Annotated in this window: 78 protein-coding genes; 52 read left to right on the plus strand and 26 right to left on the minus strand. The window is 31.6% G+C overall.

Going from position 1 to position 82,019, the window contains the following annotated elements; genetic code table 11:
• Positions 1–348 precede the first annotated feature (348 nt).
• Together B2217_RS11505 and B2217_RS11510 are read right to left on the minus strand one after the other, a co-directional pair.
• Positions 349–1,497 (minus strand): hypothetical protein, encoded by a 1,149-nt coding sequence (locus tag B2217_RS11505; RefSeq protein ID WP_180905928.1) that lies wholly within the window; start codon positions 1,495–1,497, stop codon positions 349–351.
• On the minus strand, positions 1,478–2,278 hold the full coding sequence (locus B2217_RS11510; RefSeq protein WP_180905929.1) for a hypothetical protein: 801 nt from the start codon (positions 2,276–2,278) through the stop codon (positions 1,478–1,480). The genes B2217_RS11505 and B2217_RS11510 overlap by 20 nt, the downstream gene beginning before the upstream one ends.
• A gap of 292 nt (positions 2,279–2,570) precedes the next feature.
• On the opposite strand from B2217_RS11510, the gene B2217_RS11515 reads away from it, so the two are divergent.
• The 3 genes from B2217_RS11515 to B2217_RS11525 are packed head-to-tail and all read left to right on the plus strand — an operon-like array spanning position 2,571 to position 5,339.
• The gene (locus B2217_RS11515) at positions 2,571–3,437 is read left to right on the plus strand and encodes a hypothetical protein (RefSeq protein WP_180905930.1); all 867 of its coding nucleotides are present in this window, start codon (positions 2,571–2,573) and stop codon (positions 3,435–3,437) included.
• Positions 3,438–3,441: 4 nt separating this feature from the next.
• Entirely contained in the window at positions 3,442–4,371 is a 930-nt protein-coding gene (locus B2217_RS11520; protein WP_180905931.1) for a hypothetical protein, read from the plus strand.
• Positions 4,372–4,373: 2 nt separating this feature from the next.
• Complete coding sequence (locus tag B2217_RS11525; RefSeq protein WP_180905932.1) at positions 4,374–5,339, plus strand: hypothetical protein; 966 nt, start codon at positions 4,374–4,376, stop codon at positions 5,337–5,339.
• Between the two features lie 92 nt (positions 5,340–5,431).
• Here the strand turns inward: B2217_RS11525 and B2217_RS11530 are convergent, their stop codons facing one another.
• A complete protein-coding gene (locus tag B2217_RS11530; RefSeq protein WP_180905933.1) occupies positions 5,432–5,578 on the minus strand; it encodes a hypothetical protein in 147 nt (48 codons plus the stop codon).
• Between the two features lie 409 nt (positions 5,579–5,987).
• Here B2217_RS11530 and B2217_RS11535 point away from each other — a divergent pair, with 409 nt between their 5' ends.
• Positions 5,988–6,524, plus strand: a complete 537-nt coding sequence (locus B2217_RS11535) for an RNA polymerase sigma factor (protein WP_038336888.1) — start codon at positions 5,988–5,990, stop codon at positions 6,522–6,524.
• Positions 6,525–6,548: 24 nt separating this feature from the next.
• Complete coding sequence (locus tag B2217_RS11540; RefSeq protein WP_038336886.1) at positions 6,549–6,965, plus strand: hypothetical protein; 417 nt, start codon at positions 6,549–6,551, stop codon at positions 6,963–6,965.
• A gap of 6 nt (positions 6,966–6,971) precedes the next feature.
• Here B2217_RS11540 and B2217_RS11545 read toward each other — a convergent pair whose 3' ends face one another.
• The 3 genes from B2217_RS11545 to mnmD all read right to left on the minus strand — a co-directional run bounded on the left by B2217_RS11545 (position 6,972) and on the right by mnmD (position 8,891).
• Positions 6,972–7,268, minus strand: coding sequence for an ATP-dependent Clp protease adaptor ClpS (locus B2217_RS11545; protein WP_180905936.1), 297 nt, complete (start codon positions 7,266–7,268; stop codon positions 6,972–6,974).
• Between the two features lie 6 nt (positions 7,269–7,274).
• Positions 7,275–8,102, minus strand: a complete 828-nt coding sequence (prmA, locus tag B2217_RS11550; protein WP_038336885.1) for a 50S ribosomal protein L11 methyltransferase — start codon at positions 8,100–8,102, stop codon at positions 7,275–7,277.
• A 72-nt stretch (positions 8,103–8,174) separates the two neighbouring features.
• Positions 8,175–8,891: a tRNA (5-methylaminomethyl-2-thiouridine)(34)-methyltransferase MnmD gene (gene mnmD, locus B2217_RS11555; RefSeq protein ID WP_291067782.1), complete on the minus strand. Its 717-nt coding sequence runs from the start codon at positions 8,889–8,891 to the stop codon at positions 8,175–8,177.
• Positions 8,892–8,971: 80 nt separating this feature from the next.
• On the opposite strand from mnmD, the gene B2217_RS11560 reads away from it, so the two are divergent.
• The 5 genes from B2217_RS11560 (at position 8,972) to B2217_RS11580 (ending at position 12,179) form a co-directional block, all read left to right on the plus strand.
• A complete protein-coding gene (locus B2217_RS11560) occupies positions 8,972–10,033 on the plus strand; it encodes a branched-chain amino acid aminotransferase (RefSeq protein ID WP_291122622.1) in 1,062 nt (353 codons plus the stop codon).
• Between the two features lie 107 nt (positions 10,034–10,140).
• Positions 10,141–11,163: a DUF4407 domain-containing protein gene (locus tag B2217_RS11565; RefSeq protein ID WP_052217982.1), complete on the plus strand. Its 1,023-nt coding sequence runs from the start codon at positions 10,141–10,143 to the stop codon at positions 11,161–11,163.
• Positions 11,164–11,216: 53 nt separating this feature from the next.
• On the plus strand, positions 11,217–11,645 hold the full coding sequence (locus B2217_RS11570) for a hypothetical protein (protein WP_038336880.1): 429 nt from the start codon (positions 11,217–11,219) through the stop codon (positions 11,643–11,645).
• A 31-nt stretch (positions 11,646–11,676) separates the two neighbouring features.
• Positions 11,677–11,913, plus strand: a complete 237-nt coding sequence (locus B2217_RS11575) for a hypothetical protein (protein WP_038336879.1) — start codon at positions 11,677–11,679, stop codon at positions 11,911–11,913.
• A complete protein-coding gene (locus B2217_RS11580; RefSeq protein ID WP_038336878.1) occupies positions 11,895–12,179 on the plus strand; it encodes a type II toxin-antitoxin system RelE/ParE family toxin in 285 nt (94 codons plus the stop codon). The genes B2217_RS11575 and B2217_RS11580 overlap by 19 nt, the downstream gene beginning before the upstream one ends.
• 25 nt (positions 12,180–12,204) lie before the next feature.
• Here the strand turns inward: B2217_RS11580 and folP are convergent, their stop codons facing one another.
• Positions 12,205–13,032: a dihydropteroate synthase gene (gene folP / locus B2217_RS11585; RefSeq protein ID WP_291094716.1), complete on the minus strand. Its 828-nt coding sequence runs from the start codon at positions 13,030–13,032 to the stop codon at positions 12,205–12,207.
• Positions 13,033–13,085: 53 nt separating this feature from the next.
• Here folP and B2217_RS11590 point away from each other — a divergent pair, with 53 nt between their 5' ends.
• The 6 genes from B2217_RS11590 to B2217_RS11615 all read left to right on the plus strand — a co-directional run bounded on the left by B2217_RS11590 (position 13,086) and on the right by B2217_RS11615 (position 18,678).
• Positions 13,086–13,634: a DUF1599 domain-containing protein gene (locus B2217_RS11590; protein WP_280051635.1), complete on the plus strand. Its 549-nt coding sequence runs from the start codon at positions 13,086–13,088 to the stop codon at positions 13,632–13,634.
• Complete coding sequence (locus tag B2217_RS11595) at positions 13,631–14,752, plus strand: BT_3928 family protein (RefSeq protein ID WP_291122625.1); 1,122 nt, start codon at positions 13,631–13,633, stop codon at positions 14,750–14,752. Before B2217_RS11590 ends, B2217_RS11595 begins: the two co-directional genes overlap by 4 nt.
• A gap of 3 nt (positions 14,753–14,755) precedes the next feature.
• A complete protein-coding gene (locus tag B2217_RS11600; RefSeq protein WP_291122627.1) occupies positions 14,756–15,838 on the plus strand; it encodes an ABC transporter permease in 1,083 nt (360 codons plus the stop codon).
• Positions 15,839–15,914: 76 nt separating this feature from the next.
• Positions 15,915–16,673, plus strand: coding sequence for a triose-phosphate isomerase (gene tpiA, locus B2217_RS11605; RefSeq protein WP_291122629.1), 759 nt, complete (start codon positions 15,915–15,917; stop codon positions 16,671–16,673).
• A 205-nt stretch (positions 16,674–16,878) separates the two neighbouring features.
• Entirely contained in the window at positions 16,879–17,640 is a 762-nt protein-coding gene (locus B2217_RS11610) for a hypothetical protein (protein WP_180905946.1), read from the plus strand.
• 123 nt (positions 17,641–17,763) lie between these two features.
• The gene (locus tag B2217_RS11615; RefSeq protein WP_180905947.1) at positions 17,764–18,678 is read left to right on the plus strand and encodes a helix-turn-helix transcriptional regulator; all 915 of its coding nucleotides are present in this window, start codon (positions 17,764–17,766) and stop codon (positions 18,676–18,678) included.
• Between the two features lie 29 nt (positions 18,679–18,707).
• On the opposite strand, the gene B2217_RS11620 is transcribed toward B2217_RS11615, so the two are convergent.
• Positions 18,708–20,849 carry a type IA DNA topoisomerase gene (locus B2217_RS11620; protein WP_180905948.1) on the minus strand — a complete coding sequence of 714 codons (2,142 nt, stop codon included), beginning with the start codon at positions 20,847–20,849 and terminating at the stop codon, positions 18,708–18,710.
• 323 nt (positions 20,850–21,172) lie between these two features.
• On the opposite strand from B2217_RS11620, the gene B2217_RS11625 reads away from it, so the two are divergent.
• From B2217_RS11625 to B2217_RS11640, 4 genes are all read left to right on the plus strand, one after another.
• Complete coding sequence (locus B2217_RS11625) at positions 21,173–21,985, plus strand: MotA/TolQ/ExbB proton channel family protein (RefSeq protein ID WP_180905949.1); 813 nt, start codon at positions 21,173–21,175, stop codon at positions 21,983–21,985.
• 88 nt (positions 21,986–22,073) lie between these two features.
• A complete protein-coding gene (locus B2217_RS11630) occupies positions 22,074–22,664 on the plus strand; it encodes a biopolymer transporter ExbD (protein WP_180905950.1) in 591 nt (196 codons plus the stop codon).
• An 18-nt stretch (positions 22,665–22,682) separates the two neighbouring features.
• Positions 22,683–23,210 (plus strand): ExbD/TolR family protein, encoded by a 528-nt coding sequence (locus B2217_RS11635; protein ID WP_180905951.1) that lies wholly within the window; start codon positions 22,683–22,685, stop codon positions 23,208–23,210.
• Positions 23,211–23,242: 32 nt separating this feature from the next.
• Positions 23,243–24,190, plus strand: a complete 948-nt coding sequence (locus B2217_RS11640) for a hypothetical protein (RefSeq protein ID WP_180905952.1) — start codon at positions 23,243–23,245, stop codon at positions 24,188–24,190.
• A 185-nt stretch (positions 24,191–24,375) separates the two neighbouring features.
• On the opposite strand, the gene B2217_RS11645 is transcribed toward B2217_RS11640, so the two are convergent.
• Entirely contained in the window at positions 24,376–25,443 is a 1,068-nt protein-coding gene (locus tag B2217_RS11645) for a M20 family metallo-hydrolase (RefSeq protein ID WP_180905953.1), read from the minus strand.
• On the minus strand, positions 25,437–26,204 hold the full coding sequence (gene argB, locus B2217_RS11650; RefSeq protein WP_180905954.1) for an acetylglutamate kinase: 768 nt from the start codon (positions 26,202–26,204) through the stop codon (positions 25,437–25,439). Before argB ends, B2217_RS11645 begins: the two co-directional genes overlap by 7 nt.
• A 251-nt stretch (positions 26,205–26,455) precedes the next feature.
• Between argB and B2217_RS11655 the strand changes: the two genes are divergently transcribed.
• The 8 genes from B2217_RS11655 (at position 26,456) to carB (ending at position 35,712) form a co-directional block, all read left to right on the plus strand.
• Positions 26,456–27,034, plus strand: a complete 579-nt coding sequence (locus B2217_RS11655; protein ID WP_180905955.1) for a GNAT family N-acetyltransferase — start codon at positions 26,456–26,458, stop codon at positions 27,032–27,034.
• 70 nt (positions 27,035–27,104) lie between these two features.
• A complete protein-coding gene (locus B2217_RS11660; RefSeq protein ID WP_180905956.1) occupies positions 27,105–27,557 on the plus strand; it encodes an arginine repressor in 453 nt (150 codons plus the stop codon).
• Between the two features lie 7 nt (positions 27,558–27,564).
• On the plus strand, positions 27,565–28,746 hold the full coding sequence (gene argG, locus B2217_RS11665; protein WP_180905957.1) for an argininosuccinate synthase: 1,182 nt from the start codon (positions 27,565–27,567) through the stop codon (positions 28,744–28,746).
• 94 nt (positions 28,747–28,840) lie between these two features.
• A complete protein-coding gene (gene argC, locus B2217_RS11670; RefSeq protein WP_180905958.1) occupies positions 28,841–29,827 on the plus strand; it encodes an N-acetyl-gamma-glutamyl-phosphate reductase in 987 nt (328 codons plus the stop codon).
• A 36-nt stretch (positions 29,828–29,863) separates the two neighbouring features.
• Positions 29,864–30,220 (plus strand): four helix bundle protein, encoded by a 357-nt coding sequence (locus tag B2217_RS11675; protein ID WP_180905959.1) that lies wholly within the window; start codon positions 29,864–29,866, stop codon positions 30,218–30,220.
• 32 nt (positions 30,221–30,252) lie between these two features.
• The gene (locus B2217_RS11680) at positions 30,253–31,389 is read left to right on the plus strand and encodes an aspartate aminotransferase family protein (protein WP_180905960.1); all 1,137 of its coding nucleotides are present in this window, start codon (positions 30,253–30,255) and stop codon (positions 31,387–31,389) included.
• Complete coding sequence (carA, locus tag B2217_RS11685; RefSeq protein ID WP_114999100.1) at positions 31,382–32,470, plus strand: glutamine-hydrolyzing carbamoyl-phosphate synthase small subunit; 1,089 nt, start codon at positions 31,382–31,384, stop codon at positions 32,468–32,470. The genes B2217_RS11680 and carA overlap by 8 nt, the downstream gene beginning before the upstream one ends.
• A gap of 11 nt (positions 32,471–32,481) precedes the next feature.
• Entirely contained in the window at positions 32,482–35,712 is a 3,231-nt protein-coding gene (carB, locus tag B2217_RS11690; RefSeq protein ID WP_219034921.1) for a carbamoyl-phosphate synthase (glutamine-hydrolyzing) large subunit, read from the plus strand.
• A 190-nt stretch (positions 35,713–35,902) separates the two neighbouring features.
• On the opposite strand, the gene B2217_RS11695 is transcribed toward carB, so the two are convergent.
• From B2217_RS11695 to B2217_RS11715, 5 genes are all read right to left on the minus strand, one after another.
• A complete protein-coding gene (locus tag B2217_RS11695; protein ID WP_180905962.1) occupies positions 35,903–36,937 on the minus strand; it encodes a DUF3667 domain-containing protein in 1,035 nt (344 codons plus the stop codon).
• Between the two features lie 236 nt (positions 36,938–37,173).
• Positions 37,174–37,794 (minus strand): hypothetical protein, encoded by a 621-nt coding sequence (locus B2217_RS11700; protein ID WP_038336845.1) that lies wholly within the window; start codon positions 37,792–37,794, stop codon positions 37,174–37,176.
• Between the two features lie 96 nt (positions 37,795–37,890).
• Positions 37,891–38,598, minus strand: coding sequence for a hypothetical protein (locus B2217_RS11705; RefSeq protein ID WP_038336844.1), 708 nt, complete (start codon positions 38,596–38,598; stop codon positions 37,891–37,893).
• Positions 38,599–38,658: 60 nt separating this feature from the next.
• Positions 38,659–39,381, minus strand: coding sequence for a tRNA threonylcarbamoyladenosine dehydratase (locus B2217_RS11710; RefSeq protein ID WP_038336843.1), 723 nt, complete (start codon positions 39,379–39,381; stop codon positions 38,659–38,661).
• A 15-nt stretch (positions 39,382–39,396) separates the two neighbouring features.
• Positions 39,397–40,053 carry a TatD family hydrolase gene (locus tag B2217_RS11715; protein ID WP_180905963.1) on the minus strand — a complete coding sequence of 219 codons (657 nt, stop codon included), beginning with the start codon at positions 40,051–40,053 and terminating at the stop codon, positions 39,397–39,399.
• A 73-nt stretch (positions 40,054–40,126) separates the two neighbouring features.
• Between B2217_RS11715 and mdtD the strand changes: the two genes are divergently transcribed.
• On the plus strand, positions 40,127–41,530 hold the full coding sequence (mdtD, locus tag B2217_RS11720) for a multidrug transporter subunit MdtD (protein ID WP_038336841.1): 1,404 nt from the start codon (positions 40,127–40,129) through the stop codon (positions 41,528–41,530).
• A 62-nt stretch (positions 41,531–41,592) separates the two neighbouring features.
• Here mdtD and B2217_RS11725 read toward each other — a convergent pair whose 3' ends face one another.
• On the minus strand, positions 41,593–42,633 hold the full coding sequence (locus tag B2217_RS11725) for an asparaginase (RefSeq protein ID WP_180905964.1): 1,041 nt from the start codon (positions 42,631–42,633) through the stop codon (positions 41,593–41,595).
• Positions 42,634–42,758: 125 nt separating this feature from the next.
• Between B2217_RS11725 and B2217_RS11730 the strand changes: the two genes are divergently transcribed.
• The 5 genes from B2217_RS11730 to B2217_RS11750 all read left to right on the plus strand — a co-directional run bounded on the left by B2217_RS11730 (position 42,759) and on the right by B2217_RS11750 (position 48,021).
• Complete coding sequence (locus tag B2217_RS11730; protein ID WP_180905965.1) at positions 42,759–43,595, plus strand: hypothetical protein; 837 nt, start codon at positions 42,759–42,761, stop codon at positions 43,593–43,595.
• Between the two features lie 63 nt (positions 43,596–43,658).
• Positions 43,659–44,114 carry a peptidoglycan-binding protein LysM gene (lysM, locus tag B2217_RS11735; RefSeq protein WP_291122633.1) on the plus strand — a complete coding sequence of 152 codons (456 nt, stop codon included), beginning with the start codon at positions 43,659–43,661 and terminating at the stop codon, positions 44,112–44,114.
• A gap of 148 nt (positions 44,115–44,262) precedes the next feature.
• Positions 44,263–45,105: an OmpA/MotB family protein gene (locus tag B2217_RS11740; protein ID WP_291122634.1), complete on the plus strand. Its 843-nt coding sequence runs from the start codon at positions 44,263–44,265 to the stop codon at positions 45,103–45,105.
• 92 nt (positions 45,106–45,197) lie between these two features.
• Complete coding sequence (locus B2217_RS11745; protein WP_291122636.1) at positions 45,198–46,496, plus strand: cation:proton antiporter; 1,299 nt, start codon at positions 45,198–45,200, stop codon at positions 46,494–46,496.
• 139 nt (positions 46,497–46,635) lie between these two features.
• Positions 46,636–48,021, plus strand: a complete 1,386-nt coding sequence (locus B2217_RS11750; protein ID WP_291122638.1) for an ATP-binding protein — start codon at positions 46,636–46,638, stop codon at positions 48,019–48,021.
• A 67-nt stretch (positions 48,022–48,088) separates the two neighbouring features.
• On the opposite strand, the gene B2217_RS11755 is transcribed toward B2217_RS11750, so the two are convergent.
• From B2217_RS11755 to dnaN, 3 genes are read right to left on the minus strand one after another with little or no spacing between them, the layout of a single operon-like run.
• Positions 48,089–48,523, minus strand: coding sequence for an META domain-containing protein (locus B2217_RS11755; RefSeq protein ID WP_291122640.1), 435 nt, complete (start codon positions 48,521–48,523; stop codon positions 48,089–48,091).
• A gap of 13 nt (positions 48,524–48,536) precedes the next feature.
• Complete coding sequence (gene pheT, locus B2217_RS11760) at positions 48,537–50,966, minus strand: phenylalanine--tRNA ligase subunit beta (protein ID WP_291122642.1); 2,430 nt, start codon at positions 50,964–50,966, stop codon at positions 48,537–48,539.
• A gap of 36 nt (positions 50,967–51,002) precedes the next feature.
• On the minus strand, positions 51,003–52,121 hold the full coding sequence (gene dnaN, locus B2217_RS11765) for a DNA polymerase III subunit beta (RefSeq protein ID WP_038337242.1): 1,119 nt from the start codon (positions 52,119–52,121) through the stop codon (positions 51,003–51,005).
• 268 nt (positions 52,122–52,389) lie between these two features.
• Between dnaN and B2217_RS11770 the strand changes: the two genes are divergently transcribed.
• From B2217_RS11770 to B2217_RS11790, 5 genes are all read left to right on the plus strand, one after another.
• Complete coding sequence (locus B2217_RS11770) at positions 52,390–52,668, plus strand: GNAT family N-acetyltransferase (RefSeq protein ID WP_038337243.1); 279 nt, start codon at positions 52,390–52,392, stop codon at positions 52,666–52,668.
• A 6-nt stretch (positions 52,669–52,674) separates the two neighbouring features.
• Complete coding sequence (locus tag B2217_RS11775) at positions 52,675–53,301, plus strand: carbonic anhydrase (protein ID WP_291122644.1); 627 nt, start codon at positions 52,675–52,677, stop codon at positions 53,299–53,301.
• Positions 53,302–53,364: 63 nt separating this feature from the next.
• Positions 53,365–56,190 carry a hypothetical protein gene (locus B2217_RS11780; protein WP_291122645.1) on the plus strand — a complete coding sequence of 942 codons (2,826 nt, stop codon included), beginning with the start codon at positions 53,365–53,367 and terminating at the stop codon, positions 56,188–56,190.
• A gap of 4 nt (positions 56,191–56,194) precedes the next feature.
• Complete coding sequence (locus tag B2217_RS11785; protein WP_219034947.1) at positions 56,195–56,944, plus strand: SDR family NAD(P)-dependent oxidoreductase; 750 nt, start codon at positions 56,195–56,197, stop codon at positions 56,942–56,944.
• A 17-nt stretch (positions 56,945–56,961) separates the two neighbouring features.
• The gene (locus B2217_RS11790; protein ID WP_286496092.1) at positions 56,962–57,138 is read left to right on the plus strand and encodes a hypothetical protein; all 177 of its coding nucleotides are present in this window, start codon (positions 56,962–56,964) and stop codon (positions 57,136–57,138) included.
• 28 nt (positions 57,139–57,166) lie between these two features.
• On the opposite strand, the gene B2217_RS11795 is transcribed toward B2217_RS11790, so the two are convergent.
• Together B2217_RS11795 and B2217_RS11800 are read right to left on the minus strand one after the other, a co-directional pair.
• On the minus strand, positions 57,167–57,625 hold the full coding sequence (locus tag B2217_RS11795; protein WP_286496093.1) for a GNAT family N-acetyltransferase: 459 nt from the start codon (positions 57,623–57,625) through the stop codon (positions 57,167–57,169).
• Positions 57,626–57,674: 49 nt separating this feature from the next.
• The gene (locus tag B2217_RS11800) at positions 57,675–60,041 is read right to left on the minus strand and encodes an outer membrane beta-barrel family protein (protein ID WP_291122647.1); all 2,367 of its coding nucleotides are present in this window, start codon (positions 60,039–60,041) and stop codon (positions 57,675–57,677) included.
• A gap of 122 nt (positions 60,042–60,163) precedes the next feature.
• On the opposite strand from B2217_RS11800, the gene B2217_RS11805 reads away from it, so the two are divergent.
• Both B2217_RS11805 and B2217_RS11810 read left to right on the plus strand, forming a co-directional pair.
• The gene (locus B2217_RS11805) at positions 60,164–61,486 is read left to right on the plus strand and encodes a sensor histidine kinase (RefSeq protein ID WP_291122649.1); all 1,323 of its coding nucleotides are present in this window, start codon (positions 60,164–60,166) and stop codon (positions 61,484–61,486) included.
• Positions 61,476–62,153, plus strand: coding sequence for a response regulator transcription factor (locus B2217_RS11810; RefSeq protein ID WP_180905981.1), 678 nt, complete (start codon positions 61,476–61,478; stop codon positions 62,151–62,153). Before B2217_RS11805 ends, B2217_RS11810 begins: the two co-directional genes overlap by 11 nt.
• 87 nt (positions 62,154–62,240) lie before the next feature.
• Here the strand turns inward: B2217_RS11810 and gdhA are convergent, their stop codons facing one another.
• Complete coding sequence (gene gdhA / locus B2217_RS11815) at positions 62,241–63,590, minus strand: NADP-specific glutamate dehydrogenase (RefSeq protein ID WP_180905982.1); 1,350 nt, start codon at positions 63,588–63,590, stop codon at positions 62,241–62,243.
• 199 nt (positions 63,591–63,789) lie between these two features.
• The gene (locus B2217_RS11820; protein WP_180905983.1) at positions 63,790–64,380 is read right to left on the minus strand and encodes a DUF937 domain-containing protein; all 591 of its coding nucleotides are present in this window, start codon (positions 64,378–64,380) and stop codon (positions 63,790–63,792) included.
• 104 nt (positions 64,381–64,484) lie between these two features.
• Here B2217_RS11820 and B2217_RS11825 point away from each other — a divergent pair, with 104 nt between their 5' ends.
• Together B2217_RS11825 and uvrA are read left to right on the plus strand one after the other, a co-directional pair.
• A complete protein-coding gene (locus tag B2217_RS11825; RefSeq protein ID WP_180905984.1) occupies positions 64,485–65,522 on the plus strand; it encodes a GyrI-like domain-containing protein in 1,038 nt (345 codons plus the stop codon).
• 86 nt (positions 65,523–65,608) lie between these two features.
• Positions 65,609–68,434, plus strand: a complete 2,826-nt coding sequence (uvrA, locus tag B2217_RS11830; protein ID WP_180905985.1) for an excinuclease ABC subunit UvrA — start codon at positions 65,609–65,611, stop codon at positions 68,432–68,434.
• 45 nt (positions 68,435–68,479) lie between these two features.
• Here uvrA and B2217_RS11835 read toward each other — a convergent pair whose 3' ends face one another.
• Entirely contained in the window at positions 68,480–69,016 is a 537-nt protein-coding gene (locus B2217_RS11835; RefSeq protein ID WP_180905986.1) for a hypothetical protein, read from the minus strand.
• 252 nt (positions 69,017–69,268) lie between these two features.
• Between B2217_RS11835 and B2217_RS11840 the strand changes: the two genes are divergently transcribed.
• A complete protein-coding gene (locus tag B2217_RS11840; protein WP_114999161.1) occupies positions 69,269–69,733 on the plus strand; it encodes a Dps family protein in 465 nt (154 codons plus the stop codon).
• Between the two features lie 109 nt (positions 69,734–69,842).
• Here the strand turns inward: B2217_RS11840 and B2217_RS11845 are convergent, their stop codons facing one another.
• Positions 69,843–70,169, minus strand: a complete 327-nt coding sequence (locus B2217_RS11845; RefSeq protein WP_114999163.1) for a YegP family protein — start codon at positions 70,167–70,169, stop codon at positions 69,843–69,845.
• Positions 70,170–70,298: 129 nt separating this feature from the next.
• The gene (locus B2217_RS11850) at positions 70,299–72,248 is read right to left on the minus strand and encodes a KUP/HAK/KT family potassium transporter (protein WP_180905987.1); all 1,950 of its coding nucleotides are present in this window, start codon (positions 72,246–72,248) and stop codon (positions 70,299–70,301) included.
• A 325-nt stretch (positions 72,249–72,573) separates the two neighbouring features.
• Here B2217_RS11850 and B2217_RS11855 point away from each other — a divergent pair, with 325 nt between their 5' ends.
• The 8 genes from B2217_RS11855 (at position 72,574) to B2217_RS11890 (ending at position 81,920) form a co-directional block, all read left to right on the plus strand.
• Positions 72,574–73,035 (plus strand): MarR family winged helix-turn-helix transcriptional regulator, encoded by a 462-nt coding sequence (locus B2217_RS11855; RefSeq protein WP_038336958.1) that lies wholly within the window; start codon positions 72,574–72,576, stop codon positions 73,033–73,035.
• Positions 73,019–75,418, plus strand: coding sequence for a 3-hydroxyacyl-CoA dehydrogenase/enoyl-CoA hydratase family protein (locus tag B2217_RS11860; RefSeq protein WP_180905988.1), 2,400 nt, complete (start codon positions 73,019–73,021; stop codon positions 75,416–75,418). The genes B2217_RS11855 and B2217_RS11860 overlap by 17 nt, the downstream gene beginning before the upstream one ends.
• Before the next feature lie 36 nt (positions 75,419–75,454).
• Positions 75,455–75,814, plus strand: coding sequence for a four helix bundle protein (locus tag B2217_RS11865; RefSeq protein ID WP_180905989.1), 360 nt, complete (start codon positions 75,455–75,457; stop codon positions 75,812–75,814).
• Between the two features lie 34 nt (positions 75,815–75,848).
• Positions 75,849–77,030, plus strand: coding sequence for an acetyl-CoA C-acyltransferase (locus tag B2217_RS11870; protein WP_038336965.1), 1,182 nt, complete (start codon positions 75,849–75,851; stop codon positions 77,028–77,030).
• 80 nt (positions 77,031–77,110) lie between these two features.
• Complete coding sequence (locus B2217_RS11875; protein ID WP_180905990.1) at positions 77,111–78,913, plus strand: acyl-CoA dehydrogenase family protein; 1,803 nt, start codon at positions 77,111–77,113, stop codon at positions 78,911–78,913.
• Positions 78,914–79,409: 496 nt separating this feature from the next.
• The gene (locus B2217_RS11880) at positions 79,410–80,090 is read left to right on the plus strand and encodes an SIR2 family NAD-dependent protein deacylase (protein WP_180905991.1); all 681 of its coding nucleotides are present in this window, start codon (positions 79,410–79,412) and stop codon (positions 80,088–80,090) included.
• A 39-nt stretch (positions 80,091–80,129) separates the two neighbouring features.
• Positions 80,130–81,263, plus strand: coding sequence for a M20/M25/M40 family metallo-hydrolase (locus B2217_RS11885; protein ID WP_180905992.1), 1,134 nt, complete (start codon positions 80,130–80,132; stop codon positions 81,261–81,263).
• Between the two features lie 81 nt (positions 81,264–81,344).
• Positions 81,345–81,920, plus strand: a complete 576-nt coding sequence (locus B2217_RS11890) for a hypothetical protein (protein ID WP_180905993.1) — start codon at positions 81,345–81,347, stop codon at positions 81,918–81,920.
• The last annotated feature ends 99 nt before the right edge of the window (positions 81,921–82,019 follow it).

The raw sequence follows: 82,019 nt of genomic DNA on the forward strand, positions 1-82,019 counted from the left end.
TAGGTCGTCGCCAGTTTTTATTAAAAGCCTCAAGATTATTTCTTGAGGCTTTTTTTATGGTTATACTTTTTTGTAAAATGTATTAAGTAAAATGTAAGTTCTACATCTAACAAATCAACTATGTTTTATAAAACAAGAAGCTTCCAATCAGCAAATAAGAGGCTTCTAATTAGTCAACAAGAAGCTTCCCTTTTTTTTACTCAGAACTTTTATTCTGTAAGCCTTAAATCTTATGTCTTAACTTATTATTCATAACTCAGCTCTTACATTATTAATGTTTATATTCTTTTGCTTATATTCTATGAATAAATATAAATGAAAGGAAAAGAGCGAGGGAACGTCTTAATATTATTTGTTAAAGATTCGTTTTATTAGATTGAACATAATCAAATAGAAAACTATAGAAATAATCATCAATTCAATATTAGTATTCAAATAGTTGATTATTTCCTTGGGTTGGTTAAAGATTGTTTTTATCAAATCTATCGATCCAGAAATTAATTTGTATTGATAAGTGATTATTATTCTATATACAATGTAGATCATCACAAATTGGTTGAAAAGACCATATAAAAATATAAATGTTTCTTTTTTACTTGTTAATTTAAACTTGAAAGGATTTTTAAAGAACCTGCTTACGCTATTAGTACTACTTGGTAAAAGATTTGGAATATCTGTAAGATCCGAGACTATCCAATAGCCATCTGTACGAATAAATGGAATCAATTGATAAAGAATAATCATTGTACTAATACCTATCACATCTAATAATTGGTGATTATGTGTAATAAGATAGACGATATATAATGCTGCAATTATAAAAAGTTGTACATAAACGCCTGCTAAGTTTGTAATAATTCGTTCTTGTTTTTTGGCAGACCAAATGGGCGTGATATTTGAATAAAAGACTGGAAAAATGAAATAAATTCCAACCCCAACTTCTCCATTTTTTTTTGTAAATCTATTACAAGCTGCAACATGTCCAAATTCATGAATAAAAGCACTCACTAAATACAATAGAAATAAAAGAAGCATATATTCTTTCTCAAGATGAAAATGATGCATTTGAGTAAGATTATATATAGAGAGGCTAAATAATATTGTAAATACAATCCAAAAGAAAGTAGGTTGAAATAGAGGCTGTAATAGTTTTGAAATTGAAGCTGCGTTTTCTTTAGAAATTAATTTTGTTTCGAAAAGAATAAATGATTTTTCTTTTTTTTGCTGACTATTTACTTTATCTAACTCTAAACTTTTTAGATTTTGTTTTACAATTTTGTCGAAATCTTCATTAGAAACATAATCAAATTCTTGAATGAAGTCTTGATAAGAGTTCTCAAGATTATAGTGATTTCGTTTTAAGATTTCTAATAAAATTTTTATTTCTTCACTTACAATAAAAAATTTTTCTGAATGTTCTAAGACCCAAGTTTGCTCATTTTTTTTTGTGAAAGAAAAATTTATATCTGTTAATGTACTAAGCATTTCTGATCTCATCTATTTGGTTTTTCCAATCTTTAAGTTGAATATCGATTGCATCTATCCAATTAGCAATTTTTACTAAATCATACTTTAATGCAATTTCTTTTGCAGCAGAAAATTGTTCTTCCATAAATTCAAATTGAGGATTAGATAATTCTTCAAGAGCAAAGAAAGCTTTGTGTGTATAGAGTTGATTATCTGGGTGATAATCGTTGTCGTTTTTAAGAAACTGAATAGTATTTGAAATAATATAAGTGAATTGTTTTTCTCGTAAATCATCACCAATATCTGTTATGTCATCATACATTTGTATTCCTTTGAAAATATAAGATAGCATCAATTTTATATCTTCTGATGGATAATCAGATTGTAAAAGATTTATTCCATCTACAATAAAAAAGACTGGAATATGCTTTTCTACAGCAATTTGTTCAAATTCTTCTTTGGATAAAATAGTTGAATCGAAATCCCATAATTTTTCTTTGATTAAAGCATCAAAATAAATTTTACTGTATTTTGCTTTACTTTCGAAAATAGAAGAATCTTCACCAAACAATTTGATAAGTGTCTTAATACAAAGTTCGTAATGATTAGTTAAGTTAACTAAAGGATTAGAATCAAGTAAATTTTTTTCAATAATAATTTCTTGATCTATTAATTTATCTAAGTGAATAATGTAATTATAATACGTTTTTGCAACTAGGTCTAATTGATCTTTTTTTAAACGATTAATTTTCACATTCTCAGTTAGAAAGTCGACAACTTCTCGAAAAAATAGTTGATTAATTTGGCTCATTTAGGGTAGTTTTAAGTTGATACGAAAGTATAATTTTTATAGGAAGTATAAAAATAATTTTGTTAAATATTTGATAATTAATGATTTTAGTAATATATTTACTTCACCTAAAATTATAAAACTACCAATTACTATGAAAAGACTCTCTATTATTTTTTCTGCAAATTACTTCATGCAGATTTTATAAAATCAACACTGGATATTTCGTTTTTACATTAATTTTTTTTAGAAAAATTTTATTGTAATCTACGATTGTATTAATCTGTAAATAATCATAAACAACTATAAACCTATGTTAAAGAATTTTACTTTTTTAGCGACGTTATTTTTATCTGTTTTATATGCCCAGGTAGAAATATCAAATAAAAATAAACCAGAAATAGATAATGCTACTGATGGTATTTATGTTAATTTTTCTGATAAAGGTGTTTTACTTCCACGAATATCATTGAATTCATTAACAGAACTTAAAAATTCCTCTGGAGTTAATTTTCCTAAACAAGGAGATGCCTCTCAAATGATTGTATATAATACAAATAGAGCTTTAGGAGAGGGGTTTCATTTTTGGGATGGATCAAAATGGCGTGCTTTGTTAGATTTTGAAAATGTTATTGCACAGTTAAATTCTTCTGTGATGTATTCTGCAAATGCAAATGGTATTGATATTGGAAGTGATAAGAGTTATGTTCAAGGTAGTGAAACAACTCTACCTAATTATACGTTCAATCAATCAGGAACTATTGCAACTAATAGAAATTTTATACCATTAAATATTTCAAAAATAGTACGTACAAATAAGCCTAATAACAAAGTGTCTTTTACGTTTACAGGAATTGCTCAAATTCAACAAAGTAATAGTTTATTGACCTTTGCAATAGGAGTTTTTGTAGATGGACAATTAAAATATGTTGAAAATTATACAGGTAATTTTACTTCAAATAGCTGTGGTTTTGTTCCTGTAGATTTGGATGGAATAATTCTCAATTTGTCAACTACTCAAGATCATACAATAGATGTGAGAATACATCCACGAAGAAGTTATGATTTATCTACACCAGCAACTACATATGCTTACACATTTGGAAAATCTATAGGAACATGTACTAATTTACCATCTGAAGTAATGAAATCAAGATTAATATTAACAGTAAAAGAGTAAACCTATGAAAAAAATATTACTTTCAATAATTGTCTTATCAAGTGCTGTTAATGCACAGGTAGCTTTATCGACTAATGTAACCAATGATAACTTGATTTTAGATTCTAAACAAAGTACAACTTCTACAAAAAATGATAAGACCTTTGTTTTACCAAGAAATGCAATGAAGGATCGAAAAGATAAAACTAACGTAGATCTTAGTTTAGGTTCAAATTTACAATCAGGTTTATTAATTTATAATACAAATACCTCTTTAGGAAATGATAAAGGACCTTATTTTTGGTATAATTATACTTCATCTTTAGGAGCTTGGACCCCTTTTGTTTCAACTAAGAATGAAGGTTCGTTAACTAATCTTGCTAATTTAAAAAATTACCCCTTACCAAGTACAACCGATATTGTTTCGGCGACTAATAATCCTACTACAGGACCTTATGCGAATTCTTGGCAAAATAATTTAGGGGATTTGATTACGGATACAAGTAAAAGATGGCAAGTGTTGCCCAATTTTACTCAAGAATTTCAAATATATAATTCAAAAAATATTATTTTTTATCGATTAACAGGTTTTGTAGAAGCATATAGTGCTTCAGCAGAGAAAGCGATAAGTTATGATGTAGGAATTTTTGTAGATGGTAAATTAACTGTGTATAGTCCTTTTTCTTTAGCAGGTAATTCTACTCGAAATTGTATGTATAATGTATTTAGTTTAAGAGGTCTTACGAATGATTTGTCTAATGGAAAACATACCATACAAGTTGCAGTTAAGAATAGAAATATATTAAATTCTAATGCTACTGTAAATGTAACTTATAATAGTAGAAATTCTAACTGCGGTATATCATCTACAGATGGGTATTTACCTAATCAATCTGTAAATGAAGGATTATTAAGTATAAAAATTCAAGAAAATCCATCTATTCTAAATAATTAATTATGAAAAAGTTATTATATATATTACCATTTATAGCTCAATATAGCATAGCTCAAGTTATTATATCTAGAGATACAAATACAACTACAGATTCTTCAGTTGGTTTAGAAATAAGTTCATCTAATCAAGCTGTAGCTTTACCAGAGTATAATATAACGGCATATAATGTTCACCCTTATACTAAAGAACCAAAAGGAGGAGCTATTGTTTTTAGCCCAAATAAAAATGGTGGATTAAATGAAGATTTTTATGGATATTTTTATTGGGATGATGATCAACATTTATGGGTTAAATTATTAGATTCAGTTTCATTTAGTTCTGATAAAGACTTTAGTTCACCCTACTTTTTTACTAATTATGATGGAGCTTCAAATACAAGTATTGGAGTAGATGTATTATCTCCTTTTAGTAACATAAATAACTCAGGTAATACTACATTATCATCAATGACTAATTCAAACCATATTAATGGAACAAACTTGAATGCAATGACTTCAAATTATTGGACAATTGTACCAGCAGGTTTTCAACCAACTTTTAAATTTGCAAAAACAGCTGATGCTTTTGTAAAAGTAAATGCAATGCTTGTAAAACCAGGAGGAGGAACTTTTGATTTTAGTATTGCAATGGGAGTTTTTATTAATGATGTTTTAGTCGCCAATAAAATATTTCCATTTGTTAATCTAGCTGATCAGGGTTATTGTGCAAGAAGAAAAATTACAATTTTAGCTCCTGTAAATAATATTCCTGCAAATATTGATCAGAAAGTAAAAATAGGATTTAAGATTGTAGGAAATAACCATTTCAATTCAACAAATCAGTCCTCTGGTAATAATTTCACGTTGAATAATGGCAAAATATCTGTAGGATTAGGATTTAGTAATACAAACGGTTCAACAGGTACTTATTGTGCTAATTCTAGTTTTCAATCACCAATTAATGTAACAGTATACGGAGTGACTAGATAAAAAAAAATAATCACCTATAAACTTTGTAGGTGATTTATTTATATAAAAACAAAAGAACTTAGTATGACTAAGTTCTTTTTTATTTTTACATCTTATTGATCTCCGCCTCCAGGACCTGGATCTGGAGTTGTTGATCCACCTCCGTGACCTCCACAGAATAAATGTAACAAACAATAGAAGATAAACTCTTTTCTGTCTTCTAATTTCTCTACTTGAAAATCATTAATTGACTTTTTCATAATTAAATAGTTTTTGGGTTAATAATAAATATGTTAGTAGAAAGCAAGGAATGTAATCCCAACTTTTTATTTAATTTTATAATGTAAATGTGGAAGAAGTAAATTATATAATAATTTACAAAATTTGTTTGTATTGAATTGTTTCATAGGTAATAGAGTTATAGTTTGGTATTTCAAATATAGAATAAGTTTTAAATTTTTAATAATAATAAACCGTTTTTAATTCGTTTTAAATCAGCTATTTTAATGTTTTGTTAAAAAATAAACGTTTATTAAGTATTTATAATCTCTAAAATGATCAGATAGGGAATTAAACTTCTTAAAAAAAAGATAAAATATAGATTACTTGAAATAATATTAGAAGTTTATCATTTCAAATTTAATAGCTTTACAGCTTAATATTATTCAATTGGATCAGAAAATATTAGATCACATTTTAAATAAGGATTGGGAACAAGCTTTTAAACTTCTTGTAAAAGATTATCATCAGAGAGTTTATTGGCAAATTCGTCGTATGGTTTTGATTCATGAAGATGCAGATGATATTGCTCAAAATGTTTTTATCAAAATCTATCAAAATTTGAATTCATTCAAAAATGAATCGAAATTATCGACATGGATTTTTAGGATTACTTATAACGAAACCATCAATTTTATTCATAAAAATGCTAAAGAACAAAATGTTTCATTCGAAGATTATTCGATGAATATTGCGGATGATTTATCTACGGATGAATATTATACAGGTGATGAAATTGAGTTGAAATTACAAAAAGCAATCGCAAGTTTGCCAGAAAAGCAGCGTGTAGTATTTATGATGAAATATTATGATGAAATGAAATATGAGCAGATTTCTGAAATTTCGGGTACATCTGTTGGCGCGCTAAAGGCGTCTTATCATCATGCAGTTGCAAAAATTAAAGAATTTTTAGAGGATGAAGATTAAACCTTTTTAACTTTTTTTTGTCTTATGTATGATATGAAAGAAAATGGATTAAAAAATAATTTTAAAGTTCCTGATAATTATTTTAAGAGTTTGGAAGATGAAATTTATCTTAAAAGCTTAAAACAAAAGGAAAATTATACAACTCCAACTAATTATTTTGAAGATTTAGAACAATCAATTTTATCGAAGACTATTGATAAAAAGGAAACAAAAGTTATACATTTCAATATTTGGTGGGCAGCTGCTTGTATATTGCTATTAGCATTGGTTGTTACTCCTTTTGTAATTAATTCTACAGAAAAATCTACAGAAGTTGTAGATACAAAAACAGAAAATCATGTTTACGAGAAGATTTATGATTCATATATAGCGAGCGATCAAAACAAAAAATCGTCCAATGTAACATTAGACGATTCTGATTTTGCTTTATATGATTATTAAGAAATTCTAAATAATTTCTGCACTTAAACCTCGGTTCAATAACTCTGTGCATCGAGGTTTTAAATCTTCTAATTCACCGGTCAAGACTTCGCATTTACCTTTGTAGTGAATCAAAATAGAACATTGTTCCGCTTGTTCTGGCGTGTGTTCACAAACATCAATTAACGATTCGATTACCCAATCAAAAGTATTCACATCGTCATTGTAAACAATAATTTGATATTTGTGCGATTCCTGTTCCAATACATCAACAGCCGAATCTTTTTCCGTTTCCCACATGGGTTGCGTTGCGTATTTTGTCATATCATTTTATTTTTTGAAATGTAGCGCAATCCACTCATTTCGTTGTTTTTTAGATACAAATTTCAAACCATTTTCTGTACAGAAAGCTAAAATATCATCAAAATCTTGCTCCATTAATCCACTTAAGAATAAATCTCCATTTTCATTCAAAACGTTGATATAAGAAGGAATTTGGCTGATTAAAATATTCTTATTGATATTCGCTAAAATAATGTCAAATTGTTTGCTTCCTAAAAGTGAATTATCACCCATTTTAGCATCTAAACTAACACCATTTCGTTTTCCATTTTCGATAGAATTCTCCACAGCCCATTCGTCAATATCGATACATTCTGCATAATTTGCACCACGTTTCATTCCTAAAATTGCAAGAATTGACGTTCCACAACCCATGTCCAAAATATCTTTTCCTGTAAATTCAGTTTCCAAGATATATTCTACCATCAAGTGTGTTGTAGAGTGGTGTCCAGTCCCAAAAGACATTTTTGGTTGAATGATAATTTCGTACGGAATATTTTCAACTGTTTCGTGAAATTCTGCACGAATCAAACATTGATCGTTCACTAAAATTGGTGTGAAATTTTCTTCCCAAGTTGCATTCCAATTTTGTTGTTCAATTTCTTGACGCGTATAAGAAAAATCAATATTCTCAATAGAGTCAATTACTTCTTTTACTTGGTCAATATTTTCGTCAGTTTTTGGCATGTAAGCATCAAAACCTTCTTCGTTTTCAACAAAACTTTCAAAGGGTAGTTCAGAAATCATTGCAATAATAATTTCATTAAAAGGCTCTACTTCCGCAACTTTAAATTTATATTCGATATAATTTGTCATAAAAAAATGTAGAAAACATCAAATTGTTTTCAGCTGCAAATTTACGATTTTTATAATTAATGATAAAGCAGATTATTTGACAAATGGAAAGTCTTTCAAACCAACCATCATTTCACGTTTTCCTGGAGGTCCAGGACGTTTTTGTACAATATAGTCCAAATCTTTCAATCCTCTTTTTATGGTTCCTTTCGCTGCATAAGTAGTAAAAATGGCAGATTTTTTAGTTAAAGAATCAACAATTTCTAACAATTCTTTTTCCCATAATTCTGGTTGAACACGAGAACCAAATGCATCAAAATAAACCAAATCAAAATTATTTTCGTTGATGTTTTTCAGATTGAAAAAATCTTCTTCTACTTTTTTAATTTCAAAATAGGGAGAAATTTTATGCCAATTTTCCCAATTCGAATGAAATAATTGTTGATAATAATCTAAAAATTCTTCTTTTCGATGTTCAAATTCCGGATAAAGTTTGAAAACATTTTCAAAATAATTCACCAATTCAAATTCTTCATCAGAAACTGGAAATTTTTCAATTCCAACATATTGCACTGGAGTTTTATGTTTTTCAGCTTCCATCAAAGTAATGAAAGAATTAAGTCCCGTACCTAATCCAATTTCTATAATTTTTATAGGATTTTTTGTTTCTGTAAAATGATGAAATCCATTTTTTATAAATACATGAAAAGCCTCTTGTACAGCGCCATGCTTAGAATGATAAGATTCATCCCAATCTTCAATATAGATAGTTTTAGATCCATCTTCCGTTTCTTGAATAATTCTTTTCATCGTCGAAAGTTATGATATTTATTATGAAAAAGTGCAAATAAAATGTACCTTTGATAAGCACAAACAAAATATATCATAAAATGATTATAGAAAAAATTGCTGAATCAAAATTTAACGATTCAGTTTTTAACTCTACTACTTTTGGGAAAGAGTTTACAGATCACATGTTGATCGCGCATTACAAAGATGGTAAATGGGATGAGCCAAAAATTGTTCCTTACGGACCAATTTCAATGACTCCAGCAGCGATGTCTTTCCATTATGGTCAAACAATTTTTGAAGGAATGAAAGCCTACAAAAATGATAACGAAGAAGTATTTATTTTCCGTCCAGAGAAAAACTTCGAGCGTTTTAATTTATCTGCGGCACGTCTTAATATGCCTCAAATTCCGAAAGAAATTTTTATTGATGGTTTAGAAGCTATTATTGATATCGATCGTCAATGGGTACCAAAAGATTACGGAACGTCATTATATATTCGTCCAGTAATGTTCGCAACAGAAGAAGCAGTTTCTGCTAGGGCATCTAACGAATATATTTTTGCTATTTTATTAGCTTATGCTCCTAATTATTACGATAAACCTTTATCAGTAAAAATTGCTGATTATTATAGTCGTTCAGCTCAGGGAGGTGTTGGTTTTGCAAAATGTGGAGGAAACTATGCTGGATCTTTCTTTCCAACTTCTGAAGCTCAAAAAGATGGTTATGATCAAGTAATTTGGACAGATTCTATCGAGCACAAATTTATCGAAGAAGCTGGTACAATGAACGTAATGGTACGTATCGGAAATAAAATTTTAACAGCTCCAACTTCTGAGCGTATTTTGAATGGAGTTACTCGTGATTCTGTTTTAACTTTAGCAAAAGATAACGGATATGAAGTAGAAGTGCGTCCTGTAGAAGTACAAGAAATGTATGATGCTTATAAATCAGGAGAATTAAAAGAAGTATTTGGATGTGGAACTGCTGTTGTAATTACACAATATGATGCAGTAGGTTTTGGTGAAGAGCGTGCTCAATTACCAACTTTAGCTGAAGAAGATTCTTTTGCATTACAATTGAAAAAGAAATTAAAAGATATTCAATACGGATTATCTGATGATCCTTACGGATGGAGAATTAAAATAGAAGAACAAGCTTAATTTTGATTAAGTAAGTTTTTTTTAAAAATATAAGTTGACAATTTGATTGTCAGCTTTTTTTGGCACGATATTTAATAATATGTTATACAAAGTACTATATTTGCAAAATGAATGGACTACAGAAATTTTTAATCATCTGTTCAGGGAGTAGTCTTGAACTCTTGAAAAAAACACCAACAGATATCAACAAGCATGTCGGTATTGGAGGTGTCATATTATTTACAGGGATTTTGGCAGCTTTGTCTGCTGGATATGCGTTGAACACTGTTTTTGATAATATATATGCAGCAACAGGTTTTGGTTTGTTGTGGGGATTGATGATTTTTAATCTTGACCGATATATTGTCACATCAATGAAAAAATCAGGTGGATTTTTTCGTCAGTTTTTTGTTGCTTTGCCACGTATTTTGGTTGCAGTTTTATTAGGTATTGTGATTTCGAAACCGTTAGAATTAAAAATTTTCGAGAAAGAAATTAACAAGCAATTGAATATTATTGTCAATCGAAATAAAGCAGAATTACAAAAAGGAATTGATGCACGTTATGCTGAATTGGGAACGCCTTTTTCGAATGAACGAAAAGAAATTTATGCAGAAATTGATAAATTAAGAAATGAGTATAATTCTGCTTCTACCGAATTGGAAAAAGAAGTTGTGGGTACACAAACTGAAACAACAACTGGTCGCGAAGGTTATGGACCAAATGCGAAACGAAAAGCCGAATTGAAAAAGCAAAAAGCTGCCGAAATCGAAACTTATATTCAACAATCTGCACCTCGTTTGACTGAAATTAACAAAGAATTGGATCGGTTAAATGTGGCGAAAGAGAAAGAAATTGATGCAGCTAAACCAACCGAAGAAAATTACAATGGATTTGCAGCACGTATGCAGGCTTTAGATGAATTATCAGTTAATAATCCAATTTTAGGAACTGCAGCTATTTTTATAGCTCTTGTGTTTATCTCGTTAGAAACTGCGCCAGTTTTAGTGAAATTAATCGCGCCAAAAGGACCTTATGATTTTCTATTAGAAAAACATGAACATTCGTTTAAGATTTTTAGTAAAGAATCAATTCAGATTATGGATATCAAATCTGAAAAACGTGTGAAACATGAGTTAGAAAAAGCATAAATAATTAAAAAGTAACTTTAATTTAAAGTTACTTTTTTAATTTTGCACAAGATATGGAAACTTATAAAATAGAAATTTACGGAGAAGACGAAAACCAAATTCAACGAATGGAAGAGGTGATTGCTCCTATAAAAGATATACATGATTATTTTTGGAAAATTCTTTGGGTTGATGGCGAAAGTGAAACGGACGAATATTCGGTTTTCGAATTGCAAGAAGTCATTGATCAACAAGACGGAATTTTTGTGGAATATGATCAGTTAGAAAGTTTATGTTACAAAATGGAACATGTAACGGAAGCGTTGATTATTGGAGATCGAAAAGAAAATAATTTGCATGTAAATATTGAGGACGAAAATTTATATGACAATGAAGTCGTGTTTGAATTTGTGAAAGATTCACATTGGCAAATTTTGACTTCGGATATCAATATTGTAGATACGTTTAAAGTTTTCTTTCCAAATAGTAAAATCATTGATTAAAATTGATTAACTTTAAATCAAATCTCTCATTATGAACACAGAAGAGTTGAAAAAGTTGACAATAGAAAAAATGAGTAAATTGAATGATATCAATATAATTGAGCAAATAAATAATTTACTTGATTTTGAATCAGAAAGTGGAATTTACACTTTAACTGATAAACAAATTGTTCGAGTTGAAGAAGCTAAAGATGAGTATAAAAATTCATCTATAATTAGTGAAAAAGTAGCCAATCAAGAAATTGAAAAATGGTTAAACGAAAAATAATTTGGACAATAACAGCGAATCTTGAACGAAAAGAAATCTTAGAATATTGGATTTTAAGAAATAAATCAAAGAGATTTAGTATCAAATTAAATTATTTAATTCTTCAAACATTAGAAGTTTTACGTGAAAATCCTACAATTGGTCGACGAACAAATATTGATAATGTGAGAGTAAAACTTATCAGAGAATATTTGTTACTCTATGAATTTACTGATGCTGAATTAATTATTTTGAGTATTTGGGATGCTCGCAGAAATATAAAATAAAAGCCACTTTTAGTGGCTTTCTTCTTTATTTTTGATTCAATTTATGAAAAATTTGTAAGGTTTCTTTTGCTTCTTTTACATCGTGAACACGCAAAATTTTTGCACCTTTTTGTAACGCAACCATGTTCAGAACAGAAGTTCCGTTTAAAGCTTCTTGCGGAGTTGTTTCGAATAAATTATAAATCATTGATTTTCTCGAAATTCCGACCAACAAAGGAAAACCTTCAAAACCTAAAGCTTCCATTTTACTGAATAATTCGTAATTATGATCCAATGTTTTTGCAAAACCAAAACCAGGATCCAAAATAATATCATTAACTTTTGCAGCTTTTAACTGTGCAATTTTCTGCGAAAAATATTCGTTTACTTCCAGTGTAAGATCTGCATATTCAGGATTATTTTGCATCGTTTTCGGTGTTCCTTTCATGTGCATCAAAATGTACGGAACTCGAAGTTCTTTGATTGCATCAAACATATTTTCGTCCAATTCCCAACCCGAAACATCATTTATAATAGAAGCGCCAACTTTTACAGCTTCGCGCGCTACATTTCCTCGAAAAGTATCAACCGAAATAATCAATTCTGGATATTCTTCAATAATTTTTTCAATAATTGGCGCAGTTCTATCAATTTCTTCTTGCTCCGAAATATTTTCAGCTCCAGGTTTTGTCGAATAACCACCAATATCAATCATATCAGCACCTTCGGACAAATGTTTTTCAACTTTTTCTAAAATCAAATTCATCGATTGATTACTGCCTCCATCATAAAAAGAGTTTGGCGTTGTATTCAAAATTCCCATAATTTTAGGCTCGTTCAAATCAATCAAACGACCATTACAATTAATTGTCATATCTTAGAAGTTCTTTAAGCAATTTCAATTATTTTTGAAATCGAAACGAAATTATGAAAAATACCTCAATTCAATTTAAAGAAATCATCTCTGTTTGTAGAGATTTATATACAAAAAAATTACAAGATTACGGTCCGGCTTGGCGTGTACTGCGTTTACCATCGTTGACAGATCAAATTTTTATTAAGGTAAATCGCATTCGTACGTTGCAAGAAGCGACAGAGCGTTTGGTTGATGAAGACGAAGAAGGAGAATTTGTGGCGATTGTAAATTATTCGATTATGGCATTGATTCAGCTAGAACTTGGTTTCGCAGATCAGCCAGATTTAACGGACGAACAAGCTATCGATTTTTATGATAAATATGCGACAATTGCGCATGATTTGATGATGAAAAAAAATCATGATTACGGTGAAGCTTGGCGAGATATGCGTGTGAGTTCGATCACAGATTTGATTTATCAGAAAGTTTTGCGCACAAAAAGTATCGAAGATAATAAAGGAAAAACGATTGTATCAGAAGGTTTGGATGCAAATTATTTGGATATGATTAATTATTCGATTTTCGCCATGATTTTAATTAACGAAAAGAAAACTTCATGAGGTATTTGGTACAATTTGCTCGAATTATAGTTGGAGTTATTTTTATAATTTCTGGATTTGTAAAAAACGTTGATCCAATTGGATTAAGTTTCAAATTAGAAGAATATTTCTCACCAACAGTTCTTAATATTCCATTTTTAGAAAGTTTGAGTTTGCCTTTGGCAACATTTTTCTCCATTTTTGAAATAGTTTTAGGCGTTTTATTATTGCTTGGCGTTTGGAAAAGATTTACGACAATAGCTTTATTGTTAACGATTATTTTCTTCACATTCTTGACATTTTATTCAGCTTACTTCAATAAAGTAACCGATTGTGGGTGTTTTGGTGATGCGCTAAAACTAGAACCTTGGACATCATTTTACAAAGATGTTGTGCTTTTGGTGTTGATAATTATTTTAGTGATTGGTCAAAAATATATTAAACCTTTATTCGTTGAAAAAGCGAATTATGTAATCAATTTTGTTACAATTTTAGGTTCTGCAATTATTGCTTATATCGGAATTAATCATTTACCAATCATCGATTTTAGACCTTATGCAGTTGGAAAAAATTTGATTGAAGGAATGAAATCTCCGCAAGAATTAGGTTTAAAACCAACAACATATAAAACGATTTACACCATGAAAAATAGTGTAGATGGAAAAGTGGTTGAAATTGATGATTCGCAATATATTGCAGATGATAAGTGGTACAAACACGGAACGCCTTGGGTGATTGAAGCGGATAAAACGCGTACAATTGTGGAGAAAAAAGGGTACGAACCACCAATTCACGATTTTAATTTTGATTGCAATGGTGTTGATAAAACTTCTGAAATTTTGAATGCGCCGAAAGCGATCGTTTTTGTCATTCCTTTTGTTGAAAAAGTAAACGAGAAACAAATTGCGAAATTAAATACTCTAGGAAAAGAAGCGAAAGCAAAAGGTTTTGTTGTGACAGCGGTTTCGAATAATCCAATTAAAGGTTTAGAATTGGAGAATTGTTTTATGGATCAAACAACGATGAAAACAATTATTCGCTCAAATCCAGGAGTGATGATTTTAGAAAAAGGAACGGTAAAAGCGAAATATCATGACAACGATTTTCCTTCAATTAATCAATTAGAAGAATTATTTTAAAAAGTGATTAATTATATTTTAAATAAAATTTTCTACGGATTTCTAACGCTTTTTGGTGTAGTGACTGTAGTTTTTCTATTGTTTTCGGTTCTTCCTGGTGATCCTGCACGTATGATGCTCGATCAAAAAGAAGATCCTGAACAATTAGCTCAAATTAGAAAAAACTTAGGTTTAGATCAACCTTTGTGGAAACAATATGCTTTTTATATTAATGATTTGTCACCGATTTCATTTCATAATATTGACGAAAACAACACAACATATACTTCGTTAAGTTTTGATAAATACAATTACACAAAATTGATGGATTTCGGAACAAATGAAATGGTCTTGAAAACGCCTTATTTGCGTGAATCTTTTCAAAAACAAGGAAAAAGTGTCAGTACAATTATTGGAGAAACTTTGCCAAATACAATGGTTTTAGCAATTGCGGCTATTATTATTGCAACGTTGATTGGGGTTGCGTTAGGAATTGTTTCTGCTCTGATGAAAGATACTTGGATTGATCGTGTTCTATTAGTGGTGACGAGTTTTGGGATGAGTATTCCGTCTTTCTTTTCGGCGATTATCATTGCCTATATTTTTGCATTTTTAATGCATGATATTACAGGACTGAATATGATTGGAAGTCTCTACGAAGTGGATGATTTGGGGGAAGGAAAACATTTGATGTTGAAAAATCTTATTCTTCCAGCAATTACATTAGGATCTCGTCCGTTAGCGGTTTTTACACAATTAACGCGTAATTCGTTGTTAGAAGTTTTGAACCAAGATTATATTCGTACAGCTTTTGCAAAAGGACTTTCAAGAAAAACAGTGATTACAAAACATGCATTACGAAATGCTCTTAATCCTGTTGTTACAGCAATATCAGGTTGGTTTGCATCGATGTTGGCAGGTTCTGTTTTTGTTGAATTTGTTTTTGGCTGGAATGGTTTAGGAAAAGAAATCGTAAATGCACTAAATACATTAGATTTACCAATTGTGATGGGGGCTGTCTTAGTGATTGCTGTGATGTTTATTGTGATTAATATTTTGGTCGATATTCTTTACGGAATTTTAGATCCTCGCGTTCGAATAAAATAAATCAGTTATAATTTCACGATAAATAATTATCTTGCAGTAAATATTAAAACCAAAATCAAATAAAATACACTTTTTTATGCGTGATAGAATAGTAGCAGGAAACTGGAAAATGAACTTAAATTATGAAGAAGCAATTCATTTAGCAACAAACCTTAATGCTTGGGTGGCAGATAATCATCCAATTGCACAAGTTATAATTGCGCCTTCTTCTATTTATTTACAAACATTGTTAGAAGCTGTAGATGAGCAATATGTTAAGATTTCTTCGCAAGATATTTCTGCTCACGAAAAAGGAGCGTATACAGGAGATATTTCGGCTGAACAATTGGATAGTATCGGATTGGATTTCGCTATTATCGGACATTCTGAGCGTAGAGAATATCAAGGAGAAACAGATATTGTGATTGCTGAAAAATTGAAACAAGCTTTCAAATATCAAATTAATCCAATTCTTTGTGTGGGAGAAAAATTAGATGAACGCGAAGCTGAGAAACATTTTGAAGTTGTAAAAACTCAATTAATGAATGTTTTAGTTGCTCAAAAGCCAGAAGATCTTTCTCGTTTGATTATTGCTTACGAACCAGTTTGGGCAATTGGAACAGGAAAAACAGCTACTCCAGAACAAGCGCAAGAAATTCATGCATTTATTCGTAAAGTTTTGAAGGATGAATTTGGAGTAGAAGTCGCGAATGATACAAGTATTTTGTACGGAGGAAGTGTAAATGCACAGAATGCGAACGAAATTTTTGCTCAACCAGATATCGACGGCGGTCTTGTTGGTGGAGCTTCACTAAAATATGATGATTTTGTGCGGATTATTGCTGCATGTAAATAAAGTTAATGACTCAATCGAAAGGTTGAGTTTTTTTATTTCCTTTTCTAATCTCTCTATTAATCAGTGTTATAATAGGTTTATTGTCTGATTTAAGAAAATTATAACATTTCTTAAGATTAATTAAGAGTTTTCGGAACAGTGTCTGCAAAGTTCTAAATGTACTAACTATTTAAAAAGTATCATTTTTAAACAAAACACATTTATTATGAAAAAATTGACGCAAGTATTAGGAGTCGTAGCAATAGGGTTAGTTTCTTTCTCTTTTACTACAAAAAATGAAATAAAAGTTCCTACAACAGAAATTACAAATAAGGTTGTAGAAGATGCTCCAAAAGTTGTTATTTTAGATATTGTAGATAATATCGCAGCAGATTCAGGAGCTAATATTGCAACAGAATTTAAAACAAAGTTAGAATCTTTGAATAAAGAAAATGTACAGGTTCTTTTATGGAAAGATTTAACTAAGGGGTTAAAAGAAGAAGAGAAAAGATCAATTATTGATAGTTTAAAACCTGAGTTAATTGTAACATTAAACTTTGAAAAAACTGATGATAATACAAATAAAGTTGCCGCAGTTGTTTTTAAACAAAATGTTGCGTTTAACGAAACAGTTAAAGTAGCAAAAGAGTTAACAGAAAACTTAAATTCAACAGCTGTTAAAAATGACGGAGTTTATCAAAACGAATCAAATTATATTCAAGATAATGCAGCTCCATCAATTTTCTTAAGCGTAAAAGTGAAGAATGAACCAACTTCTAACGCAGAAATTGTTGATAAACTTTCTAATTTCATCGAAACAGCGAAAGTTGAAGATGGCACAACTCCAGTTGAAACAACATCAGAAGTAGTAGTAGATTCAGCGGCAGCTACGGTAGACTCAGCTACAACAACAGTAGAAGCGGCGGTACAAGATGTAAAAGCAGCTACGAAAGATGCAAAAACAAAAGTAAAAAAATCTAAAAAATAGAATCCGTTTTTTCGAATATTTCATTTTTATTAATGAAGAAAAAGTAACATTTTGTAATGAAATGTTACTTTTTTTTGTTTTTAATTACAGATAACTTAAGTTTGCTCAAACACTTCCAATTCAATGTCAAAACAAGGTTACATCGCGCGTTATTTCAATATTGTTCGTAAATTATCACAACAAAAATATTGTTCTTATGAAGATTTAGAGCGTTTTTTGGAACGAGAATTTGAAATGCTTCAACTTAATGATGATACATTAGAGTTTAATTTCTCTAAACGTACATTGCAACGCGATATTCGAGAAATCAGAAATATATTGGGAATTGATATAATGTATAGTCGCAGTCAGCGTGGATATTATATTATTCAAGATGATTATAGTTCTGATTTATTTCTGAAAACCTTAGAAGAAATCAATAGTTTTTCTGCTTTGAAATTGACAAATTCGCTCGAATCGATTGTGTATTTGGAAAAAAGAAAACCAAAACGCGCCGAATTTTTACCAGATATTGTACAAGCAATTCAAGGAAAAAAGAAAATTGAATTTCATTATCAAAAATTTGGAGAGGAAAAAGAAACGATTCGTAAAGTTTCGCCAATTGCAATTAGAGAGCATAATAACCGTTGGTATTTGATTGCTGATGATAAAGGAGTTGTTAAAAATTTTGGTTTGGAACGAATGAATAAAGTTTCTATTCTGAAAGAAAAAATTGATGATAATATTGAGTTTAATTACGATGATAAATACAAGTATTCGTACGGGATTATTGTTCCAAGTTCAGAAAAACCAGAGAAAATAGTACTTTCTGTGACCAAAAAACAAGCAGCCTATTTAGAATCTTTACCTTTGCACGAATCTCAGCAAATTTTAGAAACTAAAGATGATGAAGTTTTAATTGGTTTAGAATTATTTTTGACCGAAGATTTTATCAGTGAAATTCTTTCTATGAGTCGTTCGGTTACGATTATCGAACCAAAAAAACTGAAAGAAAAAATCAAAACAATTTTAAATGAGACATTAGAGAAATATAATTAGCGAGTTTCAAATTTCAAAACTCGCTTTTTTTACATTTCTTCAAATTCTAAATCGAAATTCATTCCCAAAATAGCTTTACCAGTAACTTTTTCTCCATTTTCAGGATTGATTAAGCCAGCCATTTTTCCAGTTTTTTGTTTGGTAACCAAATCCAAAATCTGTTTATCAGTTAGTTTTTTACCCATAAACTCAAATGGAATTTTGAATCCACATTCTTTAAAGTTTGCACATCCATAAGCTGCTTTTCCTTTGACTAATTTATGTGTTTTACATTTTGGACAAGTTGCATTTTCCAGATTAATTTCTTCTTTTGGTTTGCGCTCTTTCTTTGGTTTTTCCTCTATTTGAGCTGAATTCTGATGAGAAGCAATTGGTCTGAAGTAACTATTTTTCACATCAAATGTCAATTTCGAAACCATTTCAATCAATTCTTGTTTGAATTGTTCTAATTCGTATTCACCTTTTTCAATCAAACGAAGTTTTCGTTCCCAAACACCAGTCAATTCAGGAGATTTTAATAATTCATCTTGAATGGTATCAATTAAATCAATACCCGTTTGTGTCGCAATTATATTACGTTTTTTCTTTTCGATGTATTTTCTACGAAACAAGGTTTCGATAATATTTGCACGCGTAGAAGGTCGACCAATTCCATTTTCTTTCATCAATTCGCGCATTTCTTCATCATCCACTTGTCGTCCAGCAGTTTCCATTCCGCGCAATAGAGTCGCTTCTGTATAATGTTTTGGCGGAGTTGTTTTTCCTTTGTGAATAAATGGTTCGTGAGGACCTTTTTCTCCAATCTCAAAAATCGGCATTATTTTTTCCTCATCTTTTTCGTCTTCCTTTTTATCTTTTGCATAGACTTCACGCCAGCCCATTTCGAGAATCTGTTTTCCCGTAGCTTTAAAATTTATCGCAGAAAGTTGTCCATCTTTTCCTGTATTTTCAACTTTTCCTTCAACCGTTGTGTTGGCAACTTTACATTCTGGATAAAAAACAGCAATAAAACGTCGTGCAACCAAATCATAAATACGTTTTTCTTCGTTCGATAAACCTTGTGGAAAGATTTCGGTCGGAATAATAGCGTGGTGATCGGTTACTTTTGTGTTATCAAAAACTGCTTTCGACATAGGAATTGGTTGCGTCATCAAAGGAGCAATCAAATTTTGATAAGCGGTTAATTTATTTAAAATTCCTGGAACTTTAGGATGAATATCTTCTGAAAGATAAGTGGTATCAACACGAGGATAAGTCACAAATTTTTTCTCGTAAAGACTTTGTATATATTTTAAGGTATTCTCTGCCGAAAACGCATATTTTTTATTCGCTTCTACTTGTAAAGCAGTCAAATCGAATAGGCGAGGATTTTTTTCGCGTCCCTCTTTTACTTCGAAATCAATAATTTCAAACTCTCGATCTTTGATAAAATCTAAACCTTGTTTAGCTTTTTCTTCAGATTTTAAACGAGGTATTGTTGCATTAAATTCTACTTCTTTGAAAATTGTTTTTAATTCCCAATATTCATCAACCACAAAGGCATTTATTTCTTTTTGACGTTGAACAATCATTGCCAAAGTAGGTGTTTGCACACGACCAATAGAAAGAACCGTTTTTGGCGGCGCAAATTTTTTGGTAAACAATCGCGTAGCGTTCATTCCTAATAACCAATCGCCGATTGCACGCGCTTGTCCAGCAGAAAAAAGATTGAAATATTTTTCTCCATCTTTCAGGTTATCAAAACCTTCTTTAATCGCTTCTTCTGTCAACGAAGAAATCCACAAACGCTTCATTGGTGCTTTTGCACGCGCTTTTAATAACACCCAACGTTGTATCAATTCTCCCTCTTGTCCAGCATCGCCACAGTTTATAATCTCGTCGACTTGATCGTTCGTGACTAATTTTTCGATGATATGAAATTGTTTCGAGACACCTTTATCTGCAATTAATTTAATTCCGAAACTTTGCGGAATCATTGGCAGATAATTAAGATCCCAGCTTTTCCACTCGGGTGTATAATCTTGCGGTTCTTTTAATGTACACAAGTGTCCGAAAGTCCAAGTGACCTGAAATCCATTTCCTTCATAGTATCCATCGTGCTTTTGATTCGCACCAATTACTTTGGCGATATCTTTAGCAACACTAGGTTTTTCGGCAATACAAACTTTCATAGCATTTATAATTATTGAAGTGCAAAAGTCAAAATAATAATTTAATTCTTAAAAAAAAATATAAATATGTATAATTATTGAATAAATTTGCGATTAGGTTAGTTAATGAAAAGATTAATAGTTTTTAAAATTAATAGGTTGTTTTAGGAATTTTTACTGTATTGTTGAAAATTAAGTTATCAATTCGGTAAAAAATAGTGTTGATTTTGAGTGAAATTGAAATTTAACGTGATAACAACGCAAAAAATTTAGAAGAATTAAAAAATTTTCACTTAATTTACACCCACATTAATAAAAATCATAATATTTAAAAGAATTAGTAAATGGAAAAGAATGTAACAGTACCAGCTAAAACTAAAAAGGGAGGTCTTAACCCTGTGATTACTATGATCATTTTAATTGCAATCGCAATGGGGATCTTCAGATTTGTATTTGGAGCAGAAGGTAATTTCGAAGGAGGTGATGTAGAAAAAGGTAATCCTTTAAACTTTTTAGGAATTATTCATAAAGGAGGGGTGATTATTCCATTCTTAATGTCTTTCTTCTTTATGGTAATCGTTTTCTCAATTGACCGTGTTATCGCTTTAAACAAAGCAAAAGGAACAGGGTCTGCTGAGAAGTTTGTAAATGACATTCGTGCTTTATTAAACAAAAATGAGGTTAACAAAGCAATTGAATTATGTGACAAACAAAAAGGAGCTGTAGGTAACGTAGTTAAAGAAGGTTTAACAACTTACAAAGCTTTAGAAAACGACACAACGTTAAACAAAGAGCAAAAATTAGCTCAATTAGGTAAAACGTTAGAAGAAGCGACTACATTAGAAATGCCAACGTTAGAGAAAAACATGACAATCATTTCTACAATTGCTTCTGTAGGTACGTTAATCGCCTTAATGGGTACAGTAATCGGGATGATTAAAGCATTCTTCGCATTAGGTGAAGGTGGAGGATCTCCAGATGCAGCTCAATTATCAGTAGGTATTGCCGAAGCCTTAATTAATACAGGTATGGGTATTGGTGCTTCTGCATTCGCTATTATTATGTATGCTTTCTTAACTTCTAAAATTGATGATTTAACATTCAAAATTGACGAAGTAGGAATGAGTATCCAACAATCTTTCTCTGCTCACAATTAATATTCAATTGACGAAGCCTTAGAAGGATAGTATAAGGACAAAATCAAACAACAAACAATTTAGAATATTAATTAATAATACAGAGAAAATGGCAAGAGTAAAACCAAAAAGAAGAGGTCCTTCGATGGACTTAACAGCTATGTCTGACATGGCTTGGCTTTTGTTAACTTTCTTTATTTTGACATCTAACTTTAGAGAACCTGAAGTTGTTCCTGTCGTAACACCAACATCTGTTTCGAACCAAAAAATGGCAGCTGAAAACATGATGATCATTAAAATTGATGGTGAAGGTAAGTTCTTATTCGGATTAGAAGAAAAGGATCGTATCGCAACATTAGAGAAGATGGGTGATAAGTACGGAGTAAAGTTTACAGATGCTGAAAAGAATGCATTCAAAAGCATAGTAGAGTTTGGTGTACCAATGAAAGAGATGAGAAATTATTTGAATCAGCCTGCTGATAAACAACAATCATATCATCCTGGTATTCCATTAGATACGATACCTGAGAAAAATCAAGAATTAATTGATTGGGTATTTGAAGCAAAAGAAGTGAACCCAGATGTTTTCTTAGCAATTAAAGGGGATCAAAAATCTGAATACAAACAATTCAAAAATTTGATTCAACAATTGCAAATGAAAAATATGAATAAGTTCCAGTTAATTACATCTCAAGAATAATTATTAAGAAATTAGAAAATGGCACAAATAGAAAGTCACGATGACGGTGGCGGAAAGAAAGTCCGTTCCAAAAAGAATTCGACGAAAGTCGATATGGCTCCTTTGGTTGATTTAGGTTTCTTATTAATTACTTTCTTTATGTTTGCAGCGACATCGATCAAACCAAACGTAATGAACTTGAACATGCCTCCAAAAATTGATACACCAAAACCAACAGATATTCCTGAAATTAAATTAGCAAACTCTTTGTCTATTTTAATTGGAAAGGATAACAAGTTATTTTGGCATCAACAAGATGAGGCAGGATTAAATGTAGGAACACTTAATGAAACTGACTACTCTAAAGTTCGTGATGTTATTACAGCAGCACAAGGTAGAGCAGATAAAGATAAGTTTACAGTAATTATTAAACCGATGGATGATGCCACGTATGATAATTTAGTAACTATCTTAGATGAAATGGAAATTACAAAGTCTACTCGTTACGGAATCGTACCTGTTGCACCTTTTGAACAAAAAGTGTTTGACGAAAAAGTAGGTAAATAATTAGTTTAATTGTTAAATTTAAAAGAATTAAAATGTCAGAAAATAACAACAAACTAAAATCCTTAGACGAGATAGTATTTGAAGGTAGAAATAAAGCGTATGGAGCTTATGACATGAGAATGTCAGAGAAGAGTACTTTATTGAAAGCTTTCATTCGTGGATTTATAGTAATTGCGATTTTAGCTTTTGGTCTTATTGCTTCTGCGACAGGTTTGTTTGAAAGTAAAAAGTCAGAAGATGTAGTCGTAGATGTTCAGCTTGAGGATTTGAATATTCCTGAACCTCCAAAAGAGGAGGAAGTAGTTGAACCAGAACCACCAAAACCAGAGCCAGAACAAAGATATCAAGAAGAAACAGCTCAGGTGAAAGTGGTTATGCCAGAACCTAAAGCTCAGCCTAAAAAAGAAGAAACCGTTCCTGAAGTAAAGGAAATGGCAGATAAAGATTTAGGTTTAGTAGATAGAGAAGGTCCAAAATCAACAACACAAACTGGTGGTGCTAATGAAGTAAATACTAAAAAAGAAGCACCAAAAGATACGCCAGCGACTCCTAACCCAGGAAAAGGTACAGAACCTGCTGCTCCATCTACAGTAACTGCTCGTACAGCGGCTGTAATGGCGGTATATCCTGGTTGTGAGAAAGATGCTGCAAAAGGTAAACAAGCTGCTACAGACTGTTTATCTAGAAAGTTATCTCAAGATTTACAAGACGAGTTGCAAGATTTTGCGAATGATGCTGCTGGTCAAGGTTTATCAGGTGTTGTAGCTGCAAAACTTTCATTCCAAATTGATACGAATGGTAGAATTGTAGGTATTTCTCCAATGGGTGATGCTAAATTAGGTCCTGAAGCTAAAAAAGCTTTAGAGCGTATTACACAACGTCAACAAAAAAGAGGAAAAACGATTGTTCCTGCTCAAACAGAAGATGGTCGTGCTGCGAAGTTGAATTTCAACATTCCAGTTAAAATGCAAATTGAGTAAGACTTAATTTCATATATAAAAAAGAGGCTAAAATTAATTAGCCTCTTTTTTTGTGTATAATTTTTAGAACACATTTTATGTTTTTAATAAAATCCGCGTTGGTTTTCTTTATCAGATTTGATAAAATTAAAAAGCATCTTCAATTGAATGAAGATGCTTTTTTGATTATAAGAGTTATTATTAATTTAAAACGTAAAGCCTTTTAATAAACTTGTGTATCGCTCAATTCCGTGTTCTATTTCTGATAAATAAATATATTCGTCAGGAGTATGAGAACGAGCAGAATCTCCAGGTCCCATTTTTACCGTTTCGAAATTCATCATTGCTTGATCTGACATCGTTGGTGAACCATAAGTTGTACAACCTAATTCGATTCCTTTTTGTACAATTGGATGATTTTCTGAAATGCGTGAAGAATTTAAACGCAATGAACGTGCTTTAACTTCTGCTTTTGGCAAACAACTTGAAATAATATCAACAACTTCTGGATTTGAATATAATTCGTTTACACGACAATCTACAACCAAACGACATTCATCAGGAACTACATTGTGTTGTTTTCCTGCTTCAATTTGTGTAACTGTCATTTTTACTGGTCCTAACATATCAGAAACTCTTTCGAATTGATAAGTTTTGAACCAATTCATCACATCAATTGCTTCGTAAATAGCATTTACACCTTCATTTCTTGCAGCATGTCCAGTTTTTCCTTTTACAATTACGTCCATCACAACCAAACCACGTTCTGCAATTGCCATGTCCATTTGCGTAGGTTCTCCTACAATTCCCAAATCGATTTTTGGTAGATTCGGTAAAATACTTGCAACATTCAATTGGCCTGAACTTTCTTCTTCAGCCGTAATTGCGACAATCAGATTAAATGGTAAATCATCATTCAAGAAATTGATATACGTTGCCAATAAACTTACCGCAGAAGCTCCTGCATCATTACTTCCTAAACCTACTAATTTATCACCTTCTATCGTTGCTTTCAATGGATCATACGTCCAAGAAGAACCAAATTTTACCGTGTCATGATGAGAGTTTAATAAAATTGTTTTTTTGTTCTCATCAAAATTTGGATGAATACTCCAAACATTGTTATTCTGACGATGAGCTGTAGCGCCATGATCAGTTAAAAACTTGAAAATAATATCGGCCGTTTTATCTTCTTCACTTGAAAAAGATTGAGTTTCGATTAATTGACACAACAAATCGACAGCTTTCTTTTTGAGAACAGCTAATTCTAACATAAAATTGTTTTAATCTCTGAGTTAATGTTGCGCGCGTGTACCAAACATACATTTTTTACACCCGCATTGATTACTTTGAATGAATTGTCTAATTTCGGAATCATTCCTTCGAAAATTACACCTTCTTCTTTTAACTGCAAATATAAAGTTTCGTTAATTTTTGGGATCAATGTTGTGTCATCATTTACATCATGAAGTACACCAATTTTATCAAAACAGAAATTTAACTCTACTTCATTTTCTTGTGACATTGCAACCGCAATTGTAGAGGCAATAGTATCTGCATTGGTGTTTAACAATTGTCCATTTCCATCATGTGTAATTGCACAAACAACTGGCGTAATATTGTTGTCAATTAATAATTGAAATAATTCTTTGTTGACGCTTTTATCATTCAAATCTCCTACAAAACCATAATCAATAGTTTTTACAGGACGCTTAGAACCTTTTATAGCATTACCATCTGCACCCGATAAACCTAACGCATTGCATCCAAATTCTTGCAATTTAGAAACGATAGATTTGTTCAAATTTCCTGCATATAATCCTGTCACAACATCCAATGTTGGTTTGTCTGTAATGCGACGACCTTCGATCATTTTTGGTTCGATTCCCAATTGATTTAACATCTTCGAAGCACCTTTTCCTCCACCATGAACCAAAATTTTTGGTTCTTTAATTTCGGAAAACGTTTGTAGGAATTGCTCTAAGTCTTGCTCGTTATCGATAATTCCGCCTCCTATTTTAATAATTTTCAACATTTTAATAAATATGTAAATTTTGTTTGCTTTTTTTTGGTGATACAAAAATATAATATTTAACTTTGCATCTCAGTATAATAACTGAATATCTTGTTGATTAATGGAAGAAATTACTGAAATTGTTCTTCTCAATTATGAGAGTAGCTTTCGCAATGAAAGCACACCTTTTGGTTCTCATATTTTACTTAAGTGTGATGACAAAAGGTCATCTTTTCTCAGTTCCTCTTTATTAATCGACTTTCCCTTAAATTATGTATGTTAGAATAGCAAATGCAGATGATGCCAAGTACACAGAATTGTTGTGCGAATGGTACGAAGAATCAGCTCGTATGAGAAAAACGGGTATTGCTAAACGAAATCCAGTTTATCTTGAACGCAAAATGCGTAATGGAAATGCTGTGATTGCTTTTGATGATGATGATCAAATAGCAGGGTTTAGCTACATAGAAACGTACGAAGAAGAAAAATTCGTCGTAAACTCAGGTTTAATTGTTCGTACAGATTTAAGGAGTTCAGGAATTGGACGCGAAATAAAACATGCTGTTTTTGAATTGTCACGTACAAAATTCCCGAAATCAAAAATCTTTAGTATTACAACTTCTTTAGCTGTAATGCGTATGAACACAAAATTAGGATACAAGCCAGTAACATTTTCGGAATTAACACAATCGGATGAATTTTGGAATGGATGTAAAAGTTGTAAAAACTTTCACATCTTGATGGAAAATGATCGCGAGCGTTGTATTTGTACAGGATTGGTTTATGATAACCTTGATGACGAGTACGCTAAGCGCGCATTGGCAAATCAATCAAAAAAAGAAGATGAATAAATATACGAACTAAGGTTTTTTTTTGTCTAAAATGAGTATATTTGCATAAAATTTCGAATAAATATTCAAAATGAGTAATAAAAAATACAGATTCCAGATTATAAAAGATTTAATAACAGATCAAGAAATAAGTAATCAAGACGAATTATTAAAAAAATTAATCGATTTAGATATCACCGTTACTCAAGCAACTTTATCGAGAGATTTACGCGAATTGAAAGTTTCAAAAGTTCCTAATAGTTCGGGACAATACATTTATCGCCTTACAGAAAGTGCTGCTCCAACGGCAACCGTTACACATAACGAAAATGCAAGTTTGATTTTCTCTAAAAATTTGGGAGTTATCAAAACAAAACCAGGTTATGCAAACAGAATTGCTTTTGAGATTGACAACACACATTTCAATACTATAATTGGAACAATAGCTGGAGACGATACAGTATTAATCGTAATGAAAGAAGAGAGTAGCCGAGAAGAGGTTACCAATGAATTAAGAAGAATTATTCCCAATATAAACAAATAAACAAGCAATGAGCAACAAAGCAGTTTTAGCTTACAGTGGAGGTTTAGATACATCGTACTGTTTGGTTAACTTAACAAAAGATCAAGGAATGGAAGTGCACACAGTAATTGTAAATACTGGTGGATTTTCGGCAGAAGAGTTAAAAGATATCGAAGCACGTGCCTACGAATTAGGTTCTTCTAAACACGTGACAATCGATATTACAGATAAATATTACAACGATTGTGTTCGCTACTTAATCTACGGAAACATCTTGAAAAATAACACTTATCCATTATCAGTAAGTGCAGAACGTATGTTTCAGTCAATTGCAATTGCTCAGTATGCAAAAGATGTAGATGCAGAATACATTGTACATGGATCTACAGGAGCAGGAAACGATCAAATTCGTTTTGATGTTGCTTTTGCAGTTATCTCACCACAATCTAAAATTATTACTCCAATTCGCGACGAAAAATTATCTCGTCAACAAGAGGTAGAATATTTACAAGCAAATGGTGTAAACTATAGTTGGGAAAAAGCTAAATACTCTATTAACAGAGGAATTTGGGGAACATCTGTTGGTGGAGTAGAAACATTAACATCTAACCAAGCGTTACCAGAAGATGCTTATCCAACACAATTATCAAGAACAGAACCATCTGTTATAGAAATTGAATTTGAGAAAGGTATTCCAGTAGGTTTAGATGGAGAAAAATTATCTCCAGTAGCATTAATTCAAAAATTAAACGAAATCGGTGGTGAATATGCAATTGGTCGCGACATCCACGTAGGAGATACAATTTTAGGTATCAAAGGACGTGTAGGTTTCGAAGCGCCAGCAGCTTATTTATTAATCAAAGCTCACCACTTATTAGAAAAACATACACTTACAAGATGGCAATTGTTGCACAAAGATTCGTTATCAAACTGGTACGGAACTTTATTGCACGAAGCACAATACTTGGATCCAGTAATGCGTGATATCGAAGCATTCTTAGAATCTTCTCAAAATCATGTAACAGGAAAAGTGAAAGTACAATTAAATCCTTATCATTTCTCAATGATTGGAATCGAATCGCCTTATGATATGATGCAATCTAAAGTCGCTACTTATGGAGAAGAAAACGAAGCTTGGGACAGTAGAGATGCAAGAGGTTTCATCAAAATATTCGGTAATCAATTAAAGATTGTTCATAGTTTCGATTAATTGATTCTTTAAAGTGGATTCTAACGAGTCCACTTTATTTTAGAAATATAGTAGAGGTATTATACCTTAAAAAAACACGCGCAAAACATAACAAATGACAAACAAAATTAACGTAAGCATTGTAGGAGGTGCTGGCTACACAGCAGGCGAACTGCTAAGAATATTGATACATCACCCGATGGTTAATATTTCGTCTGTGTACAGTACATCAAATGCAGGCAACCCCGTTACCAAAGTGCACGACGATTTGTTTGGAGAAACTGACATCGTATTTTCGGATAAAATAGACGAAAATGCTGATGTCGTTTTTTTATGCCTTGGTCACGGAAAATCGGCAGAGTTTTTACAAAACAATACTTACTCAGCCAACACAAAAATTATTGATTTGAGCAACGATTTTCGATTAAATGAGAACCACATTTTCGAAGATAGAACGTTTGCTTACGGTTTACCAGAATTAGACCGAGAAGCAATCAAAACAGCTCAAAATATTGCAAATCCAGGTTGTTTTGCAACGGCTATTCAGTTAGCATTGTTACCATTGGCAGTGAATAATGAAATCAAAAATGATATTCACATCAATGCTGTAACGGGTTCTACAGGTGCCGGACAAAGTTTATCTGCTTCTACGCACTTTAGTTGGCGAAATAATAACGTTTCTTTCTACAAAGAATTTACGCATCAACATGAAGGAGAAATTTACCAAACATTGAATCAATTAGAAAAAGATTTCAATAACAAAGTATATTTTTTACCAATGCGAGGAGATTTTGCGCGCGGAATTTTAGCAGGTGTTTATTTAAAATCTGATTTATCAGAAGAAGAAGCAAAAAATATCTTCAATGAATATTACAAAAACGAACCTTTTACACATGTTTCTGATGCTCCAATTGCTCTGAAACAAGTTGTAAATACTAATAAATGTTTTTTACACGTACAGAAACAAGATGATGTATTGTTAATTACTTCTATCATTGATAATTTAACAAAAGGAGCTTCTGGACAAGCCGTAGAAAACATGAATTTGATGTTCGGTTGGGAAGAAAACTTAGGACTTAATCTTAAAACGGTGGCGTTTTAAAGAGTTGTACGTTATAAGTAATAAGTTGTACGTTCTATGCAGGATTATAAGAAATTAAAAGTTTGGGAATTAAGTCACGAATTAACATTAGTGGTTTATCAAAAAACTTCTGTTTTTCCGAAAGAAGAATTATTTGGTTTGATATCTCAGCTTCGTAGAGCTTCAAGTTCAATTCCAACTAACATAGCAGAAGGATGTGGAAGATTTTCACAAAAAGAGTTATCGCAATTCTTAAATATTAGTTTAGGATCAGCCAATGAAACATCATACTTATTATTCTTATCAAAGGATTTAAACTATATCACCGCAGAAGATTTTCAAGATTTAGAAAATAAAATTGAGCAAATTAAAGCGATGTTAATCAAATTAATCCAAAAAATTAAAAACGTATAACTTACAACGTAATACATAAAACATAAACAAAAATGAAACTATTCGACGTATATCCATTAATGAATGTAACTCCGGTTAAAGCTAAAGATTGTATTCTTTGGGACGAGAACGGAAAAGAATATTTGGACCTTTATGGAGGTCACGCAGTGATTTCTATCGGTCACTCGCATCCATATTATGTTGAGAAATTAACAGAACAAATTAATAATATCGGGTTTTATTCAAACTCAGTAAATATCCCGATTCAGCAAGAATTGGCAGAAAAATTAGGAAAAGCATCAGGTTACGAGGATTATACTTTATTTTTAATCAACTCTGGAGCTGAAGCCAACGAAAATGCAGTGAAATTAGCGTCTTTTCATACAGGAAAAGATCGTGTAATTGCGTTTAAAGATGCGTTTCACGGACGTACTTCTGGAACAGTTGCTTTAACAGATAACCCAAAAATTGTTGCGCCTTATAATGCTCATCACAAAGTATCTTTCGTAGAATATAACATTGATGAAGTGAAAGAAGTAATCGCTGGAGGAGATGTTGCAGCAGTAATTTACGAACCAATTCAAGGAGTTGGAGGAATCATTTTACCTTCTGACGAATTTGTACAAGAATTAAGAAAAGTATGTACAGAAAACGGAGTGGTTTTAATCGCAGATGAAATTCAATGTGGTTACGGACGCTCAGGGAAATTCTTTGCACATCAACATTCTGGTATCAAAGCAGATTTGATTACGATGGCAAAAGGAATGGGGAATGGATTTCCAATCGGTGGTGTTTTAATTTCTCCAGAATTTAAAGCTTCTTACGGATTATTAGGAACAACTTTTGGAGGAAATCATTTAGCTTGTGCTGCAGCGGTAGCCGTTTTAGATGTGATTGAGCAAGAAAACTTAATCGAAAATGCAAAAGAAATTGGAGAATATGTTGGAATCCAATTAAATAAATTTCCAAAAATTAAAGAAGTTCGTGGTCGAGGATCAATGATTGGAATCGAGTTTGATTTCCCAATCGGCGAATTAAAAAATAACTTAGTTACAAAACACAATATTTTTGTAGGCTACGCTGGTACAAACGTTATTCGTTTATTACCACCTTTAACAGTAACAAAACAATACATAGATAAATTCATATCAGCTTTAGAAACTGAAATTAACATTATCATCAATGGATAAGACAGTAAAATTAGTATTCCAAGACGGATTAGAAATCGAAGGAAAATCTTTCGGTGCGTATACTTCTGCCGCAGGAGAAGTAGTATTCAACACAGCTTTGGTTGGATATAATGAAAGTTTGACTGACCCTTCTTACAAAGGGCAGATTATGGTGATGACAGCTCCAATGATCGGAAACTATGGTGTTCCAGATGATAAAGCAATGATTAATGAAATTGAAGCTTGGATGGAATCGAACCAAATTCAAGTAACTGGATTGGTTGTTTCTTATTATGCTGATGATTATTCGCATTGGAACGCTATTCAAAAATTAGGAGTTTGGTTAGAAAGTCAAAACATTCCTGGTATTTATGGTGTTGATACACGTATGATTACAAAAAAATTACGTGAGCAAGGTTCTACTTTAGGAAAAATTGTTGCTGATACAGATGTCGCATACTATGATCCAAATGAAGATAATTTAGTAGATCAAGTTTCTTGTAAAGAAGTGATTCGTTACAACGAAGGTGCTGATATTAAAATTGTTTTGATTGATTGTGGAGTGAAAAATAACATCATCCGTTGTTTTGTAAATCGTGATGTTGAGGTAATTCGAGTTCCTTGGGATTATGATTATTCAACATTAGAATATGATGGATTATTTATCTCGAATGGACCTGGTGATCCAGCTTTATGTGTTCCTACAATTAATAATATCAAAGAATCTTTGAAAGGAGATAAACCAATTTTCGGAATTTGTTTAGGAAATCAATTGGTAAGTTTAGCAGCTGGTGCATCTACTTTTAAATTAAAATACGGACACCGTTCGCACAATCAACCTGTACAATTAGTAGGAACAAAAAGATGTTTCATTACATCTCAAAACCACGGTTTCGCAGTAGATGATTCGAAATTACCAGAAGGATTTAAAACATTCTTTACGAACTTAAATGATGGAACATGTGAAGGAATTCGTCACGAATCAAAACCAATTTTTACAGTTCAATTCCACCCAGAAGCAATGGGAGGACCAGTTGATACAGAATATTTATTTGATGAGTTCATCGAAGAAGTAAAAAAATATAAAAACGCTAACGCATAATCAGAATCACGATGTTAAAAAAAGATATTAAAAAAGTATTAGTATTAGGATCAGGAGCATTAAAAATTGGTCAAGCTGGTGAGTTTGATTATTCTGGTTCGCAAGCGTTAAAAGCGTTAAAAGAAGAAGGAATTAAAACAGTTTTAATTAATCCAAATATTGCAACTGTTCAAACTTCTGAAGGAATTGCAGACGAAGTTTACTTCTTACCTGTAACGCCTTACTTTGTGGAAGAAGTCATTAAAAAAGAAAAACCAGACGGAGTTTTAGTTGCCTTTGGAGGACAAACAGCTTTAAACTGTGCGGTTGAATTAAATAAAGAAAATATATTCGAGAAATATGGTGTTGAGGTTTTAGGAACTCAAATTCCAGTAATTGAAGCAACGGAAGATCGTGATATTTTCATCGAAAAATTAGACCAAATTGGTGTTTTAACTGCTCGTTCAGAAGCAGTAGAAACTGTAGAAGACGCAATGGCAGCTGGTAAACGCATCGGTTTCCCATTAATCATTCGTGCGGCGTACGCTTTAGGAGGTTTAGGTTCTGGTTTCGCAAATAACGAAGAAGAATTATTAGATTTAGTTGAAAAAGCATTCAATTATTCTTCTCAAGTTTTAGTGGAAGAGTCATTAAAAGGATGGAAAGAAATTGAGTACGAAGTAGTTCGTGATTCTTACGATAACTGTATCACAGTTTGTAACATGGAGAACTTCGATCCGATTGGAGTTCATACTGGAGAGTCAATCGTTATTGCACCTTCTCAAACTTTATCAAATTCAGAATATCATAAATTACGTGAAGTTGCCATTCGCACAATTCGCCATCTTGGTGTAGTTGGAGAATGTAACATTCAATATGCTTTCGATACTGTTTCAGAAGAATATCGTGTAATCGAAGTTAACGCTCGCTTATCTCGTTCGTCAGCTTTGGCGTCAAAAGCAACAGGTTATCCTTTAGCTTTCGTGGCTGCTAAATTAGCTTTAGGTTATTCTTTAGATGAGTTAAAAAATAGTGTAACGCAAACGACATCTGCGATGTTCGAGCCAGCGTTGGATTACTGTGTAGTGAAATTGCCTCGTTGGGATTTAAATAAATTTTACGGAGTTCGTCGTAACATTGGTTCTGCAATGAAATCTGTTGGAGAAGTAATGGCAGTTGGACGTTCTTTTGAAGAAGCAATTCAGAAAGGAGTTCGTATGTTAGATATTGGACATAGAGGTTTCGTAGCAAATGGATTCAAAATTCCAGAAGGTGAATCGTTGGATACATGGTTAGCTGAGCCAAATGACGAGCGTTTATACGCGATTACTGAAGCTTTCAAAGCGGGATATTCGATTGAAAAAATTCACGATTTAACAAAAATCGATTTATGGTTTTTACAACGTTTAGAAAGAATTTTTAATGTATCAAAAGAATTTGAAGCATTAGAAAGATTTGAACAAGTTGAAGCAGATTTAGTAAAACGTGCAAAATTATTAGGATTCTCGGATCAACAAATTGCAGTTTTAGTAAAAGGAGATCAAAACGTACACAGAAACGAATTAACAGTTCGTGAATTACGTAAAAACTTCGGAATTAAACCTGTTGTAAAACAAATTGATACGTTAGCAGCAGAATTCCCAGCACAAACAAATTATTTATATGTAACCTATCACGGAACTGAAAATGATTTGGAGCCAGAAACTGAGAAAGCAGTTTGTATTTTAGGATCTGGAGTTTATCGTATTGGTTCGTCTGTAGAGTTTGACTGGTGTTCTGTAAATGCAGCGCATACAGCATCAAAAAATGGTTACAAAACAATTATCATCAACTATAATCCAGAAACGGTTTCGACAGATTATGATGAGTCAGATCGTTTATACTTCGAAGAATTGTCTTTTGAACGTGTAATGGATATTTTAGATTTTGAACAACCTAAAGGAACAATTATTTCGACAGGAGGTCAAATTCCGAATAACTTAGCGATGAAATTGTACGATCAATCAATTAATATTTTAGGAACTTCTCCTTTAAGAATTGATGATGCAGAAAATCGTCACAAATTCTCAGAAATATTAGATGAATTAGGAATCGATCAACCACGTTGGAAAGAGCTTTCTTCTTTAGAAGCGATTCACAAATTTGTGGAAGAAGTTAATTTCCCAGTGTTAATTCGTCCTTCTTATGTCTTATCTGGAGCTGCGATGAACGTAGTTTCGAATACACATGAGCTAGATGCTTTCTTGAAATTAGCGAAAGAAGTTTCTCCTGATTATCCAGTTGTAGTTTCAGAATTCGTACAAGGAGCAAAAGAAATTGAGTTGGATGCAGTTTGTCAAAATGGAGAAATTGTAGATTACGCAGTTTCTGAACACGTAGAATTTGCGGGAGTTCACTCAGGAGATGCAACAATGTATTATCCACCACAAAAAGTGTACATCGAAACAATTCGTCAAATGCGTAAAGTTGCAGCGAAAATTGCAAAACGTTTCGAAATTTCTGGACCAATGAACATTCAGTTTTTATCAAAAAATAATACAGTTCGTGTTATCGAAACTAATATTCGTGCTTCTCGTTCGTTTCCATTCGTATCGAAAGTTGCAGGAAATAATTTAATCGAAAAAGCAACAAAAGTTTTATTAGGATTAGAAGTAGAAAAAGGACATTCAGAAGTCGTTTACGATTTAGATTATGTAGGAGTGAAAGCTTCTCAGTTCTCATTTACACGTTTAGCAGGAGCTGACCCAGTTTTATCAGTTGACATGTCTTCGACAGGAGAAGTAGGGTGTATCGGTGATACAGCAGAAGAAGCTTTATTAAAATCAATGTTATCTGTTGGATATGAAATTCCTGAGAAAACCGTTTTAATTTCTGGTGGACCAATTGCTTCTAAAGTTGCTTTATTAGAGCCTGCGAAACAATTAATCGCAAAAGGTTACAAAATTTATGCAACAGAAGGAACGCACAAATTTTTTACAGAAAATGATGTGTATTCTACGCTTGTTTACTGGCCTTCTGATAAAAAAGAGCCAAATGTAATGTCTTATTTACATGACAAGAAAATTGATATGGTGATCAACATTCCGAAAAACTTAACAAAAGCGGAATTAGACAACGATTATCAAATTCGTCGTACAGCTGTAGATTTCAATATTCCGTTGGTAACAAATGCACGTTTAGCTTCGGCTTTCATTAATGCATTTACAAAATTATCGATGGATGATTTAAAAATCAAAACTTGGAATGAATACCGTAATAAATAGAAATTAGAATCTAGATATTAGAAGTTAGAAAGCCTCGCATTTGCGAGGCTTTTTTTATGTTATTTTTTTGAATTTGTCATTCCGACAAAAGAAGGAATCTAAATTTAATGCGAAGCTGAAACGAGTTCAATTTAAGTCATCCTGAACTTGTTTCAGGAACACATCATACGTGATTGCCTAATAATCTTGATTAAACATGAAGAAATGAATACACAATAATTCCAATAACAATTATTGAGAAAATAAACGTATTAATTCCTAAAAGTATAGCACCTTTAATTGTTGTAATGATAAATCCTTGGTTATAGAGTTTTTTCAACGCAAGGAAAAAGTAAACAATAATATATAAAACAATCAATGTATTAATTAAAGCTATTATGGCTGATACAGCATTACTATCAATATAATTTGAAAGTTTATTCAAAAGAAAAATTACCAAAATTGATAAAAGAATTACCGTAAAATAATGCAGTGTAAAAATTCCGTGATCAAAATACCACCATTTCTTTTTGTTGTAAAAAATCCATAAGAAGAAAGCAAACAAAGGCATGTATACAAACAAAACTTTCGGAATGACATGCAAAGATTTCTCAACAATAGCTTCTCCTAATTGTTCATCAGAAACCTTTCTTTTTCTCAACTCTTGGTATTTTTCAATAAAGGGAGATAATATTGGAACGTTATTTTTTACTTTAGATTGCAAGTTTTCAATAGATTCCTCGTTCAAATCTTCTAAAGAGTTTGCATTTTTATTTTTTTCAACTTCAGATTTTATTTTTGCACTTTGCTCGACAGTTGTCAATCCTTTGTTCTGTAAAGTGTCTATTGTAGCATTAAGTGCTTTTTGAATTTTTTCAGTATTTTCTATTGATATAGGTTCATTGGAACTATCATTATATTCAGTTTTATGAGAAGGAAATATAGAAATAAGGAAAAACGTTACAAAACTGACAAAAATGTACATTTTAACAGGATTAACAGAACTATTTCGTTTACCACTCAAATATTCTTTGGTTAAAACTCCAGGTTTCAAAAATAGTTTTTTGATTGTTTGCCAAAAACTTCCATCGTAATGAACAAAATCTTCGATAAAGTGAGTAAATAAAAAGTGAAACGGTTGACGTGTTTCTACATTTTCTTGTCCGCAATGTGTGCAATAATGTTCTTCTACGTAATGTCCACAATTTTGGCAATTATGATCTTCTCTTAGTTTTCCGTGACTCATGTGTTAATTCTTAGTGATGATAAATCTATAAAAAGATTATTTATTTTGAAATAATCACGAAGAAATATTTGATTAAATATAGATTAAGAAAATTAGCTTTTTTGTCTTTCTAAGTCATCCTGAACTTGTTTTAGGATCACATCATTTTATGATAAACTAAAGATAGATTCTCTACTTCGCTTCGTTCTAAATGACAATTGAGTAAATGTCATTCCGATGAAAGGAGGAATCTAAATTTATTTTCTTTTTCTAAAATTGAAAAATATACTAATAGTCAATAAAAATCCTAAAAGACTTAAACCTATCCAATAATATTTATTTCTTTTTTCGGCTGATAATTTATACAATTCAAACTCTTTTTGGATTAAATTCTCTTTACTTGAATTTGGAGGAGGCGGAATATTAAGAGTGTTTTTTTTCAGATATTCTTTACTAAGTTTTTCTAATTCTTCTAATTCAGATTGTTCAACAAATTTTAAATCAGAAGTTCTTGTACAAATATTTGTATAGATGCTAAAATCTGTGATAAATCCATAAATTAAATAGGTTTCATTTAATTCGAAGTTACTTCCGCAACCTCCAAACATTGATGAGGCAGGTGTGTAAATAGTTGTATAATATTTTTGTTTTTTATTTGTAATATCTATATTTTTTTTGAAATTTTTCTCGATTTCAAATGTATAAGCAAAAACAGGATTTGAAGAATAATCATAAAGAGTTGTATCAATTTTAATGACTTTTCCTATTATAATTTCATCAAATTCATCAAATGAATTTTTAACAGATGGAAATTCTCCACAACTACAACCAAACGTAAAAGTTGAGATTAAAAATATGAAAGTAAAAAAGTATTTCATTCAAATCAGTGTTTCCTCTAATTTACAATATTTATCCAAACAAAAAATCCACTTCAACAGAAGTGGATTTTTTTATTTCTTGTAAAAATAGTTAGCTTAAAACTCAGCGAAAAAAGCTTCTACTTTTTCTACGCCGTTTGCATCTAAAGCTTCAACCAATTCTTTTTTGATTTCAGTTAATTCTTTCTTTTTCGCTTTTTTCAAAACTGGTTTTGCAGTTTCCAAAAAGTTTTCGATTTGTTCTAAACCACGAGAACTTAAGAATTTTTCGTCTGTTTTTTTCAATTTAGCGTAAACTTGTACCAACATTCTACATTGTTCCAAAGCCAAAACGTATTCTTTTACAGTTTCTAACGTAATCATGTAATGCAACATCAATTGTACTGAAGGCATATTACGTTGATGACCAAATTTCGTGTATTTTTCTAATGCAATTCCAAAAGATTCTTTACTACGTTCGATATTTTTATTTAAAGCTGCAGAAATGACAACATTAAACCAATCGTCTGAATTATCAGAGTTTTGAGCGATATCGAAAAATGCATTATCCGCATTCTCAAAATCTTGTAAACTATAATATGATAAAGCAATTAATTTCTTAGCATCGTACATTTGTTTTGGGTCTTTTGCATCCAATAAACCTTCACAAATTTTGATACACATCTCGAAATTGCTGTTTCCAAATAAATCTCTCGCAGTGTTCAACAACGAATTAGTCGCATTCTGTTCCAACGCTTGCTCGTACATAAATTGACGCGCTCTCAAAACATCCTCGTATGTGATATAATCGTAATTGATTTTCATTTTTTTCGTCTCTTTGTTAATTCGCAACTAAATTAATTAAATCTTTAAGAAAGTACTTAATTATTTATCTTTTTTTAATAAATGTCGAATCACCGTTTCTGCCGCATGCAACCCGAATAAACCAGGCATCCACGAATTAGTTCCGTAAAACGATTTTTTATAATTTTTTCCATCCGTTAATTTAACCGAAGATTCATCAGGAACTTCTGTCGAAAAAACAGCTTTTACACCTTTATTAATTCCTTCTTTTTTTAATCGTTTTCTAACATTTTTTGCCAAAGGACAAACATCTGTTTTACTAATATCACGCACTTGTACTTTGCTTGCCAAATATTTTCCTCCAGCGCCCATATTGCTGATTACTTTAATTTTTTTGCGTTTTGCAGCTAAAATCAAATTAATTTTTGGTGTAACAGAATCGATGCAATCTAACACATAATCAAAATCTGGTGTGACGATTTCGTGTGTACGTTCTGGACTCAAAAATTCGTTGATACGCGTTAATTCTAATTCAGGATTAATGTCCATTAAACGATCGCCAACGATGTCTACTTTGTTCATTCCAACAGTTGAGTGTAAAGCGGGTAATTGTCGATTAATATTTGTAATATCAACAGTATCACCATCAACAATTGTCATTTTTCCAACTCCTGCGCGTGCGATAAATTCTGCGGCAAAAGAGCCAACTCCACCTAAACCAACAACTAAAATGTTCGAATTTTTTAGGATTTCTAAACCTTCTTCTTTGAATAATAATTCAGCTCTTTCTTGCCAAACTGCCATTGAAATGTATTTTAATTATGATTGAACTTCGTAACCGAAAACTGCTTTCCAATTTTCTGCTTGTTGAAGTTGTAATTCTTCGATTGTAATTTTTCTCAAATCCGCTGCAAAAGTATAAATTTCTTCAATAGAAATTTCGCTTGCATCATTCTCCAAAAAGAATTGATTCGCAGAAAGATTTGCAAATATAATTTGTAAGTTTTTGTTTGATAGAAGATTTTTACCAAAAGATGCAAAACAATTTTGCGCAATAATTTGATTGAGTAACTGTTCATTCTTATTGAAACCATGAAAAATAAACGGAATCGTCAATTTCATTTGTTTTCGAATCTGTAAAATTTCTTGATAAGCACGAACCGAATGTATAATGACTGGAAGTTGATATTGCATCGCAATTTCTAACTGTTTTTTAAAAACGTTGATTTGTAATTCAAAATCTGTTTCGCACAATTTATCTAATCCAATTTCACCGATTGCTAAACAGTTTTTATTCGAAATAGTTTGATTAATAATTTCGATTTCTTCCTTTATTGATGAGGTTTTGATGTAAGCTGGATGAATCCCAATTGAAAATAATTTAGCTTCATTATTCAACTCATTTGGAAACTGATTATACAGTTCCAAAACATCTGTTTGATCGGATAAATGATGTGTATGCGCGTTGAGAAACATAGTTCAAATTTAATCTTTTTCAATGATTTTTCGAAATGTTAAAATAGGAATAGAATTTGCTATAGGAATTTGAATGAATTCAGATCATATTTTAAGTCCAAAAATGTTGAAGTTTTTGCCATGGCTTGGTGCGATGGCAATTTTTATGCAAGCTTTGGACGCTACAATTTTAAATACATCTTTACCTACAATTGCAAAAGAATTAGGAAAATCGCCTTTAGAAATTCAGTCGATTATTGTTGCGTATACGTTAACAATCGCTTTGTTAATTCCTTTGAGTGGTTGGCTTTCGGATAAATACGGAACGAAAAAAGTTTTTCAATCTGCTATACTGATTTTTACACTTGGATCCACACTTTGCGCATTTGCCACAACTTTACCTTTTTTAGTCATTTCACGCGTTATACAAGCGATTGGAGGATCGATGATGGTTCCTGTTGTACGTTTAGCAATTTTATATGCTTATCCAAAAAGTGAATTATTAAAAGTAATTAATTTTATCACCATACCAGGGTTAATAGGACCACTTTTAGGACCAACAATTGGAGGTATTTTGGTTGAAACTTTATCATGGCATTGGATTTTCATCGTGAATATTCCATTCGGAATTATTGCACTTTGGATGACAACTTTTGCGATCCCCGATTTTAAACATCCAGTTTTTAAATTTGATATCAGAGGTTTGATTCTTTTTAGTGGAGGAGTTACTGTCTTAACATTGATTATGGAATTGACATCTTCTCGTGTGATTGGCCTGCAAACTGTATTGGCATTGACTGTAGTTTCTGCCTTTTTGATTGGTTTGTATATTTATCATGCAAAACATAAACAACATCCTTTAATCGATTTGAATTTGTTTAACATTAGAACTTTGCGAATTGGTATTATAGGAAATCTTATTACACGATTAGGAATTGGAGGAATACCTTTTCTTATTCCGCTTTTATTGCAAGTTGGTTATGGATATTCGGCTACTGTAGCGGGATTAATTATGATTCCATCTGCAACAAGTAACATTATTGCAAAATCGTTTGTTGTGCCAATTGTGAATAAATTTGGTTATCGAAATACGTTGATTTCCAATACAATAACTTTAGGGTTAATCATTTGTATGTTTTTCTTTTTAGAATCGAAATCACCAATTTATTATATCATTCCGTTAATGGTTTTGAATGGATTTTTTAGTTCAATTCAATTTACGGCGATGAATACCTTGTCTTTAGCAGATTTGGACGAAAATACATCCAGCGAAGGGAATAGTTTATTATCGGTTACACAACAATTATCACTAACATTTGGAATTTCTGTAGCTGCATTAATTTTAGGTGTTTTTAGACAAGCAGGATTTGTAAATGGAGTGGAAGTACAAGCTTTTCGTTATTCATTTTTGACGATGGGCGTGATGACTATTTTATCAACTTACATCTTTTTCAAATTAAGAGAATCTGATGGCGCTTCAATGTCGGGGAAGAAATAAAATTTAGAACATAAAAAAATCTCTACCAAGTAGAGATTTTTTTCGTTTTATATTATTTTGATTTAATCATTGTAAAAATGATGGCGAAGTTCACCTTTCAAGTTTGCTTCGTATTGCGTTTTGAATTCTTCTTTCGAAAGGTTTTGACCTAATAAATAAATGGCTTTGGTAATTGCAGCTTCCATTGTCAAATCATAACTCGAAATTGCGCCCATATTTAGTAACGCATCACTTGTAGCATAACGTCCAAGTTCTACCATTCCGCCAGCACATTGCGTGTTGATGATAAGATGAACTCCTTTATTCGTTACTTCTTCCAGCAATTCAATAAACCAACTATCGGTAAAAATATTTCCTGTTCCGAAAGCCTCAATAATAAAAGCTTTCATGTTCGGAGCGTTTAAAACACTTTCGATAAAAGAACGATTCATTCCAGGGAAAATCTTCAAGACACCAACATCAGCATTTAGATTTTTGTTGATCGAAAGTTTATCCGTAACAACATTTTTTAACAATAAATCTTCTTTCACTTCCAGATGAACACCGGAAACTCCAATTACTGGATAATTCGGCGACTCGAAAGCATCAAAGTTTTCTGCATTAATCTTAGTTGTTCTATTCGCACGAAACAATTTATATTCAAAATACACACAAACTTCCTTGATAATTGGTTTGTCATTTTTACGTAACGAAGCCAATTGAATCGAAGTAATTAAGTTTTCTTTCGCATCTGTGCGCAAATCTCCAATTGGTAATTGCGAACCAGTGAAAATGACAGGTTTCTCGAGGTTATCAATCATAAAACTCATTGCAGAAGCTGTATACGCCATTGTATCTGTTCCGTGCAAAACAACAAAACCATCATAGTTTTCGTAGTTTTGTTGAATGGTTTCGGCAATTTCTATCCAATATTTAGGTTTCATATCAGACGAATCTATAGGCGTATCGAAACTATGATAATCGAAAGAACAATCTAACAGACCCAATTCCGGAATTTGTTTCAACAAATTATCAAAATTGAAAGGTTTCAAGGATTGGTCACCATAATCTTTCGCCATTCCAATTGTTCCTCCTGTGTAAATTAATAAAATTTTTGTTTGCATGCGGTTTGATTAATTTCTGGTTAAAATTAACCATTATAAAAAATCTGTACAACATCTTTTCTTAAACTCCGATATTTTGTAAATTGGATAAATAATTGTGAACATAAATTTAAACTATCAACTTGATGAAACTATTACTTTTAGCCATTACAACTTTGTTAACATCAGCTTATGTTAATGCACAATCTGATGAAGGATTGTTTGAAGTTGAGTACGAAATGAACGGACAAGAACTGAAATCTTTTGCTTTTTCTACGGATAATTGTGCGCAGAATTTGATTGTGAAATCGTGGGAAAATTGGGTAACGAACAAAGAAGGTTCTTCTGCTTTTTTGAAAAGACATGAAGCGAGTAATATCAAGTTCAAAAATTCGCAAGATGTGTATAAATCTGTGATTAGTTTGGTTGATGAAGAAAACGGAAAAACGACCGTGATTAATACATTAACTGATCAAAATGGAATGACGTTTAATAGTAATTCGGCAGAGTTTGATAAAATTTATGCGCAATTGCAAGATTTAGCGACTAAAACGAAACAAGGTTGTGTACGAAATGAGTTGAGGTTAGCGAACGAAAATATGATTCGATTGACAAAAGATAACGCTGATGCACAATTGAAAAAAGGAAACTCAATCAAATCATATCTAAAAGATAATAACACCTTATTGAAATTAGAAAGTAAAAAGCAAGCTTTGGGCGATAAATTGGATTTGGTGGTGAATCAATTGGAAAGAGAATCAAATGATAAAGTAACTGATGGCTTGATGAAGAAAAAGATAAAAACAGAAAATTCTTTGCGATCTATAGAAGATCAAGTAGTAACATTGAGCGGAAAAATACAAACTGCTGAAGAGAACGATAAAGGTTTAGACGCAAAAATTAATCAATTAACTAGTCAAATTCAGCAACAACGCTCGATTACGGAAAATTTAAAAAAGAAATATTCATCAATTGCACGATAATTGTTAGAGAAATTATATATTTACTAAATATCAACAAATAAATATTATTAAAATCAACTCGTTATGGGATTATTTTCGTTTATCAAAAATGCCGGAGAAAAAGTCTTCGGAGGTGCAGAAACACCAGAAGAAAAAGCAGCTAAAGTACAAGAACAAGTTGCAAAACAAGGATTTGATTTGTCAGGAGTAACTTTTTCTACTGATGGAAATAAAATTGTAGTAGCTGGACAAGCGTTGGACATCAACGAGAAACAAAAAATTTTAGCAACAGCAGGTAACATTGATGGAGTGGAAGGAGTAGAAGATCAATTAACATTGAAAACACCTTTGAGAATTGAGATTCCAGATTTATCTAAGACAATGTATACTGTAAAAAGTGGAGATTCTTTATCTAAAATTGCAAAAGAAGTTTATGGAGATCCAATGCAGTATCCAAAAATTTTCGAAGCAAACAAACCAATGTTAAAACACGAAGATAAGATTTATCCAGGTCAGGTTTTATATATTCCTCAGGATTAACACAATAGAAATAAAATATTAACGTTAAAACACCTACAACCAAATGATTGTAGGAGTTTTATATTTTTACAGCATGGTTTTTGCAGAATATATACTCGCAATAAAAAATAATAACATATATTCGTATAACTGAAATAAAAAAATAATTATGAAAGTTTCAATTTTACCAGTAGCGGTTATCGCTGCTTCAACTTTATTTAGTTGTGTGAGTCAGAAGAAGTATGATGAATTACAAAATAAATTCAATTCTGCTTATTCTGAGAACCAAGGATGTCAAACAGAATTGGCTGTAGCGAAAGCTAAATTAGCTAATTTTGAATCTAACCAAGGTCAGTACGAAAACACAGTTCAGAGTGAAAGAAATCAAATTAAACAATTACAAGAACAATTGAAAAATTGTATTAATGGTGGTTCTAAAAACGTTTCTGAATTAGTGAACGAAATCAATCAGTCTAACAAATACATCAAACATTTGATCGACCCGAAAAGCAAATCGGATAGTTTGAATATGGTTTTAACAAACAACTTAACGCGTTCTTTATCTAGTAATGAAGCAAAAGACGTTGATGTTAAAGTATTAAAAGGTGTTGTTTATATCTCGTTAGCTGATAACATGTTGTACAAATCTGGTAGCTACGAAATTTCACCTGCTGCAGGAGAAACTTTAAGTAAAATTGCGAAAATCATCAACGATTATAAAGATTACGATGTATTGATTGAAGGTAACACAGATAATGTGCCAATTTCTAAACCAAACATCCGTAACAACTGGGATTTATCTGCTTTACGTGCATCTTCTGTTGTACAAGCATTACAAAACCAATACGGTGTTGATGGTAAACGTTTAACAGCTGGTGGACGTGGAGAATATAACCCATTAACTACAAATGCTACTGCGGAAGGAAAATCTAAAAACCGTCGTACACAAATTATTATCTTACCTAAGTTAGATCAATTTATGGATTTAATTGGGCAAGCCCCAAAAAACTAATTTTGGTAAAAAAATCAAATTAATATAGAAAGAGCCACTTTATAGTGGCTCTTTTTTTGTAACTTTTTCCAAATTTTAATCAATCAATACCAATGGAACTATATTATTCTTTTTCGGTTCTAATTGTTCTTGCTGCATTATTTTCTTATGCAAACCTTCGATTCCTAAAATTACCTGGAACAATTGGAATTATGATTATCGCCATGTTAGTATCTATCGCTATCCGTTTATTGGGAGATAGCTATTTTCCTGATGCTACAAAAGACATGTTTCAACTCTTTAATAGTTTAGACTTTAATGAAATATTGATGGGCGCAATGCTTAATTTTCTGCTTTTTGCAGGTGCAATGCACGTTAATATTCTCGATTTGAAAAACTTGAGATGGACAATTGCTACTTATGCTACAATATCAGTAGTATTATCAGCATTTATTATATCAGTAATTTTATATTACATTGCGCCATATTTTGGTATTCAAATTCCGTATATCTATTGTTTATTGTTCGGAACATTAATTTCTCCAACTGATCCAATCGTTGTATTAGGAATTTTGAAACAAGCAAAAGTTCCTAAAATTATTGAGACAAAAATTACAGGAGAGTCACTGTTTAATGATGGTGTGGCCGTTGTAATGTTCGCAGTAGTTTTACAAATAGCAACTAATCCAAGCTTTGATGCTGATTTTGCAAGTGTTTCAAAATTATTCTTGATGGAAGCTGGTGGCGGAATCTTACTTGGATTATTACTTGGATTTACAGCGTCTAATTCGATGAAAAAAATTGATGATTATAAAGTTTCAGCTTTAATTACATTGTCGATTGTAATGGGAGGATTTTTGATTGCAAAAGAACTTCATATTTCTAGTCCTTTAGCTATGGTTATCGCAGGTTTAATAATCGGAAATTATGGAAAGAAATTCGCAATGAGTAAAACAACTCAAGATTATTTAAACAAATTTTGGGAGCTTATTGATGAAATAATGAACGCCATTTTATTCCTTTTTATAGGTTTCGAATTGTTGTTAATAGAAGATTTAATGGATCAAATTCTATTAGGAATTGCCACAATTTTTATAGTCCTATTATCTCGAACATTATCAATTGTTATTCCAGCTCGTACTATTTTAAGAAAAAACACTTTTTCTAAAGGTTCACTTATTGTCTTGGTTTGGGGAGGAATTCGTGGAGGAGTTTCAATTGCATTAGTTCTTTCGATGCCAAATTCGGAATGGAAAGATTTGTTATTAGAGTTTACATACATCGTTGTTTTATTTTCAATCGTTATTCAAGGTTTAACTGTAGGTAAAGTGGCTCATCGTGTTCTAAAAGACGAATCTGATGAAGCAAATAAAGAAGAAATGGAAGATTATCTTAATTCATCTAAATTGTAAATAATTTTAAAATATACAATTAAAAGGAGCAAGCGCATCTATAGATGCGCTTGCTCCTTTAACAGAAGTTTAGAACTTAAAATGGTTTAGTTCACGAATTAATCTTTATTTTTAATAGAAATTAGAACAAGCCAACAGAATGAAATTAAAGGATTTATCTAATCAACTCGAAATATCTTTAGGAAGTTTACAGAATTTTATCAATGATTTTAATATTGATTTGAGTTTTTGTATTGACGAAAATTTTAATGTAACACAACAATTTATAACATTTTCGGAAGAGAATAAAGATTTCTTAAAAAGATATGCCGAAGATTATTCCAAAGAAAAAACAATAGAAGAAATCGCTAAAACAATTGGAGCGAAAGAAGAAGAAGTACTTCATTTTTTTGTGACAAATGGAATTCCTGCCGAGGTTGCAAAGCAGATGAAAACGGGAGTGTCAAGTTATTTGATTCATTCTTACATTGGGGGAAAATATCCGTTTATAGAAAAAGCATTTCCGCAATGCGAAGATTTTTCTGGTAAAAGTTTAGTTGGTTATACTGATTTGTATTTTTATATGACTGATATGTTAGATCCATTTATCAGCAAAGATCAAGGAGAAAGTTGGGGAATCTCAAAACCTGCTGGCTTGATTTTGTATGGACCTCCAGGTAGTGGGAAAATATATTGGGCAAAGAAAATAGCGGATATGATTGGTTACGAATTTGTACATATTTTCAATGATTATTTAGTTGGGAATTTTGATAACAAAAAGAATAAATTCTCCGATTTTCTTTCAAAAAAGATGAATCAACCTAAAACATTATTGTTTATTGATTCGTTCGACGAAATATTACATTCTACTTCTGTAAATACCATTTATCCCGAAATGGTCGATTCGTTTTATTCCGTTCTTAGACATATTCAGAAAAATGATACGAAAGAACTTTTGATTGTTGGAGCTGTTGAATCTTTAGCAAATTTGAATGATGAAATCGTTGCACCTGGTCGTTTTGATTTACATATTCCGATTTTTCCTCCAACTTTTGACGAGCGCAAACAATTACTTCTACATCACATGACTACGAATTTGGCGCAAGATTCTCCGTTATTATCAATTTTGAAAAATCAAAATGCGTTGAACAAAGATTTCTGGACGCCTTATGCGGCTGAAATGAAAATTTTCTCAAATACAATGATGATTGATTTTACACAATCGCTTAAAAAACGTTTATATGCATTATACAGAAAAGATGAAACGAAAAATATTGTGATGACAGAAAAGGTATTGTTTTCTGCATTTCAAGAAGCAAAATCGAAATTAACGCCTGATTATTTAAAACATTGCGCAATTTTCTTAACAGAAGCCAAGCAAAATGTTGGTCAAGATTTTCCGCATCGTCTGATCGAATTAAATGCTGATTTAGAGTTTTATTTATCATCAAAAGAAATTCCGATTACTAAAATTGGTTTCAAGCAAAGTGATGAAGCAATTTCTCCTACAGCTCAACAAGCAGTTGAAGAAACTAAAGAAGTTTAAAATAAAATAATATAAACCACAAAAAAGCGCTCTTAGAGCGCTTTTTGATTTTATAATTGATTAAAACTTACAAAGTTTTAAATGTCAATAATAAGATATTTCCTTTGTAAAGATGTAATTCTTTTCCAGAAACTTCGTAACGATTTACACTTTTCAACATCGATAAAAATGCTTTTTCTTCTTGCAAATTAGGACAAGCCATTTTAGTTTCAGAGAAATTAACGAAGCTGGTTACGCCGCTAACTTTTGTAAAAGAAGCATTGAAATTGTTGCAACCCGCAAAACCACTTACAGTCGAATTCGCTTCGTCAATAACCAACATTACGTCTTTATCGTACAAACCTTTTACTACGTTGTTATCGTTGATCAAATACCAATTTTGATTTGAAATCGAAACTTCCGATTTAGGTTTAATTTTAGCAGTAGTTGCACTTGTAGAACAAGAAGTTGCTATAAAACTCATCAAAATAGTTGCTGAAAATAAAGTTACAATCTTTTTCATTTTTCGGAATATTTTATCTCAACTCAGCGTTGAATTTTTCTTGATACAATTTGATTAATTTATTCATTAAACCATCAATTTCTTGATCACTTAATGTTTTATTTTCGTCTTGAATCATAAAACTTAAAGCATACGATTTTTTACCAGCTGGCAATTTATCTCCTTCGTAAACGTCAAATAAATTCACAGCTTTCAATAAATTCGTTTTCACTTCTTTTGTAGCTTTGTACAACTCTTCATATTTCACAGAAGAGTCAAGCAATAAAGCTAAATCTCTACGAGAACCTGGGAATTTAGAGATTTCTTTGTATTTCAAATCGTGTTTGTTTGCTAAAGCAACCATTGCATCCCAATTTAATTGAGCAAAGAAAACATCTTGATTAACGCCTAATTTTTTCGCTAATTTTTTGCTGATGATTCCTAGTTTTCCTAATGGTTTTTGACCAGAAATAAACTCAATTCCATCTAAGAAATTATCATCTTTTGCAGGTAACTCATCTGTAATTTGAATATCTAATCGAACAAAAATTTGTTTAATCAAACCTTTCAAATCAGCAAATGAAGCTTTACGTAAATTTCCTGTCCACGATTCGCTATTAAAGTTTCCTGAAAGAACGATTCCTAAACATTTATTTTCTTCGTAAATCCCATCAATTTTGCGGTAAACTTTCCCAAATTCGAACAATTTAACATCCGAATTACGACGGTTGATATTAAACGCAACATTTTCTAATAAACCATTCAACAAAGTGCGGCGCATAACAGCTAAATCAGCCGAAAGAGGATTTAACATGGCAACACTTTCTCCTTCTGGATAAAAGAAAACTTCTTCGTATTCTCTTTTCGTTAATGAGTTATTCATCGCCTCATTGAATCCGAAAGAAATCAGTTGACGCGCAATAAAATCTTCGATTTTATCTGCACTAACTTTTTGATTTTGAACATAAGAAAACGAGAATTTTGAAGGAATTTCGATATTATCGTATCCATAAATTCTTAAAATATCTTCAATCAAATCCACATCACGTTGTACATCTACACGATAAGCAGGAACTTCTAAATCTAAAATTCCATCATTTTCTGACAAAATTTTAATTTCTAAATTCTCTAAAATCGATTTGATTTTATGTTCTGGAATTTCAACTCCTAATAATTCAACCACTTTATGTAAACGTAATTTTACATTAAAGTTTTGAATAGGATTTGCATAAATATCATCAATATTAGATGCAATTTCAGCACCAGCAATTTCAACTAACATCATCGCAGCTTTCTTCAACGCGTCGATAGTTATGTTAGGATCAATTCCACGTTCAAAGCGGAAAGAAGCATCCGTATTTAATGCATGTGCTTTCGCTCCTTTACGAATTGTTACTGGCTCGAAATATGCTGATTCTAAGAAAATAGTTGTCGTTGCATCCGAAACTCCAGAATCTTTTCCTCCGAAAACTCCAGCAATACACATTGGATTATTCTCGTTGCAAATCATCAATTCATGTCCTTTTAATGTACGTTCAACGCCATCTAAAGTTGTGAATTTTGTTCCTTCTGCTAATTTCTGAACGATTACTTTATTTCCTTCAATTTTAGCTGCATCAAAAGCATGTAAAGGCTGACCTAAATTGTGTAAAATATAATTGGTAATATCAACCACATTATTAATTGGCGATAATCCTATAACTTTTAAACGATTTTTTAACCAATCTGGCGACTCAGCAACTTTTACATTTTTTAAATAAACACCTGCATAACGAGGCGCTGCTTCTGTATCTTTAACCTCGATAGAAATAGGACTTTTTCCAAAATCTGTCGTAGGATAATTTGAGACATCAAATGTTTTGAATGTTGACGTAATATCACGAGTTTTAAGAGCAGCGTGTAAATCACGCGCTACACCGAAATGTGACATTGCATCCGCACGATTTGGCGTTAAACCAATTTCGATTTCGTGGTCAATTTCATCATTTTTTCCGAAAAGGTCGAACGTAGAAGTTCCAGGTTTTAAATCTTCTGGTAAAACCAAAATACCAGAATAATCTGTACCAATTCCTAATTCTACTTCAGAACAAATCATTCCGAAAGATTCTTCACCACGAATTTTTGCCTTCTTGATTTTAAATTCACCATCAGGAGAAGGTAAAACCGTTCCGACGGTTGCCACAGGTACATTTTGACCCGCTGCAACATTAGGAGCTCCACAAACAATTTGCGTTTCTTTTCCATCTCCTAAATCTATTTTAGTAACTTTTAATTTATCTGCATTCGGATGAGGTATAGCTGATAGAACTTTACCAACTAATACGGTTTCCAAATAATTTTTAGCTCCACCTACTTGCTCTACACCTTCTACTTCTAGACCCGTACTTGTAAGTGTTGAAGACACTTCATCAAGTGTTATATCTGTATCAATGTAGGTTTTTAGCCAATTGTATGAAATTTTCATTGTATTGTATAAATGAATTTTATGTATTCTTTTTGATTATGCGTTTAACATAACTGGCATAACTAACATTAAGATTTCTTCGCCATCTTCTAGTCCATCAACTGGTTTGATGATTCCTGCACGATTTGGCTCAGACATTTCCAATGTTATTTCTTCTGATTGTAAATTGTTCAACATTTCGATTAAGAAACGAGAATTGAAACCGATTTGTAAATCAGTTCCGTTGTAATCACAAGGAAGTCTTTCTTCTGCTTTGTTTGCAAAATCGATATCTTCAGCAGAAATTGTCAATGAATTTCCAACTAATTTTAATCGAACTTGGTTTGTTGTTTTGTTAGAGAAAATTGCCACACGTTTCAAAGATGTCAAGAATAAGTTTCTGTTAATCGTTAATACATTTGGATTTTCTTTTGGAATTACCGCTTCATAATTAGGATATTTACCATCAATCAAACGACAAGTTAACACGATGTTTTGGAATGAAAAACGTGTATTTGTATTGTTATATTCGATTGTTACATCGTCATTATTTCCTCCTAAAATATTTTTCAATAAGTTAAGTGGTTTTTTCGGCATAATATATTCAGCAGCTTGTAAATTGTCTAAGCCATTGCGAGTATATTTTACCAAACGATGCGCATCTGTAGCAACAAAACGGAAAATATCTGCATTTGCTTGGAAGAAGACTCCTGTCATAATTGGACGTAATTCGTCGTTTCCTGTCGCAAAAATAGTTTTGATAATTGCTTCTGATAAAATGCTTGCACTAAGTGTTGTAGAGCTTGCGTCTTCGATATCTGGCGTTTGAGGATATTCGTTTGCGTCTTCGAATGCTAACTGATAATTTCCTTGTTCTGAAACAATTTCCAACGTATTTCCTTCTTTTTGGATAAAAGTAAGCGGTTGCGCAGGGAAAGTTTTCAACGTGTCAGTTAAGATTTTTGATGGAATTGCAATTTTTCCATTATCATTAGACTCAACTTCTAAAGTTGTTGAAATTGTTGTTTCTAAATCAGAACCAGTGATAGTTAATTGGCTACCATCCAATTCGAATAAAAAATTATCAAGGATTGGTAAAGTATTATTAGAGTTAATAACCCCTCCGATTAAGTTAACATTTTTTAATAACGTGTTGCTCGATACAATAAATTTCATATGAAGAATATTTCCTTAAAATATCTAACAAATGTAATAAATAATCAAGTAAAAAACTCAAACCTATACATTAAATATTATATAGAATGGCTTGTTGTTGATTATCAAACAGAAAGATGATTGTAAATTGATTGTTATTATTTGTTTAAATTTTCTTTGAATTAAAAACTTTTCACCCGTAAATTTGTCTTGTATATCGAGACTTTTAACAAATCTTTTTGACCAAATCTCATCCAAAAAGATTAATTTGAATTTAAAATACTATTCTATGAAAATTGAATTGAATTTAGAAGGAAAAAATGGAGTTTTTATACTTCTTGATGAGAATAATAAAGAAGTTGGTGAATTAACTTTTATGCTGAAAGAAGAACAAATGTTGATTAATCATACAGGTGTTAATCCCGAATTGAGAGGACAAGGTTTGGCCGAAAAGTTAGTGTTAGAAGCTGTAGATTACGCAAGAAAAAATCAGTTGAAAATCATTCCATTTTGTAGTTATGTGAGCGTTTATGTTGGTAAACATCCAGAAGTACAAGATGTAATTTAGAAAATTATGAATTTAGAAAAAGTTTTTGAACACAACCAAGAGTGGGTAAATAAACGTTTAGAGCAAGACGAGCAATATTTTGATAAGCTTTCGGCTGGTCAAAATCCAGAAGTGCTTTATATTGGCTGTTCGGATAGTCGTGTGACGGCAGAAGAGTTGTTGGGAGCAGAGCCAGGAGAGGTTTTTGTACACCGCAATATAGCGAATATGGTAATTAGTTTGGATATGAATACCACCTCTGTTTTAGACTATGCGGTAGAACACCTAAAAGTGAAACATATTGTAGTTTGTGGACATTATAATTGTGGTGGGATTAAATCTGCAATGATTCCGAAAGATTTAGGAATGATGAATCCTTGGTTGCGTAATATTCGTGATGTTTATCGTTTACATTCAGAAGAATTGAATGCAATCGAAAACGAAGGAATGCGTTACAACCGTTTGGTAGAGCTAAATGTACAAGAACAATGTGTAAATGTGGTAAAAAATCCTTTTGTACAACGTGCAATGGAAAATGGATTAGAAGTACATGGTTGGGTGTTCGATTTGTTTACTGGAAAATTAATTGATTTGAATTTAAACTTCGATACAATCTTAGAAAATATCAAAGAAATTTACGATATCAACGAATAAATTTAACATTTTGTTATATTTGGTATAATAATTGTTTTTAACACTGTTAACCAAACTATATCAATGATTAACAACCGTTGGATAAAAAGAATCGGTATCGCTTTAATTTCTATTATTGCGGTACTTTTTATTTTAAGTTTTTACATCTCCTATTTTCTGAATGATCGACTTCCAAAAATCATTGCAGAAAAAAACGATACCGCTTATAATCTGACTTACGAAGATTTGAGCTTTTCTATTTTTAATTCGTCTTTATCACTAAAAAATGTTGAAGTTTCTCCAAAAGATTCGTTGTTAATAAAGGATTCGATTGACGCAACAGGAAAAGTGAAAGAAATAAATGTTGTCGGTATCAATTTTATAAAATTAATTACCAAAAAAGAAGTTGCAGCATATTCAATCAACATCAATAATCCTTCTGTAAATTATTATCTCAAAGAGAAAAAAGATTCGATCAAAAAAGATACAGCACAATCCAAAGTTGGGCAAAGTATAGATGTTTCCAATGTGAATATCAACAATGGCGAGTTTAATTTGTATTCTCAATCAGGAAAGAAACATATAGCAAATGTTTCTAATTTTTCGATCGATTTTGATGGCGTTCGTTTCAATGAGCGAACAGCGGACAAAAAAATTCCGTTCAGATATTCTGCTTTTGATATTAAATTAGATTCGATGTTTTTTGTGGTAAAAGATCAACAATTGATTAGAGCACGAAAAGTTCGTTTTAATGAAACTGATTTTGAGTTGGATAATTTCTTGATGAAACCGCTTAAAATGAACGGAAAAATGTACGTTCCAAACGATTCTGAAAATGATTTATTGGATATTGAATCACCACTTCTTTCGCTTTCTAAGATGGATTGGGGATTTACTTCAGAAGATAAATTATATTTTAAAACAGATTTAATCAAATTCAAAAATCCAAAAATTGCCATTATTTCTGCCAAACCTGAGAATAAAGTTGAGAAACAATCAACTAAAAAAGTAAGCATAAAAACGGAAGATGCGGAGTTAATTAATATCAAAAAATTACAAATAGAAAATGGTAAAATTCGTTCACTCTTCTCGAATGCAAAAACGGTAAAATATGCAATAAATAATGTGTCGTTAAATATCGAAGGAATAAAAATGAATGCGTTGACGCGAACAAATGATATTCCGATTGATTATAAAACTTTCCGGATTAAGTTGGATTCGATGTATTATCGATTGAATGAAATGCACACGTTAACAGCATCTAATTTTGATTTGACAGAAAAGAAATTGATTCTGAAAAATTTCAAAATGAAACCATTAATTTCAAAAAATCAATTTAATCGAAATTATACAAAATCAAACACATTATTAGATGTCGAAGCACCAATTTTGTCGTTAAATAATAACAGTTGGGGAATAAAAAATGGTGATTTCTATTTTCATACAAATTCAATCAAATTGGATGAGGTAAATGTGAAAATCATTGATCAAAAGAATGAAAAAGTTATTGCGAAGAAAGTTGAAAATGTAACAGAAAAATTCTTGATTAATTTTAATCTTGGAATTGATACGATTCAAATTAAACAATCTCGATTTATTGCTTCACAAAAATTCGATTTTAACAATGTTAATTTGACGGTTTTAGGATTGAAAAATGATTATGAAAAAGAACTTCATATCAATCATGTAATTTTCAAAAATCCAAAATTTACGATTTATGGACAGCCAAGACGAGTGGCGCAGCGCGAAGGAAAAACGTCAAAAGAGTTTAATGATGTTATAAAAGTTGATAAAATTTCGTTGGTAAATGGACATTTGGATGTGATTCCTTATCAACAAAAAACGCCGAATTTAACGTTGAAGCAAATTCAGTTAGCGTTTAATCAAATCAATGTTGATCCAAAAACAATTCAAGAAGCAATACCATTTTCGTATAAATCTGTGTTGTTAAAATCTTCAGGAATTGATTTCGATTTAGGAAAAACGTATAAGATGAATACTGGAGCTTTGCAATTTCAGAATGGAAACTTGACGTTAAATCAATTAAAATTGACACCAAAACTTACTCGAAAAGCATATACTGCATCTTTGCAAAAACAAGCTGATTTGTATACTGTTTCTGTGAAACAATTGCAAGGAAACGGTATACAATGGGGAATTTCGCCTTCAAAAGATTTTTTCTTGAAAGCGAATCAAATAAAATTGAACCAGCTTTATGCAAATATTTATAGAAGTTTGGTTCCACCTGATGACACAAAACGTAAAACAATGTTTTCACAAAAATTACGTGAAATGAAATTCGATTTAGGGGTGAAACAGTTGCAATTGGTCAACTCTAAATTAGAATATGAAGAGGAAACGGCTAAAAGTATTGGAACAGGAAAATTGACGTTTTCGTCGATAAATGCAAGGGTTAAAAATGTCAATTCGGGTTATCGTAAAATATCTTTACCAAACGTTGATGTTGATTGGCATTCAGAATTTATGAATGGAGATTTGCGTGCAAATTGGACATTTAATCCAATGAATCGTTCAGAGAAATTTAATATCAATGGTTCAATTTCAAAACTTCCTGCAAAAAATCTCGATCCTTTTGTGAAACCATATCTTAAGGTTTCTGTTGATGGATTTTTCAATCAAATAAAATTTAATTTTGATGGAAATGATAAAGTTGCTGGAGGAAATTTTGGAATAGATTATCAAAATTTGAAAGTGAATGTTTTGCGTGATGATGGTTCGAAAAGGAAATTATTATCAGCAGTTGGAAATGCAGCGGTAAAGAATGATTCTCGTGGAAAAATGAAAGAAGAAAAAGTAGAAAATATCGAACGAAAACAGGATAAATCATTTTTTAATTTCTTTTTAGCTTGTATCTTAGACGGTCTTAAAAAAGCACTTTTAATTATTTAAGAAAATGAAAAGAACAGTCTTCATAACCGGAGCAACATCTGGCATAGGAATGGCGACAGCAAAGAAATTAGCACCAAATTATCGTTTAATTTTGTGTGGGCGTCGTCAAGAACGATTAGATGAAATTCAGGCAGAATTGAGTCAAATTACGGAAGTAAAAACCATTCAATTTGATGTTCGAGACAAGGAAGCTGTTTTTAATGCAGTAGAAAGTTTAGAAAATGAGTGGAAAAATATTGATGTTTTAATCAATAATGCGGGAAATGCGCACGGATTAGCACCTTTTGATACAGCTGATTTGGAGGATTTGGAAGCAATGATTGATATCAATGTAAAAGGATTAATTTACGTTTCGAAAGCAATTATTCCAATTCTTAAACAATCATCAAATGCGCATATCATCAACCTTTCTTCGATTGCGGGAAAAGAAGTTTATCCAAATGGAGGAACATATTGTGCGTCGAAAGCGGCGGTAGAATCGTTAAGCAAAGGAATGCGTTATGATTTGTTACCTTACGGAATCAAAGTTTCCAATATTGCGCCAGGAGCGGTAGAAACAGAATTTTCTTTGGTTCGTTTCAAAGGAAATCAAGAACTTTCGGATAATGTATACAAAGGTTTTGAACCATTGGCTGGAGAGGATATTGCAAATGCAATAGAGTATTTGTTGCAACAACCAGAACATGTACAAATTGCTGATGTTACAATTTTTCCAAAAGCGCAAGCTGGAGGAACTGTTTTCTTGAAAAAATAATCTATTTCGAAAAATTGATGTCGATAAATAAGGACGGAAGTAAAATTCGCTTTTTAACGGAAAATGCAAATGCGAAAGTTTTTAAAAATGTGTTGATGAGTATTAACAGCGATGATCAACAAATGTACATGATTATGGATGGTGAAATTACGGCATCCGAAATGAACAAAATGGTAAAAGAATCTAATAAATAATAAAAAAGCTGAGCACCGCTCAGCTTTTCTATTTCAATATTTTTTCATAACAAACACTTTCTTCGATGTCTTTGTATTGATCGTAATTTTCGATTCTTGTGTAATCACATCGTTCATACAACGCGATTGCTTCGGGTTGTTTCAATCCGGTTTCCAAAATACATCGTTCATAATTTAATTCGATTGCCCAATTTTCTAACTCATTCAGAACTTTAGCTGCAATTCTATTTCCTCTAAAATCAGGATTTACATACATTCTTTTCACTTCCATCGTTGTATCATAATAATGTTTTATAGCGCCACAACCAACAGGATTTTCGTTTAAATAGGCGATAGCAACGTGATTTATTTTGTCAACTTTATTGTATTGCGAAAAGAAAGAATGAAATTCGCCATTTCTTATCGCTAAATCTTTATCTAATTCTGTTACCAATTCTTGAAAATCTTTGTTAGAAGAATTTGTTCGAATGATTTTTACTGAATTCATTTTATTGCTTTTCCTCAAATTTAATAAAACTTAAGTTTTTTTTGTAACGCTAAATTCTATTTTGTTCCGCTGTTTTTTGTGCTTGTTTCGCTTCTTTTACTTTCTGATTTCCGAAATTATATTTCAAATTCAACATAAAGTATTGTGTATCGCGATAATCTTTGAAATATTGATTTTGATTTGCGTATTTCGTGGAAATTGTATTGCGATCGGTTTTAAAAATATCATTGAAAACTAAACCAATTTCGAAACGTTTATCCCATATTTTTTTGTTTAAAATCAAATAGGTGTTTTGAGAAGAACTAATATCAAACGAACCTTGAATTGCCTTCGAATTATATTGATATCCAGCCGAAATATTAAATGTTTTTGCTTTGTCTAAATCCAATTGAGTGCTCAATGAAAGGTGATAAAAAAAGACATCGTTTTTGTATTGCAGATTATCTGGCCCAAAATAATAGTTTTGATTATATTCTCCCATTGTAAATAAATTCAGTTTCCACCACGATTTTAGATTAAAATTTTTCGAAAGATTTGCTCCAAAAGCTTCTCCATTTTTGATGTTTGTAAAATGATAAACTGTTTCGAAAGTTTCAGGATTTTGAATAGAAATTTCCATCGTTGGATTTTTCTCGTATCGATAATAGGCTTCAAAATTCCAATCTTTCAAAGTGTAAGATAAACTCAAATTGTGGATAATCGTAGAAATCGCATTGGCATCGCCCTGAAAATAAGAAAACAGATTGTAATATGATTTTGAAGGATTCAAGAAATTATAATCTGGTCGATCAATTCTTTTTCCATAATTCAAACCAATTTGTCCAGCATTTTCAAAATTATATAGTACATATAAAGTTGGAAAAAGATCGGTATTTGTTCGTTTATTTTGGTTAATTGGATTATCAGAAATCGTATTTATAAGAGCTGTTTCAGATCTCAAACCAGCTTTTGCTTCCCATTTTTTCCATTTGTAATTTCCAGAAATATACAACGCAAAAATCTGTTCTTTGTAATCAAAAATATTACTTTTTTCGGGGTGATATTCGATTTGATTTTGAATCGACTCAAAGAAATCTAAATCATTATCATTCTTCACAAAACTATATTTCGCTCCAGCTTCCAAACCATAATTTTCTTCGGTCAAGCTATAATCAATTTGTGTAGAAAATAGATTCAATTTTTGAAGTGCCGCGCTCAAAAAACGATTTTCTTCATAAGGTTTATCCTTGAAATTCAATTTTGTTAAAACATCTTGATTTTCTTTGTAATAACGATGACTAAAATTGTTGCTCCACGTCAAATTATGTTGCCCAAATTTTTTGTCATAAACCAAATATGTATTAAAATTATTTGAAGATTCGCGACGATGATTTTGTGTTTTATAAAATGATTCAAGTTGATTATTTGTTGTATTGTAAATATTCGTCGGAACGTTATAATTTCCAATTGATGCAGGATTTCTTGAACCATTTATTCCAAACTGAAAATTCTGTAAACTATCGATTGAATATTGAGAAGCAAAGTTGTAAATATGTTGTTGTTTCGCAACTGTTCGACGAATCATGTCACTTTCCCAGCGTGTTTGATCTTTTTCATAAATTGTTACATCAAAATTCTTGCGAATATATTTTCCATTCACAAAATAATAACTTCCTGTCAATTGCCATTTTTCTGTGTTGTAAGATTGCGAAGTTCCCAACATTCCTTTGCTATAAATCGATTGATGATAGCGTGTCGCAATTTGTCCTTTGTAACCAGAAAGTACATTTTTCTTCATTTTAATGTTAATAATCGCACTTCCCGAAGCCTCATATTTTGCAGGCGGATTGGTAATGACTTCAACCGAAGAAACTGTTGCACCATCAGTATTTTCCAACAATTGTTTCAAATCATCTTGGGACATTAATGTTTTTTTATCATTAATTGTGACTAAAATTTGCGTATTTCCTCTCACACTTAACTGTTCATTTTTTAGAAGAACATTTGGCTTGTTTTTCACGATATCCCAAGCACTTAAATTTTGCAAAGGCGTATTTTCGACATTAAATTCTATTCGATCAATTTTTCGTTTCAACAAAGGTTTTTGACTAGAAAAAACAACGTCTTTTAAGTTAATTGTTTCATCTTTTTGAAGCGTAATAATCAAAGAGTTTTCTGAGTTAGCTTGATATGTCTTTTCAAATTCTTGGTAACCAAATTCTTTAATGTAAATTGTAAATGATTGTGCTTGATGAAGCTCAAAATTAAATTCGCCATTTTCATTCGATTCAGCTACAATTGGATCTTGTGAAGGAATTTCAACTTCAATAGAACTATTTTTGATTGGTTGATTTTGCTCATCGATAATTTTTCCAGAAATAATTTGTGCAAAAATTAAATTTGGAAGTAGCAGAAAAAATGTTATTACTATTTTCATGGTTCAGATTTTTAACAAATCTCTTTCAAGTTTCGATTTTACTTGGTTAATGAACGGTTAACGATGAGTTAATGTGTAATTTATGTGCGAAAACAATGTATTTTTGAATTGATGGAAAGCTTATGAAATTATCTAAAAAACATTATACATTTATTTTCTCTTTTGCATTGATCGTTTTGGTTGCATTGCAAGGGTATTATATCTACAATTTGTATCGATTGATTGAGAAAGATATGAATAAAGAGGCGTGTGAAATTGGAGTTAAAGTGATGAATTTTATGTCAAAATATGAAACAGATTCTAATGATGATAAGATTTTAGATTATTTCAAAAAACTGAATCATGATGAAAAAAAACAGTTTGATGAATTACAAATAATTCGAACGAAAGTAGATTATAATTATGAGATTTATACGCCAATTGTAGATTCTCTATTAGACGTTTATTCTAAGGAAAATAATTTTGAAATAGCGCTTCGTACAGATGTTTATTCGGTTTATGATGAATTGAATCATAAAGAATTATTGCCAAAGAAAAAGTATGTGATTTACGAAACGACAAATAAAATTGCGAAACCAACTAATATTAATCAAAGTGTTTGGTCATCGGATGATATTAGTAATCAAACAGATTCTGATTTAGGAATTAATAAAAATGAACGTCATAAATATAAAATTAGAGGAAAGACAGATTTTGAATTACTGAATTTGAAATTTTTAATTCTCAAGAAAATTATTCCTTTAATCATTGTGAGTTTGTTGATTGTTGGATTAATTGTCTTTTTGTATTGGAAAAGTCTTAAAAATTTATCGAAACAAGAAGAAAAAATCAATCAATTACATTTGACAATAGACTCTATTGCGCATGAATTGAATACGCCAATTACGACGATGAAATTTGCTTTGCATCAAGTTCAACATCCAGAAACGCAACAAATGATGAACAGACAAATTAATCGTTTGGAGCAAACTGTTGATTCTATTTTTGTAAAAAATGACGAAAATTCTGAATTGTTAGATGAGGTTATTTTGAATGAAATTATCCAAAAGATTCAACTTCAATATCCAGAAATTAAACTTATTAATCAAAGTATTTTCGAGAAAAATAATGTACTGAAAACAAACGATTTTAAACAAATTGCTCAGAATTTAATTGAAAATTCAGTCAAATATGGAGCTACTGAAATTGTATTAGATTTTAAATTTCAAAAAAAAATAACATTGAATTTTTCGGATAATGGAATTGGAATTCCAACCAATGATTTGCCTCTTATTTTTGATAAATATTATCGTGTGAATCGTTCTATTAACCAAAATGTAAGCGGTTTGGGTGTTGGATTATTTTTGGTCAAGAATACAATCGAACGATATTTAGGAACAATTAACGTTCAGAATAATAAAGACAAAGGTGTTCAATTTTTAATCGTTTTGCAGAATGAAAACTAAATTAATTTTAGTAGAAGATGATCAAGATTTGGGAACAGTTCTCAAACAATATCTCGAATTTTCTGATTTTGAAGTGACTTGGTTTGATCATCCGCAAAAATTATTGAAGGAAATAGAATTGTTAAAATCAGCTCAATTAATCATTTTTGATGTCATGTTACCAGAAATTGATGGTTTTTCTTTAGCGAAAAAATTAGCCGAAACCATTACAATTCCCTATTTATTTTTGACAGCTAAGGCGCAAAGTTTTGACCGTGTTTTAGGTTTGAAATTAGGTGCAGATGATTACATCACAAAACCTTGCGATCCAGAAGAATTGGTTTTGAGAATAAAAAATATTTTGAAAAGAAATCAACCTGTTTTAGAAGAATTGATTAAAATTGGAACTTATGTTTTTCATCCAAATCAATTGCAATTATCTTATCAAGAAGAAAAATTTCAGTTAACAGAAAAAGAAGCAGAATTGTTGAGTTTCTTGATTCAGAATAATCAAAAATTAGTGAGCCGTAAAGAGATTTTAGAAAAAATTTGGGGCGAAAACGATTATTTTATGGGTAGAAGTTTGGATGTTTTTATGACACGTTTGCGCAAATATTTTCAGAACGATGAAACGATAAAATTTGAATCAGTTCGTGGAATTGGGTTTAAAATTAATTTTCCTCTCTAAAAATAAAGCTGAACAGAAGTTCAGCTTTAATAACAAACAATTGAATTCTAAATTCAGTAAAGGGAACCGAATTTTATAAATGGATTTTTATATTCCTTGAGCAATCATAGCATCGGCAACTTTTACGAAACCAGCTATATTAGCGCCTTTGTAATAATTTATATTTTCTTGAAATTCACCTTTTCCATATTTTTTACATTGGTGATGAATTTTGATCATAATTTCTTTTAATCGATAATCTACTTTTTCTCTGTTCCAATTTTGACGAATCGAATTTTGAGACATTTCTAATCCAGAAGTCGCAACACCACCGGCATTTGCAGCTTTACCAGGTCCGTATAAAATTTGATGATCCAAAAAATAATGAACCGCTTCGGGAGTTGTTGGCATATTTGCACCTTCTGCAACCAATTTGCATCCGTTGAGATGTAAAGTTTGAGCATCTTGCAAATCCAATTCGTTTTGTGTAGCACATGGCAAAGCTATATCACAAGGGACTTTCCAAGGGTTTTGGTCAGAGAAAAATTTAGCGTTTGGATAATAATCAACATACTTTGAGATTCTGTCATAATTATCATTTTTAATTTTGAAAATGACCTTTAATTTTTCTGTGTCAAAACCATCTTCATCATAAATATATCCAGAAGAATCAGAAAGTGTTACCACTTTAGCACCCAATTCCAGAGACTTTTCAGCAGCATATTGTGCAACATTTCCAGAGCCAGAAATAGAAACAGTTTTACCTTTTAAGGTTTCTTTTTTTTCGGCTAGCATACATTCTACAAAATATAATAAACCGTAACCAGTTGCTTCAGGACGAATCAAAGAACCGCCATATTCCAAACCTTTTCCAGTTAAAACACCTGTAAATTCGTTTCGCATTCGTTTGTATTGACCGAATAAATAACCAATTTCTCGTCCTCCAACGCCAATATCACCCGCGGGAACATCTACATCTGCACCAATATGACGAGATAATTCGCTCATAAAAGATTGGCAGAAGCGCATAATTTCCATGTCAGATTTTCCTTTTGGATCAAAATCAGAACCACCTTTTCCGCCACCCATAGGTAAAGTTGTCAGGCTATTTTTGAAAACTTGTTCAAAAGCTAAGAATTTAAGAATAGATAAATTAACAGACGGATGAAAGCGCAAACCGCCTTTGTAAGGACCAATCGCAGAATTCATTTGTACACGATAACCTTTGTTGATTTGGATTTCGCCTTTGTCATCAACCCAAGTTACTCTAAACTGAATAATGCGTTCTGGTTCTGCAATTCTTTCAAGAATTTTGAATTTCTTGTATTTAGGATTTTCTTCTACAAATGGTAAAATGGTTTCGGAAACTTCTTCAACTGCTTGTAAAAATTCTTTTTCGTTTGGGTTTTTTGATTTAATTCTTTGAATGAATTTTTCTGAGTAAAATAAAGTATCCATGTTATTTGTGTTTGATTATTGATAAAATTACAATTAACAATAAAAAAAATAACATATTTTTTAAAGTAAACTTTTAATATTTATGAAGTTGATAATTTTGACTACTCAGAATCTTTAGGTTGATAATTTTTGAAACAAAAAAAGCAGGAAAATTTCCTGCTTAATAAATTTTGTATTTTTATTCAGTTTAAGACAAGGCTTATTTTTTGAAAAATCCACCCAATAAACTCATAGCATCTCCAATTCCTAATTGTCCGTCACCATCTTGGTCTAACAATTTTTCGAAACCACCTAAATTTACTCCACTTTGGTTTGTTTGAGTTGTAGAACCACCAACTAAACCGCCTAATAAACCAGCAATTCCATTTGAATCTAATCCAGCAGACTGTTTTTGTTTACCCAAATAGCCCATTACAATTGGTGCAACTAACGCTAAAATTTGAGTAACTTGTGCTGTATTCAATCCAGATTGTTGAGAAATTGCAGATTCTACATTTTGTTGTTTATTTCCTAAAACGTGACCTAAAATTCCTAATCCATCTTGTTGATTTCCTCCTTGACCTAAAAATCCAGAAAGATTATCCAAAATGCTCCCGTCATGTTGATTTAAAGCATTCGAAATTCCTTCAGCACCTCCGCCTTGTGCATTTTTATTTAAAGCAGACAATAAAAAAGGTACAGCTGCTGCAACAGCAGTTTGAGCTTGAGATTCATTAATCCCTAATTGTTTTGCAGCAGAACCAACAATTTGTTGTCCCATTGCACCCTGAATTAAATTTGTAAAGTCCATAAGTTTATATTATTTACTCAAATATACTATTTTTAACAGATTAATTCAGATTAATATTAAGAGTCCTACAAAGTATTTCTATTTTTGTACAATCAATTTTGTAAATGAAACAAATAAATCTTTTTTTAGTAATCATTATTGCGGTTTTGGCTTTATTGCCAATCGTTTTACCAAGTCGTTTCGATGAAGAAATGCAATATGAATTTGATGCCCCTGTTGGTTTGGTGTACGACGAATTTTATAATCTTCGTCAATTTTCGAAATGGCAACAATTTACAGCTGCGGATTCTTTGACAATCAAGAAATTTTCTAATACAAAAGAAGAGGACGAAAATTATATGATTTGGGATTCTGAAGATGCTTCAATTGCTTCTGGAAAAGTAACGATTGAAAATTTTTCGATAAATCGTTTCGTTAATTATACGATAAAATATGATGGTTGGGAAAAATTAGATAGTCTTAATGTTAAATTTGAACAACAAGAAAATGGAAAAACAACTGCAAAATTGAATTATTTAAGTCAAGAAATTCCTTATTTCTACCGCTATTTTGCTTTTTTCAAAAATCCTGAATCTAAATTTGAAAAATCTTTGGATAACCTCAATCAAAAAGTGAAAGTTAGATTAGATAAGGATCAAAAAGAAGGTCGATTGAATTATGGTGAATATCGAATTGTAGAATTAGGTCGAACAAATTTATTAGCAATTCGTAAGCAGTCAAGTTTAGCAGAAAAAGATATAATGGATAAAGTGGATGGCGCTTTTGAGGTGATTTATAAATCATTAATGAATAAAGATGAAGGTGGTTTTGATTTCGATTTAGGTTTCCCATATGTCTATTTTACTGATTTTGATAAAGAAAAAGATAAAACAACATTTTTTGCAGGAATACAATTAATAGAAGATTTGCCTTTACAAAAAGAGATGAAAAAAGTGGTTGTTCCTGGTGGAGATTATTTGTTAACATTGCATTTAGGACCTCGTTCTAAACGTGCACAAACAATCGAAAAAATGAAGAATTATGCAAAATCGAAAAAACTACAATTGGATACAAAGCAATTAGAAATTATGTTAAACGATCCGAAGGAAACTGATAGTTTAAAACTAATTTCTCGAATTTATATTCCAATTAAAAAACAATAAATACTTAAGAATTAACAATTTTTAAAGTACACTTAGCCACAGAAATGTGGCTTTTTTTGTATTTTTGCAACTTCTTACAAACGAACATGGACAAAGATTTTATTGAAGTTTACGGTGCACGTGAACATAATCTAAAAAATATTGATGTAAAGATTCCTCGAAACGAGCTTGTGGTAATCACGGGTTTAAGTGGAAGTGGAAAATCTTCGTTGGCTTTTGATACGATTTATGCAGAAGGACAACGTCGTTATATCGAAACTTTTTCGGCTTATGCGCGTCAATTTTTAGGTGGTTTGGAACGTCCAGATGTTGATAAAATTGATGGTTTGTCACCAGTTATTGCAATTGAGCAAAAAACGACCAATAAAAATCCGCGTTCTACTGTTGGTACAATTACAGAAATTTATGATTTTCTTCGTTTGTTGTATGCGCGTGCTTCTACGGCTTTCTCTGTTGAAACAAACGAACAAATGATTGCTTACACAGAAGAGCAAATCATTGAGTTGATCCGTGCACAATACAGCGGAAAGAAAATTGCAATTTTAGCACCAATTGTACGTTCAAGAAAAGGTCATTATCGAGAGGTTTTTGTGACATATTCTAAAAAAGGTTTTCTTGAAATGCGTATTGATGGCGAGTTGAAAGATATTGCACCAGGAATGATGTTAGATCGTTACAAAACGCATGATATTGAATTGATGGTGGATAAAATGTTGCTGAATGATAAGGTGAATGATCAACGTTTGCGTTCAAGTATCGATCATGCAATGCATCAAGGAAATGGAATTACGATGATTTTGGATTACGAAACCAATGAAACCAAATTCTTTTCTCGTTCATTAATGTGTCCATCGACAGGAATGTCATATGCGTTGCCAGAACCGAATACATTTTCGTTCAATTCGCCAAAAGGAGCTTGTCCAACTTGTACAGGTTTAGGCGAGTTGAAAGTGGTTAATCACGAAAAATTATTTCAAGATAGCGAAAAATCGTTGTTTGATAATTTGGAAGAATTATTTGAAGCGCTAAAATCATCTTCTCGAATAGAAAAACAATTGGAAGCGATTTTTGTCAAACATAATGTAGACCAAAAAGTAGCATTCAAAAAACTTCCTCAAGCATTAATTGATGATGTAATGAATGGTTTGAAAGAAACTTTGAATGTCGATCTTAAATTTGCATCAGTCAAAAAAACATATAAAATCGATTTTGAAGGATTGAATGAATTTCTTTCTGAAATAATGGAAGATAAAAATAATCCGTCTTCAAGTTCGATTAGCAAAAAGTTTGGAAAGAAAGTTATTTGTCCAACTTGCGAAGGAAAACGCCTTAAAAAAGAATCGCTTTTCTTCCGAATTGACAGTAAAAACATTGGAGAAGTTGCGGAAATGGATCTTCAATCGTTGCAAAAATGGATTGAAAATGCGCCAGTTTCGATGACGTCGAATCAACAACAAATTGCGCACGAGATTCTGAAAGAAATTTATACGCGTTTATCTTTTTTATTAGACGTCGGATTAGATTATTTGAGTCTTAATCGTTCTTCGAGAACCCTTTCTGGAGGCGAAGCGCAGCGAATTCGTTTGGCAACTCAAATTGGTTCTCAACTGGTAAATGTGTTGTATATTTTAGATGAGCCAAGTATTGGTTTACATCAACGCGATAATGTCAGATTGATTGATTCGTTGAAGAAATTACGCGATATAGGAAATTCAGTTTTGGTTGTAGAACACGACAAAGACATGATCTTAGAATCGGATTATGTGGTTGATGTTGGACCAAAGGCAGGAAAAAATGGTGGTCAAATTGTTTGGGAAGGTGAACCGGAACAAATGTTGAAATCAAATACATTAACATCAAAATACTTAAACAATCAGTTACAAATCGAAATTCCAAAAGAACGAAGAAAAGGTAATGGATTAGAATTGAAACTTTTTGGTGCATCTGGAAATAATCTAAAAAATGTAAATCTTACTATTCCTTTGGGTGAATTGGTTGTGGTTTCAGGGGTTTCAGGTTCTGGAAAATCAACATTGATTAATGAAACATTGTACAGAATTCTGAATCAACATTTCTTTAGAGCAGAAAAAGATCCGATGCCTTATAAAAAAATCGAAGGTTTAGAACATTTGGATAAAGTAATCGAAGTGGATCAATCGCCAATTGGTCGTACGCCTCGTTCTAATCCTGCGACTTATACGGGAATTTTCTCTGATATTCGTACGTTGTTTACAAATTTACCTGAAGCCAAAATTAGAGGTTACAAGCCTGGACGTTTTTCATTTAATGTAAAAGGTGGGCGTTGTGAAACTTGTCAAGGAGCAGGTTTGCGTGTGATTGAAATGAATTTCTTACCTGATATTCATGTCGAATGTGAAACATGTAATGGTAAACGTTTTAATCGTGAGACGTTGGAGGTTCGTTACAAAGGAAAATCGATTTCGGATGTGTTAGAAATGACGGTAAATGAAGCGGTAGAATTCTTTGAAGCGATTCCGAAAATATATCGTTATGTCAAAATGTTGCAAGATGTAGGTTTGGGTTACATTACGCTTGGGCAGCAGTCGACAACATTGAGTGGAGGAGAGGCGCAACGTGTGAAATTAGCAACAGAATTGGCTAAAAAACAAACAGGAAAAACAATTTATATTTTAGATGAACCCACAACAGGTTTGCATTTTGAAGATGTTAATGTGCTGATGAAAGTAATCAATAAAATTGTAGAATTTGGAAATACTGTTATCATTATCGAACATAATTTGGATGTGATAAAATTAGCTGATTATGTGATTGATATTGGTCCAGACGGAGGGAGCAAAGGTGGAAAAATTGTGGCAGAAGGAACGCCAGAAGAAATCATTAAGAATCCGAAAAGTGTGACAGGAAAATTCTTGACAGACGAATTGAAATAAATAAAAAAATCCATCTAAAAATTTTTAGATGGATTTTTTTATGACTTATAATCCGATTGAAACACCCATAAAAGGTTGTAATCCTGAAGAAAATATACTTTCGTTTTCTTTATATAAAACATTGTACATCACGCCAGCTTGAAATCTTACTGGTCCATTCGATTGATATCCAGCTCCCAACCATAACGCAGATTCGTCCATGTCAGTTTCATAAATACTGTTGTAATATGGCGTACGATCGTTGTACTTTTGTTTTCCTGTGTAGTACATATAGTTGGCTCTCAAGAAAATGTTCTCGATTGGAAAAAAGTTAATGTAAGGACCAACATTAAACAAATTTTGCTTTACATAGTCATCTTTCGCATACTGATAACCTGCTGTCGCACCCAATTCTAAATTGTTTGCAACCATATATCCAACACTTGGAGAAATATTAAACCCAAAATAACTATTATTCCCAAAAGATAGTCCCAAACCACCTCCAAAACGCCAATTATTATTAAGCGTTTGATTTTGATTAATTTGAGAAAAAGCAGTATAGCTTAGGGTTAAAGAAATGATAAATAAAAGAAACTTTTTCATAGAAATTTAATTAATTTTTAACTTTTAAAAATGGCTCTAATTGAAAAAACCACTATAAATTTGTCTCATCAAAAATAGTAATTCTGTTTTTAAGTAAACATCATTATTTATTTTAAGTTAATTCGAGTCGTTCATAGTTTTTAATTATAAAAGAATAGAAATAAGATTTGATAAATCTATAATTCATTCGTTTTCTGGTTCTATATTTGCATTAGTAAAGTTAATCAAATAGACAATATAAAATTTAATCATATGAAATTATTATCGCCAGAAAAAAAACAAAAAATCGCTGATATTTTAATTAAATTATTAGCTGATGAACATATTTTATACTTAAAAACAAGAAATGCACATTGGAATGTAGAAGGTCCTGATTTTCAGACAATACATGTGTATTTTGAATCGTTATATAACGAGTTACAAATTGTTATAGATGATGTTGCAGAAAAAATTCGTCAAAAAGATGTTTATGCACCAGCAACTATGGCAGAGTATTTGCAGTTAGCTCACTTATCAGAAACAAGAAAAACTGAAAACAAAGATAGTTTAAGTTTTATTGCTGATTTACTACACGATCACGAAGTTATTATTGACTTTTTGGCACAGGCTGTAGTAGAAATTGATGAGTTTCATGATATTTCAACTTCGGATTTCTTAGTTGGTTTATTAGAACAACATCAAAAAACTGCTTGGATGCTTAGATCGCATCTAAAATAAAGTTGAACATTATTTTACTTCATAAGTTTTTAGTGTTAATTCATATTAGTGTTAATTAGGTTGAGCCTTGGATTTATCCAAGGCTTCAGCTTTTTATAACGGTTTGTAATTAACCTTCTACTTCTTTTACTTCTGCATCAGCAGCGTTTGTTTTTACAGAAGCAATTCCATTTTTAGCGCCAGATTCAGTTTCGTACGATTGGCTTGTTCCAATTACTTGACCATTTGTTGCCTTTAAATTGAAATGCCATTTACCCGAAGAACCTTCTTTTAATTCGTATTTAGAATCATCTTGAGAATTTTTGCGAACAGATTCAATTCCATTTTCGCAGCTTGCTTTTTGTTTATAACCTTCGCTTGCTAAAATATTTTGTCCATTTTTAGCTTTCAAACGAAAACGATATTCTCCTGCTTTGTCTTGATAAATTTCGAACATAATTTAATTTTTTATAAATATTTTATCTTGTTGATTGATATAAATTTATAAAAATTATTTGATAATTATCAATCTATAAAATATTTACAAAAAAAATCCTGAAAAATTATTTTCAGGATTTCTATTCTTTTATTGAATTCTTTTTAAATCGTCAATATTATGTTTGTGCATATAAAGAGGAATGTGTTCTACAACAACGTCGTTCTTCTCTAGACCAAAAGATTTCGGAATATTGAACTCTATTTTCTTTAATAAATAATAAACTTTTAGCGTGAAAAATTCTTTCATACTTAATTTGGTTTCAATTGAAGGGAATTTTTCAATCAAAACAAATTTCATATCAGGATCTTGATTGTATTTTTTCAAACATGTACTCAGATATTTTAACTCTAATTCTCCATTTGCATACATATCATTGATTACTTTTTTGATATACTGTTCTGTTTTTGGTTGAACTCTAAATCCTACATTAAATGTAATTCGATATATTTTTTGATCAACAATTGGCAATATTTTATAGCTCAACGTATAAGGTTCACTATCTCGGTTAATGTTTACAAACCAATAGACATCTGCACGTTTTGGACGTTTTGATAAAATAGATTGAATACTATATTTCTCGATATTTTTCGGATTCGTAGATTTCGTTAAGTAAAACAAGAAAGTCGAATATTTATTGATTGTTTTATCTTCGCTCAATTCTGTTAACACATTCGCGTAGCGCTTTATTTTAACGAATTCTAAGTTTCTTGAATTAAGGATTTTTCCGTAAAAACTACAATACATTATTATGAAGAACAGCCATCCCATTAATAAAGCTAAATATCCACCATCAACAAATTTGACAACATTTGCTACGAAAAATGAAGATTCTATTGCTACGAAAATAGACAAAATTGCCACAATAAATACTTTGTTGAACTTTGTGTAATAATTAAGATAATAGGATAACAAGAAGGTCGTCATTAACATGGTAACTGTAATAGCAAGTCCGTAGGCGGCTTCCATATGGGACGAATCTCGGAAATATAAGACAATAAAGACACAGCCAGCCCATAACATAAAATTGATTGTAGGAATGTAAACTTGGCTTTTGTGCTCGTTTGGTTGAATAATTAATGTTCTTGGCCAGAAACCTAAGTTGATAGCTTCATTGATTAAGGTAAAAGATCCTGTAATCAAAGCTTGTGACGCAATAATAGCTGCACCTGTGGCAATACAAATTCCAGGGATCAAGAACCAATCTGGCATCATTTCGTAGAAAGGATTTCTACCATCTAACATAGGATTGTCTTGGTGCATTAACCAAGCTGCTTGTCCCAAATAGTTTGTTACTAAACAGATTTTAACGTACAACCAACTAATTCTAATATTTTTTCGTCCGCAATGTCCTAAATCGGAGTATAATGCCTCAGCACCTGTTGTGCATAAGAATACAGCGCCAAGAATCCAGAATCCGTGAGGATAATTCATCAATAAGTTATACGCATAATAAGGATTTAATGCTTTGATAATACTTGGATGATGTACAATATGTAAAACTCCTAAGCCTAGAAGCATTGTAAACCATAAAACCATAAATGGTCCAAATATTTTTCCTACTTTATTTGTTCCAAATCGTTGAAAGAAAAATAACATCGAAAGGATGAAGATTACAATAGGTATGGTAGGTAGATTTTCGAGTCCGTTTAGCATTCGTAGTCCTTCAACAGCGGAAGAGACGGAAACGGGGGGAGTGATAATTCCATCGGCGAGCAAAGCAGAAGCTCCAATGATGGTTGGAATAATTAGGTTTTTACCTTTTTTCTTGATTAATGAATACAAAGAAAAAATTCCTCCTTCGCCATCATTATCCGCTTTTAGTGTCAACCATACATATTTGATAGAAGTCTGAAAACACAAAGTCCAAAAAACACATGATACGCCTCCGTAGACAATGCTCTCTTCAATCACGCGAGTCTCGCCAATTATCGCTTTCATTACATATAAAGGACTTGTTCCAATATCACCGTAAATGATTCCAAATGCGATTAATAGCGTTGCCGCTGTTACTTTGTTCATCGTATGGTTTGATTTCATAAGCAGTATTTTAAAATTTCTACGAATGTATGCCGTTGAAAAGAGATTAAACAATCTTATTTATTTATAATATAAAACCAACATTATATTTATTTTCGATACTAAATATGACGTATTTTTACACTACTACAGTCAGTTTTTTATTAATGGAATAAATTTAAGTATTATTTAATCATACTATTTATTTTATTAATCATAATTTAAAGTTACATTTCATTGATAAATAGTAAATTGAATCATTATTTGTTAAACAAAATTAAATTTTAAAACTTTGTTATGCTTGCATAATAAAAAAAGATTATATTTGTTAGACATACACTAAAATATGTTAAGAGAAGATTTAACGATAGATTATTTATTGCGTTCAACATGGTTGTCAGTTCAGAAAATGTATAATGAGCAAGCAGGCGCTTACGATTCCACAATGGTGTATGCCTTTACATTATTATCAATAGATCCGAAAGGAGGTACGCCAAGTACGTCGCTAGGACCAAAGATGGGAATAGAGCCAACAAGCTTGTCGAGAACATTAAAAAACTTAGAAGCAAGAAATTTTATCGTTCGAAAACCAAATCCAGAAGATGGACGAAGTGTGTTGATTACTTTGACTGAAGAAGGATTAAGAATGAGAGATATTTCAAAACATTTTGTTTTGCAATTTAATGAATCAATTAATAATCATATTGATCCAGAGAAAATGCAAATTTTCTTGGAAGTGATTTATAAGATTAACCAATTAATATCGGACAAAAAAATATTTAAAAACAATTATGAGAAGACACGTTAAACACGTAACTGTATTAGGATCAGGAGTGATGGGTTCTGGTATTGCATGTCATTTTGCAAATATCGGAGTCGAAGTCTTGATGTTAGATATGGTTCCTCGCGAGCTTACACCACAAGAGCAAGCGAAAGGACTTACTTTAGAGAGTAAAGTAGTTCGTAACAGAACTGCTCAAAATCACTTAGATGCTGCTTTAAAAAGCAATCCTTCACCAATTTATGACAAAGCATTTGCTTCTCGTATAACTGTAGGGAATTTTGATGATGATTTCGAGAAGATTAAAAACTCGGATTGGGTAATAGAGGTTGTGATCGAAAGATTGGATATTAAACAATCAATTTTCGAACGTGTAGATAACTTCCGTAAACCAGGAACTTTAGTCACTTCTAATACTTCTGGTATTCCAATTCATTTGATGGTTGAAGGTCGTTCAGAAGATTTTCAGAAACATTTCTGCGGAACGCATTTCTTCAATCCACCACGTTACTTAAAGTTATTCGAAATTATTCCAACTCCTCAAACAGATAAATCTGTTGTTGAGTTTTTCCAAAATTATGCCTCACTATTCTTAGGTAAAACACCAGTTTTATGTAAGGATACCCCAGGTTTTATTGGGAATAGAGTAGGAGTTTATTCGATGGCGAAAGTGATGGAATTGGCGCAAGAAATTGGATTAACGATTGAGGAAGTTGATACGTTAACAGGTTCTATTTTAGGTCGTCCAAAAACGGGAACATTCAAATTGGGTGATTTGGTTGGTTTGGATACAGCATATAATGTAACAAAAGGTTTACAGCAAAATGCGCCAAATGACGAAATGATTCAAGGTTTGAAAGATTCAAAATTCTTGGATTTCTTAATCGAGAATAAATTCTTAGGAGATAAAACAAAAAAAGGTTTCTATTATAAAGAAATTGATAAAGAAGGAAATACCAATCGTTTTGCCTTAAATCTTGATACGTTAGAGTATCGCCCAATGGAACGTGCAAAAGTTACAGCAGTAGAAACAGCTAAAAATGCTGTATCTATGCGTAATAAATTAGGTGTTTTATTAAAAGATTCTGGTAAAGCTGGAGAATTAATCCGCAAACATTTTGCTTCATTATTCGCTTATGTTTCTCAACGTGTTCCAGAAATTACAGATGTACTTTATCCAATTGATGATGCTTTAAAAACAGGTTACGCTTGGAAATATGGTCCATTTGAAACATGGGATTTGGTTGGATTACAAAACGGAATTCAATTAGTAGAGTCAGAAGGTTTCAAGGTTTCGGATTGGGTAAAAGAATTAGCAGCAACTGGTGCAGATTCTTTTTATAAAATCGAAAACGGTAAGAAATTATTCTATAATCAATCATCAAAACAATTCGAATTAATTCCTGGTCAAGATGCATTTATTGTTTTAGATAACATCAGAAAAACGAATGAGATTTGGTCAAATAAAGAAACATCTATTCAAGATTTAGGTGATGGAATCATCAATATTGAGTTCCGTTCTAAAATGAATTCTCTTGGAGGTGGAGTTTTACAAGGAATCAATAAAGGAATCGAGTTAGCAGAAAAAGATTATCGTGGAGTTGTAATTGGAAACGAAGGAGACAATTTCTCTGTTGGAGCTAATTTAGCCATGATTATGATGATGGCTGCAGAACAAGATTGGTGGGAATTGAACATGGCAATCAAAATGTTCCAAGATACGATGATGCGTGTTCGTTATTCATCTATTCCAGTTGTTGTTGCTCCTCACGGAATGACGCTTGGTGGAGGTTGCGAAATGTCAATGCATGCGGATAAAATTGTAGCTGCTGCCGAAACTTACATTGGTTTGGTTGAGGTTGGAGTTGGATTAATCCCAGGTGGTGGAGGTTCCAAAGAATTTGCGCGCCGTGCAACTGAATTTGCTTTAAAAGATGATGTGAAAGTAAATCATTTACGTGACAATTTCATGAATATCGCAACTGCGAAAGTGGCGACTTCAGCTTATGAAGCGAAGAATATGGGAATTATTCGTGAGCAAGATATTGTAGTGGTAAATGCAGAACGTCAAATTGCAGAAGCGAAGAAACACGCAATTGTTTTGGCAGAAGCAGGTTACACGCAACCAATTCAACGTAAAGTAGAAGTGTTAGGAAAAGAAGCGATGGGTATGTTCTATGTCGGAACAGATTCTATGGTTGCTGGACGTTTTGCTTCGGATCATGATCGTTTAATTGCGAATAAATTAGGATATGTAATGACAGGTGGTAATTTATCTGAATCAACTTATGTTTCAGAACAATACTTGTTAGACTTAGAGCGCGAAACATTCTTATCTCTTTGTGGAGAAAGAAAAACATTAGAGCGTATTCAGCATATGTTAAAAACAGGTAAACCGTTGCGTAATTAAAATTGTAGTATTGAGATTTTAGATATTAGTATTGAGATGCATAAACTTGAGGATTTGATAATTTGGAAAAAAGCGATTGAGCTGACAAAACAAGTTTACTTGATTTGTTTAGAATTACCTCAAGACGAAAAATTTGGTTTGACAAGTCAAATTAAAAGAGCAACAATTTCAATTCCTTCTAATATTGCAGAGGGAGCAGGAAGAAACTCGAATAAAGAATTCGTTCATTTTTTATCTATAGCAAATGGTTCTTCTTACGAATTAATGACTCAATTAATTTTAGGAATAGAATTACAATTATTGAAAAAAGATAAAGTAGAACACATCATTTTATTGTTAAATGAAATTCAAAAAATGAATTATGTATTTCAACAAAAATTAAAATCTAATATCTAACATCTAAAATCTAACATCTAAATTTTTAAATAAAATGAAACAAGCATATATAGTTACAGGATATAGAACAGCTGTAGGAAAAGCGCCAAAAGGAACATTGCGTTTTACGCGTCCAGATGAAATGGCAGCTACAGTAATCAAGCGCTTAATGCAAGATTATCCAACTTTAGATCCAGCACGTATCGACGATTTAATCGTTGGATGTGCAATGCCAGAGGCAGAACAAGGATTGAATATGGCACGTCTTATCTCATTAATGGGATTAGATACAGACAAAGTTCCAGGCGTTACAGTAAATCGTTACTGTGCATCAGGATCAGAAGCAATTGCGTTAGCAGCTGCTAAAATTAGAACAGGAATGGCAGAATGTATCATCGCTGGTGGTGCAGAATCGATGTCGTATATCCCGATGGGAGGTTACAAACCAATTCCAGAAACAGATTTAGCCAAAGATCATCCAGATTATTACTGGGGAATGGGATTAACAGCTGAAGAAGTTGCAAAAGAATTTAAAGTTTCTCGTGAGGACCAAGATTTATTTGCATTCAATTCACATCAAAAAGCATTAAAAGCAAATGCGGAAGGAAAATTTGCTTCTCAAATCGTTCCGATTGATGTTGAATATAGTTTCTTAGATGATAAAGAAAAAGTTCAAACAAAGAAAATCGATTTTAAAGTGGATGAAGGTCCACGTGCGGATACATCAATTGAAGGTTTAGCAAAATTACGTCCTGTTTTTGCACAAGGAGGATCGGTTACAGCAGGTAACTCTTCTCAAATGTCGGACGGTGCAGCTTTCGTAATGGTGATGTCAGAAGATATGGTGAAAGAGTTAGGTCTTGAGCCAGTTGCTCGTTTAGTTGCGTATTCTACAGTAGGTTTAGCGCCTCGTATTATGGGAATGGGACCTTTGTTTGCAATTCCAAAAGCATTAGAGCAAGCGGGAATGAAATTAGAAGATATTCAGTTAATCGAATTGAATGAAGCTTTCGCTTCTCAATCAGTTGCAATTATGCGTGAGTTGAATTTGAATCCTGATATTGTCAATGTAAATGGAGGTGCAATTGCTTTAGGGCATCCACTTGGATGTTCGGGGACGAAGTTAACAGTACAATTATTACATGAAATGGAAGCGCGTAAAGCGAAATATGGAATGGTAACGATGTGTGTTGGTACAGGACAAGGAGCAGCTTCAATTTTCGAATATCTAAAATAAAAACTGTATTAAGTAAAATGTATTAAGTATGGTACATTTTACTTAATACATGATACAATAATACATCAAAACATAAAAATATGTCTACAAATCCAAATAGATTAATAGGAGGTCAATATTTAATTAAAGATGCCTCTTACAATGATATTTTCACGTACGAAGATTTATCAGAAGAACAACAAATGATTTTGCAATCTGCAAAAGAATTTATCGATAAAGAAGTAGTGCCTAAAAAACACCAAATTGAGAAAAAAGATTATGCGTTGATTGAAGAATTAATGCGTAAAATTGGTGAATTAGGTTTATTAGGAATTTCTGTTCCAGAAGAATATGGTGGAATGGGAATGGGATTCGTTACAACAATGTTAGTGTGCGACTATATTTCTGGAGCAACAGGTTCGTTAGCGACAGCTTTTGGAGCGCATACTGGAATTGGAACAATGCCAATTTTATTGTACGGAACAGAAGAGCAAAAACAAAAATATTTACCAAAATTAGCAACTGGTGAGTGGTTTGCTTCTTATTGTTTAACGGAGCCAGAAGCAGGTTCTGATGCAAATTCTGGGAAAACAAAAGCTGTTTTATCAGAAGATGGCAAAGAATATATCATCACAGGTCAAAAAATGTGGATTACAAATGCAGGTTTTGCAGATTTATTCATTGTTTTTGCACGTATCGATGATGATAAAAATATCACAGGCTTTATTGTAGAAAAAGATAAAGCTGGTGCTGGATTCTCATTAGGAGAAGAAGAAGATAAATTAGGAATTGTTTCTTCATCAACACGTCAAGTATTCTTTAACGAAGTTCGTGTTCCGGTTGAAAATCTTTTAGGAGAAAGAGATGGAGGTTTCAAAATTGCGATGAATGCATTAAATGTTGGTCGTATCAAATTAGGAGCAGCGTGTTTAGATGCGCAACGTCGTATTTTAGATTATTCTTTACAATATTCTTCAGAGCGTAAACAATTCAATACGTCAATCAATACGTTTGGTGCGATTAAAGAGAAATTAGCTGATATGGCTGTTTCTGCGTTTACTTCAGAAGCTGGTGCGTATCGTGCAGCGAAAGATGTACAAGATGCAATCGAAGATAATATGGCAAAAGGAATGCCTCATAATGAAGCGGAATTAAAAGGTATTGAAGAATATGCGATTGAAGCTTCTATTTTAAAAGTTTGGATTTCTGATGCAGCTCAAATTTCTGCCGATCAAGGAATTCAGATTTATGGAGGAATGGGATATTCGAAAGAAATGCCAATGGAAGCAGCTTGGAGAGATGCGCGTATTTCGAGAATTTACGAAGGAACGAACGAAATCAATACCTTATTATGTGTTTCGATGTTAGTAAAACGTGCATTCAAAGGAAAATTAGATTTAATGTCTCCTGCAATGAATGTGGCGAATGAATTAATGTCTATTCCATCGTTTGATGTTCCAGATTATTCGGAATTATTTGCGCAAGAAAAAGAAATCATTGCAAATCTTAAGAAAGCGTTCTTTATGGTTGCAGGTTCTGCTTTGCAAAAATTTGGTGCAGAATTAGAACAACATCAACAATTGATTATTGCGGCTTCTCGTATTATGCAAGAAATTTATATGGTTGAATCGGCGATGTTACGTGCAGAAAAAATTGCAAATGTAAAAGGTGCTGATGCAGTGAAAAATGCAGAAAAATTAGTTCAATTACAATTATTCAAATCAGTAGAAATTATTAAAACAGAAGCGACTCGCGGAATTGTTTCTTTCACAGAAGGAGATGAGCAACGCATGATGTTATCTGGTTTAAGAAGATTTACACGTTACAACGAATATCCAAACGTAGTTAACTTGAAAACTGAAATTGCAGATCTTTTAATCAAAGAAAATAAATACACTTTCTAAGTATATTTTAAATACAAATTATTTAAAGCAGTCAATTTATTGGCTGCTTTTATTTTTTTAACATGCTGAAATATAATTTGGTATATCGTTTGATGAATCTAGGGCAAGTACTAGTCTTTATATAAGTTAGTTGAGTTTTCATGGTACTTAAGTTTTAGTAGAGAAAGGCCTCAGTTGTTCCCAATTGAGGTTTTTTTATACTTTGAGGTTAAAGTTTATTCATTAAAAATAAGCGAGTTAAGTCGTTATTTCTTAATGAAATACTTTTCGATAGAAATGATTTGAAGTAACTTTAATTCAAATTAATAACCCAAAAACAAAGCTTATGATAATTAATGCAGCAATTCTTACGTTGACCATGTTTGCAACATTTAGTATTATGTGTCTAGTCAAATTAGATGAATTAAAAAAAATAAAATAAAACCGAAACTCCATTTCTATAAATGGAGTTTTGTTGTTTTATAAAGTTATATTTACTTCAATTAATACATTCGAAATGAAAAAGAAGTTAGTTGTTTTGACGGGAGCTGGAATTAGTGCAGAAAGTGGAATTTCAACTTTTCGAGATGCCAACGGTTTGTGGGAAAATCATGATATTATGGAAGTCGCTTCGATTGATGGTTATCAAAGAAATCCTAAATTGGTTCAAGAATTCTACAATCAACGCCGAAAACAATTGTTCGATGTTGAACCCAATGCAGCACATTTTTTTCTGAAAGAGTTAGAACAAGACTTTGAAGTTTCTATTATTACCCAAAATGTTGATGATTTGCACGAAAGAGCAGGTTCGTCTAAAATAATTCATTTGCATGGCGAATTGAGAAAAGCGCGAAGCGAAAAAAACGAAAATCTAATTATTGATTGGAATAAAGATATCAAACTTGGAGATTTGGCGGAAGATGGAAATCAACTCCGTCCGCATATTGTGTGGTTCGGCGAAATGGTTCCAGAAATAGAAAATGCGATTGATGAGGTTTTAAAGGCGGATATTTTGGTGATTATTGGAACGTCAATGCAAGTATATCCAGCTGCTTCGCTCAAAGATTATTCAAAAACTAATGTACCAATTATCTATATCGATCCATCAGATACGTATACCAATTCATCTATTACGCATATCAAGAAAAAAGCAACAGAAAGTATCGAAGAATTAAAAACAATTTTGAATAATTTTTAATCTTTTACGTTTTAATCTTGGTTAATTATTTTAAATGATATGAAGTATATATTTCTACCATTATTAGTCTTTTCTATCAATGCGGCTGCTCAAGAGCTGAATCCATTTTATCAATCGGTTGTTGAACAAGTAAAATATGATTCTGTGCATCAGAAATTGCAAAAATTTCAAGATTTCGGAATTAAAACTGTTGGATCTTCTGCTCACGAAAATACATTTACATGGTTGAAATCTTATTATACGGCTTATGGTTATACCACTATAGAACAGCAATCGGTTAATGTATATGGTAATGTTGGGAATAATTTGATTGTGACAAAAATCGGTAAAAAATATCCTGACGAATTTATTGTCATCGATGGTCATTATGATACATTAAACGGACCTGGAGCGAATGATAATGGCTCGGGAACGGTTACTTTATTAGAAATTGCTCGATTAATAAAAGATATCGAAACAGATTATTCGATAAAATTTATTCATTTTACAGGGGAAGAACGAGGTTTAATCGGAAGTCAGGCGTATATAAATCAAATTGCAGTTCCTCAGAATTTAAAAATTAAAGCTGTTCTGAATATTGATGAGGTAGGAGGAGTGGCGAATAAGGTAAATTCGACAATTGTTTGTGAGCAAGATGAAAGTAATCCAACATCTAATAATGCTATTTCAGCTGAATTAACCAATAAAATGGCGAATATTTTTCCATTGTATACAACTCTAAAAACTGAAATTTCGAATGCTTATAGTTCCGATTATATGCCTTTTCAGGCAGTTGGCTATCCTATAACTGGACTTTTTGAAAAGAATGAAACGCCTTATGCGCATACTGCGCAAGATATAATCGATAATTTAGATTTGAATTATTTGACAGAAGTAGCGAAAGGAGCTTTGGCGACTTTATTGCATTTTTCTCAAGCGCAGGAAAAACTGAATGTAAAAGAAAACGCTATTTCTACATTACAAATTTATCCGAATCCTGTTCTTAAAAATCTTTATTTTTCTCAAGTTTTGCAACAACCAATTATTACAATTTACAATGCAGCGGGAAAACAGGTATTTCATCAAAAATATCAAACAACAGTTTCACAAATTAATTTAGAACATCTTACATCAGGAATCTATTTCGTTAATATAAATTCGAATCAATATAGCTTTAAGATTTTAAAGCAATAAATTGTTGCTCTTTATGTATGTCATAAATTTATTCTTTTAGTTGAATAGTTACTTTTTTATTAAAAACCATCGTTAAACAAAATGATTAGAAATATAATAGCTATTATTTCAACAATTGGAATAATTATTTGGATGATTACAGACTTTTATGGAGGGATGTTTATTTACTTGCTATCATATCCATTTTTAGTATTACCGATAATTCTACTTTATGTTTTCTCTTTTTTCGAAACTTTAGCTTTACTAATCAGAAATGGATTCAAGAAAAATATAATTAAAGTTGTTTTTCATTCAGTTTTAATTTTAATAATTATTATTATCAATTTAACGGATTCAGAAATTTTTAAATCTAAAAAAATCTTATCTGCAACATTGAAAGATGATCAATACTATTATAATTTAGTTTTTAGGGAAAATGGTGAAGTAGAAAACAACATTAATGGAATGTTTGGATATTCTGAACGAATTGCTGGGACATATAAAATTAACGGTGATACAATAATTTTTACGAAAGTTCTTTACGATAATGATTTTATACCAGATACTTTATTAATTGATAAAGAACAAAGTGCTTTATTTATGTTTAAAGACGAAAGTGGAAAATTTATTCGTGAAAAACAGTTTTTAAATCACTTAGAAATCAATAATTGCCTATAATATCGGTTTGCCAAAATGCGAGGTTTTGGTTAGATTGAACGCTATTATTTTCTAATCGCCAAAAAACAGTTTATATTCGTATTTTTTGTAAGTTTACAA

It is taken from the genome of Empedobacter sp. UBA7620 (genome assembly GCF_002484185.1).
In the GTDB taxonomy this organism is placed as follows: domain Bacteria; phylum Bacteroidota; class Bacteroidia; order Flavobacteriales; family Weeksellaceae; genus Empedobacter; species Empedobacter falsenii_C.

Bases quoted from the DNA above. Each gene is read 5' to 3' on its own strand.
- B2217_RS11710 (WP_038336843.1), bottom strand. From the start codon at position 39,381: ATGGCAGTTTGGCAAGAAAGAGCTGAATTATTATTCAAAGAAGAAGGT.
- B2217_RS11810 (WP_180905981.1), top strand. From the start codon at position 61,476: ATGAAAACTAAATTAATTTTAGTAGAAGATGATCAAGATTTGGGAACA.
- B2217_RS11865 (WP_180905989.1), top strand. From the start codon at position 75,455: ATGCATAAACTTGAGGATTTGATAATTTGGAAAAAAGCGATTGAGCTG.
- B2217_RS11800 (WP_291122647.1), bottom strand. From the start codon at position 60,041: ATGAAAATAGTAATAACATTTTTTCTGCTACTTCCAAATTTAATTTTT.
- B2217_RS11795 (WP_286496093.1), bottom strand. From the start codon at position 57,625: ATGAATTCAGTAAAAATCATTCGAACAAATTCTTCTAACAAAGATTTT.
- B2217_RS11575 (WP_038336879.1), top strand. From the start codon at position 11,677: ATGAACACAGAAGAGTTGAAAAAGTTGACAATAGAAAAAATGAGTAAA.
- B2217_RS11725 (WP_180905964.1), bottom strand. From the start codon at position 42,633: ATGCAAACAAAAATTTTATTAATTTACACAGGAGGAACAATTGGAATG.
- argG (WP_180905957.1), top strand. From the start codon at position 27,565: ATGAGCAACAAAGCAGTTTTAGCTTACAGTGGAGGTTTAGATACATCG.
- B2217_RS11835 (WP_180905986.1), bottom strand. From the start codon at position 69,016: ATGAAAAAGTTTCTTTTATTTATCATTTCTTTAACCCTAAGCTATACT.
- tpiA (WP_291122629.1), top strand. From the start codon at position 15,915: ATGCGTGATAGAATAGTAGCAGGAAACTGGAAAATGAACTTAAATTAT.
- mdtD (WP_038336841.1), top strand. From the start codon at position 40,127: ATGAATTCAGATCATATTTTAAGTCCAAAAATGTTGAAGTTTTTGCCA.
- uvrA (WP_180905985.1), top strand. From the start codon at position 65,609: ATGGACAAAGATTTTATTGAAGTTTACGGTGCACGTGAACATAATCTA.
- B2217_RS11525 (WP_180905932.1), top strand. From the start codon at position 4,374: ATGAAAAAGTTATTATATATATTACCATTTATAGCTCAATATAGCATA.
- B2217_RS11770 (WP_038337243.1), top strand. From the start codon at position 52,390: ATGAAAATTGAATTGAATTTAGAAGGAAAAAATGGAGTTTTTATACTT.
- B2217_RS11610 (WP_180905946.1), top strand. From the start codon at position 16,879: ATGAAAAAATTGACGCAAGTATTAGGAGTCGTAGCAATAGGGTTAGTT.
- argB (WP_180905954.1), bottom strand. From the start codon at position 26,204: ATGTTGAAAATTATTAAAATAGGAGGCGGAATTATCGATAACGAGCAA.
- B2217_RS11745 (WP_291122636.1), top strand. From the start codon at position 45,198: ATGGAACTATATTATTCTTTTTCGGTTCTAATTGTTCTTGCTGCATTA.
- B2217_RS11730 (WP_180905965.1), top strand. From the start codon at position 42,759: ATGAAACTATTACTTTTAGCCATTACAACTTTGTTAACATCAGCTTAT.
- B2217_RS11620 (WP_180905948.1), bottom strand. From the start codon at position 20,849: ATGAAAGTTTGTATTGCCGAAAAACCTAGTGTTGCTAAAGATATCGCC.
- B2217_RS11880 (WP_180905991.1), top strand. From the start codon at position 79,410: ATGAAAAAGAAGTTAGTTGTTTTGACGGGAGCTGGAATTAGTGCAGAA.
- dnaN (WP_038337242.1), bottom strand. From the start codon at position 52,121: ATGAAATTTATTGTATCGAGCAACACGTTATTAAAAAATGTTAACTTA.
- B2217_RS11510 (WP_180905929.1), bottom strand. From the start codon at position 2,278: ATGAGCCAAATTAATCAACTATTTTTTCGAGAAGTTGTCGACTTTCTA.
- argC (WP_180905958.1), top strand. From the start codon at position 28,841: ATGACAAACAAAATTAACGTAAGCATTGTAGGAGGTGCTGGCTACACA.
- B2217_RS11625 (WP_180905949.1), top strand. From the start codon at position 21,173: ATGGAAAAGAATGTAACAGTACCAGCTAAAACTAAAAAGGGAGGTCTT.
- B2217_RS11700 (WP_038336845.1), bottom strand. From the start codon at position 37,794: ATGAAATACTTTTTTACTTTCATATTTTTAATCTCAACTTTTACGTTT.
- mnmD (WP_291067782.1), bottom strand. From the start codon at position 8,891: ATGAAAAGAATTATTCAAGAAACGGAAGATGGATCTAAAACTATCTAT.
- B2217_RS11740 (WP_291122634.1), top strand. From the start codon at position 44,263: ATGAAAGTTTCAATTTTACCAGTAGCGGTTATCGCTGCTTCAACTTTA.
- B2217_RS11875 (WP_180905990.1), top strand. From the start codon at position 77,111: ATGTCTACAAATCCAAATAGATTAATAGGAGGTCAATATTTAATTAAA.
- B2217_RS11870 (WP_038336965.1), top strand. From the start codon at position 75,849: ATGAAACAAGCATATATAGTTACAGGATATAGAACAGCTGTAGGAAAA.
- carA (WP_114999100.1), top strand. From the start codon at position 31,382: ATGGATAAGACAGTAAAATTAGTATTCCAAGACGGATTAGAAATCGAA.
- B2217_RS11635 (WP_180905951.1), top strand. From the start codon at position 22,683: ATGGCACAAATAGAAAGTCACGATGACGGTGGCGGAAAGAAAGTCCGT.
- B2217_RS11545 (WP_180905936.1), bottom strand. From the start codon at position 7,268: ATGACAAAATACGCAACGCAACCCATGTGGGAAACGGAAAAAGATTCG.
- B2217_RS11885 (WP_180905992.1), top strand. From the start codon at position 80,130: ATGAAGTATATATTTCTACCATTATTAGTCTTTTCTATCAATGCGGCT.
- folP (WP_291094716.1), bottom strand. From the start codon at position 13,032: ATGACAATTAATTGTAATGGTCGTTTGATTGATTTGAACGAGCCTAAA.
- prmA (WP_038336885.1), bottom strand. From the start codon at position 8,102: ATGACAAATTATATCGAATATAAATTTAAAGTTGCGGAAGTAGAGCCT.
- B2217_RS11570 (WP_038336880.1), top strand. From the start codon at position 11,217: ATGGAAACTTATAAAATAGAAATTTACGGAGAAGACGAAAACCAAATT.
- B2217_RS11640 (WP_180905952.1), top strand. From the start codon at position 23,243: ATGTCAGAAAATAACAACAAACTAAAATCCTTAGACGAGATAGTATTT.
- B2217_RS11845 (WP_114999163.1), bottom strand. From the start codon at position 70,169: ATGTTCGAAATTTATCAAGACAAAGCAGGAGAATATCGTTTTCGTTTG.
- B2217_RS11805 (WP_291122649.1), top strand. From the start codon at position 60,164: ATGAAATTATCTAAAAAACATTATACATTTATTTTCTCTTTTGCATTG.
- B2217_RS11630 (WP_180905950.1), top strand. From the start codon at position 22,074: ATGGCAAGAGTAAAACCAAAAAGAAGAGGTCCTTCGATGGACTTAACA.
- B2217_RS11515 (WP_180905930.1), top strand. From the start codon at position 2,571: ATGTTAAAGAATTTTACTTTTTTAGCGACGTTATTTTTATCTGTTTTA.
- B2217_RS11520 (WP_180905931.1), top strand. From the start codon at position 3,442: ATGAAAAAAATATTACTTTCAATAATTGTCTTATCAAGTGCTGTTAAT.
- B2217_RS11580 (WP_038336878.1), top strand. From the start codon at position 11,895: ATGGTTAAACGAAAAATAATTTGGACAATAACAGCGAATCTTGAACGA.
- B2217_RS11855 (WP_038336958.1), top strand. From the start codon at position 72,574: ATGTTAAGAGAAGATTTAACGATAGATTATTTATTGCGTTCAACATGG.
- B2217_RS11775 (WP_291122644.1), top strand. From the start codon at position 52,675: ATGAATTTAGAAAAAGTTTTTGAACACAACCAAGAGTGGGTAAATAAA.
- pheT (WP_291122642.1), bottom strand. From the start codon at position 50,966: ATGAAAATTTCATACAATTGGCTAAAAACCTACATTGATACAGATATA.
- gdhA (WP_180905982.1), bottom strand. From the start codon at position 63,590: ATGGATACTTTATTTTACTCAGAAAAATTCATTCAAAGAATTAAATCA.
- B2217_RS11615 (WP_180905947.1), top strand. From the start codon at position 17,764: ATGTCAAAACAAGGTTACATCGCGCGTTATTTCAATATTGTTCGTAAA.
- B2217_RS11565 (WP_052217982.1), top strand. From the start codon at position 10,141: ATGAATGGACTACAGAAATTTTTAATCATCTGTTCAGGGAGTAGTCTT.
- B2217_RS11705 (WP_038336844.1), bottom strand. From the start codon at position 38,598: ATGAAAATCAATTACGATTATATCACATACGAGGATGTTTTGAGAGCG.
- B2217_RS11715 (WP_180905963.1), bottom strand. From the start codon at position 40,053: ATGTTTCTCAACGCGCATACACATCATTTATCCGATCAAACAGATGTT.
- B2217_RS11530 (WP_180905933.1), bottom strand. From the start codon at position 5,578: ATGAAAAAGTCAATTAATGATTTTCAAGTAGAGAAATTAGAAGACAGA.
- lysM (WP_291122633.1), top strand. From the start codon at position 43,659: ATGGGATTATTTTCGTTTATCAAAAATGCCGGAGAAAAAGTCTTCGGA.
- B2217_RS11790 (WP_286496092.1), top strand. From the start codon at position 56,962: ATGTCGATAAATAAGGACGGAAGTAAAATTCGCTTTTTAACGGAAAAT.
- B2217_RS11750 (WP_291122638.1), top strand. From the start codon at position 46,636: ATGAAATTAAAGGATTTATCTAATCAACTCGAAATATCTTTAGGAAGT.
- B2217_RS11890 (WP_180905993.1), top strand. From the start codon at position 81,345: ATGATTAGAAATATAATAGCTATTATTTCAACAATTGGAATAATTATT.
- B2217_RS11675 (WP_180905959.1), top strand. From the start codon at position 29,864: ATGCAGGATTATAAGAAATTAAAAGTTTGGGAATTAAGTCACGAATTA.
- B2217_RS11860 (WP_180905988.1), top strand. From the start codon at position 73,019: ATGAGAAGACACGTTAAACACGTAACTGTATTAGGATCAGGAGTGATG.
- B2217_RS11560 (WP_291122622.1), top strand. From the start codon at position 8,972: ATGATTATAGAAAAAATTGCTGAATCAAAATTTAACGATTCAGTTTTT.
- carB (WP_219034921.1), top strand. From the start codon at position 32,482: ATGTTAAAAAAAGATATTAAAAAAGTATTAGTATTAGGATCAGGAGCA.
- B2217_RS11785 (WP_219034947.1), top strand. From the start codon at position 56,195: ATGAAAAGAACAGTCTTCATAACCGGAGCAACATCTGGCATAGGAATG.
- B2217_RS11660 (WP_180905956.1), top strand. From the start codon at position 27,105: ATGAGTAATAAAAAATACAGATTCCAGATTATAAAAGATTTAATAACA.
- B2217_RS11595 (WP_291122625.1), top strand. From the start codon at position 13,631: ATGAGGTATTTGGTACAATTTGCTCGAATTATAGTTGGAGTTATTTTT.
- B2217_RS11590 (WP_280051635.1), top strand. From the start codon at position 13,086: ATGAAAAATACCTCAATTCAATTTAAAGAAATCATCTCTGTTTGTAGA.
- B2217_RS11820 (WP_180905983.1), bottom strand. From the start codon at position 64,380: ATGGACTTTACAAATTTAATTCAGGGTGCAATGGGACAACAAATTGTT.
- B2217_RS11825 (WP_180905984.1), top strand. From the start codon at position 64,485: ATGAAACAAATAAATCTTTTTTTAGTAATCATTATTGCGGTTTTGGCT.
- B2217_RS11695 (WP_180905962.1), bottom strand. From the start codon at position 36,937: ATGAGTCACGGAAAACTAAGAGAAGATCATAATTGCCAAAATTGTGGA.
- B2217_RS11840 (WP_114999161.1), top strand. From the start codon at position 69,269: ATGAAATTATTATCGCCAGAAAAAAAACAAAAAATCGCTGATATTTTA.
- B2217_RS11850 (WP_180905987.1), bottom strand. From the start codon at position 72,248: ATGAAATCAAACCATACGATGAACAAAGTAACAGCGGCAACGCTATTA.
- B2217_RS11780 (WP_291122645.1), top strand. From the start codon at position 53,365: ATGATTAACAACCGTTGGATAAAAAGAATCGGTATCGCTTTAATTTCT.
- B2217_RS11680 (WP_180905960.1), top strand. From the start codon at position 30,253: ATGAAACTATTCGACGTATATCCATTAATGAATGTAACTCCGGTTAAA.
- B2217_RS11655 (WP_180905955.1), top strand. From the start codon at position 26,456: ATGTATGTTAGAATAGCAAATGCAGATGATGCCAAGTACACAGAATTG.
- B2217_RS11540 (WP_038336886.1), top strand. From the start codon at position 6,549: ATGTATGATATGAAAGAAAATGGATTAAAAAATAATTTTAAAGTTCCT.
- B2217_RS11755 (WP_291122640.1), bottom strand. From the start codon at position 48,523: ATGAAAAAGATTGTAACTTTATTTTCAGCAACTATTTTGATGAGTTTT.
- B2217_RS11505 (WP_180905928.1), bottom strand. From the start codon at position 1,497: ATGAGATCAGAAATGCTTAGTACATTAACAGATATAAATTTTTCTTTC.
- B2217_RS11645 (WP_180905953.1), bottom strand. From the start codon at position 25,443: ATGTTAGAATTAGCTGTTCTCAAAAAGAAAGCTGTCGATTTGTTGTGT.